This window comes from Sulfitobacter aestuariivivens (assembly GCF_014763045.1).
Classification (GTDB): Bacteria; Pseudomonadota; Alphaproteobacteria; order Rhodobacterales; family Rhodobacteraceae; genus Sulfitobacter; species Sulfitobacter aestuariivivens.
In genome coordinates, this window is the sequence record NZ_JACTAG010000002.1 from 787,540 (window position 1) to 900,638 (window position 113,099).

General features: G+C 59.5%; 113 protein-coding genes, 1 tRNA gene and 2 riboswitches (2 of these 116 only partly in view). Of the genes, 40 read left to right on the top strand and 74 right to left on the bottom strand.

The annotated features are described in order from the left end of the window. The 3 genes from H9Q16_RS13660 to H9Q16_RS13670 all read left to right on the top strand — a co-directional run. Positions 1-273 carry the 3' portion of an alpha/beta fold hydrolase gene (locus H9Q16_RS13660; protein WP_216859419.1) on the top strand. 1,437 nt of this gene lie to the left of the window's left edge, so only the last 273 of its 1,710 coding nucleotides appear in the window; the start codon falls outside the window, past its left edge; it ends in the stop codon at positions 271-273. 33 nt (positions 274-306) lie between these two features. After that, the gene (gene phaZ / locus H9Q16_RS13665) at positions 307-1,155 is read left to right on the top strand and encodes a poly(3-hydroxyalkanoate) depolymerase (RefSeq protein WP_191075982.1); all 849 of its coding nucleotides are present in this window, start codon (positions 307-309) and stop codon (positions 1,153-1,155) included. Between the two features lie 213 nt (positions 1,156-1,368). After that, positions 1,369-3,522, top strand: coding sequence for a polysaccharide biosynthesis tyrosine autokinase (locus tag H9Q16_RS13670; protein ID WP_191075983.1), 2,154 nt, complete (start codon positions 1,369-1,371; stop codon positions 3,520-3,522). 198 nt (positions 3,523-3,720) lie between these two features. Here H9Q16_RS13670 and H9Q16_RS13675 read toward each other — a convergent pair. Then, positions 3,721-3,796: transfer RNA gene (locus H9Q16_RS13675), tRNA-Lys, on the bottom strand. Between the two features lie 106 nt (positions 3,797-3,902). On the opposite strand from H9Q16_RS13675, the gene dapF reads away from it, so the two are divergent. Genes dapF through H9Q16_RS13690 form a run of 3 tightly spaced genes read left to right on the top strand, consistent with a single transcriptional unit; the run spans position 3,903 to position 6,722 of the window. Next, positions 3,903-4,736 (top strand): diaminopimelate epimerase, encoded by an 834-nt coding sequence (gene dapF / locus H9Q16_RS13680; RefSeq protein WP_246455745.1) that lies wholly within the window; start codon positions 3,903-3,905, stop codon positions 4,734-4,736. Beyond that, on the top strand, positions 4,733-5,995 hold the full coding sequence (gene mtaB, locus H9Q16_RS13685) for a tRNA (N(6)-L-threonylcarbamoyladenosine(37)-C(2))-methylthiotransferase MtaB (protein ID WP_191075984.1): 1,263 nt from the start codon (positions 4,733-4,735) through the stop codon (positions 5,993-5,995). Before dapF ends, mtaB begins: the two co-directional genes overlap by 4 nt. A 52-nt stretch (positions 5,996-6,047) precedes the next feature. After that, on the top strand, positions 6,048-6,722 hold the full coding sequence (locus H9Q16_RS13690; RefSeq protein WP_191076801.1) for a Crp/Fnr family transcriptional regulator: 675 nt from the start codon (positions 6,048-6,050) through the stop codon (positions 6,720-6,722). 377 nt (positions 6,723-7,099) lie between these two features. On the opposite strand, the gene H9Q16_RS13695 is transcribed toward H9Q16_RS13690, so the two are convergent. The 5 genes from H9Q16_RS13695 to H9Q16_RS13715 form a co-directional block, all read right to left on the bottom strand. Continuing rightward, positions 7,100-7,885, bottom strand: a complete 786-nt coding sequence (locus tag H9Q16_RS13695) for a cytochrome c1 (protein ID WP_191075985.1) — start codon at positions 7,883-7,885, stop codon at positions 7,100-7,102. Between the two features lie 14 nt (positions 7,886-7,899). After that, positions 7,900-9,243, bottom strand: coding sequence for a cytochrome b (gene petB, locus H9Q16_RS13700; RefSeq protein ID WP_191075986.1), 1,344 nt, complete (start codon positions 9,241-9,243; stop codon positions 7,900-7,902). Positions 9,244-9,255: 12 nt separating this feature from the next. Beyond that, positions 9,256-9,816: a ubiquinol-cytochrome c reductase iron-sulfur subunit gene (gene petA / locus H9Q16_RS13705; protein ID WP_191075987.1), complete on the bottom strand. Its 561-nt coding sequence runs from the start codon at positions 9,814-9,816 to the stop codon at positions 9,256-9,258. 182 nt (positions 9,817-9,998) lie between these two features. Next, positions 9,999-10,610: a glutathione S-transferase gene (locus tag H9Q16_RS13710; protein ID WP_191075988.1), complete on the bottom strand. Its 612-nt coding sequence runs from the start codon at positions 10,608-10,610 to the stop codon at positions 9,999-10,001. Between the two features lie 100 nt (positions 10,611-10,710). Beyond that, positions 10,711-11,337 carry an FMN-binding negative transcriptional regulator gene (locus H9Q16_RS13715; protein ID WP_191075989.1) on the bottom strand — a complete coding sequence of 209 codons (627 nt, stop codon included), beginning with the start codon at positions 11,335-11,337 and terminating at the stop codon, positions 10,711-10,713. A gap of 64 nt (positions 11,338-11,401) precedes the next feature. Beyond that, a riboswitch (FMN riboswitch) is annotated at positions 11,402-11,557 on the top strand. A 76-nt stretch (positions 11,558-11,633) separates the two neighbouring features. On the opposite strand from H9Q16_RS13715, the gene H9Q16_RS13720 reads away from it, so the two are divergent. Beyond that, entirely contained in the window at positions 11,634-12,074 is a 441-nt protein-coding gene (locus H9Q16_RS13720; protein ID WP_191075990.1) for a 6,7-dimethyl-8-ribityllumazine synthase, read from the top strand. A gap of 48 nt (positions 12,075-12,122) precedes the next feature. Here H9Q16_RS13720 and H9Q16_RS13725 read toward each other — a convergent pair whose 3' ends face one another. The 5 genes from H9Q16_RS13725 to H9Q16_RS13745 form a co-directional block, all read right to left on the bottom strand. Next, a complete protein-coding gene (locus H9Q16_RS13725; RefSeq protein WP_191075991.1) occupies positions 12,123-12,821 on the bottom strand; it encodes a thiamine ABC transporter ATP-binding protein in 699 nt (232 codons plus the stop codon). Next, the gene (locus tag H9Q16_RS13730; RefSeq protein WP_191075992.1) at positions 12,808-14,364 is read right to left on the bottom strand and encodes an ABC transporter permease family protein; all 1,557 of its coding nucleotides are present in this window, start codon (positions 14,362-14,364) and stop codon (positions 12,808-12,810) included. The genes H9Q16_RS13725 and H9Q16_RS13730 overlap by 14 nt, the downstream gene beginning before the upstream one ends. After that, positions 14,340-15,335 carry a thiamine ABC transporter substrate binding subunit gene (gene thiB, locus H9Q16_RS13735; protein WP_191075993.1) on the bottom strand — a complete coding sequence of 332 codons (996 nt, stop codon included), beginning with the start codon at positions 15,333-15,335 and terminating at the stop codon, positions 14,340-14,342. The genes H9Q16_RS13730 and thiB overlap by 25 nt, the downstream gene beginning before the upstream one ends. Before the next feature lie 35 nt (positions 15,336-15,370). Beyond that, a riboswitch (TPP riboswitch) is annotated at positions 15,371-15,471 on the bottom strand. A 402-nt stretch (positions 15,472-15,873) separates the two neighbouring features. Beyond that, positions 15,874-16,674: a glutathione S-transferase family protein gene (locus H9Q16_RS13740; protein WP_191075994.1), complete on the bottom strand. Its 801-nt coding sequence runs from the start codon at positions 16,672-16,674 to the stop codon at positions 15,874-15,876. A 4-nt stretch (positions 16,675-16,678) separates the two neighbouring features. Beyond that, positions 16,679-17,122, bottom strand: a complete 444-nt coding sequence (locus H9Q16_RS13745) for a cupin domain-containing protein (RefSeq protein WP_191075995.1) — start codon at positions 17,120-17,122, stop codon at positions 16,679-16,681. A 112-nt stretch (positions 17,123-17,234) separates the two neighbouring features. Between H9Q16_RS13745 and H9Q16_RS13750 the strand changes: the two genes are divergently transcribed. Both H9Q16_RS13750 and aroC read left to right on the top strand, forming a co-directional pair. Next, positions 17,235-18,161, top strand: coding sequence for a LysR substrate-binding domain-containing protein (locus tag H9Q16_RS13750; protein ID WP_191075996.1), 927 nt, complete (start codon positions 17,235-17,237; stop codon positions 18,159-18,161). A gap of 514 nt (positions 18,162-18,675) precedes the next feature. Further along, positions 18,676-19,785, top strand: a complete 1,110-nt coding sequence (gene aroC / locus H9Q16_RS13755) for a chorismate synthase (protein ID WP_191075997.1) — start codon at positions 18,676-18,678, stop codon at positions 19,783-19,785. Here aroC and H9Q16_RS13760 read toward each other — a convergent pair. Together H9Q16_RS13760 and H9Q16_RS13765 are read right to left on the bottom strand one after the other, a co-directional pair. Next, entirely contained in the window at positions 19,782-20,816 is a 1,035-nt protein-coding gene (locus H9Q16_RS13760) for a zinc-binding dehydrogenase (RefSeq protein WP_191075998.1), read from the bottom strand. The genes aroC and H9Q16_RS13760 overlap by 4 nt on opposite strands. 103 nt (positions 20,817-20,919) lie before the next feature. Further along, positions 20,920-21,504 carry a TetR/AcrR family transcriptional regulator gene (locus H9Q16_RS13765; RefSeq protein ID WP_191075999.1) on the bottom strand — a complete coding sequence of 195 codons (585 nt, stop codon included), beginning with the start codon at positions 21,502-21,504 and terminating at the stop codon, positions 20,920-20,922. A gap of 139 nt (positions 21,505-21,643) precedes the next feature. Here H9Q16_RS13765 and H9Q16_RS13770 point away from each other — a divergent pair, with 139 nt between their 5' ends. From H9Q16_RS13770 to cobO, 3 genes are read left to right on the top strand one after another with little or no spacing between them, the layout of a single operon-like run. Continuing rightward, entirely contained in the window at positions 21,644-22,024 is a 381-nt protein-coding gene (locus H9Q16_RS13770; protein WP_191076000.1) for a DM13 domain-containing protein, read from the top strand. A 44-nt stretch (positions 22,025-22,068) separates the two neighbouring features. Beyond that, entirely contained in the window at positions 22,069-23,037 is a 969-nt protein-coding gene (locus tag H9Q16_RS13775; protein WP_191076001.1) for a DMT family transporter, read from the top strand. 11 nt (positions 23,038-23,048) lie between these two features. Further along, positions 23,049-23,648 (top strand): cob(I)yrinic acid a,c-diamide adenosyltransferase, encoded by a 600-nt coding sequence (cobO, locus tag H9Q16_RS13780; RefSeq protein WP_191076002.1) that lies wholly within the window; start codon positions 23,049-23,051, stop codon positions 23,646-23,648. A 3-nt stretch (positions 23,649-23,651) separates the two neighbouring features. Here cobO and H9Q16_RS13785 read toward each other — a convergent pair whose 3' ends face one another. After that, positions 23,652-25,208 carry an adenylate/guanylate cyclase domain-containing protein gene (locus H9Q16_RS13785; RefSeq protein ID WP_191076003.1) on the bottom strand — a complete coding sequence of 519 codons (1,557 nt, stop codon included), beginning with the start codon at positions 25,206-25,208 and terminating at the stop codon, positions 23,652-23,654. A 155-nt stretch (positions 25,209-25,363) separates the two neighbouring features. On the opposite strand from H9Q16_RS13785, the gene H9Q16_RS13790 reads away from it, so the two are divergent. Further along, complete coding sequence (locus H9Q16_RS13790) at positions 25,364-26,122, top strand: SDR family NAD(P)-dependent oxidoreductase (protein ID WP_191076004.1); 759 nt, start codon at positions 25,364-25,366, stop codon at positions 26,120-26,122. Positions 26,123-26,124: 2 nt separating this feature from the next. On the opposite strand, the gene H9Q16_RS13795 is transcribed toward H9Q16_RS13790, so the two are convergent. Next, the gene (locus H9Q16_RS13795; protein ID WP_191076005.1) at positions 26,125-26,574 is read right to left on the bottom strand and encodes a hypothetical protein; all 450 of its coding nucleotides are present in this window, start codon (positions 26,572-26,574) and stop codon (positions 26,125-26,127) included. A gap of 86 nt (positions 26,575-26,660) precedes the next feature. Further along, entirely contained in the window at positions 26,661-27,530 is an 870-nt protein-coding gene (locus H9Q16_RS13800) for a branched-chain amino acid aminotransferase (protein ID WP_191076006.1), read from the bottom strand. A gap of 149 nt (positions 27,531-27,679) precedes the next feature. Here H9Q16_RS13800 and H9Q16_RS13805 point away from each other — a divergent pair, with 149 nt between their 5' ends. The 5 genes from H9Q16_RS13805 (at position 27,680) to dxs (H9Q16_RS13825) (ending at position 32,086) form a co-directional block, all read left to right on the top strand. Next, positions 27,680-28,192, top strand: a complete 513-nt coding sequence (locus tag H9Q16_RS13805; RefSeq protein ID WP_191076802.1) for a MarR family winged helix-turn-helix transcriptional regulator — start codon at positions 27,680-27,682, stop codon at positions 28,190-28,192. Then, positions 28,189-28,890, top strand: a complete 702-nt coding sequence (locus H9Q16_RS13810; RefSeq protein ID WP_191076007.1) for a response regulator — start codon at positions 28,189-28,191, stop codon at positions 28,888-28,890. Before H9Q16_RS13805 ends, H9Q16_RS13810 begins: the two co-directional genes overlap by 4 nt. A gap of 128 nt (positions 28,891-29,018) precedes the next feature. Beyond that, complete coding sequence (locus H9Q16_RS13815) at positions 29,019-29,261, top strand: exodeoxyribonuclease VII small subunit (protein ID WP_191076008.1); 243 nt, start codon at positions 29,019-29,021, stop codon at positions 29,259-29,261. Positions 29,262-29,269: 8 nt separating this feature from the next. Beyond that, complete coding sequence (locus tag H9Q16_RS13820) at positions 29,270-30,136, top strand: polyprenyl synthetase family protein (RefSeq protein WP_191076009.1); 867 nt, start codon at positions 29,270-29,272, stop codon at positions 30,134-30,136. A gap of 21 nt (positions 30,137-30,157) precedes the next feature. After that, complete coding sequence (gene dxs / locus H9Q16_RS13825) at positions 30,158-32,086, top strand: 1-deoxy-D-xylulose-5-phosphate synthase (protein ID WP_191076010.1); 1,929 nt, start codon at positions 30,158-30,160, stop codon at positions 32,084-32,086. 23 nt (positions 32,087-32,109) lie between these two features. Here dxs (H9Q16_RS13825) and H9Q16_RS13830 read toward each other — a convergent pair whose 3' ends face one another. The 9 genes from H9Q16_RS13830 to H9Q16_RS13870 all read right to left on the bottom strand — a co-directional run bounded on the left by H9Q16_RS13830 (position 32,110) and on the right by H9Q16_RS13870 (position 41,546). Continuing rightward, positions 32,110-32,838 carry an ion transporter gene (locus H9Q16_RS13830; protein WP_191076803.1) on the bottom strand — a complete coding sequence of 243 codons (729 nt, stop codon included), beginning with the start codon at positions 32,836-32,838 and terminating at the stop codon, positions 32,110-32,112. Between the two features lie 119 nt (positions 32,839-32,957). Next, positions 32,958-33,545: an exopolysaccharide biosynthesis protein gene (locus H9Q16_RS13835; RefSeq protein ID WP_191076011.1), complete on the bottom strand. Its 588-nt coding sequence runs from the start codon at positions 33,543-33,545 to the stop codon at positions 32,958-32,960. Between the two features lie 9 nt (positions 33,546-33,554). Beyond that, entirely contained in the window at positions 33,555-34,412 is an 858-nt protein-coding gene (locus tag H9Q16_RS13840) for an SDR family oxidoreductase (RefSeq protein WP_191076012.1), read from the bottom strand. A gap of 120 nt (positions 34,413-34,532) precedes the next feature. Continuing rightward, positions 34,533-34,763, bottom strand: coding sequence for a hypothetical protein (locus H9Q16_RS13845; RefSeq protein ID WP_191076013.1), 231 nt, complete (start codon positions 34,761-34,763; stop codon positions 34,533-34,535). 155 nt (positions 34,764-34,918) lie between these two features. Beyond that, positions 34,919-35,629, bottom strand: a complete 711-nt coding sequence (locus H9Q16_RS13850; RefSeq protein ID WP_191076014.1) for a YjbF family lipoprotein — start codon at positions 35,627-35,629, stop codon at positions 34,919-34,921. Then, entirely contained in the window at positions 35,626-37,764 is a 2,139-nt protein-coding gene (locus H9Q16_RS13855) for a YjbH domain-containing protein (protein ID WP_216859421.1), read from the bottom strand. Before H9Q16_RS13855 ends, H9Q16_RS13850 begins: the two co-directional genes overlap by 4 nt. Before the next feature lie 178 nt (positions 37,765-37,942). Next, positions 37,943-39,784 (bottom strand): polysaccharide biosynthesis protein, encoded by a 1,842-nt coding sequence (locus tag H9Q16_RS13860; protein ID WP_216859422.1) that lies wholly within the window; start codon positions 39,782-39,784, stop codon positions 37,943-37,945. A gap of 252 nt (positions 39,785-40,036) precedes the next feature. Beyond that, the gene (locus H9Q16_RS13865) at positions 40,037-40,666 is read right to left on the bottom strand and encodes a sugar transferase (protein ID WP_191076017.1); all 630 of its coding nucleotides are present in this window, start codon (positions 40,664-40,666) and stop codon (positions 40,037-40,039) included. Between the two features lies 1 nt (position 40,667). Then, complete coding sequence (locus tag H9Q16_RS13870; RefSeq protein WP_191076018.1) at positions 40,668-41,546, bottom strand: NAD-dependent epimerase/dehydratase family protein; 879 nt, start codon at positions 41,544-41,546, stop codon at positions 40,668-40,670. Between the two features lie 148 nt (positions 41,547-41,694). On the opposite strand from H9Q16_RS13870, the gene H9Q16_RS13875 reads away from it, so the two are divergent. Further along, positions 41,695-42,807, top strand: coding sequence for a polysaccharide biosynthesis/export family protein (locus tag H9Q16_RS13875; RefSeq protein WP_343067855.1), 1,113 nt, complete (start codon positions 41,695-41,697; stop codon positions 42,805-42,807). Between the two features lie 6 nt (positions 42,808-42,813). Here the strand turns inward: H9Q16_RS13875 and H9Q16_RS13880 are convergent, their stop codons facing one another. The 4 genes from H9Q16_RS13880 to H9Q16_RS13895 form a co-directional block, all read right to left on the bottom strand. Then, the gene (locus H9Q16_RS13880) at positions 42,814-44,067 is read right to left on the bottom strand and encodes a glycosyltransferase family 4 protein (protein WP_191076020.1); all 1,254 of its coding nucleotides are present in this window, start codon (positions 44,065-44,067) and stop codon (positions 42,814-42,816) included. Between the two features lie 151 nt (positions 44,068-44,218). Further along, positions 44,219-44,692, bottom strand: a complete 474-nt coding sequence (tspO, locus tag H9Q16_RS13885; RefSeq protein WP_191076021.1) for a tryptophan-rich sensory protein TspO — start codon at positions 44,690-44,692, stop codon at positions 44,219-44,221. A 9-nt stretch (positions 44,693-44,701) separates the two neighbouring features. Next, complete coding sequence (crtB, locus tag H9Q16_RS13890) at positions 44,702-45,730, bottom strand: 15-cis-phytoene synthase (RefSeq protein ID WP_191076022.1); 1,029 nt, start codon at positions 45,728-45,730, stop codon at positions 44,702-44,704. Then, the gene (locus H9Q16_RS13895) at positions 45,727-47,268 is read right to left on the bottom strand and encodes a phytoene desaturase (RefSeq protein WP_191076023.1); all 1,542 of its coding nucleotides are present in this window, start codon (positions 47,266-47,268) and stop codon (positions 45,727-45,729) included. Before H9Q16_RS13895 ends, crtB begins: the two co-directional genes overlap by 4 nt. 109 nt (positions 47,269-47,377) lie before the next feature. On the opposite strand from H9Q16_RS13895, the gene crtA reads away from it, so the two are divergent. From crtA to bchO, 4 genes are read left to right on the top strand one after another with little or no spacing between them, the layout of a single operon-like run. Then, complete coding sequence (gene crtA, locus H9Q16_RS13900) at positions 47,378-48,082, top strand: spheroidene monooxygenase (protein WP_191076024.1); 705 nt, start codon at positions 47,378-47,380, stop codon at positions 48,080-48,082. Beyond that, on the top strand, positions 48,079-49,086 hold the full coding sequence (gene bchI, locus H9Q16_RS13905) for a magnesium chelatase ATPase subunit I (RefSeq protein ID WP_191076025.1): 1,008 nt from the start codon (positions 48,079-48,081) through the stop codon (positions 49,084-49,086). The genes crtA and bchI overlap by 4 nt, the downstream gene beginning before the upstream one ends. Continuing rightward, the gene (locus H9Q16_RS13910; RefSeq protein ID WP_191076026.1) at positions 49,083-50,726 is read left to right on the top strand and encodes a magnesium chelatase subunit D; all 1,644 of its coding nucleotides are present in this window, start codon (positions 49,083-49,085) and stop codon (positions 50,724-50,726) included. The genes bchI and H9Q16_RS13910 overlap by 4 nt, the downstream gene beginning before the upstream one ends. A 35-nt stretch (positions 50,727-50,761) precedes the next feature. Further along, a complete protein-coding gene (gene bchO / locus H9Q16_RS13915; protein ID WP_246455751.1) occupies positions 50,762-51,586 on the top strand; it encodes an alpha/beta fold hydrolase BchO in 825 nt (274 codons plus the stop codon). Between the two features lie 5 nt (positions 51,587-51,591). Here bchO and hemA read toward each other — a convergent pair whose 3' ends face one another. The 14 genes from hemA to bchF form a co-directional block, all read right to left on the bottom strand. Further along, a complete protein-coding gene (gene hemA, locus H9Q16_RS13920) occupies positions 51,592-52,806 on the bottom strand; it encodes a 5-aminolevulinate synthase (RefSeq protein ID WP_191076028.1) in 1,215 nt (404 codons plus the stop codon). Beyond that, positions 52,796-53,602 carry a putative photosynthetic complex assembly protein PuhE gene (gene puhE / locus H9Q16_RS13925; protein ID WP_191076029.1) on the bottom strand — a complete coding sequence of 269 codons (807 nt, stop codon included), beginning with the start codon at positions 53,600-53,602 and terminating at the stop codon, positions 52,796-52,798. Before puhE ends, hemA begins: the two co-directional genes overlap by 11 nt. 4 nt (positions 53,603-53,606) lie before the next feature. After that, positions 53,607-54,740 (bottom strand): magnesium-protoporphyrin IX monomethyl ester (oxidative) cyclase, encoded by a 1,134-nt coding sequence (gene acsF, locus H9Q16_RS13930; RefSeq protein ID WP_191076030.1) that lies wholly within the window; start codon positions 54,738-54,740, stop codon positions 53,607-53,609. After that, entirely contained in the window at positions 54,737-55,033 is a 297-nt protein-coding gene (locus H9Q16_RS13935; RefSeq protein ID WP_191076031.1) for a hypothetical protein, read from the bottom strand. Before H9Q16_RS13935 ends, acsF begins: the two co-directional genes overlap by 4 nt. Positions 55,034-55,055: 22 nt before the next feature. Further along, positions 55,056-55,523, bottom strand: a complete 468-nt coding sequence (gene puhC, locus H9Q16_RS13940) for a photosynthetic complex assembly protein PuhC (protein WP_191076032.1) — start codon at positions 55,521-55,523, stop codon at positions 55,056-55,058. Positions 55,524-55,527: 4 nt separating this feature from the next. Continuing rightward, the gene (gene puhB, locus H9Q16_RS13945; RefSeq protein WP_191076033.1) at positions 55,528-56,172 is read right to left on the bottom strand and encodes a photosynthetic complex putative assembly protein PuhB; all 645 of its coding nucleotides are present in this window, start codon (positions 56,170-56,172) and stop codon (positions 55,528-55,530) included. A gap of 65 nt (positions 56,173-56,237) precedes the next feature. Further along, on the bottom strand, positions 56,238-57,011 hold the full coding sequence (gene puhA / locus H9Q16_RS13950; RefSeq protein ID WP_191076034.1) for a photosynthetic reaction center subunit H: 774 nt from the start codon (positions 57,009-57,011) through the stop codon (positions 56,238-56,240). A 30-nt stretch (positions 57,012-57,041) separates the two neighbouring features. Then, a complete protein-coding gene (locus H9Q16_RS13955; protein ID WP_191076035.1) occupies positions 57,042-58,469 on the bottom strand; it encodes a PucC family protein in 1,428 nt (475 codons plus the stop codon). Continuing rightward, entirely contained in the window at positions 58,466-59,134 is a 669-nt protein-coding gene (gene bchM, locus H9Q16_RS13960; protein WP_191076036.1) for a magnesium protoporphyrin IX methyltransferase, read from the bottom strand. The genes H9Q16_RS13955 and bchM overlap by 4 nt, the downstream gene beginning before the upstream one ends. After that, entirely contained in the window at positions 59,134-60,033 is a 900-nt protein-coding gene (gene bchL / locus H9Q16_RS13965; RefSeq protein ID WP_191076037.1) for a ferredoxin:protochlorophyllide reductase (ATP-dependent) iron-sulfur ATP-binding protein, read from the bottom strand. Before bchL ends, bchM begins: the two co-directional genes overlap by 1 nt. Before the next feature lie 115 nt (positions 60,034-60,148). Further along, positions 60,149-63,646 (bottom strand): cobaltochelatase subunit CobN, encoded by a 3,498-nt coding sequence (locus H9Q16_RS13970; RefSeq protein ID WP_191076038.1) that lies wholly within the window; start codon positions 63,644-63,646, stop codon positions 60,149-60,151. Between the two features lie 4 nt (positions 63,647-63,650). Next, positions 63,651-65,198 (bottom strand): ferredoxin:protochlorophyllide reductase (ATP-dependent) subunit B, encoded by a 1,548-nt coding sequence (bchB, locus tag H9Q16_RS13975; protein WP_191076804.1) that lies wholly within the window; start codon positions 65,196-65,198, stop codon positions 63,651-63,653. Between the two features lie 43 nt (positions 65,199-65,241). Further along, on the bottom strand, positions 65,242-66,525 hold the full coding sequence (locus H9Q16_RS13980) for a ferredoxin:protochlorophyllide reductase (ATP-dependent) subunit N (RefSeq protein WP_191076039.1): 1,284 nt from the start codon (positions 66,523-66,525) through the stop codon (positions 65,242-65,244). Further along, on the bottom strand, positions 66,522-67,001 hold the full coding sequence (bchF, locus tag H9Q16_RS13985; protein ID WP_191076040.1) for a 2-vinyl bacteriochlorophyllide hydratase: 480 nt from the start codon (positions 66,999-67,001) through the stop codon (positions 66,522-66,524). The genes H9Q16_RS13980 and bchF overlap by 4 nt, the downstream gene beginning before the upstream one ends. Positions 67,002-67,259: 258 nt before the next feature. On the opposite strand from bchF, the gene H9Q16_RS13990 reads away from it, so the two are divergent. The 7 genes from H9Q16_RS13990 to idi all read left to right on the top strand — a co-directional run bounded on the left by H9Q16_RS13990 (position 67,260) and on the right by idi (position 74,458). Next, positions 67,260-68,027: a cobalamin B12-binding domain-containing protein gene (locus H9Q16_RS13990; protein ID WP_191076041.1), complete on the top strand. Its 768-nt coding sequence runs from the start codon at positions 67,260-67,262 to the stop codon at positions 68,025-68,027. Continuing rightward, the gene (gene ppsR, locus H9Q16_RS13995) at positions 68,024-69,454 is read left to right on the top strand and encodes a transcriptional regulator PpsR (RefSeq protein WP_191076042.1); all 1,431 of its coding nucleotides are present in this window, start codon (positions 68,024-68,026) and stop codon (positions 69,452-69,454) included. Before H9Q16_RS13990 ends, ppsR begins: the two co-directional genes overlap by 4 nt. 170 nt (positions 69,455-69,624) lie before the next feature. Continuing rightward, on the top strand, positions 69,625-70,464 hold the full coding sequence (locus H9Q16_RS14000) for a cobalamin B12-binding domain-containing protein (RefSeq protein WP_191076043.1): 840 nt from the start codon (positions 69,625-69,627) through the stop codon (positions 70,462-70,464). A 61-nt stretch (positions 70,465-70,525) separates the two neighbouring features. Beyond that, positions 70,526-71,428, top strand: a complete 903-nt coding sequence (gene chlG, locus H9Q16_RS14005; protein ID WP_191076044.1) for a chlorophyll synthase ChlG — start codon at positions 70,526-70,528, stop codon at positions 71,426-71,428. Then, on the top strand, positions 71,425-72,711 hold the full coding sequence (locus tag H9Q16_RS14010; RefSeq protein ID WP_191076045.1) for an MFS transporter: 1,287 nt from the start codon (positions 71,425-71,427) through the stop codon (positions 72,709-72,711). The genes chlG and H9Q16_RS14010 overlap by 4 nt, the downstream gene beginning before the upstream one ends. A 2-nt stretch (positions 72,712-72,713) precedes the next feature. Then, complete coding sequence (locus H9Q16_RS14015; protein WP_425507701.1) at positions 72,714-73,892, top strand: geranylgeranyl diphosphate reductase; 1,179 nt, start codon at positions 72,714-72,716, stop codon at positions 73,890-73,892. Further along, positions 73,889-74,458 (top strand): isopentenyl-diphosphate delta-isomerase, encoded by a 570-nt coding sequence (idi, locus tag H9Q16_RS14020; protein ID WP_246455753.1) that lies wholly within the window; start codon positions 73,889-73,891, stop codon positions 74,456-74,458. Before H9Q16_RS14015 ends, idi begins: the two co-directional genes overlap by 4 nt. Positions 74,459-74,460: 2 nt before the next feature. Here the strand turns inward: idi and dxs (H9Q16_RS14025) are convergent, their stop codons facing one another. The 13 genes from dxs (H9Q16_RS14025) to H9Q16_RS14085 form a co-directional block, all read right to left on the bottom strand. Next, the gene (dxs, locus tag H9Q16_RS14025; RefSeq protein WP_191076047.1) at positions 74,461-76,389 is read right to left on the bottom strand and encodes a 1-deoxy-D-xylulose-5-phosphate synthase; all 1,929 of its coding nucleotides are present in this window, start codon (positions 76,387-76,389) and stop codon (positions 74,461-74,463) included. A 219-nt stretch (positions 76,390-76,608) separates the two neighbouring features. Beyond that, positions 76,609-76,848 carry an RC-LH1 core complex protein PufX gene (gene pufX, locus H9Q16_RS14030; RefSeq protein WP_191076048.1) on the bottom strand — a complete coding sequence of 80 codons (240 nt, stop codon included), beginning with the start codon at positions 76,846-76,848 and terminating at the stop codon, positions 76,609-76,611. Positions 76,849-76,859: 11 nt separating this feature from the next. Beyond that, positions 76,860-77,786, bottom strand: coding sequence for a photosynthetic reaction center subunit M (gene pufM / locus H9Q16_RS14035; RefSeq protein WP_191076806.1), 927 nt, complete (start codon positions 77,784-77,786; stop codon positions 76,860-76,862). A 16-nt stretch (positions 77,787-77,802) separates the two neighbouring features. Continuing rightward, positions 77,803-78,633, bottom strand: coding sequence for a photosynthetic reaction center subunit L (gene pufL / locus H9Q16_RS14040; protein WP_191076049.1), 831 nt, complete (start codon positions 78,631-78,633; stop codon positions 77,803-77,805). A 126-nt stretch (positions 78,634-78,759) separates the two neighbouring features. Next, a complete protein-coding gene (gene pufA, locus H9Q16_RS14045; protein WP_191076050.1) occupies positions 78,760-78,927 on the bottom strand; it encodes a light-harvesting antenna LH1, alpha subunit in 168 nt (55 codons plus the stop codon). A 14-nt stretch (positions 78,928-78,941) separates the two neighbouring features. Next, on the bottom strand, positions 78,942-79,100 hold the full coding sequence (gene pufB, locus H9Q16_RS14050; RefSeq protein WP_191076051.1) for a light-harvesting antenna LH1, beta subunit: 159 nt from the start codon (positions 79,098-79,100) through the stop codon (positions 78,942-78,944). 147 nt (positions 79,101-79,247) lie between these two features. Further along, on the bottom strand, positions 79,248-79,490 hold the full coding sequence (gene pufQ, locus H9Q16_RS14055) for a cytochrome PufQ (protein ID WP_191076052.1): 243 nt from the start codon (positions 79,488-79,490) through the stop codon (positions 79,248-79,250). Then, on the bottom strand, positions 79,487-80,950 hold the full coding sequence (bchZ, locus tag H9Q16_RS14060) for a chlorophyllide a reductase subunit Z (protein WP_191076053.1): 1,464 nt from the start codon (positions 80,948-80,950) through the stop codon (positions 79,487-79,489). Before bchZ ends, pufQ begins: the two co-directional genes overlap by 4 nt. Before the next feature lie 100 nt (positions 80,951-81,050). Next, a complete protein-coding gene (bchY, locus tag H9Q16_RS14065) occupies positions 81,051-82,634 on the bottom strand; it encodes a chlorophyllide a reductase subunit Y (protein ID WP_191076054.1) in 1,584 nt (527 codons plus the stop codon). After that, entirely contained in the window at positions 82,627-83,646 is a 1,020-nt protein-coding gene (locus H9Q16_RS14070; protein ID WP_191076055.1) for a chlorophyllide a reductase iron protein subunit X, read from the bottom strand. Before H9Q16_RS14070 ends, bchY begins: the two co-directional genes overlap by 8 nt. Next, the gene (gene bchC, locus H9Q16_RS14075) at positions 83,643-84,584 is read right to left on the bottom strand and encodes a chlorophyll synthesis pathway protein BchC (protein ID WP_191076056.1); all 942 of its coding nucleotides are present in this window, start codon (positions 84,582-84,584) and stop codon (positions 83,643-83,645) included. Before bchC ends, H9Q16_RS14070 begins: the two co-directional genes overlap by 4 nt. Positions 84,585-84,692: 108 nt before the next feature. After that, positions 84,693-85,802, bottom strand: a complete 1,110-nt coding sequence (locus H9Q16_RS14080) for a methyltransferase (protein WP_191076807.1) — start codon at positions 85,800-85,802, stop codon at positions 84,693-84,695. 27 nt (positions 85,803-85,829) lie between these two features. Continuing rightward, complete coding sequence (locus H9Q16_RS14085; protein ID WP_191076057.1) at positions 85,830-86,717, bottom strand: polyprenyl synthetase family protein; 888 nt, start codon at positions 86,715-86,717, stop codon at positions 85,830-85,832. A 155-nt stretch (positions 86,718-86,872) separates the two neighbouring features. Here H9Q16_RS14085 and crtD point away from each other — a divergent pair, with 155 nt between their 5' ends. Continuing rightward, positions 86,873-88,411: a 1-hydroxycarotenoid 3,4-desaturase CrtD gene (gene crtD, locus H9Q16_RS14090; RefSeq protein WP_343067886.1), complete on the top strand. Its 1,539-nt coding sequence runs from the start codon at positions 86,873-86,875 to the stop codon at positions 88,409-88,411. Continuing rightward, positions 88,408-89,244, top strand: a complete 837-nt coding sequence (gene crtC, locus H9Q16_RS14095) for a carotenoid 1,2-hydratase (protein ID WP_191076809.1) — start codon at positions 88,408-88,410, stop codon at positions 89,242-89,244. Before crtD ends, crtC begins: the two co-directional genes overlap by 4 nt. Before the next feature lie 17 nt (positions 89,245-89,261). On the opposite strand, the gene H9Q16_RS14100 is transcribed toward crtC, so the two are convergent. From H9Q16_RS14100 to H9Q16_RS14120, 5 genes are all read right to left on the bottom strand, one after another. Next, positions 89,262-89,474, bottom strand: coding sequence for a hypothetical protein (locus tag H9Q16_RS14100; protein ID WP_191076058.1), 213 nt, complete (start codon positions 89,472-89,474; stop codon positions 89,262-89,264). A 237-nt stretch (positions 89,475-89,711) separates the two neighbouring features. After that, positions 89,712-90,887 carry a dual-specificity RNA methyltransferase RlmN gene (gene rlmN, locus H9Q16_RS14105; protein ID WP_191076059.1) on the bottom strand — a complete coding sequence of 392 codons (1,176 nt, stop codon included), beginning with the start codon at positions 90,885-90,887 and terminating at the stop codon, positions 89,712-89,714. Positions 90,888-91,000: 113 nt separating this feature from the next. Further along, positions 91,001-91,978: a calcium-binding protein gene (locus H9Q16_RS14110; RefSeq protein WP_191076060.1), complete on the bottom strand. Its 978-nt coding sequence runs from the start codon at positions 91,976-91,978 to the stop codon at positions 91,001-91,003. A gap of 57 nt (positions 91,979-92,035) precedes the next feature. Continuing rightward, positions 92,036-92,440 (bottom strand): hypothetical protein, encoded by a 405-nt coding sequence (locus H9Q16_RS14115; protein WP_191076061.1) that lies wholly within the window; start codon positions 92,438-92,440, stop codon positions 92,036-92,038. Positions 92,441-92,595: 155 nt separating this feature from the next. Next, positions 92,596-93,111, bottom strand: a complete 516-nt coding sequence (locus tag H9Q16_RS14120; protein WP_386260508.1) for an invasion associated locus B family protein — start codon at positions 93,109-93,111, stop codon at positions 92,596-92,598. A gap of 206 nt (positions 93,112-93,317) precedes the next feature. On the opposite strand from H9Q16_RS14120, the gene H9Q16_RS14125 reads away from it, so the two are divergent. Next, entirely contained in the window at positions 93,318-94,301 is a 984-nt protein-coding gene (locus H9Q16_RS14125; protein ID WP_191076063.1) for an asparaginase, read from the top strand. 175 nt (positions 94,302-94,476) lie between these two features. Here H9Q16_RS14125 and H9Q16_RS14130 read toward each other — a convergent pair whose 3' ends face one another. The 4 genes from H9Q16_RS14130 to serB are packed head-to-tail and all read right to left on the bottom strand — an operon-like array spanning position 94,477 to position 96,487. After that, positions 94,477-94,791, bottom strand: coding sequence for a YciI family protein (locus H9Q16_RS14130; protein WP_191076064.1), 315 nt, complete (start codon positions 94,789-94,791; stop codon positions 94,477-94,479). 22 nt (positions 94,792-94,813) lie between these two features. Then, complete coding sequence (locus tag H9Q16_RS14135; protein WP_191076065.1) at positions 94,814-95,245, bottom strand: SRPBCC family protein; 432 nt, start codon at positions 95,243-95,245, stop codon at positions 94,814-94,816. Continuing rightward, positions 95,238-95,570 (bottom strand): ArsR/SmtB family transcription factor, encoded by a 333-nt coding sequence (locus tag H9Q16_RS14140; protein ID WP_191076066.1) that lies wholly within the window; start codon positions 95,568-95,570, stop codon positions 95,238-95,240. Before H9Q16_RS14140 ends, H9Q16_RS14135 begins: the two co-directional genes overlap by 8 nt. Positions 95,571-95,608: 38 nt before the next feature. After that, complete coding sequence (gene serB / locus H9Q16_RS14145; protein ID WP_191076067.1) at positions 95,609-96,487, bottom strand: phosphoserine phosphatase SerB; 879 nt, start codon at positions 96,485-96,487, stop codon at positions 95,609-95,611. A gap of 155 nt (positions 96,488-96,642) precedes the next feature. Between serB and H9Q16_RS14150 the strand changes: the two genes are divergently transcribed. From H9Q16_RS14150 to H9Q16_RS14160, 3 genes are all read left to right on the top strand, one after another. Continuing rightward, positions 96,643-97,809 carry a phosphoserine transaminase gene (locus H9Q16_RS14150; RefSeq protein WP_191076068.1) on the top strand — a complete coding sequence of 389 codons (1,167 nt, stop codon included), beginning with the start codon at positions 96,643-96,645 and terminating at the stop codon, positions 97,807-97,809. Between the two features lie 78 nt (positions 97,810-97,887). Then, positions 97,888-99,483 (top strand): phosphoglycerate dehydrogenase, encoded by a 1,596-nt coding sequence (gene serA, locus H9Q16_RS14155; RefSeq protein ID WP_191076069.1) that lies wholly within the window; start codon positions 97,888-97,890, stop codon positions 99,481-99,483. Between the two features lie 198 nt (positions 99,484-99,681). Further along, on the top strand, positions 99,682-100,410 hold the full coding sequence (locus tag H9Q16_RS14160; RefSeq protein ID WP_191076070.1) for a metallophosphoesterase family protein: 729 nt from the start codon (positions 99,682-99,684) through the stop codon (positions 100,408-100,410). Here the strand turns inward: H9Q16_RS14160 and H9Q16_RS14165 are convergent. The 5 genes from H9Q16_RS14165 to H9Q16_RS14185 all read right to left on the bottom strand — a co-directional run bounded on the left by H9Q16_RS14165 (position 100,376) and on the right by H9Q16_RS14185 (position 104,782). After that, positions 100,376-100,765 (bottom strand): hypothetical protein, encoded by a 390-nt coding sequence (locus H9Q16_RS14165; protein ID WP_216859424.1) that lies wholly within the window; start codon positions 100,763-100,765, stop codon positions 100,376-100,378. The genes H9Q16_RS14160 and H9Q16_RS14165 overlap by 35 nt on opposite strands. A 15-nt stretch (positions 100,766-100,780) precedes the next feature. Then, a complete protein-coding gene (locus tag H9Q16_RS14170) occupies positions 100,781-101,788 on the bottom strand; it encodes an App1 family protein phosphatidate phosphatase (RefSeq protein ID WP_191076072.1) in 1,008 nt (335 codons plus the stop codon). Positions 101,789-101,891: 103 nt separating this feature from the next. Continuing rightward, positions 101,892-102,923 (bottom strand): L-threonine 3-dehydrogenase, encoded by a 1,032-nt coding sequence (gene tdh / locus H9Q16_RS14175; RefSeq protein WP_191076810.1) that lies wholly within the window; start codon positions 102,921-102,923, stop codon positions 101,892-101,894. An 11-nt stretch (positions 102,924-102,934) separates the two neighbouring features. Beyond that, positions 102,935-104,122: a glycine C-acetyltransferase gene (locus H9Q16_RS14180; RefSeq protein WP_191076073.1), complete on the bottom strand. Its 1,188-nt coding sequence runs from the start codon at positions 104,120-104,122 to the stop codon at positions 102,935-102,937. Positions 104,123-104,215: 93 nt separating this feature from the next. After that, positions 104,216-104,782, bottom strand: a complete 567-nt coding sequence (locus tag H9Q16_RS14185; protein WP_191076074.1) for a helix-turn-helix domain-containing protein — start codon at positions 104,780-104,782, stop codon at positions 104,216-104,218. 119 nt (positions 104,783-104,901) lie between these two features. Here H9Q16_RS14185 and H9Q16_RS14190 point away from each other — a divergent pair, with 119 nt between their 5' ends. After that, positions 104,902-106,080, top strand: coding sequence for an acetyl-CoA C-acyltransferase family protein (locus H9Q16_RS14190; protein ID WP_191076075.1), 1,179 nt, complete (start codon positions 104,902-104,904; stop codon positions 106,078-106,080). A 107-nt stretch (positions 106,081-106,187) separates the two neighbouring features. On the opposite strand, the gene H9Q16_RS14195 is transcribed toward H9Q16_RS14190, so the two are convergent. From H9Q16_RS14195 to ubiE, 3 genes are all read right to left on the bottom strand, one after another. After that, a complete protein-coding gene (locus tag H9Q16_RS14195; RefSeq protein WP_191076076.1) occupies positions 106,188-107,177 on the bottom strand; it encodes a 4Fe-4S dicluster domain-containing protein in 990 nt (329 codons plus the stop codon). 44 nt (positions 107,178-107,221) lie between these two features. Next, the gene (gene ubiB, locus H9Q16_RS14200) at positions 107,222-108,754 is read right to left on the bottom strand and encodes a 2-polyprenylphenol 6-hydroxylase (RefSeq protein WP_191076077.1); all 1,533 of its coding nucleotides are present in this window, start codon (positions 108,752-108,754) and stop codon (positions 107,222-107,224) included. Between the two features lie 107 nt (positions 108,755-108,861). Further along, positions 108,862-109,608 (bottom strand): bifunctional demethylmenaquinone methyltransferase/2-methoxy-6-polyprenyl-1,4-benzoquinol methylase UbiE, encoded by a 747-nt coding sequence (ubiE, locus tag H9Q16_RS14205; protein WP_191076078.1) that lies wholly within the window; start codon positions 109,606-109,608, stop codon positions 108,862-108,864. 255 nt (positions 109,609-109,863) lie between these two features. On the opposite strand from ubiE, the gene mutM reads away from it, so the two are divergent. The 3 genes from mutM (at position 109,864) to H9Q16_RS14220 (ending at position 112,592) form a co-directional block, all read left to right on the top strand. After that, positions 109,864-110,715, top strand: coding sequence for a bifunctional DNA-formamidopyrimidine glycosylase/DNA-(apurinic or apyrimidinic site) lyase (mutM, locus tag H9Q16_RS14210; RefSeq protein WP_191076079.1), 852 nt, complete (start codon positions 109,864-109,866; stop codon positions 110,713-110,715). A gap of 64 nt (positions 110,716-110,779) precedes the next feature. After that, positions 110,780-111,556 (top strand): enoyl-CoA hydratase, encoded by a 777-nt coding sequence (locus tag H9Q16_RS14215; protein ID WP_191076080.1) that lies wholly within the window; start codon positions 110,780-110,782, stop codon positions 111,554-111,556. A gap of 409 nt (positions 111,557-111,965) precedes the next feature. Further along, positions 111,966-112,592, top strand: a complete 627-nt coding sequence (locus tag H9Q16_RS14220; protein ID WP_191076081.1) for an MSMEG_1061 family FMN-dependent PPOX-type flavoprotein — start codon at positions 111,966-111,968, stop codon at positions 112,590-112,592. A 110-nt stretch (positions 112,593-112,702) separates the two neighbouring features. Here H9Q16_RS14220 and H9Q16_RS14225 read toward each other — a convergent pair whose 3' ends face one another. Continuing rightward, a protein-coding gene (locus H9Q16_RS14225) for an acyl-CoA thioesterase (protein WP_343067887.1) crosses the window boundary here: on the bottom strand, positions 112,703-113,099 show its 3' portion. The gene runs 29 nt beyond the window's last position; the window shows 397 of its 426 coding nt (coding positions 30-426); its start codon lies beyond the right edge, outside the window; the stop codon is at positions 112,703-112,705.

Genomic DNA, 113,099 nt, shown 5'->3' on the forward strand with positions numbered 1-113,099 from the left:
ACGCAGTTTATCCTGTCCAACTCAGGTCACCTGCAAAGCTTGCTGAACCCGCCCGGCAACCCGAAGGCATGGTTTATGAAGGGCCCCGCCAAACAGGCCGACCCCGAAGAATGGGCCGAAAAAGCCGACAAACACGAAGGCAGCTGGTGGCTGGACTGGGGCGAAATGCTCAAGAAAAAGTCAGGCAAAGCCGTCGCGGCGCCCAAAAAGCCGGGCAGCAAGAAAAACCCGCCCCTGGGTCCGGCACCGGGTACCTATGTCTTTGAACCCTAAACCAATCAAGAAACAGAGCAGGAAACAGCAGGCATGAGCACGGATACAATGGACGACGACACCCTTCATTTGCCCAAGGGCGTCCGCGTTGAGACGCTTGACGTGCGCGGTCAGCGTCTGCGGGTCGCCATCAAGGACGGCGACACATCCAAACCGCCCTTGCTGATGTTCAACGGGATCGGTGCCAATCTGGAACTTGGGTTTCCATTTCTGACCGCGCTCAAAGGTCGTCGTGCGATCTTGTTCGATGTGCCCGGTGTCGGCGGCTCCCCGATGCCCGGTTTACCTTACCGTCCCTCCACGCTTGCGCGACTGTCCAAACACCTGCTTGAGATGCTTGAAATCGATCGGGTCGATGTCTCCGGCGTGTCGTGGGGTGGTGGGCTGGCCCAACAGTTCGCCAAGCAATATCCAAAGATTTGCCGCCGTCTGGTCCTTGTGTCCACTTCGTCTGGATGGACGATGGTACCCGGGAAGCCAAGCGTGCTGTCAAAAATGTCCAGCATCAAGCGCTACACCGATAAGGGTTATATGCGGTCGATTGCGGCCGAGATTTACGGCGGTGCATTCCGGCGCGACGACACCCTGATTAACGCTCACGCGGCTGGCATGCGCCCTTCGTCCAACGCGGGTTATATGCTGCAACTTCTGGCAATGACCGGATGGACAAGCGTTCCATGGCTTTGGTTGCTCAAACAGCCGACTCTTGTGGTATCCGGCACCGATGATCCGCTGATTCCGGTTGCCAATGCACGTCTCTTGGCACATCTCATTCCAAAAGCACGGCTTGAATTGATTGACGATGGGCATCTGTTTATCGTGACCGACCCAAGTGGCACCGCCAAACTGGTCGGCGATTTTCTGGATGATGATTCGGTCTGACAGACTCGGCAAATTTGACTTGAGCGCTACAGAAACGAAAATTCTTTATGCGAATGCCCGATTTTCGGGGCTTTCGCATTCGTATTAACAAACGGCAAATAATTTGGAATATTTCTTAAAGTTCCGTTAAGATTCGATCCAATTTGTCCATATTTTTCAAATCGCTGTTTCATCGTTTTTTTAGAAAAAGTGTCGTGGTAAGACCTTGCGATTATGGCGATTTCACAAAACCAGTCTCAATTGTCGTTTCGACATCCAGTTTCTCCACGCTATTCCGACGACGCGAGCGAAATACATTACGGTGCCGTTCTTCTGACGATTTGGCGCGGTAAATGGCTTATCGCCATTCTCTCTCTCCTATTTGCGGTGGCAGGTGGGTACTACGCAAATGTACTGGCGACACCGCTCTATCGCGCGACGGCTGTTGTCATTCTCCAAACCCAGCAAGACCAAATTGTTGATCTGCAAAGCGTCGCGGCGGGAATGACCGGAGACTCAACTGAAGTAAATTCAGAGTTGGAGGTACTGCGATCCAGGGGGCTGCTGGGTAAAGTTGTTGATCAGCTTGAGCTTGTCAAAGACCCGGAATTCAATGCATCCCTACGGCCGCCGCACCTTGGTGAGCAGGCAGTCGGATGGATCAAATCGGCGGTTGGTTTGCCTGTCGGGACTGACACCGTCGACGCGCCGCTCCCAAGCACTATCCAGCAACGTGCAGATGTTGTCTCATCAGTCCTTGAAAAGATGTCTGTCAGCAATGTCCGCAATAGTCTGGTGTTCAACATCAGCATCAGCACCCAATCGCCGTGGAAATCAGCCGAAATCGCAGACACGATTGCACAACTCTACATACGCGATCAAATCGACGTAAAATATGAGGCAACAGAACAGGCAACCCGCTGGCTGACCGGGCGGGTCGCTGAACTGCGGACGGCCTTGGAAGTTGCGGAAAGGAAAATATCTGACTTCAGCGCCGCAACGCAATTGATTTCCCCCGAGGGTCTTCAATCGCTCGAACGGCAGATCAAACATCTGCGTGACAGGATCAGGGCTTCTAAAAAAATTAACGCCGCGCTCATTGCACAACTGACCCTGGCAGAGCAGGCCCCAAGCAGGAGCGCCAAAGCGGCAGCACTGGATGACGGCCAACTTTCACAGTTGCTGTCCGGCCTAGAGAACGGCACGGCCAGTGCTGCGGCATTTGATGCGTGGGCCGACAGGATCGTCCGACAGATCCGCTTAGATATCGCCGAAAGCGACGCACAGTGGCAGGCGCTGACCGCTTCGGCGCAAACCCTCAATCAGCAGATCGCCCAACAGGGTGAGGATCTTATCTCGTTGCAGCAGCTTTCCCGTGAGGCTGAGGCAACCAGGTCGCTTTACGAGCACTTCCTCCTTCGGCTGAAGGAAACTTCTGTTCAGCAGGGTATTCAAAAGGCTGACGGACGCGTGCTCTCACATGCTGTTGTGCCTTTCAGTCCGTTTTTCCCTCGAAAAACCCATATCATGACGCTGGCTTTGATCCTCGGCGCGATCGTGGGCGCGGGCATAGTGCTGCTGCGCGAAATGCGCAATGACAGCCTGCGCACGGCAAGCGATCTTGAGGCTGAGACCGGCCATGTCGTTCTGGGCCAGATCCCTTTGTTGCCAGGCACCGCACGCAAGAATGTCCTGAACTACCTCTCTGATAAACCTGCCTCGGAAGCAGCCGAAGCGGTCCGCAATTTACGCACCTCTTTGATGCTGCCCCATGTCAGGACCCCACCTCAGGTCATCGTTTCGACATCTGCCTTGCCCGGCGAAGGCAAAACGACAACGGCGCTTGCGCTGGCGCATAATCTGCTTGGGCTGGGCAAGAAGGTTCTGTTGATAGATGGGGATATGCGTCGCAGTACGTTGCAACAGTCGTTTTCTGACTTGCCAGGTGGCGGTATCTTGTCCGTCCTCAGTGGCGCGCAAACGTTGCAACAAGCGGTGCATCGCAGCCCGGATTTCGGCGCCGATATTTTGGCGGGCGGAAATGACTGTCATTCAGCAGCGGATCATTTTGCCTCGGAACCCTTCGAAGATCTGATTGCGGAGGCAAGAGCCACCTACGATGCCGTCATCATCGACACGCCCCCCGTATTGGCCGTCCCCGACGCCCGGATCATCGCGGAGCAGTCAGATGCCATCATCTTTACTGTGCGTTGGGACAGCACCGGAAAACAACAGATCGAAGAGGCGATACGGCTCTTTCGCCATTCAAATCAGCGGATTACCGGAATGGTTTTGAACCAGATCAATCCCAAGGGCATGAAACGCTATGGGTACCGCGGCAAATTCGACGCCTATAGATCGTGCGGAACAGCCTACTACGCAAACTAGGATCCTTGCTCGTTACTGGCATGCTCCTTGGCCCGAAAGACGCATGGGAACTCAGCCTCCCAGGCAATCTGCCGACCCAGTCAGAATCGCGTGATGCCGAGAAGACTGCATTGGTGGACTGCAACAGCACCTGTTGGTCCAGAATTGCCATACAGGCCACCCAAGACTTGGCTAAGTCATTGATCAGGATGTATTCAGTGGTGAGCCGTGCAGGGTTCGAACCTGCGACCCACTGATTAAAAGTCAGTTGCTCTACCAACTGAGCTAACGGCCCACTAGACGCGGTTCTTAGAAACCTGCGCCGGGGGGGTCAAGCCCTTAAAGCGGATATTTCGAACCGCCTGCTGGATAAGTCGCATAAGCGGCGTTATATGCGCCGAATGAACGATCTGCGCGATACAGGTTTGCCCATCATGAAGATGCATGGGCTGGGCAACGATTTTGTCGTTGTCGACGCGCGTATGCACGATCGTAAGATCACGCCCGCGATGGCCAGGGGGATCGGGCATCGCCATTTCGGCGTCGGATTTGATCAGCTTGCCGTCATCACGAAGGGGGCAGGCGATGCGCATCTGACGTTTTACAACGCAGATGGGTCTCTATCGGCAGCATGCGGCAATGCAACGCGCTGTGTCGCGCGTTACCTTCTGGACGAGACGGGCAAGACATCGCTGCATCTGACCACGGCACGCGGCGATCTTGCCGCAGCAGAGGTCGGCAACGGCCTGACAGCCGTGAACATGGGCCAGCCACAGCTTGACTGGCGCGACATCCCGCTTGCCCGCGAGATGGACACGCTTGAACTGCCCATGGAGGGTGCGCCGACGGCGACGGGCATGGGCAACCCGCATTGCACCTTCTTCGTTGACGACGTTGACGTCGTGGATCTTGCCGCCTTTGGATCCCGGATGGAACATCATCCCCTGTATCCCGAACGCACGAACGTTCAGGTCGCTCAGATTGTAGGCCCCGACCATATCCGTATGCGGGTCTGGGAGCGCGGCGTGGGCATCACCTTGGCCTCAGGTTCGTCATCCTGCGCGACTGCTGTGGCAGCAGCACGGCGGGGGCTCACAGGGCATGACGTTAGCGTTGATCTGGACGGCGGCACACTGCAAGTCGCGTGGCGCAACGACGGTGTCTGGATGACCGGCCCGACGATGCACGTGATGGACGGCACGCTGACCGCGCAGTTTCTGGACAGTTTGACATGAACGCGCCGATCTTCTCCAACCACGGCTGCCGGCTGAACGCGTATGAGGTCGAGGCGATGAAGGATCTTGCCGGTCAGGCCGGGCTTCGGAACGCCGTGGTGGTCAACACCTGCGCAGTGACGGCAGAGGCTGTGCGCAAGGCACGGCAGGATATTCGCAAACTGCGTAAATCCCACCCTGATGCGCGGCTGGTCGTGACCGGCTGCGCAGCCCAAACCGAGCCGGACACCTTTGCCGCCATGGAAGAGGTCGACGCTGTCATTGGGAACACCGAAAAGATGCAGCCGGGCACATGGACCGAACTGGCGGCTGATTTCATCGGTGAAACTGAAATGGTTCAGGTGGATGACATCATGTCTGTCACCGAAACCGCCGGGCATCTGATCGATGGTTTTGGCACCCGGTCCCGGGCCTATGTGCAGGTCCAGAACGGATGCGATCACCGCTGCACATTCTGCATCATCCCGTACGGCCGGGGCAATTCGCGATCAGTACCCGCGGGCGTTGTGGTGGACCAGATCAAGCGGCTGGTCGACAAGGGTTTCAACGAGGTTGTGTTGACAGGCGTGGACCTCACCTCGTGGGGCGCTGACCTTCCGGCCACGCCCAAGCTTGGTGATCTGGTGATGCGCATCCTGCGGCTGGTGCCTGACCTGCCCCGACTGCGCATTTCCTCAATCGATTCGATTGAGGTGGACGAAAATCTGATGGCTGCCATCGCCACAGAGCCGCGCCTGATGCCCCATCTGCATCTAAGCCTGCAGCATGGCGATGACATGATCCTCAAGCGCATGAAACGGCGGCATCTGCGCGACGATGCCATTGCGTTCTGCACCCAGGCGCGGCGCCTGCGCCCTGATATGACGTTTGGCGCAGATATCATCGCCGGTTTCCCAACGGAAACCGATGGCATGTTCACCAACTCGCTGGCGCTGGTGACAGAGTGCGATCTTACCTGGCTGCATGTCTTTCCCTATTCTGCGAGGCCTGGAACGCCTGCCGCCCGCATGCCCGCCGTGGATGGCCGCGTGATCAAGGAACGCGCCGCACAGCTTAGGATGGCCGGTCAGGCGCAGGTCGCGACACACCTGAACGCTCAGATCGGGCGATCTCACCAAATACTCATGGAAAGCCCGACCATGGGGCGGACTTCACAATTTGCAGAAGTACATTTTGACATCCCTCAACCTGAAGGGCAGATTGTAACAGCGGTCATTTCCCGCGCGGACGAAAAAGCTCTTTACGCCTGCTCTATATAACCCATCCTATACCCTTGATTTGTTAAGTGTTTGCACGCAACACAGGATGGACATGATAGAGAACTTCCCCACCAACTCCGAAGCGTTTCAAGGAGCGTCTGACGCGCTGAAGGACATGATGGCGTCTTTGGCCGTTGAAACTCATCTTGAGAAGGGTGAGGTGCTGTTCGAGTACGGCGATATCGGAGATACCTTCTATGCAGTGCTGTCCGGCACATTGGAATTCAGCGTCATCGCCAGCGACGGGCGCAAACTGTCGCTCGATGTGATGCATGAAGGGGCGCTTTTCGGCGAAATTTCCCTGTTTGATCCCGGACCGCGGACGGCGACCGTCACGGCGCTGAAGCCGACGCGCATTCAGGGCATCAGAAACGCTGACTTCCTGCAGGCATTGGAACGCACTCCGGAACTTGCGATCGAAATGCTCCAGCTGGCAGGCAGGCGCATGCGCTGGATGAGTTATCAATTGACGGTGCAGGTTTTCCTGCCGCTTCCACCGCGGCTGGCGCGCAAATTGCTGCACCTTTGTGACCATCTGGACGACAGGCAGCCAGTGCTCAAACACTCACAGGCGGAACTTGCTGAGTTCATTGGCGCAAGCCGCGAGGCCGTGTCAAAAACCCTGTCCCAATGGAACAAGGACAAGATCGTTGCCTTGTCCCGGGGTGGGCTAAAATTGTTGGATAAAGACGCTTTGACCGAAATCTCGGAAATAACGAATATTTAATAGACACTTATCAAGTCTACTTCGAAAAAGTTAATGGCTATGTGATCCAGTTCACAGACCTGTCGCAAAACTCATGGCACAGTCGTGGTCATAGTAAACATGCTGCCTTGGTACTCAGGTTTCCTTATTTTTCGGATAACTTCTTGGCAGTTCTAGGAACCTCTCGGGGTTGGGTTGCAGGGACAGCAGCTAAGCTGCAGGTCACTGTCTAAGGTCCGGATTACCGGATAGCCCGCTCCGATATTACGTATCTCCCCTCGTTATGGGATGCTCCATTCATTCAGGAGACACCATAGCGAACAAAAAGACCCTCCCGGTTTCTTCCTGCCGGGAGGGTCATTTTTTTGTGCTGGCCGGGGACAGGCCGCTTTGGCGGATCAGTCTTTCGCTTTGTGCTTGATCGGTGCCCAAAGCCGTTTGTTTGTCAGATACAGCAACACCGACAACAGTGTCAGCAAAAGCACTCCGGCAAAGCCAGCCTGCTTGCGCGCGCCAAGCTTGGGTTCAGCCGTCCACATCAAAAAGGCCGAGACGTCCTCGGACAGGTGGTGCAGGTCATTCGCGTGGCCATCAGCATATTCCACCAGTTCATCGGAAAGTGGCGGTGCCATGGAAATCCAGCCGCCGGGCATGACGGTGTTTTCGTAAAGGATCGTGCCCGCCTCTTCTTTCTCTTCACCAGTATAGCCGGTCAGCAGCGCGGTGATGTACTCTGGCCCGCCCATGCCTTTGAGAAACTGGTTGATGCCCAAACCGTACGGGCCGTGAAAGCCCGCGCGCTTTTTGGCCATCAAAGACAGGTCCGGTGCATTCTCGAGGTTCGACTCGGGAAAATGATCTACGGGCGTTGCCGCGCGGAAATCATCCAACTCCGGGTCAAAAACCTCGTACTGCTCTGCATAGGCCCGCATCTGATCGTCTGGCAGCTGTGGGCCGCTGTCATCGGCCAGCGTGCGGAAGGCTACGTACTTCAGACCGTGACAGGCCGCACAGACTTCGGTGTAAACCTGCAGGCCGCGCTGCAACTGGTTCACGTCATAGGCACCGAACGGGCCATCAAACGAAAAGTCGACGTTTTCAACGTGGCCCTCTGAGGCACCGGCGGCATAAGCGCCCGTGCCCATGCCAAGTGCCAACGTCGCGGAAAGGATTGTTTTGATCATGATCTTCATATCCCTTACTCCGCCGGGTTCGCGATGGTTTTTGTACCACCGACATTTTCGGCATAGTGCGCCTCAAAGTCTTCTTCGATGGTCGCTGGTTGTGGCAGCGGTTTCTCGATCACGCCCAGAAGCGGCATGATGACGAGGAAGTAGGCAAACCAATAGGTCGTCGCGATCAGCGATAGGCTTGCATAGGGCTCTTCAGCAGGCATCGCTCCAAGCCACATCAGGGCAAAGAAATCGAACACCAGCAGCCAGAACCACCATTTGAACATCGGACGGTAACGGCCGGAACGCACGCTGGAGGTATCAAGCCATGGCACCAGCGCCATGACGACGATCGCCGCAAACATCGCCAGAACACCAAAGAATTTGGCGTCGATGATGCCCCCGGTGACGAAGGAGGCGATCTGCACCACCCAGACTTCAGAGGTGAACGCACGCAAGATCGCGTAGAACGGCAGGAAGTACCATTCGGGCACGATATGCGCAGGCGTCGCCAGCGCGTTTGCCTCGATATAGTTATCGGGGTGACCCAGATAGTTCGGCATAAATCCGACGACCGCAAAGAACACCGCGAGGATCACCGCGAGGGCAAATAGGTCTTTGATGACGAAATACGGCCAGAAGGGCAGCGTGTCTTTCTCTGCTTCTTCCTTGCTTCCCCGGCGCACTTCAACGCCTGTCGGGTTGTTGTTGCCTGTGGTGTGGAAGGCCCAGACGTGCACAATCACCAGTCCAGCAATCACGAAGGGCAGCAGGTAATGCAGGCTGAAGAAACGGTTCAGCGTGGCATTATCGACCGCAGGCCCGCCCAAAAGCAGTGTTTGCAGGCTTTCACCGATAAACGGAACCGCACCAAAGAGGCCCGTGATCACAGTCGCACCCCAGAAAGACATCTGCCCCCATGGCAGCACGTAGCCCATAAAGCCGGTGGCCATCATCAACAGATAGATCAGCATCCCGATGATCCACGTGATCTCACGCGGGGCTTTGTAGGAGCCGTAGTAGAGACCACGGAAAATGTGTGCGTAAACCGCCACAAAGAACAGCGAAGCGCCATTCATGTGAAGATACCGCAGCATATAGCCACCGTTCACGTTGCGCATGATGTGCTCAACAGACGCAAAGGCGTTGTCCACATGCGGCGTGTAATGCATCGCCAGCACAACGCCGGTCACGATCTGCAAAACAAGGCAGAAAACAAGAACAATGCCCCAGATCCACATCCAGTTCAGGTTCTTTGGCGTGGGGATCATCAGTGTGTCATAAAGCAGCCCGACGATCGGCAGGCGGCGGTTCAGCCACTTTTCACCGTCAGTCTTTGGCTCGTAATGGTCGTGCGGAATTCCACCCATGTGCTTGCTCCCTTAACCCAGTTGGATCGTGGACTCGTCCACGAATTCGGCGACAGGCACCGGCAGATTTGTGGGCGCGGGGCCCTTACGGATGCGGCCTGCGGTATCGTAGTGCGATCCGTGGCACGGGCAGAACCAGCCGTCAAAATCGCCTGCATCACCCAAAGGCACACAGCCCAGATGCGTGCACACGCCGATCATGACCAGCCATTCGCCTGCTTCATCCAATGTGCGGTTTTCGTCCGTCGCGGGGGATCCATTTGGCAGGTTACCGTTTTCCGACCCCGGATCAGGCAATTCGCTTAGCTCAACCGCGCGGGCCGCGTCGATCTCTTCCTGGGTACGACGGCGGATAAACACCGGTTTGCCAAGCCATTTTACGGTCAACTGTGTTCCCGGCTCTACACCTGAGACATCGACACGAATGGATGACAGGGCCAGCACGTCCGCTGAGGGGTTCATCTGGTTGACCAGCGGCCAGACGGCAGCACCAGTCGCCACGACACCCGCACCAGCGGTCGCGTAATAGAGGAAATCTCTCCGGTTTCCTGCGTGATCTTCGGCTTGGGACACGGGTTCACTCCACTTCTTGGCCGCGTATCGGGCCATCGGATATTTTCGCGGCGCGCACGCACGCCACTCTTGTTTCAGCGCTATCTAGCCCGATGCGCCCCGCCCGTCCAGATGTCAAAGACGCGCAGGGGGGCCACAAAGGGCCTCAATTCGTCGATGCCCGGTGTGAAATCAGGGATTGGTCAGACCTCCGGGGGCTTTGTGGCCTGCATGGAGGGGCGCGATTCGAATTTTCCGTGCCATTCTGCAAGAGCAGTGTTCCCGGTTTGCCATTGTCGCGCGCCATGCCGGAAATTGGCATAAGACAAGGCACAGGCGACAGAGATCTGCGCCATATCAAGCGGCCCGTGCAGATGGCTCATCCAGCGGCTGTTGATCACACCAATAGCCCGGCTGGCCTTTTCCCACTGCGCCTCGATCCACTTCGGCGATTGCTCGTTTTCCGGTCGAAGGCGCATCTCATAGGACATCGACACGGTGCTATCCATGATGCCATCGCCGGTCGCCTCCAACACCAGTGTTTCCCATTTGCGCCCGCCCTGAGGGTACAGACCGCCTTGATAGGTTTCATTCAGAAAGGTCGAAATCACCCGGCTGTCATAAAGGGTGATACCATCGTCACGCTGCAACGCGGGGATTTTGCCCAGCGGGTTGGTGGCAACCAGCGCGTCATCGGACTGAAACGCAGTGGTCTGCACCTCGTGCAGTTCAACCGCATCGGTCTTGCCAAGCTCATGCAGCATGACATGGATTTTGCGCACATACGGCGACATGGGCGAATGGATAAGTTTCATGCGACGGCGTCCTTTCAAGGTCCTTTGGACTATCGCGATCTGAAATGTCCGATGCAACCATAACCACGCAGTGCGCTCCGGCGCGATTGGTCACAGGTCGCTACTTGGCGCCACCGGCGCCCAGCATTTGGGCCGCAATCACATCAGTCTCACTGCCAAACCCATAGGCCGCCGCGTGTTGCGCCGCCCTCACGCGGACCTCGTCGGGCTTGTTCTGGCTCAGCTTCCAGGTCCCATCAACGCCGGTGATCCGCATCCGGTAGGGCACGATCATGCGCATCATCTTTTCCATGACATCCGGCGTCATCTTGGCTGTGGTCCAGGGGGATTTCGGCTCCAACCGGGTTTCATAAAAGGCAGACTGGCGGTCCAGCAGAGGGCGCAGGTCGTCCTGCGGCAGACGCTCCAGCAAACCATCAAGATGGACTGCGACGTAGTTCCACGTGGGCACCTGATCTGGCACCTCGTACCAATCGGGCGATACATACGTGTCCCCGCCAGAAACGGCGATCCTGGCAGGCAAAGGGTTACGACATGCCCGCGAAATCGGGTTCGACCGCACCAGATGCAACTCTGCCACGTCGCCTGCCGTATTCAGCAGAAACGGCACATGGCTCAGCATCGGCATCTGAGCCCCGTTCACGGCCAGCACACCAAAGCCACGCTCACGCGCGAAATCAAGGTTTCGGGTGGCTTGCGCGTCATGAAAGATGGGGTTGGGGTGCATCACGTTATCCTTTGCGGGGGCGCCATTTTGCTATTGCAGAAACTGCCGGGGATTGGCAACGTCAGATCATTCTCAGGGCGGGGCGAAATTCCCCACCGGCGGTAAGTGGGCCCAGTTCCACAAGCCCGCGAGCGGCCTCAGTGATCAGTCCAGTGAGGTGCCAGCAGATCCGGTGAAATACCGGAGCCGACGGTCATAGTCCGGATGAAAGAGAATGCAGGTAGCCTGCCCCTTATACGGGCAGGCAGACCTGTGATCGCCTTGGGTGGACATGTGTGACCTAAAGGAGATCAGAAATGACACACAAAGCTTCCGCCCGCTTCGCCTTTGTCAAAGCACAATGGCATGCGGATATCGTTGACCGCGCCCTTGAAGGGTTCGCCTCGGTCGTTCCGATAGATCAAATCGACGTCGTTGACGTGCCGGGCGCGTTCGAGATGCCCCTGATGGCGCAAAGACTTGCCCGGACAGGGCGCTATGATGCTGTGATCTGTGCTGCATTTGTGGTCGATGGCGGCATCTACCGACATGACTTTGTTGCCAGCGCTGTGGTCGACGGGCTGATGCGCGTAGGGCTGGACACCAACGTGCCTGTGCTGTCGGTCTCACTGACACCACATCACTATCAGGAAACAGACCACCACAACGCCATCTATCGCGCGCATTTCGTCACCAAGGGCGAAGAAGCGGCCAAGGCCGTGCTCGGGATTGCAACTACCAACGCAATGGCCGCCTGACAGGGAAAATTTCTTGCAAGAAATTTGCAAGACTTTTCAAAAGTCTTGTCACCCGGCGCCAAGGTATTCCCTTAACGCCGGCGGCGGGTTGTCCATCAGCGCCGCTGCCGGTTCGGGCGCATGGGCACGACCCTCCGCGACAAAAATCACCTGATCCGCGATCCGGCGCACATCTTCAGGTGCATGGGTAACCATGATCAGTCCAGCCCTAGTTTCGGCAACCAAATCCTGCACCAGATCAAGCATCTCTGCCCTGAGGGCCGGACCCAGCGCCGCAAAGGGTTCATCCAGCAGCACCCATTCACGTGCCTGTACGAGAACCCGCGCCAGGGCGGCACGGCTTTGCTGACCACCCGACAGGGCCCCAGGCCGTTTGTCCGCCTGATCCAGCAAACCCACCCGCTGCAAAGCGTCATTAACCTTGTCCAGATCGCGCTTACTGACTTTCAGGTCAGGGCGCAGGCCCAGCCCCACATTCTGCGCAACAGTCAGATGCGGGAAAAGATTGTTGTCCTGAAACAGCATCGTCATCGGCCGGGCACCGGGCGCCGCCTGCGTGATATCATCCTCGTTCCAGATCAGCCGACCGGTGGCCAAGGGCACAAACCCGCATAACGCATTCAACAGCGTCGACTTGCCCGCGCCTGAGGGGCCGATCACGGCGTACTTCTGACCCCGCTCTAGTGCGATGTCTGCAGACATCGCAAAACGACCTTGCTTCACCTGTGCGTTTTCAAGCCTCAGCATCTCCGCGCCCTCCTTTGTCGCACAACCAGAACACCCCCAATGCCAGAACCAACAGCAAAAGCGCGGCACCCGCTGCCGCGTCCATCTGGTAAGAGCCCATCAAGCGATACATCTGCAACGGCAATGTCACCCGCTCCTGATCTGCAAAAAGCGTGATGACCCCAAGATCGCCGATGCTCAGCGCCGCCGTCAGGCCGGTTGCGAACCCCAATTGGCCCCGCATGCGCGGCAGGATCACAATACGCCACAGCGGCCACCCGGTGACCCCCAATGTCTGCGCCAGCCGCCCGTAATCCTGCACCGTCTCGCGCAGTCGCGGCACGATAATCCGCAGACAGAACGGCAAGGCCATCATCGCATTGACCAGCGCGGTCACGGGCAAGGCCACATCGGCCGGATTGATCACCGGATTGACCAGGATGAACCAGCCTGTGCCGATCATGAGCGGTGAGGCAGACAATCCAAGAAGCCCAATTGCTTCTACCCCGCCTGCACGCCGGGTCGCGATCCAGCCCGCCATCGGCAGCGCCAACGCAAGAAGAACACCAACGCTGATCACGGCGACAAAAACCGACATGCCCGCGGCCTGCCAGACTGAGACCGGCAGCAGCGGCAAACCGTTCACCCCGCGCCAGACAACCGCAGCCAAGGGAAGCAACAGGAAAGCGGCGGCCAAGGCAATCACCCCCGCATCCATCGCCCTTTGCAAGCCGCGCCTTGCATCCCAACGCTGCACCGGGCGGTCCAAGCCGCCCCCGATGCTGACCTGCGGTATGATCCACAACGCCACCACCGCTGCACCGCCCGCCACTATCAGTTGGACTACCGACAAAAGCGCCGCGCGACTGAGATCGAAATCGAACCTGAACGCCTGATATATTGCCAGTTCAATCGTCGTCGCGCGCGGGCCACCCCCAAGGGTTAGAGCCACGGCAAAACTCGTCAGGCAAATGACAAAGATCAGTGCCGCGATCCCCGGCACCACCTGCCGCAACATCGGCCATTCCAGCGTGCGAAAGGTCGCGCGCGGCGTCAGGCGCAACTGGGCAGCCAGACGAAACCGCTCTGCCGGGATACTGTGCCAACCCTGCAGTATCAGCCGCGTGGCGAGAGGTAGATTGAAAAATACATGCGCCAGCACGACACCATGCAGCCCGTAAATGGAAAGCGTTGGCAAGCCCAGCGCGTCCAACCCCTGATTGACCCAGCCACCGCGACCAAAGACCGTCAACAGGCCCAGCACAGCCACAATGACCGGCAGAATGAACGGCGCCCCCAGCAGCGTCACCAGCAGCCCGCGCCCCGGAAACCGTCGCCGTGCAAGGGCACGCGCCACCGGGATCGCCAATACCGTAGATATCAGGGCCGACAGAAACGCCTGCCAGACCGTAAACCGGATCGCCGCCCAATCGGCGCGCCCCAGGCCGCTGCCCACTTCGGCACGCGACAGCACCGCGAGCAGCGCACCAAGGATCAGCACCACGACCAGAGCCGCGGCGCCGATCCCCGTTTTCGAACTTAGCGAGACAGCGCGGCCAGCCACTCTTCCAGCGCCTCGTCCCGGATGGCAGGCACCAACGCGCTGTCGACAAGCCGGGCCTTCTCTGGCTTGACCAGCGCCTCGAAACCTTCCGGCAAACCACCCGACGGCATCACCGCAGGATACATCCAGTTGGTTGTCGGCAGGATCGATTGCGCCGCATCGCTGACCATGAAGTTAAGGAAATCCGCTGCCAGCTCCGGTTGATCAGATCCGGCAAGACGCCCGGCGACCTCAATCTGCATGTAATGACCTTCGTCAAACACGGCGGCTGCCTTGCTGTCATCCTCTTCGGCAATGATGTGATAGGCCGGTGAGGTGGTATAGCTCAGCACCATGTCGGCCTCGCCCTCCAGAAACAGGCCATAGGCCTCGGACCAGCCTTTTGTCACTGTGACGATATTGTCCGCCAGGCCTGCCCAGATGCTCTCTGCCTCATCGCCATAGGCATCCTTGACCCACATCAGCAGCCCCAGGCCAGGGGTCGAGGATCGCGGGTCCTGAATGACGATCTTGAGGTCGCTCGCTGCCAGCGCCTTGAAGGTGGCCGGCGGGGTCAGATCGGTGTTGTGCACAAAGGCAAAGTACCCCCAGTCGTAGGGCGCAAAAGTGCTGTCCGTCCATTCGATGGGCAGTGCATAATCTGCACTGACCTGTGTTTCGGTGAAAAGCCCTGTGTCCTTGGCCGCCGCGATGAGGCTGGTATCCAGCCCCAAAACAACGTCAGCCTCAGATCGGGCGCCTTCCAGCTTGAGCCGTGCCAGCAGGGCCGCGCCATCGCCCATGCCGACAAACTTCAGATCACAGCCGCAGGTTTCCTCGAACGCCGCTTCGATCTGGGGTCCGGGGCCCCATTCAGCGACGAAGCTGTCGTAGGTATAGACCGTAAGTTCTGGTGTCTCAGCGTAGGCCGCTGACGGCGGGGCGGTTTGGGCAATCAAAAAAGTTGCCGCGCCAAGTGCAAGATACTTCATCGCATCCTCCTTTAGCGGCGAAAGGGAAAAAGGATGGATGGGTGTCCGACCTTCCCTCCGCCGGTGTTAACCGGTTCAGGTTCGACGGGTCAGCTTTCGCTATCTCAGCACAGGATGTGCCCCCCGAGGTGGGTATTGACCTAAGCGGTGGGCGGTGGATTGGCAAGGAGAAAGCGGGCGGGAAGGACGACATCCCTTAACGGCGCGGTCGGTGGTTTTCGGGATTGGTCTGCAACTCAGAGGTTAACGCCTGTGTGGCTGGGGTTTTTGGCATCGGTATAACGTCGGTATCACGTCGGTATTGCGTCGGTATTCAGGCGGTGAAGGTCGCGGTTAACAGGGCGTGCGGTGAGGAAGGTTAAGAAGCGTTAGGAACCGGCCATCTGCGCTGCTTGTCGGGTGATGTCTGGTGCGCCTGGGCTTGGGGTGGGCGGAGGTAATTTGGATCTGCTGCGGTGCGGAAGACGGCGGATTTGAGCCCAACTTGCCCAATGCTGCGCGGCGCATGAATGTCCGGTTCTGGTTTCTGGCGCGATGGTCAGGCGACGAGGCCTAGTTCCTTGTCGGTGGCTGTTCCCGCATATTTCTCCCTTGGGGGCATGGGTCTTGATTGCCATGGCGGCTCCAAGGCGAAGCTTGAAACGCTGCGCCCGTCTGGCAAAGCACCATTTCCTGCCCCTAGCGCATAGTCGTAGTAGAGTTTGACGATCTCTTCCTCGGTCACCTGCTTCGTTGCGGGATGTGCAATGCATGCGTCACGCCACGCACGAACGCGGTCATAGTCTTGGCCCTCAGGAAGTTTGAACCCTTCATAGTAGTCAAGAAACCAAAACCGCTTGAACATGGGGGTGAAGACAGCCTCCGCCAGACCGTAGTCCTCGAACAGGTAGGGACCAGCCGGGTTCTGATGACCAAGAAAATCATTGATGTCCCGATACAGCCCCAACATCTTGTCCAGATGCGCGTCCCGCTGCGCAGGGTCCTGGTTCATGACAAAGAGATAACCTGCCATAGTGAACGCGCCTTCGCGGGCAATCAGCATCGACTCAATGGCGTGTTCGACCGGATCGCGCCGACGCAACTGGCCCCCTGGTAACACCTCGTCGAGATAGCGCAGGATGACGAGGCTTTCCTTCAGAATACACCCGTCACTGGTTTCCAGCACCGGCAAGGCGGTGGTGCCTCTGGTCTTGGCCAGTAAATCCGGGTCGCGTGGCTTGGTGATGTCAACAACTCGAAATTCTACGGCATCCGTCAGGTCCCGCAGAGCCAGCAGGATTTCGAGGCGTTGTGAAAAAGGGCAAACGGGGATGTGATAAACGATGTGTTTTTGGCTCATGTGATCAGTCCAGCGGGGGGCCGGTGAAGGCCATGTTGTGCCGCGTGGCACTTTCCTCGATGGCTGGCATGTCCTCGGGGATCCGGAATTGACCGGCAGCCATGTCGGCAAAGAAGCTCTCGAACCCGCCGGGGGTCAGGATCAAGAGATGGCGGCAAGGACCGTCGTTGGTTACTTTGAAGGTATGTTCTTTGCCTCGCGGGATGAAGACACTTTCGCCGACGCCTGCGGTAAACTCCTCGCCTTCCAGCCAGAACTTGCAGGTCCCTGTTAGAATTACGAAAGTCTCGTCTTCATTCTGATGCACATGGCGCGGGGGGCCGCTACCTGCAGGCGACCAACTATCCACAATGGACATAGAGCCGCCTGTCTGTTCGGGGCTCAGGATGGTTTTATATTGGACACCGAGCCACTCGATGGCTCCGTCGATTTGGTCAAGGTCTTTCATCGTTTCTTTCCCGTGGTATTGGATTGAAACGAAAGCGCTTTCATTGACAGGTGACAATAACACGATCAACCTATCAGTCAAAACGTAAAGTCTGATATAAGGTATCGGCGAGGTGAATTTCGCTACACTCGATCTCAATCTGTTGCGCGTGCTTGACGCTCTCTTTCGCGAAGGCTCAACGGTAAAGGCGGCTGACCGAATGGCCATGTCCCAATCCGCTGTCTCCGGTGCACTATCGCGTCTGCGCCACGCCTTGAACGATCAACTTTTTGTTCGGCAGGGGAACCGGTTGGTCGCAACGGATTATGCAGCCGCAATTGAAATTGGTTTGCGCGAGGAACTCGAACGTCTAGAGGCCTTGCTAGCCCCGCGGGCTACCTTTGATCCGCAAACCGCCGAAGGCACTTTCCGAATTGCCGCCAGCGATTTTTTTGCGGAACTCCTGATGCCGCCTTTGGGTGATCTCCTGCAAAGGTCAGCGCCCAATATTCGCGCACAGCTCGTTGATTTGGTTCCGCACGATTATGTGGCTAGCCTTGAACATCGCAGCGCGGACATTGCGCTGATCCCCGACTTGGTACTGCCGGAATGGATCAATCGAGAACCGCTCTTCCATTCGCCATTCCACGTTATCGCACGCAAAGGCAATCCAGGCATCGAGGGGCTTAAGGATGGGGAGCAGATGCCAATGGATATTTTCTGTGCGCTTCACCACGTTCTGTTCTCTCCTGAAGGGAATCTCGCAGCGATGGGTGATGCTGCGCTGACACGCGTTGGCAAACGTCGACAAGTTGCGATGACTGTTCCTGTGTTCAGCGGCGTTTGCCGTGCGGTGAGTGAAAGCGAACTGATCGCGCTTGTGCCCGCGCAACTTGCGTCCAAAGTGGCTGATACATTCGGGATACGCGTGTTTGAGCCCCCGATGGAGATTGATCCGGCGTTGATTATTTGTATCTGGCACAAGCGCTCCGACAACTCCCCAATGGCGGCTTGGATGCGGAGCCAAATCTTTAATTTGATCAAGGCGTTGGATGTGTAAGATTAGCCAAATCTGTTCTGGAGGGTTGCCATCGGCCAGACCCGAATTGATGTTTCAACTATCAGGATGGAATTGGCCTCATCTGTCCATGCGGTTATTGGTGCAGGCGCAGCGAACGGCAGCAAAGTCCCGCATAGCGCAAATTTGGCCACGATCAGCAGTGTGCGTGATGAATGTAGACTACCGTATGGCGGCAGAGAGCCGTTGATTTGATCCACCCGCACGGAATCGAGGGCTTCAGCCCGCCGTGCAGCGCCAGACCTTCCACCGGTCTGGCGCTTTGGCCAATCCAAGCGCAACGCTGATGAGTTAGAGTGTGCTTGGCCACCATTAAGTGGCAGCGGGCAATGGCAGGATGCGCCAGCCCAAGGTCTGTCACTGCACGGCTTTTGGAGGGCACAGCTTCAACGGCAACTTTGTCCCGCACACCCGCCACTCCCCCTTGCCCGAAAACCTAAACCTTGAGCCGCCTCGCCACCCCAGCTATTGGTCTCCTTCAACAGGAGCTTAGCCTATGTCCATCAACACCTTCGGCCATCTCTTCCGCGTGACCACCTGGGGCGAAAGCCACGGGCCCGCCCTTGGGGCCACCGTCGACGGGTGCCCGCCCGGCGTGCCGATCACCGAAGACATGATCCAACACTGGATGGACAAGCGCAAACCGGGGCAGAACAAGTACACCACCCAGCGACGCGAGGCGGACGCGGTCAAGATCCTGTCCGGCACCTTCGAAGGGGTGACCACCGGCACGCCCGTCCAGCTGATGATCGAAAACACCGATCAGCGGTCAAAGGACTACGGTGACATCAAGGACAAGTTTCGCCCCGGCCACGCCGACATCACCTATTTCCAGAAATACGGCATCCGGGATTATCGCGGCGGCGGGCGATCCTCTGCGCGTGAAACAGCTGCGCGGGTGGCGGCAGGCGGTCTGGCCCGCGAGGCGATCAAAGCCATCGCGCCTGACGTCCGGATCACCGGCTATATGGTTCAGATGGGCCCGCACCGGATCGACCGGGATGCCTTTGACTGGGACCAGATCGAACAGAATCCTTTCTGGGTGCCGGATGCCAGGGCGGCAGACGACTGGGCCGGGTATCTCGACGGGTTGCGCAAATCCGGTTCCTCCGTGGGGGCCATCATCGAGGTGACCGCGCGTGGTGTGCCTGCCGGGCTTGGCGCGCCGGTCTATGGGAAGCTTGATACTGATCTGGCTGCCGCGATGATGTCGATCAACGCCGTCAAAGGTGTCGAGATCGGCGAAGGCATGTCTGTCGCCATGCTGACCGGAGAGCTCAATGCGGACGAGATCTTTATGGGCAATGACGGCCAGCCCAAATTCTCGTCCAACCATGCGGGCGGCATTCTGGGCGGCATCAGCACCGGACAGGACATTGTCGTGCGCTTTGCTGTCAAACCAACCTCAAGCATCCTGACAACGCGCAAGACCATCACCAAATCTGGCGAAGAGACAGAAATCATCACCAAGGGCCGCCACGACCCCTGCGTCGGTATCCGCGCCGTGCCCGTAGGCGAAGCGATGATGGCCTGTGTCATCCTCGACCACCTGCTGCTGCACCGCGGTCAGGTTGGTGAAAATCAGGGCGTGATCGGCCGACCCTAACGGTTGAAATCCGTGATGACCGCTGTGCCCGGAGGTGTCGGGCCATCCATCGCACGCAATTCTGCGCTGGCCCCTGACAGGGAAACTGTGCGGGCGACCATGGGCGCGATGTCGACCTGCCCGCGCTCGATCATGTCCAGCAACGTGGGATATTTCCATGACGGCATCCCGCGCGTCCCGTAAAACGCCAGTTGCTTGGTATAAATCGCCCGCATGTTGACCTGCATCATCCCGTCGCCTGATGGCATCCCGACATGCACATGGCGTCCCAAAGTGGCCAGACACTCGACCGACGCATTCGTGGTCGCCGCAATGCCAAGTGCTTCGATCGACACCTGCGCGCCACCGCCGGTGATGTCGCGAATGGCCGCAGCGGCATCAACCTCGGCCGCGTTCACCACGGCATCCGCACCATGGGCGGTGGCGTGGGTCAGCTTTTCGGCCACGATGTCCACCACGACGACCCGCGCGCCCAGCATCTTGGCCAGCAAGAGAACTGCCAACCCGATGCCCCCCGTTCCATGCACCGCAACCCATTCACCCGCCTGCACCGCAGCCCTGTCTGTCAGCGCATGCCACGCAGTTGTTACCCGGCATCCCAGACCCGCTGCCAAGGCAGGTGCGATCCCATCCGGCAGGGCAACAAGATTGTGATCAAACGGCACGCCCACATATTGCGCATAGGCCCCCGGCCAACCGAACCCCGGGACGATCTGATCCGCACAGGTGTTGGATACGCCGGTTCGGCACGCCGGGCATGTCCCGCATCCCAGAATGAACGGCGCGATCAGCCGGTCACCGACCTTGTGCGTGGCCTTCGGGCCCGCCTCCACCACTGTGCCACAATATTCATGCCCCAGGATCGAGCCGTTTTCGATCTTGGGATGTTTGCCGGTCCAGCCGTGGTGATCTGAGCGGCAGATGCCGCAGGCAGCGACCTCCAATACCACGCCGGTGTCCGGGCACGCCGGATCCTCGACCGTTTCAATGGCAAGATCCGCGTTGAAGTCCCGGACGACGGCTGCGCGCATTACTTTCTCCGATCTGGTGCACCGGATGGGCCCCTGCCCACCGATCATTCCGATCTATCCCGGCATAGACGCACTCTGTTGTAAAGGCTTCACTCCAGCGCCATCAGCGCGCGGCGCGGTCCAGAATATCGGCCACGCCCTCCACGCTCTGCTCCAGGATACCCATCGGCAAACGCGACCGTGCGAGCATGCGAAGACCGATGTATTGCGTCAGCAACGTGTTGGCGAGCCTCAGGCGGTCACCGGGCGCGATGCCCTCGATATCGGCAATCGCCGCCTCAATGCCCTGTTGCAGCTTGGCCAGTCCACCGTGCACAGCACTGGCGATTTCGACGTCATCCGCGGCTGCACTGCTTGCCGCCGTACACAAAAGACAGCCTCGATGATCGCCCGCAGCAACCGCCGCGACCAATCCGCCAAAAAGCGCAAGGACACGTGTGCGACCATCGCCATTCGCAGGATCTGTCAGCATCGCGACACCCGCATCGACCTGCGCGCTCTCGTAGCGGTCGAGCACCAACAAAAACAGCGACTTCTTGTCCTTGAACGCCTTATAGAGGCTGCCGCGCGTCAAACCCATACCATCCAGAAGATCAGGCAGCGATGCATCCTGATAGCCGTGCTGCCAGAACACCTGCATCGCGCGTTCAAGCGCTTCATCTGTATCAAACTCACGTGGGCGGGCCATGACGACTCCCTTACTGTGCTCTCTATATAGTTCGGAACCGATTGTTACACAACTCACGCAAGCGTGTTTTGCGCGGAGCGGATTTTTGGCCTAGCTTGATTGTAGACCAACAAGTTCCCAACCCAGCAAAGGCACCACCATGAAACATCTCTTCGCAGTTCTCCTCGGCATCGCCCTCGTCTTCAGCGGCGTCTCCCGCGCGCTGGCTGATACATCCGGCACCTTTGTCGGCGCCTCAAACCACATCACCACCGGTGAGGTGACCGTGACCAAAAATGCCGACGGTACGCATACCGTCACACTGGCCAGCAACTTTTCTCTTGATGGCGCGCCAGACCCCTGGGTTGGCTTCGGCAAGGACGGCGCCTTCGCCCCCGACACCAATCTGGGCAAACTCCAGTCTAACACCGGTGCGCAAAGCTATACCGTCCCCGCCGGGATTGATCCGGCCAACTTCAACGAAATCTACATCTTCTGCGTGAAATTCAACGTCCCCCTGGGCGTCGCCCAGATCAACTGACACGGTCTCTTGCACTTTCGATCTGGCGGGCGCATCACACCGTCATGCCAGATCGGATGACACAACACCGTCCCGGCCGCGCCATCGCTCTCAAGCTTGGCGCGGTTTTCCTTTTCATGGTGATGGCAGCCCTGATCAAGGCCGCCTCGGACGAGGTGCCAGCCGGTCAGGCCGTATTCTTCCGATCACTCTTTGCGATACCAATCATCATGGGCTGGCTCTGGCGCACGGGGCATCTGCACGACGGGCTGATCCCCAACAACCTGGCTGGACATGTCTGGCGCGGGCTGTTCGGAACGACGGCCATGGCCCTGACATTTGCCGGGCTCGCCCTGCTACCGCTGCCCGAGGTGACAGCCATCGGATATGCAACACCGATGTTTACCGTGATCCTGGCCGCGCTGCTGTTGGGTGAACGGGTTCGAATCTTTCGCCTGTCGGCGGTCGCGCTTGGCCTGATCGGGGTCATGATCGTGATCGCACCGCGCCTGTCCCCCGGGGCCGGGTATTCGGATGCCGCCACCATCGGCGCGCTGATGATTCTTGTTGCCGCACTGCTGCGCGCGCTGGTCCAGATCCACGTCCGCCGACTGGTGCAGACAGAAACCACCTCGGCCATCGTCTTTTACTTTTCCATGACGGCAACGGTCTTGTCGCTGATCACCCTGCCGCTGGGCCTGTTCATCCCGGTCCTTGCCTGGACCTATCCCGGCATGTCCGTGCTTTGGCTGGTGATCGCGGCGGGCCTGATCGGCGGCGTTGCGCAAATCATGGTCACCTCGTCCTACCGCTTCGGTTCTGCTTCCATGCTGGCGCCTTTTGATTATGCCTCAATGATCTTTGCCGCCGCCATCGGCTGGTTTGTGTTCAGCGAAGCCCCCACCCTCAACATGCTGGCCGGTGCCGCGCTGGTCATTGCAGGCGGCATCCTGATCATTTGGCGCGAGCGTCAATTGGGCTTGGATCGCAGCAAATCTAAAGGCAAAGTGCCCCCCGACGGCACCCCCGGCTAAAGGAGCCCCCCATGTCAGACGCAGCAGACCACAAACAAAAAATGCAGGAACGTCAGGCGAAACAGCGCGCGCGCGTGGCTGAATTGCAGGATCCTGAAAAAGGTCTGGTGCTGGTGCACACCGGCGCAGGCAAGGGCAAATCATCTTCCGCCTTTGGCGTGGTCGTGCGCGCGCTGGGATGGAAGCAAAAGGTCGGCGTTGTCCAGTTCATCAAGGGCAAATGGAAAACCGGTGAACGGCAGTTCTTTGACCGTCTGGGTGAGGTGACATGGCACACCATGGGCGAAGGCTTTACCTGGGATACACAAGACAAGGACCGCGATATCGCAGCCGCACAGGCCGCTTTTGGCAAGGCCCGCGAGATGATGGAAAGCGGCGACTACGATCTGATCGTGCTGGACGAGATCAACATCGCGATGCGCTATGAATACCTGTCAGTCGATGAGGTGATTACTGGTCTGGATGCCCGCGATTCCCGCACAGGCGTGATCCTGACCGGACGCGACGCCAAACCAGCCCTTTGCGAATACGCCGATCTGGTAACCGAAATGTCCGAGGTCAAGCACCCCTTCAAGGCCGGCATCAAAGCCCAGCGCGGCGTGGATTACTGACTTTCATTTTTGCGGCTGTGCTGCGGCCAGCGCGTCTCGGATCGCTTGCCTGACACGCGCGCGCGCAGCGGCATCTAGCCCGTCAAGGTTCAGGGTCAGCTTCTCGTTTTCTTCGGCCGCGATCACGGGGGATTCTTCGGACGCGGCATGGCTTGTCACGCTGTAGGGCACCACCTGACGCGCGATTCCCTTAAACCGGACCGGCTCCAGCGGCTCCGCTTCGACCATGTCGCGCACATGGGCATAGGTCTCGAAACTCAGTACGATACCGCCGGGTTCTGCGATGCTTTCCAATCGTGCGGCCAGGTTCGCCTCGGCGCCGATAATGGTGTAATCCATGCGCTCGTCCGACCCGAAGTTGCCGACGTTGCAGTACCCGGTGTTGATCCCCATGCGGGCCTGAAAGGGCCGCTCGATCCCGCGCTGTCGCCAGTGTTCTGCCAGATCACCAAGCCGTTTTTGCATGTCCAATGCCATAAGCACACAGGCGCGCGCGTCTTCGCGGGTGCCATTGGTGGTCGGATCACCGAAAAAAGCAACAATCGCATCGCCAATGAACTTGTCGATCGTCGCCCCATGGGTGGCCGCGATCCGCGCCATCTCTGTGAAGTATTCGTTCAGAAGCTCCGTCAGCTCTTCTGGCTGCATCCGTTCTGTCGTATCGGTGAAATCCTTGATGTCGGAAAAAAACACCGTCAGCTTTTTGCGCTCGGTCGAGATTGACCCATCCCGCTCGCCCGAAAAAATTGATTTGTATATCTGCGGCGATAGATACTTTGAAATCTTCAACGAAATGTCGGCCAGAAAGGCGTTGTTGGCAGCCAGTTCGTCATTCATCCGGCTAAAGCTCCCCGCAAGCCGGTATTGAACGGCAGCAAAGACCAGACCAAACCCACCCGCAGCCGCGATGTAGATCAACAGCCACTTGAACGACAGCAGGTTCAGCGTGACAGGTTGATGGACTTGCACAGCTTGAATGGCCCGTACATCACCGACCTTCCAATCCGTTCTGGCGCTTTTGGGGTGGCTGTTGTGGCAATCAACACATGTTCCTGACATGATAACCGGCGTCGCGAGGGTGATCTGGCGATCCCAGACACTGCCCTCCGACTGGATCAACTGCGTCGGGGCGCCTGGGCCGCTGCGGAAAATGCTTAACGCTTCGCTCTCGAAGGGGGTCATGTTGTGCGGCGGGCGATCCGTGAACGGATAATCCGACACGAAACGGTACCGAATATCACCCTCGGCATTGCCAATCTCAGCGCCCAATTCAAGTGACAGCGTCGCCGGGATGGGAATTGCGCCCGGTACATCCCGATAATTATGCAAGGCTTGAGTTTGCCCATTGGTGCTGATCACACGTCCGACGATATTGCTCGCGTAGTAAGACCGCACGTTGCTGATCACGCTGTTAAGGGTCGCGGCCTGCCGCCTCAGGTTTTCATCCGACAGATTCTTGAGATCGAACCATACGGCCGTCACCAATCCAACAATTGCCGCAAAAACTGCAATAATCAGCCAATAGGGCCGCTTGAGAAAAAAGTGTCCCAAACGGGACATGAGCCATACTCCAAATATCGAACAGGGCGGCGCGCGCACCTGTCCCGGACCACTCTAACCGCAAAAGCCCCTGCGACAATCCGCATTCTCGCGCTGGTGCTTGCGCGTTCTGTGTGTAGGCTGCCGAAGCAGAGGATCTGAGAGGTATTCCGGTCATGACACAAAAAGTTGCCCTCGTTACAGGCGCCGCGCGGGGCATCGGATTGGCCACTGCAAAGCTCTTTATCGAACACGGTTGGCTGGTGGCCGCGCTGGACCGCGACACCGACGCGCTGAAAGATGCCCTCGCGACCCTTGGCCAAAGCGCCAGCGGCTTTGACTATGATGTCTCAAATCCCAACGACGTGGAGCGCGCCCTTCCGGACGTACTTGCCCGCTTTGGGCGTATCGACGCGCTGGTGAACAATGCAGGGGTCGCCGATTTCGGCCCCATCGAAGAAACCGATTTCGCCCGCTGGCGGCGCGTGATGGAGACAAATCTCGATGGCGTCTTCCTGATGTCACAGGCCGCAACCGCCGCGCTGAAGGACACCAAGGGGGCGATCGTGAACATCGCCTCAATCTCTGGTCTGCGCGCCTCGACGCTGCGGGTGGCCTATGGCACCTCCAAGGCGGCTGTGATCCAGCTGACCAAACAACAGGCCGCCGAACTTGGCGAATTCCGCATCCGCGCCAACTGCGTCTGCCCCGGCCCCGTGCGCACCAAACTGGCAATGGCGGTGCACACCCAGGATATCATCGACGCCTACCATGATGCGATTCCGTTGAACCGATATGGGTCGGAACAGGAAATTGCCGAGGTGATCGTGTTCCTGTGCTCTGAAAAGGCAAGCTATGTGACAGGGCAGGTGATCGCCTCGGACGGTGGGTTTGAAAGTACGGGCGTCGGACTGCCGGCGTTGCGGCAGTCGTAAGATCAGTCGGCAGCCGATTTCCAATCGCCCTCGCGGTTCCACCAGCGGTGCGGGTTCTGACTGTCGTCCAGCCCCTTGCCAGCACTGCGCAGCACCTCCTGTACGGTTATCACGGGCTCGTAATATGCGTGTACCTCGTAGATCGCCTCTATCACTGCTGTCAAAAGCTGTGGATCACGCGGCAGAAAGAACCGCATCTCATCCACACCGGGCCGCTTTCGAACGCCTTCCTCTGCCCCGGTGGGCGTCCCCTCGCGCGGACGATAATATTCATGGCCCGAAGGCGCACGGTATCCGTTCTGGTCGGTTTTTCCGTGCTGCAGCGGGTCAAGCACGCGCACGGCATCGAATATCCTGTCGATGTCTTCGGCGGGGGCTTGAAAACTGACAAGCCAATGCGGCTCCATCACAATGGGCAGCGTGTCGAAAACGGTCTGGGTGATGTGGTTCATGGGGCGTCCTCTGATGTGTATAGGACGCCAGTATCAGATCTCTCCTGACACATGTGTGTCAGGAGAGATTGTATTTTCTTGGAATGTTAAGCCCGCACCAGCTTCTCATAGCTGTCAGAGATATCCCGCGTCAGCGCACCGACTTCAAAGTTAAAGTCCCCGATCTGGCCTACCGGTGTGACCTCAGCCGCCGTCCCGGTCAGCCAGCACTGCTCAAACCCCTCAAGCTCTTCTGGCATGATATGACGCTCGTGCACCTTGATCTGCTTTTCTTTGAGCATCCCGACAACGGTTTGCCGGGTGATGCCATTGAGAAAGCAATCAGGGTCGGGCGTATGCACTTCGCCGTCCTTGACGAAAAAAATGTTGGCACCTGTGGCCTCGGCCACATAGCCGCGATAATCGAACATCATGGCGTCTGAGCAACCTTTGGCCTCCGCCGCGTGCTTGGACATGGTGCAGATCATGTAAAGGCCCGCCGCCTTGGCATGACTTGGAATGGTCTCGGGGCTGGGGCGCTTCCACTTTGAGATATCCAGCTTGGCGCCTTTCATCTTGGCATCCCCGTAATAGGCGCCCCATTCCCAGGCGGCGATGGCCAGTCGCACCGGGTTCTTGGCAGACGCCACGCCCATGTCCTCACCCGCACCACGCCAGGCAATGGCACGCACATAGGCGTCCTGCAGACCAGAGGCTTGCAGCACCTCGATTTTTGCCGCCTCGATTTCATCCACGGTGTAGGGAATCGTAAAATCAATCATCTCGGCAGAGCGCTTGAGCCGCTCGGAATGTTCGCGGCTCTTGAAGATCTTGCCGTTGTACGCGCGCTCGCCTTCGAACACAGAGGACGCGTAATGCATCGCATGGGTCAGAATATGCACATTGGCGTCGCGCCAATCGATCATCTTGCCATCCATCCAGATGTGCCCGTCCCGGTCGCTGTATGATCCCGCCATGGTGTCTCTCCGCCATATTACCGAATGTTGCGCGTATTGGGTCCGATACGGACATATAGTTGCGCAAAGCTGGCGTTTCGCTATCCTTTCACTCTTGGAATGTCAACAACACTGACATACCTTCAATCCAACTAGGCATGAGGTACTCCATGGCAGACGGGCGCAGCCCCACACACGGCAGCGGCGAAAGCCTGCTTTTCCTGACGGATGAACAATTGCGGCAGGGAATCGAGGCGATGTTCTTTGCCTATCGTGGCTTCACGGCTGATCCGGACCGCATTCTGGCGGATATGGCCTATGGCCGTGCGCACCACCGCGCGATCCATTTCATCAACCGCGCCCCCGGCACGACGGTGAATAATCTGCTCAACATCCTGGGGGTCACAAAGCAATCGCTGAACCGTGTCTTGCGCACATTGATTTCCGATGGTCTTGTTCAAAGTCGGGTAGGACACAACGACAAACGCGAACGGCATCTGTTTCTGACCGACGCCGGGCGCGCGCTGGAAACGCAACTGTCCGACGCCCAGCGGGCGCGCATGCGCGCCGCCTACCGCGCGGCAGGACCAGACGCGGTGGCGGGGTTCCGCAGAGTTTTGGAGGCGATGATGGACCCGGAAATGCAAGCCAGTTACACCCGCCTCAAGGAGAGTGCTACATGAGCGAAATGGATGCCCATCTGCTGATCGTCGATGACGACGAACGCATCCGCACGCTTTTGCAGAAATTCCTGATGCGCAACGGGTTTCTGGTGACCGCTGCCCGCGACGCCGCCCACGCGCGGCGCATCCTGTCGGGTCTCGATTTCGATCTGATCGTGCTGGATGTGATGATGCCGGGGGAAGACGGGCTATCGCTGACAAGATCCCTGCGTGAAACAATGCAGACCCCGATCCTGCTGCTGACTGCCAAGGGCGAAACGTCGAACCGTATCGAAGGGCTTGAGGCGGGTGCGGATGACTATCTGCCCAAACCGTTTGAGCCCAAGGAATTGCTGCTGCGGATCAATGCGATCCTGCGGCGGGTGCCGGATACGTCGGCAGAAGATGCCGCGCCCAAGGTGTTGTCGCTGGGCCCCATCCGCTATGACATGGAGCGTGGCGAGATGTGGCAGGGGGATGCACTGGTTCGGCTAACCGCCACCGAAATCCAGTTGATGAAGATCTTCTCTGCCTGCCCGGGTGAGCCGTTGAGCCGCGCAAAGCTGGTTGAGGAATTGGGTCGGGACCGGGGGCAGGCGCAGGAACGCGCGGTTGATGTCCAGATCACCCGCCTGCGGCGCAAGATCGAGGATAATCCGAAACAGCCGCGCTATCTGCAAACGGTGCGCGGTGCGGGCTACATGCTGGCACCTGATTGAGCTGTTGATTGGGGGCCAGCCCCATAAACCCCCGGGATACTTTGGGCCAGAAGATTGGCAAGCCAGCGTCTGGCGGGTCTCTTTGTTCCCCGCTATTGTCCCGGAGAACGCGTTTGGAAAGTGCAAATATGACCGATACCCCCGTGAATGAGATGAGTTTCGAAGTAGCCATGGCCGAGCTTGAGCAGGTGTTGGGTCAATTGGAGCGGGGAGATGTGGCGCTGGACGAGAGCATCGCGCTTTATGAACGGGGTGCGGCGCTGAAGGCGCGGTGCGAGGCCAAGCTGAAAGAGGCCGAGGAAAAGGTTGCCGCCATCACTCTGGATGCTGACGGCAACCCGGTGGGGACAAAGCCTGTCGACGGGGTCTGAGCATCAAGATGTTCGACACGCAACTGGCGGCAGCCCAGCGCGATATCGCGGCGCATTTTGAAAAAGTCTTGTCCGGGCTGGATGATGTGCCCGTCACCCGCGCAATGGCACATGCCACAGATGGCGGCAAACGGTTGCGTGGGTTTCTGGTGCTGGAAAGCGCGCGGTTGCACGGGATCGGCAGCGCGCAGGCGATCTGGCCCGCCACGGCCATCGAAGCCCTGCACGCCTACAGCCTTGTGCACGATGATCTGCCCTGCATGGATGATGACGATCTGCGACGCGGCGCGCCCACGGTACACGTGAAGTGGGACGAGGCGACCGCCGTGCTGGCAGGCGATGCCCTGCAGTCGCTCGCGTTTGAATTGGCCGCTGACCCCCGCATTGGCGGTGCCGACGTGCGGGCAACGCTGGTAACGACACTGGCACAGGCCGCAGGGGCGCAGGGCATGGTCCTTGGTCAGGCTTTGGACATCGCGGCGGAGACAGCCGACGCCCCGCTTACCCTTGAGGAAATCACGACCCTGCAACAAGGCAAGACCGGCGCGCTGATTGCCTGGTCCGCGATGGCAGGGGCCCGCATGGCAGGGGCCGACGTGGCCCCTCTTGCGGCCTATGCCACTGCCATTGGCCTTGCCTTTCAAATCGCGGATGACATTCTGGATGTCGAGGGCGATGCCGCCACGGTGGGCAAAGCCACAGGCAAGGACATTGCAGCAGGCAAGGCCACCTTTGTTTCTATTCTGGGCCTTGATGGGGCCAAAAGTCGCGCCAAGGCGCTGGTGGAATCAGCCTGCGACGCCCTATCTATATATCAGGGCAAGGCGGATACCTTGCGAGAGACAGCCCGCTTCGTTATTGCCCGCAAGACCTGAAACTGCCGCCAGGAGGCAGAAATGACCCAAACGCCACCGACCCCCCTGCTGGATCAGGTAGACCGGCCCGCCGATCTGAAGCGTTTTACGGACGCACAATTGTCCGAGATCGCGCGCGAAGTCCGGGCCGAGACAATCTCGGCGGTCTCTGTCACCGGCGGCCATCTGGGCGCGGGTCTGGGTGTTGTTGAACTGACTGTCGCGTTGCATGCCGTTTTCGACACCCCGCGCGACAAGCTGATCTGGGATGTGGGCCATCAGTGCTACCCGCACAAGATCCTGACCGAACGCCGTGACCGCATTCGCACCTTGCGGATGAAAGACGGGTTGAGCGGGTTCACCAAGCGCAGCGAAAGCGCCTATGACCCCTTCGGGGCTGCGCATTCCTCTACCTCGATTTCGGCCGCTCTTGGCTTTGCCGTGGCGCGCGACCTTGGTGGCAACACGCCCGAGGGGCTGGGTGACGCCATCGCGGTGATTGGCGACGGATCAATGTCGGCCGGCATGGCGTATGAGGCGATGAACAACGCCGGTCACCTTGGCAAGCGCCTGATCGTGATCCTGAATGACAATGAAATGAGCATCGCGCCCCCGGTCGGCGCGATGTCTTCCTACCTCAGCCGCCTTTACGCCGAAGAGCCGTTCCAGGACCTCAAAGCCGCTGCCAAGGGTGCTGTCAGCCTGCTGCCTGAACCTTTCCGCGAAGGCGCCAAGCGTGCCAAGGACATGCTGAAAGGCATGGCCGTCGGTGGGACGCTTTTTGAACAGCTTGGCTTTTCCTACCTCGGCCCCATTGATGGCCATGACATGAACCAACTGCTGCCGGTCCTGCGCACCGTCAAGCAACGCGCAACTGGCCCGATCCTGATTCACGTGCTGACAAAAAAGGGCAAGGGGTACGGACCTGCAGAGAATGCCCGCGACAAGGGGCACGGGGTGTCCAAGTTCGACGTCGTGACGGGCGAGCAGAAAAAGACACCCTCGAACGCGCCCAGCTACACCAAAGTATTTGCTGAAAGCCTGCTGCAGGAAGCTGCACAAGACGACAAGATCTGCGCCGTCACCGCCGCGATGCCCGATGGCACCGGTCTGAACCTTTTTGCCGAACGCTATCCGTCGCGGTGTTTTGATGTTGGCATTGCCGAGCAACACGGCGTGACCTTCTCTGCGGCCCTGGCCGCGGGTGGTATGAGGCCGTTCTGCGCGATTTATTCGACCTTCCTGCAGCGCGGCTATGACCAAGTGGTGCATGATGTGGCCCTGCAACGGCTGCCTGTGCGCTTTGCCATCGACCGCGCCGGTCTGGTGGGTGCAGATGGCGCGACACACGCAGGTGCCTTCGATGTCGGATATCTTGCCAACCTGCCGGGATTTGTCGTGATGGCCGCCGCCGATGAGGCAGAGTTGCGGCACATGGTGGCGACCGCCGCGGCCCATGATGACGGGCCCATCGCATTCCGCTTTCCACGCGGCGAAGGCACTGGCGTAGACATGCCTGAACGGGGCGAACCCATTGAGATCGGCAAGGGTCGGATCATCCGCAAGGGTGCACGGGTTGCCCTGCTTTCTTTTGGCACGCGCCTGTCAGAAGTGGAAAAAGCCGCCGAGGCGCTTGCCGCAAAAGGGATCACGCCGACGATAGCCGATGCCCGCTTTGCCAAGCCGCTTGACCGGGACATGATCCTGTCATTGGCCGCTGATCACGAAGCACTGATCACCATTGAAGAAGGCGCTGTGGGCGGCTTTGGCTCGCATGTCGCACAATTGCTGGCCGATGAAGGCGTCTTTGACGACGGGCTCAAATTCCGCTCCATGGTCCTGCCAGACACCTTCATTGATCAGGCCAGCCCAGCAGACATGTACGCGGTGGCAGGCATGAACGCCGAGCATATCGAGGCCAAGGTCCTGGACGTTCTCGGCGTGGCAAGCATCGGCGCACAACGGGCGTAGGGTGGGCAACCTGCCCGCCTGACTTACCTCTTCTGCGCCGCCAAAAGTTTCTCCAACTGCTTTTCAATCACTGCCAATCGGTCTTTTACATCATCCCGGTACGCCCCCGTTTCGGCATCCGCCTCTTCGTGATGCGCGTCTTGCATTGAGTTCACGATCAGACCGACAAGCAGGTTCACCACCGCAAAGGTCGTGACCATGATAAAGGGCACAAAGAACATCCACGCCAGCGGATACACTTCCATCACGGGCCGCACGATCCCCATCGACCAGCTTTCCAGCGTCATGATCTGAAAAAGCGAGTAGGCACTCAGCGGAAGAGATCCGAACCAGTCGGGAAAATCAGCTCCAAACAGTTTGGTCGCAATCACCGCCCCGATGTAGAAAATCAACGACATCAGCAGAAACACCGATCCCATACCGGGCAAAGCGGTGATCAGACCCTCGACCACCCGGCGCAGACTGGGGGCACCGCTGATCAAACGCAGTACGCGCAAGACACGCAACGCCCGCAGGGCGCTGAACCCTTCGGCAGCTGGTGCCAGCGAGATGGCCACGATGACAAAATCGAAGATATTCCAGCCGTTTCGAAAAAACCGAAACCGGTAGGCGATTAACTTGGCCACCAGCTCAACAACAAAAATAGCCAGACATACCGTATCCAGAAACAGGATCAGGTCGCCGGCACGCGCCATGATTGGCTGGGACGTTTCCATGCCCAACAAAATGGCATTGAAAATAATGACCCCCATGATGGCGCGGGTCACATTCGGGTTTTCAAGAAACGCCTGAAGTCGTTGTTGCACGTTGCGGCCCTTTGCAGCTGAAGTTGCGCCTTATATGGCGGGGCGCCTGTCGGCCCACAAGATCCCTATCCCCAAACGGATGCGCCGATCAGGATCAGGAAACAAATCATCATATAGCCGACCAGCACATAAAGGCCGTCTCGGGTAAAAAGCCCGAATGCGAATAGTCCGACAATCGACGCGCCAAATGTAGTTACCAATGGCACCAATTCCAGCAGAGGCCAGCCCAATGGAATAAGCGCGCACATCAAAAGCGTGAGATATCGTCCCGGCCCCTTTACCAAGATCTGGAGCCGTTTGTGAGCGTGCCGGTCAAAAAACGTGGACGGGCGGCGCAGCCAGGAAACCGCCCACCGCAATCGACGTGCCGACATAGACCGTTGCAGCAGAACTTGCGGCAACCAAACCCGCCGACGCCCCAATAGCGCCTGCGCGCTTAGCAAGACGATGATCGCCGCCGAAATGGTGGGCATGCCGGGAATGCCGGAAAGCGGTGTGATCATCAGCACCGACACCAGCAGGATGAATGGCGTGATCGACCTGTCGCCAAATTCTTCAACCACATCCTCAACCGAGACAACATCGCCGTCGGCAGCTGCGTCCATCCCGTCAAGCAGATGGTTCAGCGTTTGCGCACTGTTATCCTGCGGCATCGGTCGTGTTCACGCTTCTTCAAGGGCCAGCAAAGCCGCCAAGCCGCTGCGATAATCCGGATAGGCCGGTCGCCACCCCAGTGCCTCCTTGGCATGCGCGTTGCTGACCTTCTTGCTTTCGGCATAAAAACTCCGCGCCATCGGTGACATGTCTGCGTCCTCAAAGGCAATCGCGGGCGGCAGTGGCAATCCAAGCAGCTCCGCTGCATGTCCGATAACGTCTTGCGGGGGCGCAGGGTCATCGTCACATAGATTATAGACCGCACCGGGATCAGGCTGATCTAAAGACAGGACCAGAGCCTGAGCAATATCCTCTACGTGGATGCGACTGAACACCTGCCCTTCTTTGATAATGCGGCGTGCCGTACCTTTGCGGACCTTCGCAAACGGCCCCCGGCCCGGGCCGTATATCCCGGCGAGCCGAAAGATATGCAAAGGCAGATCAGGGATCGCTTGCCATCCCGCTTCGGCCTTCACACGCGCCTGGCCACGCTTTGTGGCCGGTGTCAGCGCGGTCCGCTCATCCACCCATTCCCCGGCATGATCGCCGTAAACGCCTGTGGTTGAAAGATATCCGACCCATCGCATCCCTGCGGCGGCCGCTGCAAAATCGTCGCGCAATGCTGCAAGAACCGGATCACCCTCGGGCCCCGGGCCCGCCGAAATCAGGATATTTGAAAACTTGGGTAAAAGCGCAGAAACGTCCGAACCCGGCCAGATCAGCGGCTCAACGCCTGTGCGGGCAATGGCCTCTGCCTTGTCAGGACTGCGCGTGGTGCCGACGATCCGCCATCCTTGGGGGATCAGGACCTTGGCCAGCGCCTGCGCGCTAAAACCATGGCCGAAGGATAGCAGTGTCTTTTCCATGGCCCTGATCTATGCCGCAAATCCGGCGAAGCAATGCATATCGGGAAACCACCGCACAAAAAGAAACGGGCCACCCCTATAGGGTGGCCCGCTTGTCACGCCAAAAGGCAGTGACGAAATTTAGTCTTCTTCACCAGTTGTGGTGACAACATCGTCGTCATCGTCGTTCGCGATCAGCGCGAGGCCAACAACGGCTGCACCGATTGCCAGCGGAACGCCCAGACCAGCGGAGGAAGGTGCAACGGGCAGGATTTCGATTGTGTCGTCCGCAGGGGGAGGAACAGGTGTGCCAGCGATAGAAGCTGTTGCCATGCCTGCAACCAGAGCTGCGATGGAGATGATCTTTGTCATAGTAGTCGTCCTTTAGATTGAAGGCTGCGCATTAGCCGAATGTCTTCCCGTTCTTAATATGCGCTGTCGATTGTAATATCAACTCGAGTTTTTAAGGAAAGTTTCGTCCCAGCGCCAATCCGCCCGCAAAAGTGGCATAATTGTCGATATGGAAACTAGTTCTTGAGCAAAATTAGCTCAAAGTGTCCTGAGAACGGTCCCGCCCACTGTTTTGATCGCCGCACAAGGCCGCTACCGGGCTGCACCCAGTACTCGTTGGTGATTCGAACTTTGTCCCCCGCACCCCCGATGCAGGATTCACGCAGGTACGTGGTGTTAAACGACAAATTTGCGATCTGCGTGTCTTGACGGCCCATATTTTCGACGTTGCACCGCAGAACAAGCTCGGTCTGTTCATAGGTACCGGGGCTCAGGAAATAGCGCCGCTCGCCACCACCGGCGCGCGCGCCGCTAACAGCCAATACTGTTGGCGTTGCATCGGACGAAACAATATCGCCACCAATACCGCGCGTGCCAACCAGCACGCCATTGCGCAAAAAGACCTGCGCCTTGTCAGAGGCCAGCCAAACAACGACCTCACCAGGCGTATTGTCATTACGCACAGCCCGGCGTCTCAGGAAATCAGTGCCGCCGCGCTCCAACAGGTTTACCTGCATGACGGGAATGTTGGTCTTGGCAAGCTGCGCAGGTGTAACGGTGATGAACTCTGGTTGCCCGCCGCTGGCCCGCCGCGCCTTGATCGTAGTCAAAAGCTGCGATGTGGCAGCGCCAAGAATGTTGCCACCTTCGGGCATATTCCCGCTGCAACCGCTCAGAGCCACCACTACCCCCAGGGCCAGCGCCGCCAACTTCGTCTTGATGATCATTGCCAGACCCCCGACCAGTTGTCCTCAAGCGCATTCAGATGACCACCGCGCACTTGCTCATACAGCCGCCCCGGCACGCTTAGTCGTGCACCACCATCCCGCTGGATCGGGCGAATGGTTGTCGACACGCTGCGCTTGCTGGGCGTACCCAGGAACCAGCTGACCGGGATGGTCACGTTGATCCCCTTGTCAAAGGAACCTTCACCAAATTCCTCGGCGGACACATCCGTCAGGGTAAAGAACCCGCCGACCTTCCAGCCATTTGCGAATTCACGGCTTAACGTCAGCGTGGCACCAACATCGCCTGCCAAATAGCGGCCTACATCCAGCTGACCATGATAGCCGTTGCCGAATTCATAATAGGCGGAGGCATGGCCCGTCGCGATGCTGTAGTCCTGAAAACCAAGGCCCGAGAAATCGCGCTGCTTGACGTAGTTCGCCTCGACACCCAGTGCCAGGCGGCTGGCGACCGGCTTCCAAAGCACTTCGCCGGAAACCCCGCCAAACATGCGCTCAAGATAGCCCGCCGTGACACGGGCATAAACGTCATTGCCCGGCTTCCACTGCTTCGCGACGTAAAGATTGGCCAGCACCGTATCGCTGCCACGCGAATACAGAACCGAATCCGTCCTAACCCGAGGCAGAACAGAATTGCTCAACCGGTCAGAGTCGCTGATGTTACCGAAAAGCCGGTGCCGGACTGTGCCGCCGATTTCCCAACCGGGGCCGGGCTTGAATGTCGCGGTCGCCTTGACGCCCGCGTCAACGCGTAATGGCTCGTCAGGGTCAAAATAGCTTTGGCTGACGTAGGGGCCGATGGACCAGGCAAAATCAGGATAGAGATCGTCGTTGCGCACCGCACCCGGCAAATCGGGTGATGCCGCGGTGATCCCGCTGACTGCCAGCAGGGCGTCGGACGCCTGTGGATCAAACTCAAGCGCTTCCAGATCGGACCGCCGCATGGTCACTGTCGATTGTGGCAGGTTGTTTTCCACAATAACGATCCGGAACGTTTCAACCGATGCCGGCAGCGACCGCGCCATTACGCGCGCCGCGCGACCAATGGCAAGCGTCGTTGTTGCGTATCGGTGATTGCGCAAGCGCAACTCGGCGCGGGCCGCTGTGACCTGCAGCGCCTCAAGCTCAAGCCCCTCGGCCTCAAGACGCGGCTTCATCGCCTCCGCCAGACCCGCAGGCGCGCCGGGTTCCGTTATCCAGTCCGTCCCCCAGGCTGCAGGGTTTGACGCACGACTGGGCCGCAACTGGAGCGGCCGCGCAGGTGTGGCCCGAACCGGGGTCGGAGGACGGATCGGGCTGGCCTGGAATTGGAAGTTTACCCCGAATTCCGACCCATACATGTAATAGGCACCGATCCGGATACGGTCGGTATATTGATACTCTGCCCCGAAGTTAAACCGAGACTTGCGGGTAAAGACGTTGCCGATCTGGGTTTCCTGCTCGTAGGCATCGGAACTGTACTCGGCCTTCACGCCCCATTTTTCGTTGATCTGCCACTCGATCCCGGCAAAGGGCGCTGCAGGGCCGCGGAACCACTGGTCCACCGACGGCTCGCCGCCTGTGCTGCCTTCCTCAAACGGGGGTCGCGGGCCGCCAAACGGGGAACCGATCGCGCCGGAGCTTCCCAGCCGTCCCCAACCCAGACCACCGGTGACCTTGATCTTGCCGGGCAGACGGCCGCCAGAAAAGTTCTTGGTCGCGACGATGTATTCGCCGGAATAGATGCCTGTTCCCGCGAAATCCTGCAAACCCACGCTGACCGCAGGCCAGATCCGGCTTTCCTTGTTGATCAGATACCGCAGATCAAAGCTGCGGTCGCGAAAATCCTCGAACCCGCGCAGGTTCAAATCCTTGATGGTCGTATATCGAAAACTGGCTGAAAGGCGCGGCGTGGCCTGAAACGACAGGGTGGTACGTGTGTTGCCGCCAAAGCTCGAGACACCAATGGCGATCTGACCATCCGGCATCACCTCTGCCGACGGCATGTCCATCAGCCCGGGCGTGCCATAAAAGTTCAGTGAAGGCCGATCAGGAACGTTAAAGACGTCCTCGATGCTGGCAGGGGTCGCACGGGTGACGCCAGCGGCGGTGACAAGGCCCGCTATCGCGAGGATCACAAAACGGTTTTTTCTCGTTGGGTGTGTCTGCTGCACGATACTGCCCTTCGCATGCGACATCTTTGATACGCTTCTGCACGTGCAGGCCTGACAAATCAACTCTCGCGGCACGCGAACCGCCGCAAAAGAGCTGCGATAGCGGCAATAGTGCGACAGAAAGCGTTGTAATGAAGCTTATTTAGGAGGTTTTCCGCGCAGTGTCGCTGGATTTCTCAAAGCCCTCGACCCAGTTTTCCACCACGTCGCGCGCCATCTCTTCATTGCTTGCGACAAAGGCTTCACGCAGACGCCGCAACGCCGATGCGATCTCGATCTCCGAAAGACCGTCCTCTCTGGTCGAGAAAATCTTGGAATGTTTCGTGACCAAAAGCTCTCCTGACAGTGTCAGTTCTTCGGTCATCTTTTCACCCGGACGCAATCCGGTGATTGCGATCTCAATGTCACCTTCGGGGTTCTCTTCATCGCGCACGGTGTACCCCGCACTCTCGATAACCTGTCGCGCCAATTGCATGATTGGCACGGGCTTGCCCATATCGAGGACAAATACCTCGCCCCCATGCGCCATGGCGCCCGCCTGCAAGACCAGCTTGACCGCTTCTTGTACGGTCATGAAATAGCGCGCCACACCTCGGTCCGTTACCGTCAATGGGCCGCCCCGGCTCAGCTGATCCTGAAACAGCGGGACAACAGAGCCCGACGACCCCAGCACGTTGCCAAAGCGCACCATCGAAAAGATCGTGCCCTCATTGCCTGCCTTGCGCGCCATGTCCTGAACGACCAATTCCGCCAACCGCTTGGACGCCCCCATGATGTTTGCCGGGCGCACCGCCTTGTCGGATGAGATCAGCATGAACCGCTCAACATTGGCCTTTGCCGCCTGTTCGGCCAGCGCTTGGGTCCCAAAGACGTTATTCACCAACCCCGCAAGCGGGTTCGCCTCGACCAGCGGCACGTGCTTGTAGGCGGCAGCGTGCAGGATGATTTGCACCTGATGCTCATCAAGCACCTTGCGCACCTGGCGCGTGTCCGTGATGGACCCCAGGATTGGCACGATACGAATGGCGGTGCCTTCGACCAGCTGTCGCAATTCCATATCCGCGTTGTAAAGCGCCAGTTCGCTCAGCTCGTACAGGACGATCTTGGTGGGCCGGCATTCCAGCACCTGACGGCACAATTCAGACCCGATCGAACCGCCCGCACCGGAAACCATCACCACCTTGTCAGCATAACATTCTGCGGCATCGCTAAAGGGCTGGCTGACCTCATCGCGGTTCAAAAAGCCATTGGCCGATATGGGCTTAAGCTTGTCGACCAGCGCTTCTTCTCCGATCAGCTGGGCAAACGACGGCAGGGTCTGAACCTCAAGTCCCATCCGCTCAAGCCGACGGGCGATCTGGGCCTGTTTTGGTGGCGACAAAGACGGCACCGCCAGCAAAACCCGATTGATGTTCAGCTCACGGGCAACATCCGAGATGTGCAGCGGCGTATAGACCGGCAAGTGCGCCACGGTGAGGCCCTGAATAGCGGTGTTATCGTCAACGAAGGCAACCGGCTCAATGCTCTCATGGCTGCGCAACGCAGACACCAGCTGTGATCCGGTCGTACCGGCCCCATAGATCAGCACCCGGCACTGCGGCTCTGCCCGGCGATAAAGCGCAAGCACAAGCTGCAGCAACACCGCGCGACTGATCACCACAAGTGAAAAGAATGCAGCCCCAAAAACAATATGCATGCCCAAGGGCAGACCCAGGCCCGCCACGTTGGAACCGATCACCGACAAGCACACCAGAAACAGCGCGAATATGGCCGTCACGCCAATTGCCGCTGTCTCATAAGCCTTCAGTCTGATTGAACAGACCCCCAGCCACATCGACAATCCGATGCCAGCCAGCAGCATATAGGGCAGCACGGGCAAATAGTTCCAAACACTTTGATAAAAGTCGCCAGAGATGTTTTGCGCAGACGCTGACAGGGCGAAAAGCACCGCGACCAGAAGCAGTATCGAATCCAGGGCGATCATGGTCCATCGTTTCTGACGATTGGTCAGGGACTTGATGATGTTCAGCACGTCAGAAGTGTTCCTTGGTAACCAGCGCCATTAAACGTCACATTTCTATCGAATTGCAATTGAGATCCCAAAACGCAGCGTTTCTCATTGGTCTCAATCCACTGACACAGACTTTCCGGGTTTTACAGCCAAGCGCAAAGGGCTTGCGGGAAATTCCGCACGCAGTGTGCTCAAAAGACACTCATTCGGGGCCGTTTTCCTAATTTATGAGCGATTTCCCGCCTTCGAGCGGCGGAACAGGTTCCCGATGGTCTGAAACACAAGCTCGAAATCATAGCAGGTGCTTTGATGACGCTGGTAAATCAAATCCAGTCGCGCCTTGCGCGGTACGCAGATACGACAATAGATGTCATCTGTTTCTTCCGGGGTTTCGCACCTAGACAGCAAGCGATCTTCGTGTTTGTGAAACCGAATGGTGGCAAGGCCAGTGACCCCGGGGCGAGATTCGAGCACTTTGGCGTACAGATCAGGAAACCGCTCGACGTATTCGCGCAACGGCGGGCGGGGACCGACAAAGCTCAGGTCGCCCTTCAGGATATTCCAAAGCTGCGGAAATTCGTCCAGCCGCTTGCGACGCAGCCATGCACCCGTTTCGGTCACACGGCTGGCCTTATGCGCGCCGCTGACACCTGAATCTTCATCCACCACCGTCATGGTGCGCAGCTTCCACAGGTTAAAGGGCGTCTTGGGGCCCTTCATGCGCTCGGCCACATAAAACAGTGGCCGCCCTTCTTTGATCAGCAGATAACAAATCAGCCAGATCAGGATGGGCCCAAGGATAATGACCAGCAAACTGGCAAAGAAGAGGTCGAAAATGCGTTTGCGCCAGGTCATGTCAGGGCCTCTGCAACAGCGCCTGATAGGCGCGCCAGTCCGCCACCATCCCGGCAGGCGTGCTGTCTTCTGGCGCAAAAGCCGCATGGCGTTCAAGTCGCTTTGTGCAAAGAGCAACTTCTTCGATCACCCCAGGCCCCGGCGTTCGGTGCGCCCAGGGCAGATCGGCAGCGTCCAGCAGTGCCCCCATTTCCACCACGCCCGGTGCGGCGATGTTCAGGATCTCAGGCAAAGCTGTCTTCTGCGTCAGGGTGTGAATCGTTCGGGCAAGCGTGCAGGGTCCGATATAGCTCCGCCGGGGTGTGCGGCCGTCAGCAAGGACGTCAAGCGCCATCTGATCATGCCATCCGCCAAGGACCGCATCCGCGCCCGCGACATTTCCGATCCGCAGCGCCGTGACTTGCTGGCCCAGGGCGCGGGCCTCCGCCAGCCCGGCCTCCTCCATGTTCAGCTTGGCACGACCATAGTCAGAAACCGGGGTGCAAGGGCTCTCTTCGTCCTGAATATCTGCCCCCCGGCCATAAACGGCGGCGCTTGAGGCCAGAAAAACCCGTTCCACACTGGCGGCATGCGCGGCCCGGATCGCTGCAAGCGCAAGATCGGTGTTGCGCGAATACACGTTTTCGGTACGGTCCGCCGTCGCGCCCGTCACCCCAGACAGGCATATCACAGCCCGTGCATGCCGCATGGCCGCGACGGACTTTTCAGGCTCAAGTATCAGATCAAAAGAGACAAATCCCGTTTGCGGCCGCCTGCTGTGCGCCTGCAATGTGCTTTGGTCGGGCCAGCAAAGCCGCAGCATTTGTCCCAGCCGCCCCGAGGCTCCAAGCACAAGGATTGGCCTATTTTGCGTATCACTGTCTGAAATCGTTGACGCCATGCCCCCAGCAAGTATCTTGCACGGCAACAAATTCCAACGGGGGTCTGGAATTGTCGCTACCTGATTTTTCAATCATGGTCGTGCCAGGGCCACACGCACACCTCGAATGGAAACAGAGCAGCACAAGATCGGTCAGGCACCTATGGGCATGAAAATGAAACGCGTTTTATGGGTCTTTCTGGCGCTATCGCTGGCAGCCTGTTCCAATCTTCCGCGCGGCGCAGCAGTCGAAAAAGAGATCATAGAAAGCGCCGATGCACCGGTCCCCGAAATTGCGGTCTACCCGGTCACGCGTGCCTTTCTGCCCAGCATTAAGGAATGGCCGCACACAGGCGAACGCCGCTTTAGCTGGATCGGCCACAGCCACGGCACCACCGCCCAGATCATTCGCGGCGGGGACATGCTCAAGCTGGTTGTCTGGGACAGCGGCGAAAACTCGCTTCTGACCGGCACCGAACAGCGGGTCGCTGACCTGCCCGCCATGCGCGTGTCAGAAGCCGGCACCATCTTTGTGCCCTACGTCGGAAAGGTCCGCGTTGCAGGTCGCACGCCGGACGGTGCCCGCCAGATTATCCAGCGCCAGCTTGAGGCGATTGTGCCCTCTGCACAGCTGCAACTTGCCATGGCCGAAGGGCGCCAGAATTCCATCGATCTGGTCGGCGGGGTGAATGCACCGGGAAATATCCTGATGCCCGACAACAACTTCTCGGTCTTGGCGGCGATCTCTGCCGGGGGCGGCGTCGCAGCGACGCTGGAAAACCCGCAGGTCAAACTTGTCCGCGGCCACAAGATCTATGCCACCTCAATCGACCGGCTTTATGAAAATCCAACGCTGGATACGCGGCTGCTGGGCGGTGACAAAGTCATCGTTGAAGAAGACAGGCGCTATTTCCTGTCGCTTGGCGCGGCAGGCCGCGAGGCGCAACATGCCTTCAACCGCGATGACGTGTCGGCCCTGGATGCGCTGGCGATCATCGGCGGTGTGCAGGAATCGCGCGGTAATCCGCAAGGCATTCTGATCCTGCGCGAATACCCGCCCGGTGCGGTCAGCTCCGGTACGCGCGGCCCGCGCAACACCCGCGTGGTGTTCACCTTGGATCTGACCACCTCTGACGGTCTGTTCTCAGCGCGCAACTTCCATATTCATTCTGGTGATCTGGTGCTTGCCACTGAAAGCCCCCTTACCAATACCCGTACCATTCTTGGTCTTGTCGGATCTGTCTTTGGTCTGGTGAGTGCGGCAAACAACGTCTCCAACTGATCCCGGTCAACCCGGGATGTCGATGTGTTTATCTGCGGGCAGCAGCGCGTTGATCTGACGCAGGTGTTCCGGCAGGCATTTGGTCAGAAAGTCATAGGTTTCAATCACATGCGCCCGGGCCGCTGTACCCAGATGCCCGTATGCATCGGGCCTGGCCAGCACGTCGATCACCTGTGAGGCCAGCGCGTCAGGATCAAAGAAGTCGACCAGCAGCCCGGTTTCCCCATGGGTGATCGCCTCGCGCACCGGGGCCACATCGGATGCCACTACTGTGGCCCCCATCGACATCGATTCCAGCAAGGACCACGAAAGGACAAACGGCATTGTCAGATAGATGTGACACCGGCTGACCTGAACCAGTTTCTGGTACTCAGAATAAGGCACCTGCCCCAGAAAATGCACCCGGTCCCAATCGACCTTGTCGTGCACCTCGGCCTCCATCTCGGCGCGCAGACCGCCGGGCGTCGCACTTTTGCCGCCGTAAGACACGTCCATCCCACCAACGATCAACACGCGCGCCTTGGGGCGTTCCTTCAGGATCCGCGGCAATGCGCGCATCAGAATATGAAACCCGCGCGTGCGCTCAAGATTGCGCGCCAGATAGGTGAACACTTCGTCATCACGCGTCACCGGACGGCCCAACCGCCCAAGACCCAGCGACACCTTCGGGTTGGGCTTCAGCTTATCGGTGCGAATGCCGTCATGACAGACATACACACGTTCATGAAAACTCTTAGGAAAACGATCGCGCTGCCAGTAGGTCGGGCAATGGCCCTGATCGACGGTTTCAATATTCGCCAGGGGCACCGCATTGCGCGATTGCATCAGGTAGGGCGCGTGCTCTGATATCGGTTCTTCGGGGTCAAAACCGACAGAGCCGCCTGTAATGTTGTAGTAGTATTCAAAGAACCCGATGATCGGCACATCGGCCCAAAGCTGCTTGAAAAACGTCAGCTCGCCCCAACCCACATGCCCCACGATGATATCAGGTTTGAAACCTTCCTTTTCCTCGATCTCACGCGCGGCCATCACGGCACCAAACCCTGCGCCGGTTGCTTCTTCCCAAACCTTGGAAAGCCCGTAACTGCGCTTCGTTGCAACACGGTGCGGCTGATATTTGCGCGTTTGGATCCCGGGAAGGTCTGGTGCGTTCTTGCGCTGGGTCAGAAAATAGATCGTATGACCGCCCTGTGCGGCCAACCATTGAACCAATTCGCGATACTGCCCGGGCATGTTCTGATGCACGAAGAGGATATTCATTTGCCTGTTTTCCCGGTCATTGCCCGTTTTCGTCACCATATGGCCGGGCCTGAGATCTGCAAACCCTTTTGGGGTCACCAACGTTAAGCACGGTGCAGTGTTCTGGCGTCGGGATTGAGTTTATTGGAAAGATGAAGGGAGGCTGGCGCGCTTAGGCCTCGTTGATCTTGAGCGGTTCGACGTGCGGGTTAAGCCGCCACATCTGAAAGTTCAGAGCAGCCGCAACACTGACCCAGATCAGATAGGGCACAAAGGCCAGCCCCGCCCAGAAATCCAGCTGCAAATGGGTCCAGGTGGCCCCGAGAACTGCAAGCCACAAAAAGGCGATCACGGCCAGCGCGGCCTTGAAGCGGCGCAGACCAAAAAACACCGGCGTCCACAGGGTGGAAAACGCCGCCTGCATCGCCCAGAATGCCATGGCGTAGCCGCTGCCTTGCAGGCCCGCCACGCGGGCGCCTGCGAATGAGATCAACAGGTAGATGCTGGTCCAGGCCACCGGAAACACCCAGTCGGGTGGGGTCCAGTCGGGCTTGTCCAATGTCTTGTACCAAGGCCCCGGCGGAAAGGCCGCACCGGTGGCACCGGCGGCGGCACAGGTGGCGAGAAAAATCAAAAACAGGGTCATAAGCGGCTCCTACTCAGCAGCAATGCCACGCTTAGCCGCGGACTCGCGCGCCTTCAACTCTGCCAGAACGTCGAACAGCGCATCCATCCGGCGCGGTGCGTCTGTGTCGGGACGATGCGCCGCCGCATCGACAAGGAACGCCACTTCATTGAGCGGCGCGGCAAAAAGTACCGGCGACTGTGGCAGCACGATGGTCCCTGCCGCGCGAACACCTGCCTTGCCAATCAACGCGATTTTCTGCGCCTTGGTGGTGCGGGCGCGCCGCGTGATGCTGTCGTGCTGGTGGCGGCGCACGGACTTCCCGATCGCGGCATAGATATAACGCGCGGCAAAGATCCCGGCGCGCGCCTGCACCGGCAGTTTGCCGATCCCGGCCTCAGACCGGATGTAGAGCCGATGTGCCTCAGCCAGCAGCCGTGCCACCATGCGGCGCACCTGTGGGGTCGCCTGCGGGTCATTCAGAAAGTCCGCGGGCGTCAGCTCCGCACCACGCAACCAGTCCAGGGGCAGATAGATACGTCCGGCGCGGGCGTCTTCGCCCACGTCACGCGCGATATTCGTCAGTTGCATCGCGACACCCAGATCACAGGCCCGCGCCAGCGCATCTGCATCCCGCACACGCATCAGGACGCACATCATCGCCCCCACGGCAGAGGCCACGCGGGCCGAATAGGCGCGCACGTCGGACAGGCTATCATAGCGCCGCTCAACCGCATCCCACGCCAAACCTTCAAGCAAGGCCTCAGGCAAGGCGCGCGGCATATCAAATGCATCGACGATTGCCGCAAACGCGCGGTCCTCCGGTGCGTTCCGAGGGCGGCCCGCATAGGCCAGATCAAGCCTTTCCTGCAGTTGCAGGACCGCCTGACCCTTTGCGATGCCTTCATCGACCTCGTCATCTGCCAGTCGGCAAAAGGCGTAAAGCGCAAGCGCCGGGTCGCGCACCTGTGAGGGCAGCAATTTGGATGCGGCGTGAAAGGAAAGGGACCCGGTGCGGATCACTCCACGGCAGTATTCCAAGTCTGCTGGTGCAATCATTCCGCCGCCATCCCCATTTCACGCTCAGCCAACGGCATGTCCGGCACCAGCTTTGCCAACACCTCGGCGCTGGAAACCACACCGGGCAACCCTGCGCCCGGATGCGTGCCTGCGCCAACCAGATAGAGCCCACTGGCCTCTTCGCTGACATTGTGCGGCCGAAACCAGGCGCTTTGCAAAATCCGCGGCTCCAGCGAGAAACCCGCGCCATGCGGGCTGAGATACCGATCCCGGAAGGTTTCTGGTGTAAAGGTCAGCTCAGTCGAGATGTGAGACTGAAACCCCGGAATCACCCCTTCCAGAACCTTTGCGACTTTCTTGCGATAGCGCGACTCTTCGACTTTCCAATCCACCGGATCGTCCCAGCCCAGATGCGGCACAGGCGACAGAACATAAAAGGTATCATCGCCCTTTGGCGCGACACCGTCATCCGTCAAAGACGGGCGATGGATATAAAGGCTCATGTCGTCGGCAAGTTTGCCGCGCAGAAAAATGTCATCCAGCAGCCCTTTGAAGCGCGGGCCATTAACGATGGTGTGGTGCCCCACATCGGCCCATTTGCCACGCGTGCCCCGGGTGCCGAAATACCAGACATAAAGTCCCATCGACCACCGCTTGCGCCTGAGCTTGGGTGCCGTCCACCGTCGCCGAGGATGATTGCGCATCAGATGGGAATAGGTGTGTCCGGCATCGGCGTTGCTGACAACCAACGGTGCCTGAAGCTCTTCGCCCGATGTCAGCCGGACGCCAGAGGCCGCGCGATCCCGCAACAGGATCTCGTCGACTTGCGTATCGTGACGGATCAAGCCCCCCTGATCGAGAACGACCCGCGCCATGGCATCGGCAATCGCCTGCACGCCACCAATCGCATAGTGAACGCCAAATTCCTTTTCCAGATGCGCCACCAGCGCATACATCGATGTCACGCGCATGGGGTCACCGCCGATGAAAAGCGGATGGAACGACAGCGCCATGCGCAGCCGTTCATCTTTGACCCGCGCGGCGGCATGTCCATAAATCGACCTGTCCGCCCGCAACCGCGCAAACGTGGGCAAGACCTTGATGGTCTCCCACAGCCGATGCATCGGTTTTGCAACCATGCCTTCGAACCCGACAACATAGCGCTTTTGACTGTCACGCAGAAACCGCTTGTACCCCTTCAGATCGCGCGGGTTCAGCCGCGACACCTCGGCAAACATCGCTGCATCGTCGGAACTGGCTTTGAAGTTGGATCCGTCAGGCCAGCGAATTTCATAGAACGGGTCGAGGGGCCGCAAATCGACGTCTGTGCGAAAGTCGCGGCCACAATCCGACCAGAGCGTCTCAAATACTTGCGGCACAGTAACAATTGTGGGGCCCAGATCGAACCGATGCCCATCCTGCGAAATCGATGATCCACGTCCACCAGCACGATCCAGTCGATCCAGCACTGTGACAGCATAGCCTTTCGCGCCCAACCGCATGGCGGCGGCCAATCCACCAAGGCCTGCACCAATTACAATCGCCCGATTGTCTGGCATATGAGAGGAATCTGTCATGTTATCCTCAGGGTATATCTGTCTAGTTTGATTTACAATCTATCCGTGGCACCTTTCCAACTTTCCCATCTTGTGTAAACTTGTCCTGACAGTATCGGGATTCTCGTTCATGCCTCAGGTCGTCAGCCTCAGCTTCTTTCGCTTTGACACACCTGCCGCTCGCCTATGGGCGTTTGCGATGATGGGTTTGGCGCGGCGCGGCATGTCCCGTGTCCCGGGCATTGGCTTTTGGAAGCTGTGCGGGTCAGGCACGGGCGAAGGGTTCACGCCCAAGCCCAACCTAAGTGTCTACGCCATTCTGGCCACATGGCCCGATCTGGAAACAGCAAAATCCACGATCGCAGAAGCGACCGTTTTCGAAAAATATCGCCGCAGGTCGGGCGAAAACTGGACTATCTACATGAACACCGCATCCGTGCGGGGCGCATGGTCCGGTCAGGCCCCATTTGAGGTCGGGACGACCCGGAAAGAAGGCCCCGTCGCTGCCCTGACCCGTGCCACAATCCGTCCCGGCATTCTTGGGCGGTTCTGGGGCCGCGTGCCTGACATATCGGCCATGATCGGCAAGGACCCCAATGTCATCTTCAAGGCGGGCATCGGCGAAGTCCCCTGGCTGCATCAGGTTACCTTTTCGATCTGGCCGGATACTCAGACAATGAACGGGTTTGCCCGTACAGGCCCGCATGCCGAAGCGATCAGCGCTGTCCGCAGCGAAGGTTGGTTTCGCGAAGAACTCTATGCCCGCTTTTCGCTGTTGTCTGAAGAAGGCAGCTGGGGCGGCACCTCACCTCTTGCCCGACTGGACGCGTCATGAAACAGCCCTTTCCCTTCTCCGCCATCGTCGGCCAGACCGACATGAAACGCGCGATGATCCTGACGGCCATTGATCCCTCCATCGGCGGCGTTCTGGTCTTTGGCGACCGTGGCACGGGCAAATCTACTGCGGTGCGCGCTCTTGCGTCCCTGTTGCCCCCAATCAAGGCCGTCAAAGGCTGCCCGGTGAACAGCGCCAAACCCGCAGATTGCCCGGATTGGGCCGGCGTGAAAGCGCGCCGGACACATGAAATCCCCACGCCGGTCGTCGACCTGCCGCTTGGTGTTTCCGAGGATCGCGTCACAGGCGCACTGGACATTGAAAAGGCTCTGACAAAGGGCGAAAAGGCGTTTCAGCCCGGATTACTTGCACGCGCGAACCGCGGATACCTCTATATTGATGAGGTCAATCTGCTGGAAGATCACATCGTTGATCTTTTGCTGGACGTAGCACAGTCAGGCGAAAACGTGGTGGAACGCGAGGGCCTTTCCATTCGTCATGCCGCGCGCTTTGTGCTGGTGGGCTCCGGCAACCCAGAAGAGGGCGAGTTGCGCCCGCAACTGCTGGACCGGTTTGGCCTGTCGGTCGATGTGGCCTCGCCCACAGACATTGACGAACGCATCGAGGTGATCAAGCGCCGCGATGCCTATGACAATGATCACGCGGCCTTCATGCTGCGCTGGCAGGCAGAAGATGCGGCGCTGCGGGATCGGATCACGTCTGCCCGAAAGGCGCTTACCAAGCTGAAAACCCCTGACCAGACCCTGCGCGACGTTGCAACCTTGTGTGTCGAATTGGGCGCAGATGGCTTGCGTGGGGAGCTGACGCTGCTCAAGGCCGCCCGGGCTTATGCCGCCTACCGCGATGACACGGCCCTGACACGCGGCCACGTGCGGGATGTGGCAGCCCTTGCCCTGCGCCACCGTCTGCGCCGTGACCCGCTGGATGACGCCGGTTCAGGGACGCGCGTCACACGGATCTTGCAGGAAGTGCTGGGCGCATGACCGACGCCTGGGATCGGGCGATGACGGCGCTGGCGCTGCTGGCGATTGACCCGATGCTGGGCGGCATCCACCTGCGCGCGCGGGCCGGTCCGGCACGGCAAGCCTTTGTCGACGCCGCAGCGTCCCTTCCGCACCCTGCGCTGCGCCTGCACCCCGCGATGAGCCCCGAACAGATCGATGGCGGGGTTGATCTGACGGCAACCCTTCAACATGGCGCGCTGACCCAAACACGCGGTTTGCTTGATCGCGCGCCAAGTATTCTGACGCTCGCAATGGCCGAACGCGTGGAGCCTTACCTTGCAGCGCGCCTTGGTGCGTCACTGGACGCACAAGACGGGCACATTCTGATCGCGATGGATGAAGGGCTGGAGGATGAAACGGTACCCGAAAGTCTGTCAGACCGGCTGGCATTCCAGTTGCATTTGGACGGGCTGGCGATGGGCGACATCGGGAAGATCCTTCTTGCACCGAAACAGTCTCTGACAAAGAGGATATCTGCTCCTGACGACAGCATCGAACTCTTGGTTGATGTCGCGGTAAGGCTCGGTATTCGTAGCTTGCGTGCCGTTGGATTTGCCCTGCGCGCCGCCAAAGCGCACGCCGCATTGAATGATCGCAACGCGGTGACCGAAGAGGACATTCATACAGCGATTGCCCTTGTCCTTGCCCCCCGCGCCACACAGTTGCCGACAGAGGACACACAAGACACGCCGCCGCCAGATATCCCGGAGGACCAAGCGTCCCAAACCCCGGAATCCTTGCCGGATATGCCCGACGAGATGCTGCTGGACGCCGTCCAGGCCGTCTTGCCGACAGACATGTTGGACAAGCTGCAGACAGGGCAAAATATTCGCACAGGATCGGGCGCTGGTGCTGGTGCACGCAAGATCGGCAACCGACGTGGCAGGCCCCTGCCCGCGCGCAACACCCGGACAACGCGGTCAGACGCGCGGGTCGATCTGATGGCCACACTGCGTGCAGCTCTGCCCTGGCAGACCATCCGCAAGCAGGCTCGCCCTGACCACAAGGGCGCGCATATCCGGCCCTCTGATCTGCGCCATAAGCGGTATCAGAACCTTTCGGATCGGCTGTTGATTTTCACGGTCGACGCGTCCGGCTCTGCCGCCATCGCGCGATTGGGTGAGGCAAAGGGCGCTGTTGAACTGCTATTGGGGCAGGCCTATGCCCGCCGTGATCATGTGGCGCTGGTGGCGTTCAGAGGCACCGAGGCAGAGCTTTTGCTCCCGCCGACCCGCTCGCTGGTGCAGACAAAGCGGCGTCTGGCCTCGCTGCCCGGCGGTGGGGCGACCCCCCTGGCCGCCGGTCTTGAAGCCGCACAGGAACTGGCGGATGTCTGCGCGCGCAAGGGCCTGACGCCAGTGGTCGTTTTGCTGACAGATGGCCGCGCGAATATTGCGCGCGACGGGACAGCAGACCGCGCGCAGGCTGCGTCAGATGCGCAAGCCGTGGCGCGCGCGCTGCGGGGTAGTGGCACGCAATCCATCGTGATCGACACCGGCAACAGACCAACCTCAGGCCTGCGGGATCTGGCGGATGCGCTGGGCGGCAGCTATCTGGCTCTGCCCCGCGCGGACGCACAGCAACTCAGCCGTGCGGTTGATGCACAGCTGGCCAGCTGACGATGGACTGGAAGCGCCATGCGGACACATGGCCCATGGCCGACCTCTCCCGCTTTGTGCTGTGCAAACCCCACCGTTGGCATGTGCAAGAGGCAGGCAAGGGCAAAACCCTGATCCTGCTGCATGGGGCGGGGGGCGCCACCCAAAGCTGGCGGCATTTGTTTCCGCTGCTGTCCAAATCCTTTCACGTGGTCGCCATCGACCTTCCCGGCCAAGGGTTTACCCAGCTTGGGGCCCGGCAACGGTGCGGGCTGGAGGCGATGGCGGAAGACATCGCAAAACTCGTCACCGCCGAAGGGTGGCGACCCAAGGCGCTGGTTGGCCACTCTGCAGGGGCTGCAATTGCCCTGCGGATGGCAGAGCAAATGAAACCCGCACCCGTGGTCATTGGTATCAACGCCGCCCTCGCCCCGTTTGAAGGGGTATCCGGCGTGCTTTTTCCGATTCTAGCCAAGGCACTTTCCGTGATGCCGATGGTGGCCGATCTTTTTGCCGCGACAAACGCCAATCCCAATGCGGTAAAACGTTTGATCGACAGCACCGGCTCCCGATTGCCGCGGGAAGAACTGGTCTTCTATCAGGCGCTGGTCAGTGACAGGACACACGTGGATGCAACGCTCCAGATGATGGCGCAATGGGATCTTGATCCGCTGTTGGAACGCCTGCCCCAACACCCCTCCGATTGCCTGCTGATTGCGGGCGAAAATGACAAGACGGTGCGCCCGGCGACAAGTCAGCGCGCAGCGTCGCAGATGCCCCATGCGCGGGTGATAAACCTGCCCGACCTTGGCCATTTGGCACATGAAGAAAATGCCCCGCTTGTGGCAGGGCATATCAAGGCATTTCTAGACCCTAACTAGCGAAATCAGGCCACCGCATGGCTGACCGCGCACTGCTTCCACAGGTGCGTCAGCGCGTTCAGAAGATGTGCGATATCTTCATCACTGTGCAGCGGCGACGGGGTAAAGCGCAGGCGCTCTGTTCCCTTTGGGACGGTGGGATAGTTGATGGGTTGCACGTAGATGCCCCATTCGTCCATCAGATAATCCGCCAGCATCCGTGTCTTGACCGGGTCCTTGATCATCACCGGCACGATATGACTTTCGTTCATCATGTGCGGAATGCCTGCCCGGTCCAATCCATCGCGCAACTTCTTGACCTGCGCGCGTTGGCGAATTCGCTCGTCCCGGCTGGTCTTGAGATGCATGATCGACGCCCGCGCAGCAGCAGCAACTGCAGGCGGCAGGGCCGTAGTGAAGATGAAGCCGGAGGCGAAACTGCGGATAAAATCGCACAGTGCCGCAGACCCCGTGATATATCCCCCCACCACACCGTATGCCTTGCCCAGCGTGCCCTCGATCAGGGTGATCCGATCTGCAAGGCCCTCGCGTTCGCTCACACCTCCGCCACGCGGGCCGTAAAGGCCAACGGCGTGAACCTCGTCAAGATAGGTCATGGCGCCATACTTTTCGGCCACCTCGACAATCTCGCGCATGGGGCAGATGTCGCCATCCATGGAATAGACACTTTCAAATGCGACGATCTTGGGCACGTTGGCAGGCAGCGCCTGCAGCTTGGCCTCCAGATCAGCCACGTCGTTGTGCTTCCAGATCACCTTTTTAGCCTTGGAATGCCGGATGCCCTCAATCATCGACGCATGGTTGCCTGCGTCGCTCAGGATCACGCAGTTTTCCAGCCGGCTGCCCAGACAGGATAGAGCGGCCCAGTTGGACACGTAACCAGAGGTGAACAAAAGCGCCGCTTCCTTACCATGCAGATCGGCCAATTCTGCCTCCAGCAATAGATGGTCATGGTTGGTGCCGGAAATGTTGCGCGTGCCGCCCGCGCCCGTGCCAGTGCGTTGAACCGCTTCGCACATCGCCGCGATGGTCAGCGGGTTCTGCCCCATGCCCAGGTAATCGTTGGAACACCACACAGTTACATCCCGCTTTTCGCCATCGACGTGATTGGCAGCCTTGGGAAACTTCCCGCATTTGCGCTCAAGTTCGGCAAAATAGCGGTAGTTGCCTTCCTCTTTCAGCGCATCGATTTGGGTTTGGAATAATGCGTCAAAGTTCATCGGGAATATCCTGTCTTGTCGTGGGCGGGCTGGGCAGCATCCAGCGCCAGAGTTTTGCATCAGGCAGGGGCACTACCATCAGCCAATGCTCAATAGCCGCGAGCGTGGCCATTGCTGTGAGGAGGGCGAAACCGGCTGTCGCCGCCGGATCGGTTGCTGAAATCCACCGCTCTGCAAAGCAGACGGCAGTGATGCTCAGAAACGTCACGCCGATAGGAAAGGCCGCTGTGATCGGCCCTTGCCGGAAATAGGATTTGAGGTGCTGCAAAGGCTGCGGCACGAATTCGGTATTGATGCGCGGCACACCGAAAAAGAGGTTCAGCTTTGCCGAAATGCGCGCCACGAAAAGGATGACGTAGGTCCAGAACCCAATGGTATTCTCTGCCCCTGCCGTTGCCAGCGTGATCAACGCCAGGGCGGCCAGCAGCAAAAGCTCGTGATGCGATATCGTGCGCCATGCGCGCTCAAACCGCGCGGCACCGGTCAGCCCGTCAGGGCAGGCGCGACGCTCTGACCCGGTGATGACACCGCTGAGGAAGGCCAGTTCAATCCAGCCCCAGATCAGCAAGACACTGAAGAACGCGACATAGGCGTTGGTCACGGTCAACGCACTTGCTGACACCACAACGCCTGCCGCCCCCAGCGCCAGCAAAGGCACGCTTAGAAAAACATTGCGTCCATGCGCCACCGCATCGCCCCCATCCGCGCGCCGCACCACCAAAAGGATCGCCCCGGTGAAGAACCACCAGGCGAAAACGGCAATGCCAGCTGCGATGAAGGGCGAAGCGAAGGTCATCGGGTCAATACGCCGGTTGCAGGCGCGGGTTTTCGGGCACCGCGTTGTGAATGGCAGGGATGGTCAGAACCGAAACGAACGCCGTCGCCGCCTTGGCCATGCCAACGACACGGCTGATCATGCCGCCCACGCCACCGCGTTTCTTGGCCGCCGCGATCTGGCGGCTGGCGGCTTCCATCCGGTCCAGGTTCTTGCGCCAGCGCCGATGCTCAATGTCCAGGGTGAAGGGAAAGACCTGCTTGGAGATCTCCGACGTCTTGCGGAATACCTCCTGTCCATACCAGGTCACGTCGACCCCAAGCGCCTCGTGAAACAATGGCCGCTGATGATCGCGGACCCACATGGTGGAATACACCGCCGTCAGGAAAAACTTGATCCACAGCTTGTTGGTAAAGCTTTCCGTCAGTTTAGGGTCTGTTTTCATCAGCAGGGCAAACGCCTCGCCGTGGGAAAACTCATCATTGCACCACTCGCGGAACCATTTGAATATCGGGTGGAACCGATGTTCCGGATGGGCCTCCAGATGGCGGAAGATGGTGATGTAACGGGCATACCCGATCTTCTCGGACAGATAGGTCGCATAGTAGATGAACTTGGGGCGGAAGTAGGTGTACTTCTTTTGCTGGGTGAGAAACCCGAGGTTCACGCGAATACCAGCCTCGCGCAGGGCATCGTTGATGAACCCCGCATGGCGGGCCTCGTCGCGGGCCATCAGCTGAAACAGCGTTGTGATATCCGCGTTCGACCCGCGTCGCTTCATTTCCTTGTAAAGCACACAGCCAGAGAATTCTGCCGTGCAGGATGAGATCAGGAAGTCGATGAACTCTGCCTTAAGCGCAGGCTCCATCCCATCCCAGTCAACGGTATCCCAGTCCTCGTTTTTCTTGAAATGGCCTTTATTAGGGTCTGATTTCATCTGATTGATCAGCTTGTCCCAGTCCGCGCGTACGGGCGAGACATCAATCGCGTCCATTTCGTCAAAATCCGTTGTGTAGAATCGTGGCGTCAGCAGCGTGTTCTGCATCGCCACTTCGGTTGCCTTCTCGGATGTCATCGGCGTATCGAGCGCGTCTTGCGCCGCGATGGCCTCTTCTGCGGTGGCCGCGTCTGCCGAATGCAAGGGTGACTGCGCGTTCATGACAGTACCTCCTCTGAAAAGGAGAACTCGCAAAGCTCCATGAACTCAAAGTCACCGGTCGCGCGGGTCCAGAGCTGTTCGAGCTTGGACGCACGAGTGATGGTGGCAGTGCGATCTTCCTCGACCACTTCGCCATAGGGGGCCATGATCTCAGCGCCGTGCACCAGCACCGAATCGCCCGGGTTCACGACGGCCCCGTTGTTGAATTTCACGTGTGCCGACAGTTCCTCGAAACGATGGCTGATCGTCACAGTGCACGGCGCGGTTTCCTTACTTCGTGTCAAAAATCCCATGTTTAGTCCCTTTCAGTTTGGTTCAGTCGATCAGCCTGGCGAAAGCTGCGACATTGTCCTGGCCGTATCCGATCAGTTCGATGGACCAGTTGGTGGTATCGTCAATAATGGCGGTATGCCCGTTGGCGCGGCGCACCAGCCGCACGGGCGCATCCAGCGGTGCGCCCTGTATTTTGCGTTCTCGCATCACACCGACCCAGATCACGTCAATGAACCCGGCCTTGTCGGCGGTGGAATGCGCAATTTGCGTGCCCGCCGCGTTCAGAACGGCCACGCCGTCGCTGCGCGTGCCAGCCAGCGTGATGCTGCGCTCTGCCACGATGTCACTGTGCACGGGGACCCCGCGTTGGGGCTGATCCGTCAGTTGCGCATAGGCAACCAGCGCCAGCGAGGCGATCATCAGACCGAACATGGCCTGCACCAGAAAGCGCGGCACCATCTCGCGGTCGCGGTGCTTCATCTGGTTGGCAAGAGAAGATGTCTGGGCCATGATCCTACTCCGCCGCGATGGCGCCATGGGCGCCTTGTTCTGCATCAAGCCGGGTCACTTTCGGCTCTGACAAACGGGTTTCGGCCGCTTCGGCAAAGAGCGCGGCCACCCGCGCTGCATCCGGTATTGACCGGAACGCAGGTTGCGTGCGGGCCATGTACCACGGGCGCACATGCGGCCATGTCATCAAATAGCTTAACCGCGTGTCGCCAATCAGCTCAAACGCGATGATACCCGACCCGTTGCGCCGTGCGCCCACCTGCGCGGTGCCGATGCACACATAGGGCAGATTCAGCGTCATGGTCAGTGCCGCACCAATGCGCATGCAGGCGCGCTTGTTGGTCAGCGTGTAAACCGTGGACCGCGCCTGCACATAGGACATCCCGATCAACAACAATGCGGCAACCAGACCGCCAAGCAACAGCGGCACCCCGTGGCCCATGGCTTCTGTCAGGGGAACGGTGGTCGAGGACACCCCGACGCGCCAGACCGCCAACAACACAAAGTACCCGATCACCCAATTGAGCGCCCAGGCATCCTTGGCCAGCTGTAACGGGCGCGGCGCGCCCTGCCAGATGATGTGTTCATCTGCCGGCAAGGCCTCTGGCAGGCCGCGAACCGGTTCGAATTTGAAATCGTCGTGATGCATCTTTTGTCCCTCGTGGCAGCGCGGTTGTGTCGGGCAGGTGGCTGGCCTGCCCGGCTTTCGTGGTTTTAGATACAAGGCTCTGATCGGGCAGGATCGGCATAAAGCGTGCCGCCACCGTAGTAGGCCATGATCTTTTCTTCTTCGAGCAGCGTGACCTCATCGGTCCCCTTGATGGTGGGGATCCCCTCGGCCTGTTCGGCATAGATCGACCGCACGGTCACCCGGTCACTTTGCACGCGGGCAAAGTTGATAGGGATGAGGCGCGTCTTGCCAGAGCCTTCGGGGTTCAGGTCCATGGTAAGGAACCGCACCAGCTGCTCTGGCACATCCACCCACATATCGGTCACACGGCCGATCACCTCGCCGTCACCTGTCACCACCACCTTGCCGCGCGGGTCACGCCCGGCGGAAACTGCAAAGTCAGGCAGGGATGACATCGGCTTGATCTTGGCATGCCCATGCGCATCCAGTTCCGGCACATCCCGCCGGGGTGCCCATGCGGCAGGGCCGATACCGTCGACCATCGGATCACCAGTTGGCACAAAGGGCGATCCTGCCGCTTTCGACGTCTGCTCCATCGCCAGATCGCTGCGATCGCCGCGCTGGCCCGATGGCACTGTCAGCTCCCCCCGGTCATGCGGCAGGATAAACGTCTTGTCCTTGGGCACAGGGAACGGGCCCTGGTTCGGGGCGGTTTGCCCATCGTCTGTCTCAAGCGGATAACCCTCGCGCATGTTCTCTGTCTGCAGGTAGAAAATCAGCAGCGCGAAAAAGATCCAGAACAGCCAGATCGCGGCGCTTGCCAGATCGAAGTTTCCGAAAAATTCAGTGCCAACCATGTTGGTGTCCTCCGTTCGGTGTCATCTTGGTCATGTTGGGAAATCCGCCAGCGCCATCGGGCGCGTCGATGCGGTGCCCATCGCGCGGGCCTTGACCAAAGGCCCCAGTGCAACAAGCGTGATGAAAAGAAGCGCGATCTCGATGTGGTAAACCACCGAGTATCCCGTGGCATTGGACTGCAGCGCATCGCCAAGCGACCCGTTGGTCGCCGCCATGTTAATGACATCGCGCAGCGCGCCGCCCATGAAAATCGACACACCCGCCGCTGTGGCCTGGGCCGCCCCCCAGGCACCCAGCGCCAGGCCCTTGCCCGCAACGCCCGTGGTGTCCAGCGTCATCGCCGCCGTTAGCGTCGCGACAGCAAAAAGCCCGCCACCAAGGCCGATACCAAAGGCACCCGCAAAGAACAGTGCGCCGCTGACCATGGGGGCGGCAAAGATCACCGCACAGAAACCGACCAGCCCGACCAAAATGCCCCGCGCCGCCATACGGTAGGGAATGATCCCTTTCTTGAGCCACCGCGCCGCAAACCCAAAGCCCAGCAAAGCGCCCGCAGCCCACATCGCGGTCAGCAGCGTGGTCGCCGAAACCGACAGCCCCAGTACTTCGCCGCCATAAGGCTCAAGCAGCACGTCCTGCATGTTGAAGGCAAGCGTGCCAATGAACACCACAACCAGCAGTCGGGCCGCACTGCTATCGCGTGTCAGATCCGCCCAGGCATCCCGGAACTGAGGCCGGGGCGCTGCACGCTCAGCCTTGGTCATCGGGTTGACCCGCTCCTGCTTCCACAGCGCGATGACATTCAGCGCGATGGTCACCACCGCCGCCCCCTGCACCACCTGCACCAGCCGTAGCGCACTGAAGTCGCGTAACAACGTCCCGATCAGCACCGCAGATACCCCCACGCCAATCAGGAACATCACATACAGCAGTGCGACAACCCGTGGCCTCGTTTCCTCGGTCGCCCGGTCGGCAGCCAGCGCCAGACCAGCGGTCTGGGTCATGTGCATGCCAAGGCCCGTCAACAGAAACGCCAGTGCCGCACCCACTTCACCGGCCCATTCAGGGCCCGCAACCTGATCGCCCGACAACACCAAGAGCCCCATCGGCATGATCGCAAGACCACCAAACTGCCAAAGGGAGCCGAACCACAGATACGGGATACGCTTCCATCCAATCGCGGAGCGGTAGGTGTCAGACCGGAATCCCAGCAGCGCCCGGAAAGGGGCCACCAGCACCGGGATCGCAATCATGATCGCCACGATCCAGGCCATCACGCTTAGCTCTACAATCATCACCCGGTTGAGCGTGCCGAGCAGCAGCACCGACGCCATCCCGACACTGATCTGGAACAATGACAAGCGCAGCAACTGCCCAACCGGCAACTCCCCGCTCGCCGCATCCGCAAACGGCAGCATCCTGAGCGTCATGCCCTTGATGACCTTGCGCCCGATCATGGGCGATACTCCAGCGCGTTGGAAATGTAGAAGCCCGACGTCACGCGATCAATGTCGCGCAACCGCCCCCGGCCCAGCGCCGCGGCCAGCCGCATCGGCGAGTGCGGCACCATGGTTGGCGAGCGGTCAGATTTCGGAAACAGCTTGCCCAGTCGCCACATCGCCATCAGCAAGCGCGTGCGCGGCGCCACGGTAAACACCATCTGTCCGCGCAATCGCGGCGCGATCCCCTCAAGGATCGCAGCGATGTCTTGTTCGCTATAATAGATGAGACTGTCCATGGCGACGACATGGTCAAACGCACCGTGCCGCTTATCCAGCATGTCACCCGCCTGAAACGTCAGCGATCCGCGCACTCGATCCGGCGTGCGCCGCTTGGCGATGTCGATCAGCTGGGGTGAGATATCAACCCCTACGACATCCGCACCGCGCGCCGCCAGCTCAAACGCCAGCGCACCCGTACCACAGCCCGCGTCCAGCACCCGCACCCCGCGCAGATCAGCGGGCAGCTGATCAAGGATCAAGGCCCGCATCTGGTCCCGCCCCGCCCGCACGGTCGCGCGAATGCCCGATACGGGTGCATCCGACGTCAGACGCTCCCAAGTCCGGGTCGCGGTGCGGTCGAAATAGGTCTCGACCCGCTGGCGTGTGGCCTCATAGGTCATCAGTCAAATCCCAAAAGCTCAAAGATCTCCCGATCAGGCAGCGGCGCGGGCGCCAGCGGCTCTGTCCCGTTCCACAGCGTCTCGGCCAGCCGGATGTATTCCTTTTGCACAGCCGCGATGTCGTCATCCATGTCCATCTCAAACAGCGTCTTCTTCTTGAGACGTGAGCGGCGGATGGCATCCAGATCAGGCATATGCGCAATCCGGTTGAAGCCCACCGTCTTGCAATAGCGATCCACTTCGTCGGTGTCCTTGGACCGGTTTGCGACACACCCCGCCAGCCGCACCTTGTAGTTGACCGATTTGGCCTGCACGGCGGCGATGATCCGGTTCATCGCATAGATGCTGTCAAAGTCATTGGCCGTGACAATCAACGCCCGGTCAGCATGCTGCAAAGGGGCCGCAAAACCACCGCAGACGACGTCACCCAGGACATCAAAGATCACCACATCGGTGTCATCCAGCAGATGGTGCTGCTTTAGTAATTTGACGGTCTGCCCGACGACATACCCGCCGCACCCTGTGCCCGCAGGCGGCCCACCGGCCTCCACACATTTCACACCGTTGAACCCTTCGAACACGAAATCCTCGGCGCGCAATTCCTCCGCATGAAAATCGACTTCCTTGAGGATATCGATCACCGTGGGCACCAGCGTCCCGGTCAGGGTAAACGTGCTGTCGTGCTTGGGGTCACAGCCAATCTGCAGCACGCGCTTTCCCAGCTTGGAAAATGCCGCCGACAGGTTCGACGACGTCGTCGATTTCCCAATGCCGCCCTTGCCGTACACTGAGAAAACCTTGGCCCCCTCAATCTTCATCGAGGTATCCTGATGCACCTGCACCGAACCCTCTCCGTCCTGACCCCGCAACTGCGGAACCCCTTTGTCTAGCGGCGCCATGGCACAGTCCCTTCCCTATCGCGTCTCGCGATAATCATCTTCTGGCTAAAATTATCCCGGGGAGCCCGAGGGGCTGGCCCCTCGGTCTTACAGCAGCAAACTGAACACGTTCCCCTCATTCTGCCGCAATCCCTTCAAGTCTGTCTTCAATGGCATCCGCCGCATTCTGCAGGGCAGCCAGCGTATCATCATCCGGCGTCCAGTACTGACGATCCGAAGCTTCAAGCAGCCGGTTGGCCATGCGCATGGATGCCTGCGGATTGAGATCCGAAAGCCGCTTGCGCATCGCATCATCCAGCACAAATGTTTCCGACAGGCGCTGGTAGACCCAAGCGTCCACCTTGCCCGTCGTGGCAGACCAGCCAACCGTGTTGGTGATATGCGCCTCGATCATGCGCACACCTTCATGACCATGCTGCAACAAAGGCTCAAAGAACTTCGGGTTCAGGCTGCGGCTGCGTGTCTCCAGCGCCACCTGATCGGTCAGCGTCCGCACCCGGGTCCCGCCACGGGTCTGATCCCCGATGTAGATCGGCGTATCCGCACCGCCCTTGGCCCGCTTCACCGCCGACGCGATACCGCCAAGCGTGTCGAAATAGTGATCGACGGTCGTGACGCCCAGCTCAATCGATTCAAGGTTCTGATAAGCCAGATCGACCTCACGCAGGGTCGCCTCCAAAAGTCCGGTCTGCTGCCTTGCCTCACCATCCAGCCCATATGCGAAACTCTTGCGGGCCTGATATGCATCCGCCAGATCGTTCTCATCCTCAAATGCAGAACTGTCGACCAGCTGATTGACATTCGACCCATAGGCCCCTTCCGCGTTGGAAAAGACCCGCAAGGCAGCGGTCTCGATATCCACGCCTTCCGCCTCCATGAAAGCCAGCGCATGGGCGCGAATGGGGTTGAGCGCCGCCGGTTCCTCAGCCATCGCGCATTGCAGGGCCGCATCCGCCAGCAGCTTCATCTGCAAAGGCAGCAGGTCACGGAAAATGCCCGAAAGGGTCATCACAACATCGACCCGCGCGCGCCCCAGCACATCCAGCGGGACCAGATCCGCCCCGCAAAGGCGGCCATGGTTGTCAAAGCGGGGCGTCGCCCCCATCAGTGACAACGCCTGCGCAATCGGCCCGCCATTGGATTTAATGTTGTCGGACCCCCAAAGCACCAAAGCCACAGTGCGCGGCACGGCGGCATGGGTCCGCAACAATTCCTCGGCCTGCCGTGCACCTGACAGCATGGCTTCTGCCGTGGGCATGCGGAACGGATCAAAGGCATGAATATTGCGACCCGTGGGCAGGATTTCCGGCGCACGGATCACATCGCCACCGGGAACCGGTGCAATGTATTGACCGTTCATCGCCCGCATCAGGGCCGGCAATTCACTGTCCGTGCTGAGATGCGCACGTGCCTTTGCGCGATCCTCATCCGTCTCCAACGCCATTTGGTCCAGCAACGTATCCAGCTTGTCCCCACAACTGGGTTTGCCCACGATGTGCAGCCCATCGGGGATCAGGGCATTTTCGGTCTCCAAAAGCTTCAGCCAAAGGGTTTCGGGGTCCCGACCATCCAGATCAACCGCATCGGCCTGTGCTGCAATCAACTCTGCCAGGCCCGTCTGGTCATCATCCGCGTCAAGACTGCGCCACCGGGTCAGGCTTTCCTTCAGGTCCGCCAGCCCGCGATAAAGCCCCGCATTCTGCAAAGGCGGTGTCAGATGCGTGACCGTCACGGCATTGGCACGGCGCTTGGCCAGCGTCGCCTCGGACGGGTTGTTGGCCGCATAAAGATAGACGTTGGGCATATTGCCCATCAGCCGGTCAGGCCAATCCGCGCCCCCCAATCCGTTCTGCTTGCCCGGCATGAATTCCAGCGCGCCATGCATGCCGAAATGCAGCACCACATCGGCCCGCAAATCGTGCTTGAGGTATTGATAAAACGCGCTGAAGGCATGCGTCGGGGCAAATCCACGCTCAAAGAGCAGACGCATCGGGTCGCCCTCATAGCCGAAGGTGGGCTGTACACCGACAAACACATTGCCGAACTGCGCGCCCAGAACGAAAACCTCACGCCCGTTGGATTGCACCTTGCCCGGCGCAGGGCCCCATGTGGCTTCGATCTCATCCAGCCAGGGGGTACTGGCGACGATCTGGTCCGCACTCACGCGCGCGGCGACATTGGCATCCTGACCGTAGTTTTGCGCGTTGCCGCCCAGCACCGCTTCGCGCAGTGCCTCAACCGATGCGGGCGGGCACAGGTCGTACCCCTCTCCCGCCATCTGGTGCAACGTGTTGAACAGACTTTCAAAGACCGACAGATACGCCGCAGTCCCTACCGCCCCGGCATTGGGCGGAAACCCAAAGAGCACGATTGCAGCCGTTTTTTTTGCGTTATCCAAGCGCCGCAGCCGGGCCAGCCGTGCGGTCTTGTCCACCAGCGCATCGATGCGCTCGCAGCACGGCGCCATGGCGCGGATGTCGTTGGTGGACTGCGGATCGTGGCGCCCCGCAAAAACCGTCGGGTTGGTCGCCCCGTCAAGTTCGGGCAGGGCGATCAGCATCGTGGTTTCAATCGGGCTCAGCCCCTGATGCCCGGCATCCCACTGCTCGATAGTCTGAAATTCCAGCGGCTGTGCCGAGATATAGGGCACATCCAGCCCCTGCAGCATATCAATCGCCGCTTCGTTGTCATTATACGCAGGGCCTCCGACAAGGCTGAACCCTGTCAAAGAAACCAGCGCATCGATCTGGCCCGCGTGATAGGCCTCAACCGCAGGCCGCGCGTCCAGACCGCCTGCAAAGGCTGGAATAACACGCATGCCCCTGGCCTCGAACGTGCGAATTACATGGTCGTAATGTGCGGTGTCAGACGCAAGAATATAGCTGCGCAGCATCAACAGGCCGATCACCGGACCATCGCCTTTTACAGGCAATTCAGCCGGATCAGTTGTGATCCTGTGGCCAGGCAAATCGGGATGATACAGACCACAATCGGGGTACTCGACCGGCAATGCGGCGTCACTTCCCTGCCACATCGGATTGCGGGCATAGCGGGAGATCAAAAACCGGATCAGGTTCTCAATATTGTCGTCCGATCCGCCCAACCAATATTGCATGGTCAAGAACCAGGCGCGCAGATCCTGCGCCTTGCCGGGGATCAACCCCAGGATCTTGGGCAGGCGACGCAGCATCTTCATCTGCCCCGCACCAGAAGTACCGCCCTTCTTTGCCGGTTTCAGTTTCTTGAGCAGCGCCATCACACCGGTTGCGGGCTTTGCCATGTCCAGATCGCCCATGCGGGTGAGCCGGACAATCGCCTCATCGGCAATGATGCCAACCATCGCGTCGCATCCATCCCGGCGCGCTTCAAGATCAGGCAGGATGGCCTTGATGTGGTCCTCCAGAAAAATGACCGAACTCACGACGATGTCCGCCGTGGCAATATCCGCCTTGGCCGCGGCAAGCGCGTCCGCATCTTTGCCCCACTCTGCAGCGGCATGAATTTTCAACGCCAGACCCGGATACGCGAGCGCCAGCTTTGGACCCACGCGCGCAGCAGGCCCCGCCGCATGGCGATCCAACGTCACAAGAACGACGTTGTAGGGGGTATGCATCACTTCATCGCGCAAAATGGGCCTTCGCTTCGTAAAGTGTGTCGAGGCTGATCTCGTTCAGCCCCCTTTCTGCGGCAAAACTCTCGGTATTCCGCCGCGCCTTGCCGCGCACAAAAAACGGGATCTTCTTCAACTCACGCTCAGCGGTATCAAGCCAGATAACCTCGCCCGGATTCTTTTGCAGGCCGGAAATATCCCGGGGGGTCTGGGGGGCTGGCCCCCCATCCACGCTCGCCGCAGGCGCATGACCGCCATGATGGCTTGGCCCGGCGGCATCGTTGAATTCGAAATCCTCGCGGAACATGTGCAACAGATGCTCTTCCAGCCCCATAACCAGCGGATGCACCCAGGTATCGAAAAGCACATTGGCCCCTTCGAACCCCATCTGCGGGGAATAGCGCGCGGGGAAATCCTGCACATGCACAGGCGCAGAAATCACCGCGCAGGGGATGCCCAGACGCTTGCCGATATGACGCTCCATCTGGGTGCCCAAAATCATTTCGGGCTGAAGCGCCTCAATGACCTTCTCGACTTCAAGGTAATCATCCGTGATCAAAGCCTCGACGCCAAATTCTTTGGCCAGCGCGCGGACAGGTCGGGCAAATTCACGGTTGTAGCAGCCGATGCCCGCAACCTCGAAACCCATCTCATCGCGTGCCACGCGCGCAGCCGCCTGCACGTGCGTACCGTCCCCGAAGATAAAGACGCGCTTACCCGTCAGGTAGGTGCTGTCAACAGACGCCGCCCACCAGCGCTGACGCGCACGGGTATCGTCCAGCGGCGCATCCGACCCGGAAAGCGCGCGCACTTCCGCGATAAAGTCCTTTGTCGCGCCAGACCCGATGGGGATGGTTTTCGTATAGGGCTGATCGAACGTGCGTTCGCAATAGCGCGCGGCCTGTTCGCCGGTTTCGGGATAAAGCAGCACGTTGAAATGGGCCTGCGCCATGCGGCCAATGTCAGATGGGGTGGCACCCATGGGGGCGACCACGTTCACCTCGATGCCCAGCTCGAACAACAGGTTGGTGATCTCTGCCACGTCGTCGCGGTGGCGAAAGCCCAGCGCGGTCGGGCCGATGATGTTGCACGACACGCGCGCGGTCTTTGCCATGGGCGCGGCCAGATGCCGGACGATCTGGAAAAACGTCTCGTCAGCGCCAAAGTTTTCCTTGCGCTGGTAGCTGGGCAATTCCAGCGGAATAACGGGAACGGGCAGGCCCATCGTTTCGGCCAGCCCGCCGGGATCATCCTGGATAAGCTCGGCCGTGCAGGACGCGCCAACGATGATGGCCTCCGGCTTGAACCGGTCATAGGCATCCTGACAGGCCTGCTTGAAAAGCCCTGCCGTGTCGCTGCCCAGGTCGCGTGCCTGAAATGTGGTGTACGTCACAGGCGGGCGGTGATCGCGCCGTTCGATCATGGTGAACAGCAGGTCGGCATAGGTGTCGCCCTGAGGCGCGTGCAGGACGTAATGCAGGCCCTTCATGCCCGTGGCCACGCGCATGGCGCCAACATGTGGGGGGCCTTCGTATGTCCAGACCGTCAGCTTCATGAAGCCACCGTCGGGATTTGCATATTTTTGGAACATTGAAGGGTCATGCGGCGGCAATCCCCAATTTCGTCTTGCGGCGCAGCGGGCGCGCAAAGAGGGCTGCCAGATCGCCGGCCTGTTCGTAAAAGTGCACCGGGGTGAACACCAATTCGATGGCCCATTTGGTGCTGAGACCTTCCGCCTCGAGCGGGTTAGCAAGCCCGAGACCACACACCGTGAGATCGGGCTGGGCCGCGCGGCATCGGTCCAGTTGCAGGTCCACGTCCTGGCCCTCGGAAATCTGCGGCCCGGCGGGCAACAGATCCAGATCGGGGCCGTGCAAGGCATCGTGAATATAGGGGGAGCCCACCTCGAGCGCGGTCATCCCGCATTCACGGGTCAGGAACCGGGCCAACGGGATCTCCAACTGGCTGTCCGGAAAGAAAAATATGGTTTTGTCGTGCAGAACATCGGCGGCTTGCGAGACCGCCTGTTGCGCGCGGCGGCGGGGTGCGTCGGTGACATGGGCAAATGTTTCCGCATCCACCCCAAACTCAGCAGCGACCGCGGCAAGCCAGGCCGTTGTGCCCTCTTCGCCCAGCGGAAAGGGCGCCGGGATATGGCGCGCACCGCGGCGGGTAAGGGCGGCATGCGTGTCACTCAGGAAGGGCTGGGTCAGTGCATAGACCGTGTTGGCCCCAACACCCATTTCCGCGTCGATATTGCGCGCAGGCAAGACACGGACAGGCCCGATGCCCAGATCATCCAACAGGCTAAGCATCTGGTCTTCGACCACGTCGGGCAACGCACCGACAACCAACAGTTCCCGCGCATCGGTTTCGGGCAGCACAGGAACCATGGAGGCAAGACAGGCATCTTCGCCTTGGGTAAACGTCGTCTCGATCCCGGATCCTGAATATTCCAGCACCCGCACCTTGGGCGCGAATTGCTGGGTCAGACGTTCAGCCGCGCGGCTGAGATCCAGCTTGATCACTTCGGACGGGCAGGAGCCGACAAGAAACAGCTGCCGGATATCGGGACGACGCGCAAGCAGGCGCTCAACCTCGCGGTCAAGTTCTGCGTGGGCGTCGTTCAATCCGGCGAGGTCCGATTCTTCGAGAATCGCCGTCCCGAATCGTGGCTCCGCAAAGATCATCACCCCCGCAGCGCTTTGTAGCAGGTGCGCGCAGGTGCGGCTGCCGACCACCAGAAAGAAGGCGTCCTGAATTTTCCGGTGCAGCCAGATGATCCCCGTCAGCCCGCAAAAAACTTCGCGCTGGCCGCGCTGTTTGAGCACCGGCTGATCGCGGCAACCCAGCGATGGCGGAGGTGGGGATTGATCATTCATGACACCACCTGCCCGCCGAGCCGCGCCGCACGCAGTTTCAGCAGAAATTGCACCGCGTTGATCACGTAGGCCCCATAGGCCAGGAGTGCCGTGATCATCAGGGCCTGCGGCGTCATCGCGCCCGAGAAAAGTCCAACCAAATAAAGGGTATGCAGGGCGATTACGCCAAAACTGAACACGTCTTCCCAAAAGAACGCGGGGGCGAAAAGATACTGCCCGAAGACCACCTTTTCCCAGATCGCACCGGTGATCATGATCAGGTACAGAATTGCGGTTTTCAACACCACGGAGGCAGTTGCAATGGCATAGCCATCCCCGGTCAGGAGATAGCGCAGGACGAGCACCAGAGAGACCGCAAAGACAAGAAATTGGAGCGGGGCCAGAACACCCTGAACCACGGTCCATATCGTCGCGTCGCGGCGCGCACGCTGCTGCGGAGTATAAAGCGCTGACGATGTCGTGACGTGGTGTTCCATCCGGCCTCCCCCCTGCCAATCGTTCCTTTGAAATTGGCAGGGTCGACCCGATGTGTCAACTTTGATTTACACATGAATTCGCCACAGAGATGCAAAGAAATCTCGCGTTATCCATTGTGATTAAACAATCTTCTGGCGAGAAACATCAATATGTCAGCGTGAATTGACAATATATCGCTGAAAGTGGACGATGTTCGGGGGAATTGCTTAAATCGAACCCGACAACCGACGGACCAGCACGACGACTGGGAGCAATGAATGCAGCGAAACGCGGAGAAGACCGCCACTTTGCCTGCGCGAGGCGTTGATCGTTTTGCGCTCAAAGCATTGTCGATGGTCAGCGGCGGGGGTCGTGTCACGACCCGGCCAGCGGCCAATACGCCGCGCCCATTGTTTGCTGAACAATTATGCCGCTCCGTAACCAGCGCTGACCCTGCGGATGTGGACGAAGTTCTTGCGGTCATGCGCAAGGCCGGGGTCAGGGATACTGAAATATCCGACCATTACATTCCTGCCGTCGCGCGCCAGCTTGGCGCCGACTGGTGCGACGACATTCTGGACTTCACCCGCGTGTCCATTGGATCCGCGCGACTGCAGGGTTTGCTGCGGCGGCTCGATCCCATGTGGTGCACCCCGCATGAAACCGTCCCGACATTGGGTACCGCGCTGGTTGTCGTGCCGCACGGTGCGCAGCACATGCTTGGTGCGACGATCTTTGCCGGCCAACTGCGCCGGGGTGGCGCGAACACTGTGCTCGAACTCGATACTACCGCTTCCCAACTCGCGGCTTGCCTGGAAAAACTGCGGCCCGACGCACTGATGATTTCAGCTTCGCCAAGCGAAAGCCTTGAAACCCTCCAAGAACTGGTCCAAGTCGCACGGGAGACCACAGCTGAGATGCCGATCGCGCTCGGAGGCAGTGTTCTGGACCATCAAGAGGACATATGTGAGATGATTGGCGCAGACCACGCGATGCGCGACTGGACACAGGCGCTGACGCTTTGTCGACCGCGGGCTGCGCAATGAGGCTTGAGACGGAAAGCGCCTGGGTCAGCGGACTTGTTCCAAAGATCGCGCCTGACACGGTCACCGACATTATCGCACGCGTTTCTGACATGGCCCTGATCCTGTCCCGAACCGGGCAGATCGTTGGCATCATGGCCAGCCCCGGATTTCGCCCCAAGTCCAAGCTCAAGCAGTTCGAGGGCGCGCAAATCCGCGACACACTGACGGTTGAAAGTATCCCGAAGTTCGATCAGCGGCTCGAGCAGCATTTGCAGGATCCTTCCTCGGCACTCACGGTCGAGCTGAACCATTCCGCAACCGCAGCCCACCCCGAATTCCCGGTGCGCTACAGCATCCATGATCTCGGGCACGATGGCTCCATTCTGCTTCTTGGCCGGGATCTGCGACCCATTGCAGAAATGCAGCAGCAACTGGTGGCCGCCCAGATCACGCTGGAAAAAGACTATGAGACCCAGCGCGATCACGACACGCGGTTCCGCGCGCTCATGTCCTCCATCGAAGAGGCGATCGTTTTTGTGTCGCAGACCGATGGCACGATCCACGAATATAATGCCGCGGCAAAGTCCCTGCTGGACAAGGCCGGCCCCGATCTTTCAGGCACCACGCTTGAACGCCACTTTCGCACCCACCACACCGGGGAGCTGCTGGAGAGGCTGGCAGAGGCGGCGGGCGACAAGGCCGATCCGACCGTCGAGGCGCAAAGCAAGACCGGCGGGCGCGCCTATCTGATCCGACCTTTCGTATTCCGCTCTGGCGGAGAGCAGGTGATGATGTGCCGGATCCTGCCCGCGACCGGAAGCGAAGCGCAGGCTGAAACGCTCGGCGGTCATCTGGCCAGCCTTTATGATCACGGGCTGGACGGCATTGTCTTTGTCCGCAGCGATGGGCGCATCCTAAGCGCCAATGACGCCTTTCAGAATATGACCGATGTCAGCGATCGCAGCAGCCTGCAAGGCCGGTCTCTTTCGGAATTCTTCAGCCGCGGGAGCGTTGATCTGAATGTCATTCTGGAAAACGCAGCCCGCGCCGGCGCGATGCGCATCTATGCCACCCGTATCAGCACAGAATTCGGCGCAGAACGCCCGGTCGAAGTGTCGACCTGTCGGGTGCGCGCGGGCAAAGACGCCGTCTTTGCATTGGTCATCCGGGATGTCAGCCGTACCGAAACCGTGCGCGCCACTGCGCAGGGTGGCGACGATGTGAACAACCAGTCTGTCATCGATCTGATCGGCAGTCAGTCATTGCGCGAAATCGTGGCCCAGACGACGGATGTGGTTGAAAAGCTTTGCATCGAAACGGCGGTCGAGCTGACGTCCAACAACCGGGTCGCTGCTTCTGAAATGCTCGGCCTGTCGCGGCAGTCACTCTACGTAAAGTTGCGCAAGTATGACCTGCTTAAATCTGGCGGTACTGACACCACAGACTAGCCGATCGCCAAAGCGCCTATTTGTCTGCCGTTTCGCGGACACACCATCTAAGCGCCCGCAGAAAATAGGCAGTATACTGCAACTCTGCCGTGAACCTGTTGCGCGAATCGTCTGCTCAGGTATTCTTGACCCTGACGGGCAGCCCTAGCCAAGCTGCGCTAGGGGGACACATGACAGACTCAAGCGACGACTCATTGTCGTTCAGTGACGACGTCTACAACCAGACGTTTGCCAAGGTCACATCTCTGCGCAACATCCTGCCGAAAAATTCGGTTGAAATGCTGGCGCGCGAGGTGATCCTGCGCCTGCAAAAACAATCATTGGCCCGGCAGCACGACCTTGAATCCCCCTCTCCGGAAAAGATTGCCCTGCTCAGCCGTGCCCTGATGTCGCGCGACGCACAGGCCGGTATTGATTTCGTGCATCAGATCCGGGCCGATGGGGCAACAGCCGAAACCGTTTACCTTGTCTATCTTCAGTCTGCCGCACTGCAACTGGGTACATGGTGGGAACAAGACCGCATATCCTTTGTCGATGTCACCATCGGCACCGGGCACATTTACGCCATCATGCGGGGGCTGCGTCCCCTGTTTGTCAGTCGTGATGCGCCGTCCGCCCGCAAGACGGCCCTATTTGCCTGCGTCCCGGGTGAGGATCATCATCTCGGGATCAGCATGGCGGCTGATCTTTTCCGAAATTCAGGGTGGGACATCGACCTGAAGACGGATTTGGATCATGACGCCCTTGTGGATCACGCGCACCAGACCCGCGCCGCGGTCGTCGGGGTGTCTGCGGCGAGCGATCGTGCGCTGCCTCATCTCGCAAAGCTGGTCGTGGCCCTGAATATAAACCAGCCGGAATCAGCGATTGTGGTCAGCGGCAACATCTGCGCGGTCGCTGGGAAAGCCATTGATCTGATGGATGTCGATGGTCAGGCACATGACTTCAGGTCGGCACAGGAGATCATCGAATCCCTTTGGCAAAACCGCCAGATTTCGACCCTCCGCTAAGGCGACTGTCAATATAACATTACACTTGATGAATGGCTAACTGTAAGGCTAGACTTACAGTATGTCTGCAACCGCCACCCTGCCCGTCCGCCGATTGCCGGAGCCCGCTGCCATGCTGCGGCTGATCAAGCCGATCACATGGTTTCCACCGATGTGGGCTTACCTGTGCGGCGTGGTCTCTTCGGGGGTTTCGCCCTCCGGGCAATGGCTCATGGTCGTGCTGGGTCTGTTGCTCGCAGGTCCCATCGTCTGCGGCATGAGCCAGGCCGCCAATGACTGGTGCGACCGCCACGTGGATGCAATCAATGAACCCGACCGCCCGATCCCGTCCGGGCGCATTCCGGGCCGCTGGGGCCTGTGGATAGCGCTGGCGATGTCGGTGCTGTCAGTGCTCGTCGGCTATCAACTTGGTCCATGGGGCTTTGGCGCGACCATCCTTGGTGTCGCGGCAGCCTGGGCCTATTCGGCAGAACCCGTTCGGCTCAAACGATCCGGCTGGTGGGGCCCGGGCCTTGTGGGTCTGTGCTACGAAGGGTTGCCGTGGTTCACAGGTGCCGCCGTTCTTGCTGCGGGATCGCCTGCGTGGCCTGTGGTGCTGATCGCCGCGCTCTATGCCATCGGCGCACATGGCATCATGACGCTGAATGATTTCAAGGCGCTTGAAGGTGACCGCGCAACAGGCGTGAACTCCCTTCCCGTGACTTTGGGGCCAGATCGCGCCGCACGTGTCGCTTGCGCCATCATGACCGCACCGCAGATGATTGTCATTGCCCTGCTCTTCAGCTGGGGCAAGCCACTGCACGGTGCGGCCATTGCCGCATTGTTGCTAGCGCAGTTCGCCGCGATGCGCGTTCTGCTGCGCGACCCCAAAGGCCGCGCACCCTGGTACAACGGCACGGGTGTCACGCTTTATGTCGCGGGCATGATGATCGCCGCCTTCGCGTTGCGGGGGTTGGGCACGTGACCCTCAGCTGGACACAGATCGCCCGGCTTGGACTGGTGCAGATGGCCTTGGGGGCCATTGTAGTGCTGACCACCTCGACCCTGAACCGCCTGATGGTGGTGGAATTTGCTCTCCCCGCGATCCTGCCCGGCGCACTGGTGGGTTTGCACTATGGTATTCAGCTGTCCCGCCCCCGCTGGGGCTTTACGTCCGACACGGGCGGTAACCGTACCCGGTGGATCATCGGCGGGATGATGATCCTGGCCGTTGGCGGCTTTGGCGCTGCGCTGGGTGTGACACTTTTTGCGCAAAGCTATGTTCTGGCCCTGTCCCTCTCGGTTTTGGCCTATGCCCTTATCGGTATCGGTGTTGGCGCATCCGGCACGTCCCTCCTGGCCCTGCTGGCCACGGCCACCGCACCGGAACGTCGCGCGGCGGCGGCCACCATCACCTGGCTGATGATGATCTTTGGCATCGCGATGACCGCCGGGCTTGCAGGCAGCTTTCTTGACCCCTATTCACCCGCGCGCCTGCTCAGTGTCGTTGCTGTTGTCGTCACACTTGCCACCATGATGACCGTGCTCGCCGTTGGCCGAATTGAACGCCGCGTGACCGCTGCCCGCCCCGAGACACCGACACCCTTCCTTGAGGGACTGCGCGAGATCTGGGCCGAACCCAAGGCCCGCAACTTTACCCTCTTCGTGTTTCTGTCGATGAACGCGTACTTCATGCAGGAACTGATACTTGAGCCCTACGCGGGTCTGGTCTTTGCCTTTACGCCCGGCCAGTCCACATCGCTGAGCGGTGCGCAAAATGGTGGCGTCTTTCTGGGCATGCTGACGGTCGGCATCGCCGCAACCGGGTTCAAATGGGGGGCGCTACGCAGCTGGGTCATCGCGGGATGTCTTGGTTCGGCCGGCGGGCTCGCGTTGATCGCCTGGGCCGGAATTGCGGCAACGCCTCTGCCGCTGACACCGCTCGTCGTGGTCCTCGGATTTTTCAACGGCATGTTTGCTGTCGCCGCCATCGGATCAATGATGGCGCTTGCCAGCCAGGGGCGCGGCCAACGTGAAGGCACGCGCATGGGCCTTTGGGGTGCGGCACAAGCCATCGCCGCAGGCTTTGGCGGGCTCATGGGTGCCGCCGCCGTGGATATCATGCGCAGCCAGATGGCGGACGGCGCGGCCTTTGCCACCGTCTTTACCGCCGAAGCCCTCATTTTTGTCGCCGCCGCCGTGATGGCCGCACGGATCATAGAAGACACAAGAGCGCCCAATATGGGTGCCCTGGTACCGGGAGAATGACCATGTTCGATGTTGTCGTGATTGGCGGTGGGCCATCTGGTGCCACTGCTGCCGAAGATCTGGCCCGTTCTGGTCAAAAGGTTGCGCTGCTGGACCGCGAGGGCAGGATCAAACCCTGCGGCGGGGCGGTCCCGCCTCGCCTGATACAGGATTTTGCCATTCCCGACAGCCAGATTGTCGCGCGCATCAATACCGCGCGCATGATTTCCCCTACCCAGCGGCAAGTCGATATCCCGATCGAGAACGGCTATGTCGGCATGGTGGACCGCGAACACTTTGACGCCTTTCTGCGTGACCGCGCAGAGGCCGCCGGGGCCACCAGGTACACGGGCACCTTCCTGCGGATCGAGCGGGATGAGGAATGCACGCGCGTTCTTTACCGCGAAAAGGCCACGGGCGAGACACAGATCCTGCAAACGCGGCTGATCATCGGCGCAGACGGCGCGCGGTCCTCTGTTGCAAAGGCCGAAGTACCGGGGGGTGACAAGATCCCCTATGTGATCGCCTACCACGAAATCATCGAAGCGCCCGAAGCGACAGCGCAATACGACCCTCTGCGCTGCGACGTCATCTATGACGGCAAGATCTCACCCGACTTTTATGGCTGGGTCTTTCCCCATGGCAAATCCGCCAGTGTTGGGATGGGCACCGGGATCGACGGCGTGGACCTTAAGAAGGCCACCGCAGAGCTGCGCGTCGCCTCTGGTCTTGAGCATTGCCGCACCATCCGCCGCGAGGGGGCGCCCATTCCGCTCAGACCAATGGACCGGTGGGACAATGGCCGCGACGTGGTGTTAGCGGGCGATGCTGCCGGCGTTGTGGCACCATCGTCGGGCGAAGGGATTTACTATGCGGTGGTCGGTGGCCGTGTCGCGGCGACTGCTGCTGCTGCCTGTCTGGCGACCGGGCGGGTGCGCGATTTGGGTCTGGCCCGCAAGCTTTTCATGCGCGAACACAAGCAGGTCTTCCGCGTGCTGGGGGCGATGCAAAACGCCTACTATCGCAGCGACGAAAGACGCGAACGCTTTGTCTCGCTGTGCCATGACATCGACGTCCAGCGACTGACCTTCGAGGCCTATATGAACAAGAGACTCGTCAAGGCCCGCCCGCTGGCGCACCTCAAGATCGGGATCAAGAACTTGGCTCACCTGACGCGACTGGTGTCCGAGACGCGGGTATGAACGAACACGTACGCCACGACCTTGTCGATGCAGATGTGGCCGGGATCATGATCCCGACATGGATCGACGGCGCGCTACAGCCCTATGACAAGCTCAGCGCCCACCGCGAAGGATTGCGGCACAAGGCGGTGTCGGTCTTTGTCGTGGCAGGCGACGCGGTGCTGCTGCAACAGCGCGCTGCGCATAAATATCATACGCCCGGCCTTTGGGCGAATGCCTGCTGCACCCATCCTGAATGGGCCGAAGACTCCGAAACCTGCGCCGTGCGCCGCTTGCAGCAGGAACTGGGGATCACCGGCCTTGCCCCGCAGCATCGCGGCCAGGTCGAATACCGCGCCGATGTCGGCGGCGGGCTGATCGAACATGAAGTGGTCGAAGTCTTCGTTGCCGATGCACCTGCAACCCTGTCGGTCACGCCGAACCCGGACGAGGCGATGGCGATCCGCTGGCTGCAGGCCGACCAGCTCGAGCATGAAATCGCGCAACACCCCGACCGTTTCACGCCCTGGCTGCGTATCTATCTGGCCGAACACCACGCCATGATCTTTGGGGATAAGGTCGCCTAGGGTCAGGCCCCGAGGGCACCAAGCACCATTTCCGCATCAGCGCCCGCCGCCTGCAACGCCGTCGCCGCGATATCCGTCGCCGTCAGCCCCGCATCTGCATACATCGCATCCGGTGCGGCCTGATCAATGAACCGGTCCGGCAGCGTCATCGTGCGGATCGCGAGCTTGCCATCCAGCAAGCCATCCTGCGCCAGCGTGTGCAAGACCATCGCGCCAAATCCACCGCGCGCGCCCTGCTCGACCGTGATCAGCGCCCGGTGGTTCCGGGCCAGTCTGGTCAGAAGAGCGTGGTCCAGAGGCTTGGCAAAGCGCGCATCGGCCAGGGTGACGGACAATCCCGCTGCCTCGATCTTCGCGGCCGCTTTCCTGCATTCACCCAGATGCGCACCAAACGACAGCAGCGCCACATCCGATCCTTCGGACAGAACCCGGCCCTTGCCGATCTCCAAAACCTCGCCCGTTTCAGGCATCGGCACGCCTTCGCCCTCGCCGCGGGGATAACGGAATGCGATCGGCCCAAGGTCATGCGCCGCAGCAGTTGCCACCATATGCACCAGTTCTGCCTCGTCGCCCGCAGCCATCACGGTCATGTTCGGCAAGGCCGACAGATAGCCCACATCAAAAGCACCCGCATGGGTCGCACCATCGGCACCGACCAAGCCGGCCCGGTCAATCGCAAAGCGCACCGGCAGGTTCTGCAAGGCCACGTCATGCACGATCTGGTCATAGCCCCGTTGCAGAAAGGTCGAATAGATCGCGCAGAACGGTTTGAGGCCGGATGCCGCCATCCCGGCCGCAAACGTCACCCCGTGCTGTTCGGCAATTCCCACATCGAACATGCGCGCCGGGTGCGCCCGGGCAAAAATATCCATCCCGGTGCCCGACGGCATCGCTGCGGTGACGCCCACGATACGCGGGTCATTCGCTGCCAGATCGCTTAACGCCTGACCAAAGACTTTGGTGTAAGATGGCGCATTCGGTCGCTTCTTGGCCTGGGCACCACTGGCGGGATCAAACTTGCCAACGCCATGATACTTGTCTGCGGATTGCTCAGCCGGGGCATAGCCTTTGCCCTTCACGGTGCAGCAGTGGATCAAAACCGGCCCGGTCGCGCGGGCCCTCGCCGCACGCAGAACGCCCAGCAGCTGATCCATGTCGTGACCGTTGATCGGCCCGATATACTGAAACCCCAGTTCCTCAAACAACGTACCCTTTGCGCCCACAGCCCCGGTCACCATTTGTCGCGCGCGGCGCGCATGGTCGCGCAGCGGGCCGGGCAACGCGGCCTCAAACCCCTCGGCGGCCTGCTGCAGGTTCCCCAGCGGTGAGGCATAGAGCCCCGATAGGTATTTCGACATCGCACCCACCGGCGGGGCGATGCTCATCTCGTTATCGTTAAGGATGACAAACATCCGCCGCCCTTCGGCGCCGGCATTGTTCAGTGCTTCGTAGGCCATCCCGGCACTGATTGATCCATCCCCGATCACGGCAATGGCGTCACCTGTGGGTTGGCCCATGTCCCGGCCTATAGTGAACCCCAGCGCGGCAGAAATGGACGTCGAACTATGCGCCGCACCAAACGGGTCGTATTGGCTTTCGCTGCGCTTGGTAAAACCAGAAAGCCCGCCTTCCTGCCGTAGCGTCGCCATGCGGTCGCGGCGCCCCGTCAGAACCTTGTGCGGATAGCACTGATGTCCCACATCCCAGATCAGCTTGTCGCGCGGCGTGTCGAATACCGCATGCAGCGCCACGGTCAGCTCGACCACACCCAGCGATGATCCCAGGTGCCCACCTGTGGTTGCAACGCTTTCGATGACCTCGTTGCGCAACTCAGCCGCGACATCGCCAAGCGCGCTGTCAGACAGACCGCGCAGATCAGCGGGCGAAGCGATCCGATCCAGATGAGGCGTCAGTTTCGCGGCACGGTCCATGGCAATGATCCTTTCGGCTTGCCTTCAGATTGCGCTGAAAGCGTGGCCTGTTGGCCCGGGATAGGGGACGGAGAGCTGATGATCTCCGTCCCCGTGTCTCCCGTAGCCAACAGGAGGTGCCAGAGGCGGTGTGACCCCGGGCGCATCCGACACCCCCAAGGGACAGGGAGGGCCGGATCAGGTGGGCAGACCCGCCGCGCGGACGGATCTGCCGGTGTCTCAGAGTAGTTGCGTGCCTGTCTCGGCAGGGATCACATACGAGAACGGCGTGGGGTCTTCAGTGTCCCGCGATTCCTCTGGCAACAGCAGTCCGATGGCATAGAGCGCCCAGATGCAGAACCAGAGGGCCAGACAAAAGACCGCAGCATAGGCCGCCCCTTTCAGCATCAGCATTGTAATATCCGCCGACAGCCGGAACTTGGGGTCGCCTGTGCGCAGATAGTCGTTGTTGTCAGTCATCTTTCATCCCCTCAATCAAGCGGCGCATAGCCGTGTTCCTGTGCCCAGACGAACCAGTTATCCACGACCGTGCCGGTCAGCAGGATACCGATGCCGCCGGTCAGCGTGGTCAGCACCGCAAACCACCAGGCCCAGCGGTGAATGCCTTCCATCGTGGCGTTGAACCCCATGGTCCAGCGCCAGAACAGGGCCGCACGTTCAGACGCGGTACCCCGGTCAACGATCTGTTCAATCTCACGCTCGCCGCCATAGCGGCTGACCGCCAGAATGGTCGCGCCATGCATCGCAAAAAGCAGGGCAGAGCCATAAAGAAACGCAATCGAAAGGGCGTGGAACGGATTGTAGAACAGATTGCCATAGGTCAGCGAAAAGAGGTTCGTCCAATCCAGATGCGGGAAGATCCCGTATGGCACCGCCTCTGCCCAAGACCCCATCAGGATCGGGCGGAACAGCCCCAGTACCAGAAACAGCCAGATCGCAGAGGCAAAAGCCCAGCTCACGTGTTTACCCATGCCCAGTTCTTCGGCCCGCAGGTAGGTACGGATCCACCAGCTGATGACACTGACCAACAAGAAGAAACTGGCGATGATCCACCATCCTCCCTCGTTGAGCGGCGCAAAGCCGAGGCCGTATTCCTCGCTCGGCGGCTCTAGCGCCAGCCAGAAAAGATCGCGCATGAACAGGGCCGGGGAATAATCCACCTGCGCCCAAAAGCTCATGCCGACAATAAAGAACCAGATGAACCCGGTCGCCAGCGACACGACACCAAAGGTGCCCAGGTAAATCGGCCCCAGCTGCGCGTTGCCGAATATGCCCGCAAGGCTGCTGAACCCGGCTTTCTTTGTGCGTTCGCGATCCAGAGTACCGGTCGGATCCATACCCATCTCGGGCGGACCCTGCACCTGAACCTGTGTGAAGATATTCTGATATTCAACCATCATTGCTCATCCCCTCCTACAGGTCCGCCCACCAGGGCAATTCAAGCCACCAATCCCACCATGCAGACCAGGCATCGAACCAGATCGTACCGGAAATGATGATGCAAACCGCACTCCAGAATACGGCGTTCAGTGCAAGCAGCAGACCAAGGCGGTGAATGCCCAATGGCCCAATCGAATAGCCGATCAGATCACGGAAATAGGTGTCTTCGTGATCCGGCGTGGCAATCGTCTTGCCCTTGCCGGGGTTGACCGCCGACAGCACCAGTGACCCGTGCAGCGCAAGCGCCAGACAGGTGGTGAAAAAGAAGGTGATCGCCACCATATGCGCCGGGTTGTAATGGAAGTTGCCGTAGGCGTATCCCACGTTGTTCACCCAATCGAGGTGGCTGAATATGCCATACGGGAACCCATGGCCCCAGGCACCCAGCAGAACAGGGCGAATAATCACCAGCGTGACATAGGCCAGAATGGCAAAACCAAAGGCGAAGGGCACATGATACCCGATGCCAAGTTTTCGACAAATCTCGACCTCGCGCATCATCCAGCTGACAAAGGCCAGCGTGGCGCAAAACGTAATGATCTGCCAAAGGCCACCTTCGGCCAGCGGCGCGATCCCAAGGCCCACTTCAAGCGACGGTGGATCGATGGAAATCAGCCAGGGGTTCCAGGTGTCCCCCAGGGCTGCGCCATAAAAAATAAGTATCGTGCCGAGGGCGGCAAAGAAGAATGTCGTGACCCCGAAGAAGCCGACATAGAAAGGCCCCACCCAAAAGTCGAACAGATCACCGCCAACCAACGTCCCGCCACGAACCCGGTACTTTCTTTCGAAGCTGAGCATCGCCATCTTCTGTCTCCTCTCGCGCGCGGGTGCTGTCACCCCGACGCGTTCATGCGTGTCTTGTCTTTGTTTGCCGCGGGCGGCAGAGCACTCCCCCGCCCGCAGCTGTGTTTGCGTTAGCTAGCCGAGCAACTAGTCCGCCGCAGCTTCGGTGCCGAAGGCGCGGTTGAACCAGTTGGTTTCCGGATTGCTCAGCAGGACGAGGTGAATCATCGCAGCCAGCAAAAAGAGGAAAACACCCTGCGCCACGAATACGCGGCGGGGGTCAAAGACCAGCCAGATCTTGTAGAACTGTGCCATCTAAGTCTCCTCTCCTAACCCCAGGCGAACCAGGGCAGCTTGAAATACGTCAGAATATGCGCAACGACCGCCACGATCGTGAAGATCGTGAAGCCGCTCATATAGACCGAGTGCAATTCCTGCGCCTGCTCGTCTGTCAGACCTGTGAAAGACAGGTCGTCTTTGTCAGCCATGGTTTTTCTCCTGAAAAACATCTGATACGCCGCGCCTACCCGGCGGCCGGGTTACGACAGGGGCTCATCCCCTGCCCTAATCCACCATTCCGGGGGAACGGCGAACCTCGTGACCGACCCTGATGTGCAGGGCCGGAAATCCTTGCGTCAGGCAGTAAAGATCATCGGTGTGATGATCCCGGCCTGGCTCCATGCCGATTTGATCGGGCCCTTCTTGGGCAGACGCATCTGGCGCGCGGCCTTCAGGCCCCATGTCAGAAACGCCATCGGCAGGGTCGCGATAAAGATCACGGCGAAATAGACGATGTATTCGCGGCGATGGGCATCCTGCCGACGCCTGGCGCGCGGCGTGTCCATCTCCATGTCGATCTGATGACTGATATCTGTCATTGGCTTCCTCCCGAAGCTGATTGAAGAGCATTCACCGTTTCCAGCACGACCCGCTCGGCCCCTTGATCAAGCGCGCGCTTTTCAGCGGCATCTCGCAGGGTCTTGGCGGCGGAAATACGGGTAAGAATGGGGTGCGTCGCGACGATTTCATCGAGACGCTTTTGCGCATCCGCGTCCCATGGGAAATCCCTGCGCAGCGGTGTCGGCGTCGCGGGCGTGGCGTCCATTTCAGATCCAAGGGGCAGAATGTGAAAGAGCGCATCAAAAAGAGCATTGCACACTTCCTGCACCAGATAGGTGGCACCGGCGTACCCCATGAAGGGCGTGCCCGTGGCGCGCCGGATGGCGGCACCTGGGAAACTTGCGGGGATAAAGGCCGGCGCCGGGCCAAAGCCCGCCTTCATCTCGGCCAAATACATCTTTTCGTTGATCGACCCCATGACGATCAGGGGGCGCTTTTCATGCAACATCGCGCGCACCGCATCATTGTCAGTCTTCTTGCCTGCGGTTCGCGCCACGGCAAAGGCGCACGGCAGCCCCAGATCATTCTCAAGGAAATTCCGCACGCCCCGCGCGTAGGTCTCATTGGCCACAATCGCAAAGCTGGCGGTGGCAAAGAAATCCTGCGTCACGGACCGCCAAAGATCCCAGACAGGTTTGATGGTCGAATGTTTCTCACGCTCGATGAACGGTTCTGGATCCAGCTCCAGCATCTCCCCCAGCATCCGCAGGAACTTGGTCGTACTTTCGATCCCCACAGGCGCCTGTAGATAGGGCTTGCCCAAAACTTCACAAAGTCCGCGACCAAACTCGCGATACATGCAGACATTCACATCCGCATTCACCAGCCCGCGCATCTCGGCCACATGCGCACCCAGCGGCATCACCATGTTGACCTCGGCCCCGATCCCCTCGACCAGCCTGCGTATCTCAGCCAGATCCGATGGCATGTTGAACGTGCCATACATCGGCCCAAGGATATTGACCCGCGGCCGGGCCCCCTCCTCGCGCTTGGCTTCCTTGGGCATCCGCCCCTTGGTCATGCCAAATTCGGTGAACAGCCACGTCATCGCGCGGTCGGCCGCTTCCCACTGATCCTCATCAATCGTGCGCGGCAGAAACCGCTGAATATTGGTGCCCATGGGCGTGACGCCGCCACCGATCATCTCCGCGATCGACCCGGTGACAACCACGGCAGGGAGGGCCGGATCAAGCGTGCCCCAAGCGCGTTTCATCGCGCCCTCGGTGCCATCGCGCCCCAGTTCTTCCTCGCCCAATCCGGTTACCACAATCGGCAACTCATGCGGTGGCAGGGCGTCGGTATAGTGCAGAACAGAGGTCACCGGCAGGTTCTCGCACCCCACCGGCCCGTCAATCACACACTGCAATCCCTTGATGGCACAAAAGGCATAAACAGCCCCCCAGTACCCACCGGCGCGGTCATGGTCCTGGATCAACATCCCGGTCCTCCCCGCACTTTCAATGTTCCAAAAATATGCACGTGCACCGCCTGCATAAAAACGCAGCCTCGGGACGAAGCGATATGGAATACCGAACCGATCATATCATCTCAGCCGCTTTGGCGGCCTTGGCGGCGCGCTCCAGCTTCTTCTGGTTCAACGCGCGAAACTGCGGTTGCAGGTTCGGCTCGCCTTCCCAAACCCCGGCGGTATCGGCATGCCCCACCCCTTCAAAGAAGGTGCGCATGTGATCCATCCGGTCCTTGTTGCCCATCGCGGCGTTCACCACCTGCGCCAGAGAACCGGCCCCAGCCACACCCATCAGCGGGCGCGCAGAAATAAGGTTGGTAAAATAAAGCGACGGAATGCCCAGTTCCTTGCCCTTTTGCACTACAGGTGTGGTGCCAATGGCCAAATCAGGTTTGATCGCCTCCATCGCCGCCAGATCATCCTCCAGCGACGCCCGGTACTTGACCGTCACACCCTTGTCGGCCAGCCATGCCGCATCCGCTGCAGACCACGGTGTCTTGGGACAGGCGGTGCCGACATAGGGCACATCCGCGCCGCTTTCGATCAGCAACCGCGCAACCAGCAACTCGCTGCCTTCATAGCCCGACAGCGTGATCGTGCCGTTGATCGGTGCCGCCCCCAGCGCCCCCTTGATGGCAGGCAGAAACGCGTTTTGCGCCTCCGCAATCTTCTCTGGCGCGATATTGAACACATCGCCAATTCCGGCCAGCCATGCAGCCGTTCCATCATGCCCAACAGGCGCAGAGCCGACAACTGGCCGTCCCGCAGTCTCGAACTCGCGGACTGATGCGGTGTAAAACGGATGGATCGCCGCCACTGCCCCACAATCCAACGCGGCATAAAGCTCCCGCCATTCGCGACACGGCACCACAGGGCCCGCGGCCAGTCCCAGCGGCGCCAGCATCTGACCAATCATCATCGGATCCGCCGGAAACATCTCGCCCAACATGCTTACCGTCGGGCGATCCGACGTACCGCTCGCGGGCATGGCCACTGGCCCCGCCTCGATCTCTTCGCGCGCGTATTTCAGCATCGCACCCGCCAGAACATCCTTGGCCTCGGCATGGGTCGGGATCCCAAAGCCGGGCACATCAATGCCCACAATCCGCACGCCGTTGATCTCATCCGGCAGCAGCCGCAGCGGCACGCCGGATGCCGTGGGCACACACAGATTGGTCACGACAACGGCGTCATAGCGCTCTGGATCCGCCAGATCATGCACCGCCTCGCGGATGTCTTCGAACAGCTTTCCCGTTACCAATGACTCAGAGTTAAACGGCACATAGCCGACCGACCGACGCGCGCCGTAGAAATGCGACACAAACGTCAGCCCATATACACAACAGGCCGAACCCGACAGCACCGTCGCCGTCCGCTTCATCCGCAACCCGACGCGCAAAGACCCGAACGCAGGGCACATCGACTGCGGCTTGTCATGCGGCCCCTGCGGATAATCCTTGGCGTACTGATCCAGAATGTCCGATTTGCCCGCCGCCCGCGCGGCCTCCGCCATCGTGGACGCTGAACTGCACGCGCCCTCGGGCGCGACCTGCCCGGTGGTATCGGCCACAAGCATGTCGGGCGCAGACGCTTCAGTGATCTCCACCTGATCCGCCGCGTCATAGCGCACGTGATATCCCTGGCGATCAGACATCGTCGTAGATCACCTCAAGGCTGACTTTCGGCTTTGCGTTCTTGCCGCGCATATCCATGTCGGTGGCGGGTTCCAGAACCACATTACCGCCCGTTTCAGACGCATCGAAAAGACCAAGCAACCCGTCCTGATCAAGTGGCGTGGGCCGCACAGGCGGCGCACCGGCCACTTCCATGCCGAGATCTGCAAAAAGCTGACCCCACTGGGATTCCATTGTCCCGACAATCTGGTAGTTGGCGGATTTCTTGCGCAGGTCATCGTCCTGCGGGATGGCGGCAAGTACTGGAATATCGACTTCCTTGGCAAAGGCCGCAGCCTCGCCCGAACCGTCATCCTTGTTGATAACCAGCCCGGCCACGCCAACATTGCCGCCCAGCTTGCGGAAATACTCCACCGCCGAACAGACGTTGTTGGCCACATAAAGCGACTGAAGATCGTTCGAGGCGACCAGAATCACCTTCTGCGCCATGTCCCGCGCAATGGGCAGGCCAAAGCCGCCACAAACCACATCGCCGAGGAAATCAAGCAGCACATAGTCAAAGTCCCAGTCATGGAACCCCAGCTTCTCCAGCAGCTCAAACCCGTGAATGATCCCGCGCCCGCCACAGCCGCGTCCAACCTCCGGCCCGCCAAGCTCCATCGCAAAGACGCCGCCACGCTTGAAACAGACATCGCCAATGGCAACCTCTTCTCCGGCCAGCTTCTTCTTGGTCGACGTCTCGATGATCGTCGGGCAGGCCTTGCCGCCAAAGAGCAGCGACGTGGTGTCGGACTTGGGGTCGCACCCGATCAGCAGAACGCGCTTGCCCTGCTCGGCCATCATGTGGCTGAGGTTGGCCAGCGTGAACGACTTGCCAATGCCGCCTTTGCCGTAGATCGCAATGATCTGTGTCTTGCTGGTGGGCTCTTCGGCGACAATATCGGCGAAATCCTCGTTGGCTTCGTCGCGCAGGCGCTGATCAAAATCCTCGATCGTTCCGCCGTCCTTCAGGTTGGGGATATCAAGTGTCATGCGTGACCTTTCCAGTCGAGAATCATTTTCAGACAGCCCGCATCAGTAAAGGCCGTCTCGTAGGCGCCGGGCGCGTCAGCGGCATCGGCGGTATGTGTGATCAGTCCGGACAGCGACAGCGCGCCGCTTTCGACAAGGCTGCGGGTGGCGTGCAAATCATCGCGCGTCCATTCAGCAGCAACGCGGAAACGCGCCTCTTTCATAAAGGCGGGTGGGAAGGCAAAGCTGATGGGCGCGGCGTAAAAACCGGCCAGAACGATCTCGCCACCCTTGACCAGACGACCGATCAGATCGCCCAGAACCTCAGTGCTGCCAGAAGCGTCATAGATCGACCCATAGTCGCGGCGCGGGTCCTCATCGGGATGCACCACGTCGTACCCCTTTGCACCTGAGCGGCGCGCAGGGTCAATATCCCAGACAGTGGGCGCAGGTGCCCCAGCGGCAATGGTCAACCGCGCCAGCAGACGACCCAGAACCCCATGGCCCACGATCAGGTCCGGCACAGCCTTTCCCGGTCCGGCAATGGCGTGCCGTGCGGTGGCTGCAAGGGCCAGCAACGCACCCTCTGCCTTCAATCCAGGATCAATTCGGGTGACGCGATCTGCATCTGTCACCAAAAGTTTTGAAGCTGCGCCGAAAAGGCCAAAAGCCCCCTCGTAACAATTCGCCCCCGGTACAAACACGCGTTCACCGGGCTTGTATCCGGTGGCAGGGGCGGCCTCGACCACCTCGCCCACGGCCTCATAGCCGGGGACCAGCGGATACCCCATGCCGGGGAAGGGCGGCATCTCACCTGACCAGAAAAGCTTTTCGGTGCCCGTCGAGACACCGGAATGGGACACGCGCACAACCAGATCACCAGCCGACGGCGCCTTCATTTCAAGCGAATCGAGAACCAGTATCCGAGGTCCTTTGAGTATGACCGCTGTTGTGTGCAAACGTCCCTCCCCTTGGGTCGCAGGGCCATGCTGCAGTGCGACAGACTCAGGCACTGCCAGCAAACCCTATGTGTAAGGTAGAACTGACATCAAAATGTGTCAACTAACTTAGACAGTTGGTTTTTGCGCGACCAGACATCGGGTCACGTAGACCCGCCTTGGTTTTGGTGTCTGGGTCACATTGAAACCGGCAGCTGAGACCAGATCGGATATTTCTTCGATCGATCTTGCCCGGCCTGTCCGCATCGCCAGCGTATAGAGGGCGAAATAGACATCCCCCGCCCGTTCGGGGCGCGCGCCGCCCGTCATCGGCTCGGAAATCAGCAGCATCCCGCCGGGCGGCAGGGCAGCGAAACAGGTTGCCAACAAATCTGCCACGGTGTCATCCGCATGGTCATAAAGCACCCGCACCAGTGAAATCGCATCGGCCCCTTTGGGCAGCGCGCCGTCACGGAATGACCCAGATACGACCTGCGCGCGCTCTGACAAACCCAGCTGCGCGAATCGCGCGTGTGCCGCGTCAGCGACCTGTGGAAGGTCAAAGAGAGTAAGCTCAACACCGGGATATGCCTTGCCGACACTCCCCGCAAAAACACCCGTCCCTCCGCCAACATCCATCAGATGCCGCGCGCCGGATAGGTTCACACTGTCAAGTGTGTCCTCTGCCACCAAAACCTGGCTTTCTGCCATCAGATCGGAGTAGGTCTGCGCCACCTCCGGGGCCATGTCGCCGCCGAAAACATAGGGCCAGAACCCGGCAAGCTCTGTCTCGACGTCGCCGCGAAAGAAGGCCACCGGATCGGCCAGATCGCGGTAAAAAACATCGTGGTGCCGGATCATCTGCGCCAATCCGGGCACACCGACAAGCGCCGCGCCGCGCGTGGTCAGCGCAAAGGCACCGCCGCGCCTGATCTTGAGCAATCCAAGGGACACACCCGCACGCAGCAAGATCACCATCCGATCCTCCGGCACGTCGGACACCCGCGCCAGCGCCGCAGCGCTCTGAGCGCCCTGCATCAGTTTTTCGGGGATCTCCAGTTGCACCAGCGCCATCAACACCTGCGAATGGCAAAACCCCGCAAGCAGATCAAACAGCGCCTCGCCTTCACGCCGCACCAACCCACGCGTCAGCGGAAATCGCGCTGCCCAGCGCTGGAATCCACGGGATGCGACAAGTCTGGCGGGCCAGCCCGCAACGCGGCGGCGTCGTTTGGGCATGGCGATGGGGCCAGCCGCGTCCGCCATTTATTCGCCGGGTATGCGCGAGGCCTGTGCCGCACGCCATTTCAGCGGCGTCAGCGCTTCGGCCTGTGCGTTGACCATCTTGGCCAGATGCGCCTCGCCGGGGCACTTGGGGATCGACGAAATCGCTCCGCTCAGAATGTCGCGCATTCGCGCGATCGCCCCGTCGATGCCAAATTCAGTCACCGCATTGGGCCGACCATGCAGATCATCCTGCCCGACGGGCTTGCCAAGCGTCTCTTCATCATAAAGCGCATCGCGCAAATCATCAGCCACCTGAAACGCCTCGCCGATGCGCGCGCCCAGTTCCTCCCAAGGCTCCGCGTCCTGACCGGCGGCCAGCGCCCCCATCTGCGTGGCGGCCATGAACAACGCCCCGGTCTTGGCCGCGTGATAAGCAGACAGATCTACCTCGTCTTCGCTTTCCCACCCCTGCCCGGCACAGATACCATTTGGCATGCCGGTGCGGTTGGACAGCACACGGATCAACTGCAGCGCACGCGCCGCATCATCGCCCGCAGCACGGGCCAGCACATCAAAGGCCATGATGATCAGGCTGTCGCCCACCAGCACCGCCAGGGGTTCGCCAAAGGCACGATGCACCGACGGTTTGCCCCGCCGCACATCTGCATCATCGAAGGCCGGCAGATCATCATGCACAAGTGATGCGCAATGTATCAGCTCCAGCGCCGCCGCAGCCGCATCTGCCAGCGCAGGCCGGTCATCGCCACAGGCAGCGGCAACACTCATCAGAATGGTCGGCCTGATCCGCGCGCCACCTGGCGTCACGGCATAATGCAACGCTGAAGCAAGCTTGCCCGGACTTGGCGGATGTTGCCCCTGCCGGATGGCCTGCGTAATCGCATTATCTATCCGCTCAGCAAACTGCATGTCCGGTCCCCCGTGGCAAAGGTGCCTGGTGCGGATGTACTTTAACAACGACACCAAATGTGTAAACTAGACTGGACACATCTGCTGTACTTGTCAACGCCACCTCACGGAAGGAACCTGCCATACCCCCTGCTCAGCCCAGCCATATCGCGATCATCGGCGCGGGAATCGGCGGCCTTGCTGCGGCGCTACGGCTGGCCAGCGCGGGGCTGCAGGTCTCGGTGTTCGACAGCCACACAGCGCCGGGTGGCAAGATGCGCACAGTCCCGTCTGCGGCAGGTCCGGTTGACGCCGGTCCTACTGTCCTGACCCTCAAGCCAGTGTTCGACGCGCTCTTCGCGGACGCGGGCGCGCGGCTCGAAGACCATGTGACACTGGAAACCGAGCCCCTGCTTGCGCGGCATTTCTGGCCAGACGGCACCACCCTGGATCTTTTCTCTGACATCCAAGCCTCGGTCGACACGGTATCCCGCACCTTTGGCACCACCGCCGCGGCCGAATTCCGTGCCTTCACGGCGCGGGCCAACCGCCTGTTCGACGCCTTCGAAGGGCCAATGATGCAGGCCGCGACACCATCGCTCGGCGCGCTGACCCGCCATACGCTCAGGAACCCTGCGCTGATCCCGCAGATGGCCCCCCATCAAACGCTGTCCAGAATGCTGGCCCGCCGCTTCAGCGATCCCAGGCTGGCACAGCTTTTTGCCCGCTATGCCACCTATGTCGGCGGTACCCCGGAGCAATCACCCGCGATCCTTTCGCTGATCTGGGCGGCAGAGCAACGCGGCGTCTGGCATGTCAAAGGCGGCATGCACAGATTGGCGGTCGCAATTGCAGATCTGGCCCAAGCGAACGGCGCATCCTTTCACTTTGACGCGCATGTGACGCGAATCGAAATGCAGGACCAGCAACCGGTAGCCATACACACCAACGGCGATAGACACCCCGTCGATATGGTGCTCTTTAATGGGGACCCGCGCGCCCTGACCCAAGGCGCGCTTGGCGATGGCATCACCACAGCGGTTTCCGGACAGGCCACCGAACCGCGCAGCCTGTCCGCGCAGGTCCATGCCTTTGCCGCCACCGTGGACGATACGGTGCCCCTTGCCGCGCACAACGTCTTTTTCGCGGCTGACCCGGCGCGGGAATACCACCCGCTGCACAAGGGCAAGGCGCAATCCGATCCGACGCTCTATATCTGCGCGCAGGACCGCTTTGGCGGGCGCAAGCCCGTTGGACAAGAACGGTTTGAAATCATCATGAATGCGGCCCCTGTGGGGTCAGGTGCAGCACCCGACGATAACGAGGTCACCAAATGTCAGACACTGATCTTCAACCGCCTGCGGCAGTTCGGGCTGCATTTCACCCCAACACCGGGGCCAGAAACGCTGACCGGGCCGGCTGCGTTCCATCAGATGTTCCCCCATTCGGCCGGGTCGCTTTACGGGCGTTCCCCCAGGGGGATGATGGCAGCCTTTCACCGGCCAACGGCACGAACGGCGATCAAGGGCCTCTACCTTGTGGGAGGGGGAGCGCACCCGGGGGCGGGAGTGCCGATGGCAACCCTCTCCGCCGCGCACGCGGCAGACGCGATTCTGAACGACCTTTCTTTGACCTCGACGTCCCGCCCGGCGGATACGCATGGTGGTATGTCGATGGGGTCAGCGACGATGGCACGCGCGCCGTTTCGGTCATAGGGTTTATCGGGTCTGTCTTTTCACCATGGTACCACTGGTCAGGTCGTGGCGACCCGGCCAACAACTGCTGCATCAACGTCGCAACCTATGGCCCGGGCGGGCGGTTCACGATGACGGATCGGGGCCGCACTGCCCTGCGCCGCGAATCTGACAGCCTGACGGTGGGCCCCAGCCAAATGCGCTGGATGGGAGACGCGCTTGAGATCGACATTGATGAAGTGTCATCGCCGCCGCTGATCAGCCGGGTGCGCGGGCGCATCACCTTGCGTCCGTCAGCGGTGACAAATGTAGAATTGCCTCTGACCCCCGATGGCGCCCATGTCTGGCGGCCCTTCGCACCGACCTCGCGCATCAATGTGGCACTGCAGGCGCCGGGTTGGCAGTTTGACGGGCACGGCTACTTTGACGCCAACTTTGGCACCCGCCCGCTTGAGCATGATTTTAGTTATTGGACATGGGGGCGGTATCCGACCGCTTCGGGATCCACCTGCTTCTATGACGCAGACCGCAGGGATGGCACGTCATTGGAAGCCGCCATAGGATTCGATCGCGATGGAAAGGCACAGGTGGTGCCGGCCCCGCCTCGCACCAAATTCCGCCGTTCAAACTGGGCCCTGAGGCGCGAAACCCGCGCTGATCACGGCGTTACACCCCGCCAGATCAAACCCATGCTGGACGCGCCGTTCTACAACCGCGCGATCGTCGAAACACAAATCGACGGAGAAATCGTACAGGGCGTACACGAAGCCCTTGACCTAAAGCGCTACGCCTCACCCTTGCTCAAACCAATGCTGGCTGTGCGCGTCCCACGACGCGCGCGCTGGCAATTCTGAGGGTCTGCAGGAAAAGCTTAGGCAGTTGCTTCGTTTGGCAACATGCCGATTTCCACATGGTGGGGCAACGTCTCGACGATCTGACCTTCGTCAGTATCCTTGATGGCATAGCCATAGCCCGCCAATCGGTGCTTCCATTCACGCGCGGAAAGCGCAACGTCACGCTCGCGGATGACAAGTTCCAGCACCTGAGCGGTGATAAAGGGGTCGTTGTTAAACATGACAGACATATTCTGTCTCCTGATATGATGGTTACAGGAAACAACGTGGTGTGGGATGGTGGCAGCAATTCTGCGCGATTGCGGCACGCGCGGGGTCATTTAATGTTCCATTAACCAAATCGGCTTTACCCAATTTTTACATTTGCCAATAAATATCAATAGGTTAACTGATAATCAGCCAGGTCCCAAGGCTCCAATTGCGCTGCAAAGTTGCCTTGTTTACCCCAGTCAGAGGTCACTTGGCCCTCAAAGACCCGCCTCGGCCTCGATCTGTTTGCGCGACTTCCGGGCGCGCTCCGTCGCGGATTTCAATTGCCCGCAAGCGGCCATGATATCCTCGCCGCGCGGCGTCCGAATGGGCGAGGCATAGCCAGCCTTGTAGATAATGTCTGCAAACTTGCGGATCCGGTTGTTCGAGGACCGCTTGTAAGGCGCGCCGGGCCATTCGTTAAAGGGGATCAGGTTGATCTTCGCCGGGATGCCCTCGATCAGCTTGATCAACCGGTGCGCATCCTCGTCTGTATCGTTCACGCCATCCAGCATCACATATTCAAACGTGATCCGCTCAGAATTGCGCCCCCGCGGGTAGGCACGCAACGCCTCAAGCAGCGTGTCGATGTTCCAGCGCTTGTTGATCGGCACCAGCGTGTTGCGCACCGCGTCCGTGGTGGCGTGAAAGCTGACGGCCAACTGGCAGCCGATCTCATTCGCCGTGCGCTCAATCTCAGGCACCACACCCGAGGTCGACAGCGTGATCCGACGACGGGACAATTGAATGCCCTCTTCATCCATCGCGATCTTCATCGCGTCACGTACGTTTTCAAAGTTATAAAGCGGCTCGCCCATGCCCATCAGTACGATGTTGCTCAACAGCCGCGTCTCATCTTTGGGCGCACCGGGCACCGGCCATTCATCCAGATCGTCGCGCGCCATCATCACCTGACCGATGATCTCTCCGGCGGTCAGGTTCCGCACCAGCTTTTGCGTGCCCGTATGGCAGAATGAACAGGTCAGCGTACACCCGACCTGGCTCGAGATACACAAGGTCCCGCGCCCCTCTTCAGGGATATAGACAACCTCGACCTCATGCCCGCCCGCAATGCGCACCAGCCACTTGCGGGTGCCATCCGTGCTGACCTGCTTGGACACGACTTCGGGTGTTTCAATGACAAACCGCTCTGCCAGTTCAGCACGATAGACTTTGCTAAGGTTCGTCATCACGTCGAAATCGCGGACACCCCACTGGTAAATCCACTGCCAGATCTGTCCAACGCGCATCTTCGCCTGCTTTTCGGGCGTGCCTGCATCAATCAGCGCGATGCGCATGGCGTCGCGGGTCAACCCGACAAGGTTCACCGGCCCCTCCGGCAACTTGCGCGGAATGGTATGAACGTCTTGGGTGATCGGCGCAGTGGCGGTCATGGGGGCGACTCGTTCGATGAAGGTGCGCCTGCTATATAGGGTTCCGCCGCATTTGCAAAAGGGGCACTGCTATCGCAATGCCCCCTTGCTGAACTCAAAACACCCTATCAACCTCAGAAGATGAAGTCGGAATTGTCCAGATCACTCTGATTTACATTGAGCAGTGTAATCGAATTACCCCCGCCCGTGCTGATGACAAGATTGGCACCCGATTGCGAAACATGGTTGCTCAGCAGATCGAACAGATTGGTGATCGCACTGACATCGCTCAAATCAATCTTCTCGAACACGTTTGTTGCAGCAAAATCGGTGATCGTGTCGTTGCCATGCCCATCCTGAAAGACAAAAACATCCGCGTTGAAGTTGCCAAGCAACAGATCGTCATCCTGACCGCCATCAATCGTGTCAAACCCCGCCCCCCCATACATGGTGTCAGAGCCCGTGCCGCCAAACAGCAGGTCATCCCCGGTTTCGCCAAAAAACCGGTCGTTGCCATCCTCTCCATAAAGGGTGTCATTGCCAAAGCCGCCGAACAACCCGTCCGTCCCGGTGCCACCCCAGCCAATATCATCATCGTTGCCGCCAAAAAGCCGGTCCAGGCCCTGACCGCCATAAAGCGTGTCGAACCCATCCCCCCCATAGACATTGTCGGACTGGTTGCCGCCATTCAGCACATCATCTCCGGCCTCACCGTCGATGAAGTCAAAACCGGCCTCACCAAGAATGGTGTCGTTGCCGTCCCCGCCAAAGGATCCATCGACATTGAAGCCAAGGCTGGTCCCGGCGTACATCAGATCATTGCCTGTCCCGCCATAAAGCCTGTCCGCAGGGCCGCCACCGGCAATCAACGTATCGTTGCCGGCATCGCCATAAAGCGCGTCAAATCCATCCGCACCGACCAGCCGGTCATTGCCATCACCACCGCGCAGCAGATCGGCCTGATTACCGCCGTTCAATACATCGTTGCCCGCACCGCCTTCCAGCGTGTCAAAGCCATTGCCGCCCAGCACGCTGTCATTGCCATCACCGGCAAAGAACAGATCGTCGCCCCCGGCCAACGAAATGAAATCATCACCAATCAGGTTCAGCAAAAACCCATCAGAAGACGTGAACGTCGACGGAAAATCATCGACCTGATTGGTGCCCGCTTAGGTCCAGTCCTGCTGGGTAAAGAGGTCCTCCAACGCCTCAGGCACAATGCCATCATTGTCCTGGTCGATCGCAGTCAGCAGCTCAGCGACGCTGATCGCGAAGTCAAAGGATATCAACTGTTCGCTGGCGACGGCACTTCCGCCAGCGTAGAAATCAATGCTGCTGATCATGCCGACAGGCCGCACTTCACCAGATGTATCCACGGAAAAACCGGACCCAACCAGCTGGACCGTCACCAGCGCTCCGTCAACGAAGCCCTGGAATGTAATCGCTGTCGCGGTAAACGATGTAGTTTCCAGATTATCATCGGTTGTCGCGAAATCGATCAACCCTACGGCACTTTGAAAACTTCCTGTCCCGGCATATCCAACACGGGGTCCCCACACGGCTTCAATAGGCATACGTCAAATCCTCGTTACTGAAATCATTTCTGTTCAGCCAGTATGCGGGATTCTCAAAATGTATCAACTCACTTGAAATCGAGGGGACGTGGACGCTGAACACCAAGAAAGATCGGCTGATGCAGCCGACCTTGAAATCTGTCTATAAAATGGTGCTAACCGCCGCAGCGCTTGGCCGCGTCTTCTATTGCCGCCGTAAACCCAAGAAGGCTGAAGGTATCCTTGGTGTTCGTGCCCCGGCCAGACCGCCCGCTCAGCACCGCATTGGCCCCGCGCTTCATCGCCGTGATGATCTTGGCATCGTCTTCGGTTGTCGCGGGCCATGCCCACTCCCCTTCAGTGAACAGCTCAAAGGTATTGCCCGAGATATCGAGGTTCACGGTGGACCCTGACGCAAAAGGATAGCCGCCGGTAAAGGCCACCTGCCCCTTGGCCCCGGCAGAGGGCCGATAGAACACCATCAGCAAGGTCTGGCCCCGGTTCACGGCCACAACGCGGCCATCGCGCTGATTGACCGTCTCCTTGGGCGTCGACACGCCCCAGCATTCGGTTGGGTTGTCTTCGACAAAGACGGACCAGTCGGTCTTGGCCGCGACGCGGTTGGTGCTTTGCTCTTGGGCGACAGCGCCCGTGGCCACCAGCGCACCCATCGCACCGACACACCCGATCATTTTCAAAAATTGCATCTGTCCAGCCTCCAGCTGTCCTTTACCTCAACTTGTCGTCCAGACCTTGTTGGCGGCTGATTTTTCTGCCGCTCTCGTGCAAGGCTCTGTCATCTTCGCGACAACAAGCATAATAACGCCAATCATGCGACAGACGAAAGCCTGATTGGCAGGTTCTTGCCCATATATTTGCGCCTTAGAGGGATGAATTAATGACCAAAGCTGCCCCCTTCGCCGAAATCTGGCGCGGTCCCTTCCTTGAAAGCGTGCATTCAGGCCACGCGGTGATCTGCGATGAGACCGGCCAGATCGTCGAGGCCTGGGGTGATCCGGACCTCGTGATCCTGCCCCGTTCCTCCTCAAAAATGATCCAGGCCCTGCCCCTGGTCACCTCTGGCGCGGCAGACAAGGCCGGGCTCGGGACGGAACATCTGGCGCTGGCCTGCGCGTCGCACAACGGCGCTGCAATTCACACTGACCGCGTCGGCGCCTGGCTGGATACCCTGGATCTGGCAGAAGACGCATTTCGGTGCGGCCCGCAATGGCCGGATGATGACGCCGCCCGCCACGGCCTGATCCGCGCGCATGCAGCACCTTGCCAAATCCACAACAACTGCTCTGGCAAGCACTCCGGCTTTCTGACCCTCGCCAAACACCTGGGCGCTGGCCCGGAATACATTGACCCGGCCCACCCCGTACAACAGGCCTGCCTCTCTGCGTTTGAAGAGGCCACCCAGGAAACCTCGCCCGGCTACGGCATCGATGGCTGCTCAGCGCCCAACTTCGCCAGCACATTGCACGGCATGGCGCGCGCGATGGCCCATTTCGCAGCCGCCCCCGAAGGATCCCCCCAAACACGCCTGCACCAGGCCATGCGCCTGCACCCGGAACTCGTCGCCGGAGAAGGCCGCGCCTGTACCGAGCTGATGCGCGCCACAAATGGCACAGTCGCGCTGAAAACAGGCGCGGAAGGATTCTACATCGCCATCCTGCCGGAACAAAAGCTGGGGATTGCGCTCAAAGCCGCCTGCGGCACCACCCGTGCTGCTGAATGCGCAATCGCGGCCCTGCTGGTCAGATTAGGCGCGCTTGACGCTCAACACCCCGCCACGCTCAACCGTATGAATGCCCCCATCCTGAACCGCCGCGACGTGGTGACCGGGATCCTGAAGCCCGCGCAGACCCTGCTCCAGTGACGCAGCCCGCGTGGTCGGGCGATGCCGGCCCCCTGATATTCACCCTTTCGAAAATACCTGAATCCAACCGCCCCACCACAAGACCCGGCCAGCGTTAGCTCACAAAAATGGGGGAGGCGCAGCCTCCCCCACGTCGCCGTGCGACAGCACGGCGAAACACCTCGCAAACGCAGACTTACATTTCGACTATCGGCGCCACTTCCGCGGTTCCACTGCCATCCGCCACCATCGGGCAGGCCGCCGCCATCTTGCACGCGGCCTCAATGTCGTCCGCCTTCACGATGGTGAACCCTGACAACGGGTTGGATCCACCATTATCTTCGACACTGTCGGCGCTGACGGTCTTGGACATGCCAACCGGATTGCCGGGATGCACAACCGCCGCGCCCAGATCCTTGTACCAGGCCTCCCACGCGGCCATGACCCGTGCGCCTTCTTCAGGCGTGTCGGGCATCTTGCCCCCGTGATATGCAAACATGAACTCTGGCATCGTCATCTCCTCTTCTAGAATTTCAGGCTCCAAGCAACCGCTCAAGACGCCCCAATGGTCCGCCCCAGCCTCTTTCGTGCTGTGCGGCAATATCGTCTGACGGCAATTCGCGGTGATTTATCACCAGCTTCGATCCTGTCGCCATCTCCTGAACGGTAAAGGTAACATGGCTCTCGGCACCTCGATTGTCGTCCGGATCATGCCAGCCCCAGGTAAAACCAATCGTCTCGATCGGCTCGACCTTGGTGACCTGTCCGCTCAGCTTGTAGAGATTGCCTTCGTCACTCAGCATCGCCGCGTGCCACGGACCTTCTCGCGTGAAATCAAGCTGTTCATCGCGCATGGTCCACCCGTCATGACCCCACCATTCCAGCAAACCGGCATTTGAACTGATCACCTCAAAAAGCCGCGCCGGACTCACTCCGAATTCCCTTTCAAGCCGGATGTCACTCATCGCCAACCTCATCATCAGCAGCCAGAATCGCATCCAGCCGATCGAGTCCCGCCGCCCAAAAGGAATGGTGCGAGATCGTCCAGTCTGAAATGGCTTTCATCGCCTCGGGCGCGACCTTGTAAAACCGCTTGGTCCCCTCGGCGCGCTGCGTTACAACGCCCGCTTCACGTAAAACCTTGAGGTGGCGCGACACCGCAGGTCCCGTCATGCCCGCATGGGCAACCAGATCGCCTGCGGGCAGTTCCCCACGCTGCATCAGCTCTTCGACAACACTCAGACGCGTTGGATCTGAAAGGGCGGCAAAAGTACGGACCATGTGATTCATGGTCCAATAATTAACACCATCGTTAATTAAGTAAAGCGTTAAATATTGATGAAGTCGCTTTGGGCGTATCCCTGCACATATAGCAGTGCCGTCAGATCACCGAAATTGATCCGCACATCACACTCGGCCGCGACGACCGGCTTGGCATGCAGCGCCACGCCAAGCCCCGCGCGATGCAACATCCCCAGATCATTCGCCCCGTCCCCAACCGCAATGACATCACCTTCCGAAATGCCGAGCGCAGCTGTGATATCGGCAAGGGCATCCACCTTGGCCTGCTTCCCCAGAATGGGCATGCCGACCGCCCCGGTCAGAACATCGTCTTCAACCAGCAGCGTATTGGCGCGATGGGTGTCAAACCCGAGGGTTTCTGCCACATGGCCTGTAAACGCGGTGAACCCGCCCGAAACCAATGCCGCATATCCGCCGTGTGCCTTCATCGTCCCGACCAATGCCTTGCCACCGGGCATCAGGGTGATCCGCTCCGCGATCACCTGATCAATGACCGAGACATCCAATCCCGCCAGCAATCCGACCCGCTCGCGCAAGGCCCCGTCGAAATCAAGCTCACCGTTCATGGCCCGCGCCGTGATTTCCCGGACCCGCGCGCCGACACCGGCCATATCGGCCAATTCGTCAATGCATTCCTGCTGGATCATCGTGCTGTCCATATCGGCCAGCAGCATCTTCTTCCTGCGCCCTTCCGACGGCACGACCACCAGATCCACCTGCATCGATTGGCAGCTGTCCCAGACCGCCCAGCGGTTGTCCGGCATGTCGATCACATCGAATTCAACCGCTTCTCCGGGTGCCAGCCATCGTGCTGCACTCCCCCCCCAGGCAGAACGCAGGCTTTCCACCAGGGAATGTTCCAACGCAGGACCTTTGGCTGCGGCAATCAGGACGGCGGTGAACATCGGGCAGGCTCCGGAAAAAAGACGATGTCGCAAATAGTTTTCAAAGCGGCGCTATAGAGGCGTTTTTCCACTTGCACCACCCCGCGACTGCGCATAACCCGGCACGTGGGACACCCTTCCCCAACGAAGGGCGCATATCTGGAAGGATAGCATCAATGGCTATACAACAACCGGCCTCGCGGCCGGACACGCAACCTGTCGCTGTTCCGGCGAACCCGCGTTTTTCATCCGGCCCCTGTGCCAAACCCCCCACATTCGATCTGGCAAACCTCGCCTCCGCGCCCCTGGGCCGCAGCCACCGTGCTGCTGAGGGCAAGGCAAAGCTGAAAGCCGCCATCGAACGCACCCGCGACATCATTGGTGTGCCGGCGGACTACAGGATCGGCATCGTGCCTGCGTCTGATACCGGCGCCTTTGAAATGGCAATGTGGAACCTTTTGGGCGAACGCCCCGCCGAAATGGTCGCGTGGGAAAGCTTTGGCGCGGGCTGGGTCACGGACGTGGTCAAACAGCTCAAGATCGACGCTGCGACCCACACCGCCGACTACGGCGAGATCGTGGATATGGGAGCACTCAACTACGACAACGACGTCTGCTTTACGTGGAACGGCACGACCTCCGGCGTGCGCGTGACCTCGGGCGATGTGATCCCGGCAGACCGCGCAGGGCTGACGCTCTGCGACGCAACCTCCGCTGCCTTCGCGATGGACCTGCCCTGGGACAAACTCGATGTGACAACATTCAGCTGGCAAAAAGTGCTGGGTGGCGAAGCAGCCCATGGCATGCTGATCCTCAGCCCCCGCGCTGTGGCACGGCTGGAAAGCTATACCCCCGCATGGCCGCTGCCCAAAATCTTCCGCCTGACCAAAGGGGGCAAGCTGATCGACGGCATCTTCGAAGGGGCGACGATCAACACCCCCTCCATGCTTTGTGTCGAAGACTACCTCAACGCTCTCGACTGGGCGGAAAGCGTGGGCGGCCTCAAGGGTCTCATTGCGCGGGCCGACGCCAACGCGCAGGCCATCGCAGATTTCGTGGCCGCCCATGACTGGATCGACCACCTTGCGATAGACCCGGCGACCCGGTCGAACACCTCCGTGTGCCTCAAGTTCACCGACGACCGCATCGCCGACGGCGCGGCTTTCGCCAAAGCCATCGCAAAGCGGTTGGCAGACGAAAACGTCGCCCTCGACATCGGCGCCTACCGCGACGCCCCTCCGGGTCTGCGCATCTGGTGCGGCGGCACGGTCGAAACCTCGGACATCAAAGCGATGTTGCCATGGCTTGAATACGCTTTCGAGACAGAGATCGCCGCGGGCTGAAGCCCGCCCTACGCCCGTCAAAAATTCCGTAGGCCGGGCTTCAGCCCGGCACCCCCAATCGATCAAAGGACCACACTCATGGCCCCCAAAGTACTCATCTCCGACAAGCTTTCCCCCGCCGCCGTCCAGATCTTCAAGGACCGCGGCATCGACGTTGATTTCCAGCCAGACGTTGGCAAAGACAAGGAAAAACTGGCCGAAATCATCGGCAATTACGACGGCCTCGCCATCCGCTCTGCGACCAAAGTTACCGAGAAAATCCTGCGCAACGCCGACAACCTCAAGGTCATCGGCCGCGCCGGCATCGGCACCGACAATATCGACAAGGATGCCGCCTCCAAGAAGGGGGTGATCGTCATGAACACCCCCTTCGGGAACATGATCACCACCGCCGAACACGCCATCGCAATGATGTTTGCTGTGGCCCGCCAGATCCCGGAGGCCAGCGCCTCAACCCACGACGGCAAATGGGAAAAATCCAAGTTCATGGGGGTCGAACTGACCGGAAAGACCCTTGGCGTGATCGGTGCCGGAAACATCGGCGGCATCGTCTGCGACCGCGCCCGCGCGCTCAGGATGAAAGTGCTGGCCTATGACCCCTTTTTGGGTGATGAAAAGGCTGAAAAGATGGGCGTTGAAAAGGTCGAGCTCGACGATCTGCTGAGCCGCGCCGACTTCATCACGCTGCACGTGCCTTTCACCGAACAAACTGCCAATATCCTGAGCCGCGAAAACCTCGAAAAGACAAAGAAAGGTGTGCGTATCATCAATTGCGCCCGTGGCGGTCTGGTGGACGAAGAGGCACTGGCCGAGATGCTGAAATCCGGCCATGTGGCAGGTGCCGCCTTCGACGTTTTCAAGACCGAACCTGCCACAGATAACCCCTTGTTCCACCTGCCGAATGTCGTCGTCACGCCGCACCTTGGTGCAGCTACCACCGAGGCCCAGGAAAACGTCGCCCTGCAGGTGGCTGAGCAGATGTCAGACTACTTGCTGACCGGCGCCGTCTCCAATGCGCTCAACATGCCCTCAGTCACCGCAGAAGAGGCCAAGGTGATGGGACCATGGCTCAAGCTCTCCCAGCATCTGGGCAGCTTCATCGGCCAGCTCACAGACGAGCCAATCAAGGCCATCAACATCCTCTACGACGGCTCTGTCGCCGAGATGAATCTTGACGCCCTGAATTGCGGCGTGGTCGCGGGCATCATGAAACGCGCCAACCCTGATGTGAACATGGTCTCCGCCCCTGTGGTCGCCCGCGAAAAGGGCATCCAGATCAGCACCACCAACCAAGACAAGTCCGGCGTCTTTGATGGCTACATAAAGGTCACGGTCGTGACTGAGAAACGCGAACGATCCATCGCAGGCACCGTGTTCTCGGACGGCAAGCCGCGCTTCATCCAGATCAAAGGCATCAACATCGACGCCGAAGTGGGCGCCCATATGCTCTACACCACAAACGAAGACGTCCCCGGCATCATCGGTACACTGGGTCAGACCATGGGCGAAAACGGCGTAAACATCGCCAACTTCACCCTGGGCCGCGCTGCGGTAAAGGGCGAGGCGATCGCCCTCCTCTATGTCGACGAACAAGTGCCGGCTCCAATCATCGACAAACTGTGCGAAACGGGGCTGTTTACTCAGGTTAAACCCCTGCAATTCGACGTCGCCTGACGTTCTGAAAAACTAGGGCGCGCGGTCCCTGAACCGCGCGCCAGCCAATAGTCACGCACACCTTGTGAATCTTCTGGCCAAAAATATCCATTTCCCGCAGCCAGCACCCCAACGCACCGTCCGATTGCACTGCTGCGCCCTTTACCCCCAGCATCTTTTGCGCCAGACCTGCCGCCAACACCGCACCGGAGACGCGCCATGCCCGCCCCCCTCTACGCCATCGGCGACATACATGGTCAACTGGCTGAACTTGAACGTGTTCTCGCGCTGATCGAAGCAGACGGCGGGCCAGACGCAAAGATTGTTTTTCTTGGCGACTACACGGATCGAGGCCCGAACAGCAGGGAAGTGCTGGATCTGCTCATCAGCGCCCGCGACCAAGGTCGGAACTGGCATTTCATCAAAGGCAACCATGACCGCATGTTTGAATGGTTCATGCACCCGTACCCCAAACATGAGGCCTACCTTCCGATTGAACTGGGCTGGCTGCACCCGCGCCTTGGTGGCGATACAACGCTGGCGTCCTATGGTCTCAACTTCACGGACAAGGACCGTATGCTCAATGTCCATGCCGACGCATTGGCAAAGGTGCCCCAAAGCCATCTGGAGTTCCTAAGTTCACTTGCCCTGACGTTTGAAACCAAAGATTTGTTTTTCACGCATGCCGGTATCCGGCCCGGCGTGCCCCTTGCCGATCAGGACGAAGAAGACCTGCTATGGATCCGACAGGCGTTTCACGAGGACACGCGTCAACACCCCAAATTGATCGTGCACGGGCACACGCCGACCGAAGCGGCCACGCATTACGGCAACCGTATCAATCTTGATACCGGCGCAGGATACGGGAAGCCACTGACCGGGGCGGTTTTCGAGGGGCGCACATGCTGGCTGCTTACACCATCGGGCCGCGTCGCCCTGACCCCCTGACCGCCAGTGCCACAAGTGTCCAGAACAGAAGACCCTGACCCAGGGCGGACAAACTGTCGACAATGCCGAACGTGGCATGGCCAACGATGTCTTTGACTGGCGGCCAACTGATAACCCACTGACGGGGCAGGTCGTCAAAAAGCAGATGGTAGTATCCGTAGTAGATTTGCGGAGACAGCCACACAAACAGACAATATCCCACACATGCGACGACCAGACGTATCGGCAAGGCGCGGGTCCGCGTCAGCAATTGAGCAGACGACAACACGCCTGCTGCCAAAAGCGCAGAGAGGGCCAACAGCCCCGCCTGCCCGATTGGACTAAGCGTGAAAAAGGAATCCCCGGCAAACACCACCGGCGCAGAGTGCCGCTATTCGGCGGCCTGCGAAAGTTCTTCTTGCCGCAATTGGTGTGCAAACCCCTCGAAGTTGGGTCCGTGCAACAACGTCACGCCTGCGGCCTCGATTGCTTGCATGGCCTGCAGGCTTTTCGCGTCCGGCCCGGGCCCGGGTTCGCGCAGAACGACGGCCCGGATACGGCCGGGATGCCGTTCGATCGCATCGCGATAGACAAAGGCGTCATGCTGGCCGGTGTCCCCGACAAGCACATAGGTCAGATCGGGATTTGCCGCCAAAATCGCGTCAATGCTGCCGCCTTTGTGGTCTCCGTGGGTACCGGTGATGAATTGTGTATCGCTGATACCCAGATCGCGCAGGAATTTCGGGCCCTTGACCAGCTTTGCCCGGTCAAAGATGCGCTCGAGAAAATGGTGCAGGTTCCAGGGCGATGAACTGACATAGTAGACCGGATTCTGCCCATCCTGAGACATCTCGTTCATGAAGGTGACAGCATCGGGGAATATCTGCCGAGTCGTGGCGTTGCCTGTCATCGATGTCCATAGGTTGCGGACAAGCGAATAGGCCCCTGTCTCAAGCATGGTATCATCGATGTCGGAAATGACTGCATATTCCGCGTCAGGGGATGCGATGAGCACGGGACATAGCGTTTTGCCCTCGCGTCCAACGATGGCGACCTCGATATCGACCCACCCCTGGGCGGTCGACCGGTCGAGCAGCAATGTGAAATACCCCTCCTCATCGGAAACAGCCGATACGCTCTCGGCAGACACTTCGACGCCCGCAACCTCATCCGTCAGGAAAAGCGAGAACATTTGCCGAAAGTTGATCCAGGCCGATTGGGTTGGCAATGGCTTGTTGCGTCGCAATGCAGCCAGCACGCGCCCGCGCACCACCAGATTGTCAGGCGTCGCATAGCCGATGTAGGGTTCTATAATGCGACGTGGGTCTCGCTGCCCGCGGACTGAATCGACAATCGTCTCTGCCCGCAGGGCCACACCGTGAATAAAGTTTTTGATCATGAAAGATCAACGCCGGAAACGACCACTTGGTTCACCCTTCAAATCACCCTTTTTGAAATACCTCGGGGGAATCGACCCGCAGGGTCGGTGGGGGCAGGCCCCCTCAGCCGGTCCAATCCAGCACAACCTTGCCAGATTGCCCGGATTTCATCGCTGCAAATCCCGCTTCAAAATCCGCTGCATCAAAACGGTGGGTAATAATTTTGGACACATCCAAACCATTTTCCAGCATCGCGATCATCTTGTACCAGGTCTCAAAGATCTCGCGGCCGTAAACGCCCTTGATTGTGATTGCCTTGAACACGATGCGGCTCCAGTCCACGGGGCTCTTGCCGGGCGGGATCCCCAGCATGGCAATGCGTCCTCCCATGGTCATCGCCTCGACCATCCCATCCAATGCTTGCTGGTTTCCCGACATCTCAAGGCCTACGTCAAAGCCCTGGGTCATCTTCAACCGCGGGATAACGTCTTGGAGGCTGTCTTCAGTCACATTCACCGCAACCACGCCGGGTACGACGTCGCGCGCAAGCGACAGCCTGTCAGAATTGATGTCCGTGATCACCACGTGGCGCGCACCCACGTGGCGCGCAACCGCCGCTGCCATGATCCCGATGGGACCGGCTCCGGTGACAAGGACGTCTTCGCCAACCAGGTCAAAGCTCAGCGCGGTATGCACCGCGTTGCCCAAAGGGTCGAGAATGGCGCCGATATCATCACTTATCTCGTCCGGCAGGGGGACCACATTGAAGGCCGGCAACCTGAGATACTGGGCAAAGGCCCCCTGTTCGTTCACGCCGATGCCCCGTGTCGCAGGATCAAGATGGAACTTGCCGGCGCGGCTTTGGCGGGACGCCTTGCCAATCAGGTGCCCCTCGCCCGAACAGCGCTGCCCAATCTCAAGCCCGCTCACGTTGCGGCCCAGCTCGACAATCTCGCCCGCAAACTCATGCCCCGTGATCAGCGGCACAGGCACTGTGGCAGAGGCCCAGTCGTCCCAGTTCCAGATGTGAATATCGGTGCCGCAAATCCCGGTCTTGTTGATCCTGATCAGCACATCGTCCGGACCGATTTCGGGGACCGGTGCTTCGATCATCCATAGTCCTTCACCCGGCGCGCTTTTACATAGTGCCTTCATCTGGTTTGTGGTCATCCCAAAACCCCGCAAGCCCTACCAGCGACGTCAAAGGCCTCCAGCGCACGGTCAAGTTCGGCCCGGTTCAGCGCGGCGTTCATCTGTGTCCTGATCCGCGCCTGATTCCGTGGCACCACAGGAAAGAAAAAACCACTGACATAAACACCTTCGTCGAATAATCGCGCGGACATCTCCTGCGCCAGCTTCGCCTCACCCAGCATGACAGGGACAATGGGATGTTCGCCGGGCAGAAGATCAAATCCCAGTCGCGTCAGCCCTGAACGCCAGTAGGCCGTGTTTTCAAACAGACGCGTTCGCAATCCATCGCCGGCTTCAACCAGTTCAAGGGCCTTGATACCTGCCATGACGATGGACGGCGGCAAAGAGTTTGAAAACAGATAGGGCCGCGCACGTTGCCGCAACAGATCGATGACCGGCTGTGGTCCAGCGATATAGCCTCCAATCGCGCCACCCAACGCCTTGCCCAACGTGCCCGTCAGGATGTCCACATCGACACCAAAATGCGCCGGGGTCCCGGCACCCTTCTGGCCCATAAAGCCTGTCGCATGGCAATCATCGACCATCACAAGCGCATCGTACTTGCTTGCCAGCGCCGAAATCTCTGGCAACTTCGCGAGATAACCATCCATCGAGAAAACGCCGTCGGTCGCTATCATGATAAACCGCGCACCTTCCTCCCGGGCCAGCTTTAGCTGTCCTTCCAGATCGATCATGTCAGAGTTTGCGTAGCGATAGCGCTTGGCCTTGCACAAGCGGATGCCATCGATGATGGACGCGTGGTTCAGCGCGTCAGAAACGATTGCGTCCTGTGGTCCGAATAAAGGTTCGAACAAACCCCCATTGGCATCGAAACAGGCGGCAAACAGAATGGCATCATCCTTGCCCAGAAAGCGCGCCAGTTTGTGCTCAAGTTCACGATGAATATCCTGTGTGCCGCAAATGAACCGGACAGAGGCCATGCCGAACCCTTTGGGATCCATCGCCGACTTTGCTGCCGCGATCAGATCGGGATGATTGGCCAAACCCAAATAGTTATTGGCGCAAAGGTTGATGACATCCCGGTCACCAACGGTGATCTCACCGCCCTGCGGCGACGTGATAAGCCGCTCGCGTTTCAACATCCCTTCCGCATCAATCTGGCTCAGTGTTTCGGTGACGTGATCAAGGTAGGCTTGCGACATGAGAATCTCCTTGGATCAAATTTCTATCATACTGGACGGAATTCCGGAATAGTAGATTTCCAGTATTACGGAATAATTCCATCAAAGGTGTCGTCAGGCGTCCTGAACAACCAGAAAAGCGCGCACAGGCCCGCTGACCGATGCGATCCGGTGGGGCACATCTGCGGCATAACGGGCCGTGTCTCCTGACCCTAGACGCTCCACCATATCCCCGCTGGACACCTCGACAGTCCCCTCTATCACGGTCAAATGTTCACGCGCGCCGCGCGCGTGCGGTTGACTGTCCAGTTCACCGCCTGCGTTGATATCCAGCTCATAAACCTCGTGCCGACCCGCTTCCTCAGGAGGGGACAGGATGCGGATGCGACACCCCATCCCGAGGTTGTTGATCGTCGGCACATCAGCCGCCCGCAGGATTTCGATCTGCCCACCGGTGTCCCCCTGATCAAGCAACCCCGCAAAGTCCACCTGCAAGGCACGTGTCAAATTCCACAACGTCGCAATTGTCGGAGAAGACTCGCCGCGCTCGATCTGGCTCACCATCGACCGTGAAACCCCGGACAGCTTCGATACAGCCTCAAGGCTGAGACCAAGGTCTAGCCGCGCGGCCTTTAGCCGTGCAGGGAGTTCCGTCAAAATAGCGTTGGCATTATCCGTCATCCCGGATATCTGCCATGCCTCTCGCGCAACATCAAGGCGGCGGGCATGACGGAACGTTCCACAAGACAACCTTGGCCTTCCCCAGCATAGTCTGCCCAACGTTTGAACAGGAGCCTTCAATGTCAGAAGAAATCGTGATCCTCAGCGGCGCGCGCACCGCCATCGGGACGTTTGGCGGCAGCCTTGCAGCAACACCACCAACAACACTAGGCACCACCGTGGCCAGCGCCGCAATGGCGCGCGCTGGCGTGACGCCTGACCGGATTGGCCATGTGCATTTTGGCCATGTCATCAATACCGAACCACGCGACATGTATCTGTCTCGCATTGCCGCGCGCGATGCAGGCGTCCCCGACGAAGTGCCTGCTATGAACGTGAACCGGCTCTGTGGATCCGGTGTGCAGGCCGTCATTTCAGCCGCCCAGAGCCTGATGCTGGGAGATGCGGATTTTGCCCTCGCAGGCGGCGCCGAGAACATGTCCCGCTCGCCCTATATCATGCCAGCGGCGCGGTTTGGCCAGAAAATGGGCGATATCAAAAGCCTCGATATGATGCTGGGTGCGCTCAACTGCCCGTTCGGCACAGGTCACATGGGCGTAACTGCGGAAAATGTCGCAGCGGAGCATGATATCTCCAGGCAGGCACAGGATGATTTCTCGCTCGAGAGTCAGCACCGTGCAGCCAAGGCAATCAATGCCGGATACTTCAAGGATCAGATCGCACCTGTCGACGTGAAGGTCAGGCGCGATACGGTTCGTTTCGAGGTCGATGAGCATCCCAAGGCCACCAGCATCGAGGCGCTTTCGGGCCTGCGCGCGGTGTTCCAGAAAGACGGCAGCGTCACGGCAGGCAATGCCAGCGGCATAAATGACGGCGCTGCAGCCCTGGTGCTCGCCACCGCCTCTGCGGCAGAGGCTGCTGGCCTCAGTCCCCGCGCCCGGATATTGGGCTATGCCCACGCCGGCGTCCGGCCAGAGGTAATGGGTATCGGTCCAGTGCCGGCCGTGGAAAAACTGCTTGCACGCACGGGCCTCAAGGTCAGTGATTTTGACGTTATCGAAAGCAACGAAGCCTTCGCTTCCCAGGCGCTTGCTGTGAACAAGGCCCTCGGCCTCGACCCGGCCATTGTAAATCCAAATGGCGGCGCGATAGCACTTGGTCACCCTGTCGGCGCGACAGGTGCGATCATCACTGTCAAAGCGCTTTACGAACTGGATCGCATCGCAGGCAAACGCGCGCTTATCACGATGTGTATCGGCGGCGGTCAGGGCATTGCACTGGCCATCGAACGCCTCTGACCCTTTCACCCTTTGTCAAAATACCTCGGGAGTGTGAGGGCAGCGCCCTCACCCGCCACCCCCCGGGGTGGCGGCCCCCTGGCGCGGGCGAAGACCGCGCAAAACCTCTATTCTTCGGCCAACCGCTCTGCCCGCTTTTCCAGCTTATCGGCCAGACGGGGCCCTACGCCCGGGCGTGACCAAGGGCAAACCGCGATGCAAATCGCACACCCCTGATGCTGATTGAAAAACGGCAGGCACTTGTCGAAATCCACATACCATTTCTCCTCCCCCCGGACCATTTTCTTGGTCTGAAACAGCGCTTCAGGTGGGCAGGCATCTTCGCAAATCCGGCAATTGGCACAAAAATCGTCAATGCCATGCGATCGCGGTGGTGTCGGTGCAAACGGGGCATCCGTCAGAACCGCTGACAACCGAAAAGACGCGCCCATTTCGCGGTTGATGATAGAACCGTGTTTGCCCAGTTCGCCAAAACCACAGGCGATGGCAGGTGGGATCATCGTGATGGCAGACACCATCGGCCCCGTAACAGGTTTGGCATCCCAGCCCTTCCGGCGCAGCCAGCTCGCGACTTCCACCGAACATGCAGCGGCACGGTAATACTGCTGCATGACCTCGGCCCCGGCTTCGGGGTCGGGCGCCGTCGCTATGGTATCATAATCATGCTGTACACCGACTATTATGACACGCGATTGCGTCACTTCCTCGCGGTGCTGATAGACCCATTCGGGCTGCATTTGCGCAACACCAATCTGTTCGCAAAGCCCCTCCGTCACAAACTCTTCAAGCTGAGCCGTCCACGCCGCGGGGCTGTGAACCGCCGGGGTTTCAGCAATCTCCGGCAAAACACGTTGCGAGATTTCCTGCCGTTTTGCCCGCAGTTCGGCGAAAACAGGCAGGCCGGGATCGACGGTATAGAACCATTCCTGCATCGAACCATGGGCGATGTCGGCCGGGTCCGGTGCCCAGTAGACCATGCGCGGACGGCTGAAACATTTTTCGCCCAAACCATTGATTTCATTTCCGCTTGTATCAGGCCGCAGGGCCATCTGCGCTGGGTCGGGGACAAAGGGGCGGTAGGGATTGTCGCGAGGCATGGCCCACCATAGCGGGGTTTGGTCACGGCACAAAGCCCTGAGCGTCAGCCCAGCGCCTGAACACCGATCACAATCGCAGCACCAAGCGCCCCGCCGGTCACGCCAGACAGAAGCATCCAGCGCTTGAACGGCCGGCGCTCTTCCGGCACGGCATTCCCCTGCCGCAGCAGGGCATTCTCCACCAGGGCGGGCAACCTGGGGCCAAAGCGGGACAGGACCATGGCGGTGCTGGCAAGATCAGATATCACCGCCCGCGGTCCGATGGACTTGCTGATGTAGGCCGTCACAATCGGGCTGGCAACTTCCCAGATGTTGATATGTGGGTTCAGAGATCGGGCCACCCCTTCCACCACAACCATGGTGCGCTGCAGCAAGATAAGCTCTGTCCGGGTTTCCATGCCAAAGCGTTCGGTGACTTCAAACAGATAAGTCAGCAACCGCGCCATGGAGATGCGGGTGGCATCCATGCCAAAGATCGGCTCTCCGACGGCCCTCAGGGCGCGGGCAAACTCGTCGACGTCCTTGTCGGCAGGCACATATCCGGCCTCGAAATGTACCTTTGCCACACGATTGTAATCCCGCCGGATGAACCCATAGAGGATCTCGGCATAGACCCTGCGGGTGTACTCATCAATGTGTCCCATGATGCCAAAGTCATAGGCAATGATATCGCCGTTCGGTGCGACCTTCAGGTTGCCCTGATGCATGTCTGCGTGAAAGTATCCATCGCGCAGCGCGTGATTGAGAAAAAGTTGCAAGACCCTGTTTGACAGCTCAACCCGGTCATGTCCGGCAGCATCAATTGCCGCGTTGTTCCCCATTGGCGCCCCGTCAGCCCACCCCAACGTCATCACCCGGCGGGCCGACAGGTTCCATTTGATCTGGGGCAGTTGAAAGCCTTCATCTTTCTTGGTGTTGGCCGCAAATTCGGAAGCCGCAGCACTTTCCAGTCTCAGATCCAGCTCTCCGCGAACCACACCATCGAAATGTTCGATGACTTCGGTGGGGCGCAGCCGGCGTGAGCCGGGTGAGAAAACCTCGACCATGCGGGCGGCGAGGTAGAAGGCGTCGATGTCCTTGCGAAAGGCTTTTTCGATGCGCGGGCGCAGCACTTTGACTGCAACATCTTCGCCCGTTTCCGCCATCGTCGCCCGATGCACCTGTGCAATGGAGGCGGCGGCCACCGGTGCGCTGAAGCTTGAGAAGATTTCTTCGACGGGTTGGGCCAGTTCTCTGGCAACTTCTGCCTTGGCTTCTTCGACGGAAAAGGGCGGTAACTTATCTTGGAGTACGCGCAGCTGAATGGCCAGTTCATCCCCGACCACATCCGGTCTGGTAGAAAGAATTTGTCCAAATTTTATGTAGGCCGGGCCCAGCGCCGTCAGCGCGCGGGTTGCGGGCGGCATTGCGGGATCGCCACGATAGCCAAGCCATTTGAAAGGCAGGCCCAGCGCGCGGGCGACAAAGCGCAGAGCCGGCCCTGCCTCGAAGGCATCCAATACGATGTTCATCGCACCTGCGCGTTCCAGCGTCGCACCGGTGCGGATCAGCCGCCAGATGTTGTGCGGGCCACGCATGGGCGATTATCCTTTCAATTCGGATTGCATACGCAATCCGACCGGATAGGGGCGCTGCCCCCAAACCCTCGGGATATTTTTGGCCAAAAGATGTACGGCGGCCTTCATCACAATTTCCATCCCGAATGCAGCGCGGCGATGCCCATGGTCAGGTTGCGGTACTTCGCGTTTTCGAAACCGGCTGTTTTGACCATGCCCAGAAATGTTTCCTGATCGGGAAAGTTACGGATAGATTCGATCAGGTACTGGTAGCTGTCACGGTCGTTTGCGATGATCTGACCCATGCGGGGGATCACGTTGAAACTGTAGAGATCGTAGGCCTTTTGCATCATCGGATTTGGTAGCTGGCTGAATTCCAGCACCATAAGCCGCCCACCGGGGCGCGATACGCGGTACGCCTCGTTCAGCGCTTCCTGAGGGCGGGTCACGTTCCGGATGCCAAAGCTGATGGTGTAGACATCGAAAGTGTTATTCTCGAACGGCAGCGCCATGGCGTCGCCAACGATCCAGTCGAGGCTGTCCGCCAGTTGCGCTGCTTCGGCGCGCTTGCGGCCTTCGACCAGCATGCCTTCGGTCAGGTCCAGGACTGTGGCGTGGCCGTGGCCTGCGCGTTTGAGAAATTTGAAGGAGACATCGCCGGTACCCCCGGCCACATCCAGGAGTTTTTGGCCCGGGCGAGGTGCCAGCCAGTCCATCATCGCTTCTTTCCAGATGCGGTGAATGCCGACGCTCATCACATCGTTCATGATGTCATATTTGTTGGCCACGTCAGAGAAGAGGTTGCGGACCATCCCGGCCTTTTCGTCTTCTGGCACGGTCTTTGCGCCAAAATGGGTATTCTTCTGAGTAGCCATGTCACCTTACCACCAAACACTGGTCAATCTGGGGTTATACGCCTGAAGGACAAGTGACAAATCCTCATTATGCCGCAGGGGTACAAACAATGAGGACGTCGCGAGCACTATTGTTGCCGTCGGTATAGCCAAAGGAAAGCATCACGACCCTCAACTTGTCGGCGGAGAACCAGCCGCATTGCAGAAAAGCCTTGTTGGCATGCCCGCCTTCCCTACATTCGACACTGAATTGAGCAACAGGGACAAAGGCGCGTCATGCCGGAACTGCCAGAGGTGGAAACCGTACGCCGGGGGCTTGTGCCCGTGATGGAGGGTGCGACGATAGCGCGGGCGGACGTGAACCGGCCTGACTTGCGGTGGCCGTTTCCGGCGCGCATGGCCGAAAGACTGAGCGGACAACGTGTTGTCCAGCTGCGGCGGCGATCCAAGTACATATTGGCTGACCTTGCATCTGGGGAATCGCTGCTGATTCACCTGGGGATGTCGGGGCGGATGCTGATTTCCGGTGATCCGCTTGGACAGTTTGTACATGATCACCCTGCGCCTGAGAAACATGATCATGTGGTGTTCCATATGGGCAACGGGGCACGCATTACCTTCAACGATCCGAGGCGCTTTGGCGCGATGGACCTGATTGAAACTGCGTCGGCACCTGCGCACAAACTGCTGGCGGTTCTGGGGCCCGAACCGCTGGGCAACGGGTTTCATGAGGCCCATCTGATTGCCGCCCTCAAAGGGCGCAATACGCCGATCAAATCTGCGTTGCTGGATCAGCGCATCGTGGCCGGTTTGGGAAATATCTATGTCTGCGAGGCGCTTTACCGCGCGCGCATCCATCCAGCGCGCAAGGCTGGCCGGATCTCGACGGAACGGGTCGCAGCGCTTGTGCCAATCATCCGGGCGGTGCTGGATGAGGCGATCGACGCAGGGGGTTCCTCGCTGCGGGATTTCAGGCAGGCAGACGGCGAACTGGGTTACTTTCAACATCGCTTTGATGTGTATGGCCGCGAAGGTGCGCCATGCCGAACACCGGGCTGTGACAGCGTCATCCGGCGGATTGTGCAATCTGGACGGTCTTCATTCTATTGTCCGACATGTCAAAGATAACTTGAAACACACAGCGCGCGTGGTATGCAGATTGGTCTGAGCGCAACCAACGGGAGACCCGTGCATGGCTTACGAGACGATCATTCTGGATGTGGACAGCCACGTCGCCCTGATCACCCTGAACCGGCCGGATGCGCTCAACGCGCTCAATGACCAGTTGATGAGCGAACTGGCCGATTGCCTGAAAGGCTGCCAAGAGAACGAAAAAGTGCGGTGCATCGTGATCACCGGCTCTGAAAAGGCATTCGCCGCCGGGGCCGACATTGCCATGATGCGCGACAAGACCTTTGTCGAAGCCTTCTCGGGCGATTTGTTCACGCCTGAGACAGATCAGTTCATGCGCATCCGCAAGCCCATCATTGCTGCTGTTTCCGGCTATGCGCTGGGCGGTGGCTGCGAACTGGCGATGATGTGCGATTTTATTATCGCGACAGAGACGGCCAAGTTTGGTCAGCCAGAGATTAATCTTGGGGTGGTCGCCGGTATTGGTGGAACGCAGCGCCTGACGCGCCTTGTGGGTAAGTCCAAAGCGATGGACATGAACCTGACAGGTCGTTTCATGGACGCCCAGGAGGCAGAGCGGTCAGGTCTGGTCAGCCGCATTGTCCCCGTCAAAAAGCTGATGGAAGAGGCGCAGGGCGCGGCGCAAAAGATTGCAGAAAAATCGATGATTTCGGTCATGGTTGTGAAAGAAGCGGTCAATCGCGCATACGAGGTTCCGCTGCGGGAAGGCCTGCTGTTCGAACGCCGGGTTTTCCATTCGCTCTTTGCCACCGAAGATCAGAAAGAAGGCATGACCGCCTTCCTCGAAAAGCGCGAAGCCCAATTCCGCGACAAGTAGAGCCCGGCCACCGGCGAGTGACGCACGACGGCTGTGCGGGACAAAGTTGCCGTTGAAGCTGTGCCCTCTAATAGCCGTGCAGTGACAGACCTTGGGCTGGCGCATCCTGCCATTGCCCGCTGCCACTTAATGGTGGCCAAGCACAATCTAACCCATCAGCGTTGCCCTTGGATTGGCCAAAGCGCCAGACCGGGGAAAGGTCTGTCGCTGCACGGCGGGCTGAAGCCCTTGATTCCGTGCAGGGGGATCAAATCAAGGGCTCTCTGCCGCCATACGGTAATCTACATTCATCACGCACGCTGCTGATCGTGGCCAAATTTGCGCTATGCGGACGAAGCTGACATTCAACATTACGTATTGTAGGTTGCTCTAAACACAGGGGCACCGCGACGGGTTATGGAGGGATAGAGTGAAATTTGAAGAAGAAATTCACGACCTGGGTCGCTTGCGGGAACTTCTACCCTTCAGTGAATCTGCTCCAGCCGCTCTGAAAGTCTCGGATCGTCTGAATGAAATTGGGCGAAGGTTTATCGGCCTCTCACCGTTTATTATCATAGCCACAAAGGACAAGAATGGGCTCATGGATGTCACGCCGAAAGGCGACCCCGCTGGTTTCGTCAAAGTGCTTGATAACAAGACACTCGCAATACCTGAACGCCTCGGAAACAATCGCGTTGACGGCTTCTGCAACATTCTAACTGACCCAAACGTCGCGCTGATTTTCATTGTTCCCGACCACAACTTTACTCTGCGTATCGCAGGCAAAGGACGGATCGTACGTGACGGAGCACTCTGTTCAAAGATGGCTGTGAATGGAAAAGAGCCAGAGCTTGCGCTTGTCGTCGATATTGAAGAAGCGTTCATGCATTGCTCAAAATCCCTAATCCGCTCAGGGATATGGCGCGGCGAAACCTGGCCTGAACGTGGAACAGCGCCCCGGCTTGCCGACTGGCAGGTCACAGTCGTAGACGATGGCCGAACCGTTGACGAAGTTTTTGCCAAGCAGGACCATGACGAAAAAACCCGGATGTATTGAGACCGGATAAGCTGGTAGGTTTGGGCTCATTCCGGCCATCCGACGCTTTCGATCAGGTTTGCAGGCAACTAAGATGCCCAAAAAGGCGGCTCAGCGGACGAAGCAGCAGTTCACGCTTCTTGTTCCGACCATTGTGCGGCTGTTTCGCGAACATCATCGGGGATTTCCGCCGCTCTCCGCGTCTCAAGGCTCAACAGCACGCACTTAAAGACAGTCTCGAAAGCGACGGTGCCGCCTGCTGACCTGATCAGCCGATGTCGGAACGTCATGGATTTAGAGCCAATCTCCATGACAGAGGTCTCCAACCTAATCGCATCGCCTGCAGACAGTTCAGCACGAAAGTCGCTCTGAGCATTTACGACTGCAAAAGAAAGTCGTCGACCGTCTCGCATATCATTTGCAGTCAGTCCCATTTCTGACTGGATTGCAAAAACACCATCGGAACATGCTGCAAAGTACCGGGACACGTTCATATGGCCGAGGAAATCACAATCAGACGGATCAACC

Excerpts from the sequence above, each read along its gene's own strand:
- phaZ (WP_191075982.1), top strand. The coding sequence starts at position 307 with ATGAGCACGGATACAATGGACGACGACACCCTTCATTTGCCCAAGGGC.
- H9Q16_RS13670 (WP_191075983.1), top strand. The coding sequence starts at position 1,369 with ATGGCGATTTCACAAAACCAGTCTCAATTGTCGTTTCGACATCCAGTT.
- dapF (WP_246455745.1), top strand. The coding sequence starts at position 3,903 with ATGAACGATCTGCGCGATACAGGTTTGCCCATCATGAAGATGCATGGG.
- mtaB (WP_191075984.1), top strand. The coding sequence starts at position 4,733 with ATGAACGCGCCGATCTTCTCCAACCACGGCTGCCGGCTGAACGCGTAT.
- H9Q16_RS13690 (WP_191076801.1), top strand. The coding sequence starts at position 6,048 with ATGATAGAGAACTTCCCCACCAACTCCGAAGCGTTTCAAGGAGCGTCT.
- H9Q16_RS13695 (WP_191075985.1), bottom strand. The coding sequence starts at position 7,885 with ATGATCAAAACAATCCTTTCCGCGACGTTGGCACTTGGCATGGGCACG.
- petB (WP_191075986.1), bottom strand. The coding sequence starts at position 9,243 with ATGGGTGGAATTCCGCACGACCATTACGAGCCAAAGACTGACGGTGAA.
- H9Q16_RS13710 (WP_191075988.1), bottom strand. The coding sequence starts at position 10,610 with ATGAAACTTATCCATTCGCCCATGTCGCCGTATGTGCGCAAAATCCAT.
- H9Q16_RS13715 (WP_191075989.1), bottom strand. The coding sequence starts at position 11,337 with ATGCACCCCAACCCCATCTTTCATGACGCGCAAGCCACCCGAAACCTT.
- H9Q16_RS13720 (WP_191075990.1), top strand. The coding sequence starts at position 11,634 with ATGACACACAAAGCTTCCGCCCGCTTCGCCTTTGTCAAAGCACAATGG.
- H9Q16_RS13725 (WP_191075991.1), bottom strand. The coding sequence starts at position 12,821 with ATGCTGAGGCTTGAAAACGCACAGGTGAAGCAAGGTCGTTTTGCGATG.
- thiB (WP_191075993.1), bottom strand. The coding sequence starts at position 15,335 with ATGAAGTATCTTGCACTTGGCGCGGCAACTTTTTTGATTGCCCAAACC.
- H9Q16_RS13740 (WP_191075994.1), bottom strand. The coding sequence starts at position 16,674 with ATGAGCCAAAAACACATCGTTTATCACATCCCCGTTTGCCCTTTTTCA.
- H9Q16_RS13745 (WP_191075995.1), bottom strand. The coding sequence starts at position 17,122 with ATGAAAGACCTTGACCAAATCGACGGAGCCATCGAGTGGCTCGGTGTC.
- aroC (WP_191075997.1), top strand. The coding sequence starts at position 18,676 with ATGTCCATCAACACCTTCGGCCATCTCTTCCGCGTGACCACCTGGGGC.
- H9Q16_RS13760 (WP_191075998.1), bottom strand. The coding sequence starts at position 20,816 with ATGCGCGCAGCCGTCGTCCGGGACTTCAACGCGGATCTTGCCATTGAA.
- H9Q16_RS13765 (WP_191075999.1), bottom strand. The coding sequence starts at position 21,504 with ATGGCCCGCCCACGTGAGTTTGATACAGATGAAGCGCTTGAACGCGCG.
- H9Q16_RS13770 (WP_191076000.1), top strand. The coding sequence starts at position 21,644 with ATGAAACATCTCTTCGCAGTTCTCCTCGGCATCGCCCTCGTCTTCAGC.
- H9Q16_RS13775 (WP_191076001.1), top strand. The coding sequence starts at position 22,069 with ATGCCAGATCGGATGACACAACACCGTCCCGGCCGCGCCATCGCTCTC.
- cobO (WP_191076002.1), top strand. The coding sequence starts at position 23,049 with ATGTCAGACGCAGCAGACCACAAACAAAAAATGCAGGAACGTCAGGCG.
- H9Q16_RS13785 (WP_191076003.1), bottom strand. The coding sequence starts at position 25,208 with ATGTCCCGTTTGGGACACTTTTTTCTCAAGCGGCCCTATTGGCTGATT.
- H9Q16_RS13790 (WP_191076004.1), top strand. The coding sequence starts at position 25,364 with ATGACACAAAAAGTTGCCCTCGTTACAGGCGCCGCGCGGGGCATCGGA.
- H9Q16_RS13795 (WP_191076005.1), bottom strand. The coding sequence starts at position 26,574 with ATGAACCACATCACCCAGACCGTTTTCGACACGCTGCCCATTGTGATG.
- H9Q16_RS13800 (WP_191076006.1), bottom strand. The coding sequence starts at position 27,530 with ATGGCGGGATCATACAGCGACCGGGACGGGCACATCTGGATGGATGGC.
- H9Q16_RS13805 (WP_191076802.1), top strand. The coding sequence starts at position 27,680 with ATGGCAGACGGGCGCAGCCCCACACACGGCAGCGGCGAAAGCCTGCTT.
- H9Q16_RS13810 (WP_191076007.1), top strand. The coding sequence starts at position 28,189 with ATGAGCGAAATGGATGCCCATCTGCTGATCGTCGATGACGACGAACGC.
- H9Q16_RS13815 (WP_191076008.1), top strand. The coding sequence starts at position 29,019 with ATGACCGATACCCCCGTGAATGAGATGAGTTTCGAAGTAGCCATGGCC.
- H9Q16_RS13820 (WP_191076009.1), top strand. The coding sequence starts at position 29,270 with ATGTTCGACACGCAACTGGCGGCAGCCCAGCGCGATATCGCGGCGCAT.
- dxs (WP_191076010.1), top strand. The coding sequence starts at position 30,158 with ATGACCCAAACGCCACCGACCCCCCTGCTGGATCAGGTAGACCGGCCC.
- H9Q16_RS13830 (WP_191076803.1), bottom strand. The coding sequence starts at position 32,838 with ATGGGGGTCATTATTTTCAATGCCATTTTGTTGGGCATGGAAACGTCC.
- H9Q16_RS13835 (WP_191076011.1), bottom strand. The coding sequence starts at position 33,545 with ATGCCGCAGGATAACAGTGCGCAAACGCTGAACCATCTGCTTGACGGG.
- H9Q16_RS13840 (WP_191076012.1), bottom strand. The coding sequence starts at position 34,412 with ATGGAAAAGACACTGCTATCCTTCGGCCATGGTTTTAGCGCGCAGGCG.
- H9Q16_RS13845 (WP_191076013.1), bottom strand. The coding sequence starts at position 34,763 with ATGACAAAGATCATCTCCATCGCAGCTCTGGTTGCAGGCATGGCAACA.
- H9Q16_RS13850 (WP_191076014.1), bottom strand. The coding sequence starts at position 35,629 with ATGATCATCAAGACGAAGTTGGCGGCGCTGGCCCTGGGGGTAGTGGTG.
- H9Q16_RS13860 (WP_216859422.1), bottom strand. The coding sequence starts at position 39,784 with ATGATCGCCCTGGATTCGATACTGCTTCTGGTCGCGGTGCTTTTCGCC.
- H9Q16_RS13865 (WP_191076017.1), bottom strand. The coding sequence starts at position 40,666 with ATGACCTGGCGCAAACGCATTTTCGACCTCTTCTTTGCCAGTTTGCTG.
- H9Q16_RS13870 (WP_191076018.1), bottom strand. The coding sequence starts at position 41,546 with ATGGCGTCAACGATTTCAGACAGTGATACGCAAAATAGGCCAATCCTT.
- H9Q16_RS13875 (WP_343067855.1), top strand. The coding sequence starts at position 41,695 with ATGAAAATGAAACGCGTTTTATGGGTCTTTCTGGCGCTATCGCTGGCA.
- H9Q16_RS13880 (WP_191076020.1), bottom strand. The coding sequence starts at position 44,067 with ATGAATATCCTCTTCGTGCATCAGAACATGCCCGGGCAGTATCGCGAA.
- tspO (WP_191076021.1), bottom strand. The coding sequence starts at position 44,692 with ATGACCCTGTTTTTGATTTTTCTCGCCACCTGTGCCGCCGCCGGTGCC.
- crtB (WP_191076022.1), bottom strand. The coding sequence starts at position 45,730 with ATGATTGCACCAGCAGACTTGGAATACTGCCGTGGAGTGATCCGCACC.
- H9Q16_RS13895 (WP_191076023.1), bottom strand. The coding sequence starts at position 47,268 with ATGACAGATTCCTCTCATATGCCAGACAATCGGGCGATTGTAATTGGT.
- crtA (WP_191076024.1), top strand. The coding sequence starts at position 47,378 with ATGCCTCAGGTCGTCAGCCTCAGCTTCTTTCGCTTTGACACACCTGCC.
- bchI (WP_191076025.1), top strand. The coding sequence starts at position 48,079 with ATGAAACAGCCCTTTCCCTTCTCCGCCATCGTCGGCCAGACCGACATG.
- H9Q16_RS13910 (WP_191076026.1), top strand. The coding sequence starts at position 49,083 with ATGACCGACGCCTGGGATCGGGCGATGACGGCGCTGGCGCTGCTGGCG.
- bchO (WP_246455751.1), top strand. The coding sequence starts at position 50,762 with ATGGCCGACCTCTCCCGCTTTGTGCTGTGCAAACCCCACCGTTGGCAT.
- hemA (WP_191076028.1), bottom strand. The coding sequence starts at position 52,806 with ATGAACTTTGACGCATTATTCCAAACCCAAATCGATGCGCTGAAAGAG.
- puhE (WP_191076029.1), bottom strand. The coding sequence starts at position 53,602 with ATGACCTTCGCTTCGCCCTTCATCGCAGCTGGCATTGCCGTTTTCGCC.
- acsF (WP_191076030.1), bottom strand. The coding sequence starts at position 54,740 with ATGAACGCGCAGTCACCCTTGCATTCGGCAGACGCGGCCACCGCAGAA.
- H9Q16_RS13935 (WP_191076031.1), bottom strand. The coding sequence starts at position 55,033 with ATGGGATTTTTGACACGAAGTAAGGAAACCGCGCCGTGCACTGTGACG.
- puhC (WP_191076032.1), bottom strand. The coding sequence starts at position 55,523 with ATGGCCCAGACATCTTCTCTTGCCAACCAGATGAAGCACCGCGACCGC.
- puhB (WP_191076033.1), bottom strand. The coding sequence starts at position 56,172 with ATGCATCACGACGATTTCAAATTCGAACCGGTTCGCGGCCTGCCAGAG.
- puhA (WP_191076034.1), bottom strand. The coding sequence starts at position 57,011 with ATGGTTGGCACTGAATTTTTCGGAAACTTCGATCTGGCAAGCGCCGCG.
- H9Q16_RS13955 (WP_191076035.1), bottom strand. The coding sequence starts at position 58,469 with ATGATCGGGCGCAAGGTCATCAAGGGCATGACGCTCAGGATGCTGCCG.
- bchM (WP_191076036.1), bottom strand. The coding sequence starts at position 59,134 with ATGACCTATGAGGCCACACGCCAGCGGGTCGAGACCTATTTCGACCGC.
- bchL (WP_191076037.1), bottom strand. The coding sequence starts at position 60,033 with ATGGCGCCGCTAGACAAAGGGGTTCCGCAGTTGCGGGGTCAGGACGGA.
- H9Q16_RS13970 (WP_191076038.1), bottom strand. The coding sequence starts at position 63,646 with ATGCATACCCCCTACAACGTCGTTCTTGTGACGTTGGATCGCCATGCG.
- bchB (WP_191076804.1), bottom strand. The coding sequence starts at position 65,198 with ATGAAGCTGACGGTCTGGACATACGAAGGCCCCCCACATGTTGGCGCC.
- H9Q16_RS13980 (WP_191076039.1), bottom strand. The coding sequence starts at position 66,525 with ATGAATGATCAATCCCCACCTCCGCCATCGCTGGGTTGCCGCGATCAG.
- bchF (WP_191076040.1), bottom strand. The coding sequence starts at position 67,001 with ATGGAACACCACGTCACGACATCGTCAGCGCTTTATACTCCGCAGCAG.
- H9Q16_RS13990 (WP_191076041.1), top strand. The coding sequence starts at position 67,260 with ATGCAGCGAAACGCGGAGAAGACCGCCACTTTGCCTGCGCGAGGCGTT.
- ppsR (WP_191076042.1), top strand. The coding sequence starts at position 68,024 with ATGAGGCTTGAGACGGAAAGCGCCTGGGTCAGCGGACTTGTTCCAAAG.
- H9Q16_RS14000 (WP_191076043.1), top strand. The coding sequence starts at position 69,625 with ATGACAGACTCAAGCGACGACTCATTGTCGTTCAGTGACGACGTCTAC.
- chlG (WP_191076044.1), top strand. The coding sequence starts at position 70,526 with ATGTCTGCAACCGCCACCCTGCCCGTCCGCCGATTGCCGGAGCCCGCT.
- H9Q16_RS14015 (WP_425507701.1), top strand. The coding sequence starts at position 72,714 with ATGTTCGATGTTGTCGTGATTGGCGGTGGGCCATCTGGTGCCACTGCT.
- idi (WP_246455753.1), top strand. The coding sequence starts at position 73,889 with ATGAACGAACACGTACGCCACGACCTTGTCGATGCAGATGTGGCCGGG.
- dxs (WP_191076047.1), bottom strand. The coding sequence starts at position 76,389 with ATGGACCGTGCCGCGAAACTGACGCCTCATCTGGATCGGATCGCTTCG.
- pufX (WP_191076048.1), bottom strand. The coding sequence starts at position 76,848 with ATGACTGACAACAACGACTATCTGCGCACAGGCGACCCCAAGTTCCGG.
- pufM (WP_191076806.1), bottom strand. The coding sequence starts at position 77,786 with ATGGTTGAATATCAGAATATCTTCACACAGGTTCAGGTGCAGGGTCCG.
- pufL (WP_191076049.1), bottom strand. The coding sequence starts at position 78,633 with ATGGCGATGCTCAGCTTCGAAAGAAAGTACCGGGTTCGTGGCGGGACG.
- pufA (WP_191076050.1), bottom strand. The coding sequence starts at position 78,927 with ATGGCACAGTTCTACAAGATCTGGCTGGTCTTTGACCCCCGCCGCGTA.
- pufB (WP_191076051.1), bottom strand. The coding sequence starts at position 79,100 with ATGGCTGACAAAGACGACCTGTCTTTCACAGGTCTGACAGACGAGCAG.
- pufQ (WP_191076052.1), bottom strand. The coding sequence starts at position 79,490 with ATGACAGATATCAGTCATCAGATCGACATGGAGATGGACACGCCGCGC.
- bchZ (WP_191076053.1), bottom strand. The coding sequence starts at position 80,950 with ATGTTGATCCAGGACCATGACCGCGCCGGTGGGTACTGGGGGGCTGTT.
- bchY (WP_191076054.1), bottom strand. The coding sequence starts at position 82,634 with ATGTCTGATCGCCAGGGATATCACGTGCGCTATGACGCGGCGGATCAG.
- H9Q16_RS14070 (WP_191076055.1), bottom strand. The coding sequence starts at position 83,646 with ATGACACTTGATATCCCCAACCTGAAGGACGGCGGAACGATCGAGGAT.
- H9Q16_RS14080 (WP_191076807.1), bottom strand. The coding sequence starts at position 85,802 with ATGCCCAAACGACGCCGCCGCGTTGCGGGCTGGCCCGCCAGACTTGTC.
- H9Q16_RS14085 (WP_191076057.1), bottom strand. The coding sequence starts at position 86,717 with ATGCAGTTTGCTGAGCGGATAGATAATGCGATTACGCAGGCCATCCGG.
- H9Q16_RS14100 (WP_191076058.1), bottom strand. The coding sequence starts at position 89,474 with ATGTCTGTCATGTTTAACAACGACCCCTTTATCACCGCTCAGGTGCTG.
- rlmN (WP_191076059.1), bottom strand. The coding sequence starts at position 90,887 with ATGACCGCCACTGCGCCGATCACCCAAGACGTTCATACCATTCCGCGC.
- H9Q16_RS14115 (WP_191076061.1), bottom strand. The coding sequence starts at position 92,440 with ATGCCTATTGAAGCCGTGTGGGGACCCCGTGTTGGATATGCCGGGACA.
- H9Q16_RS14120 (WP_386260508.1), bottom strand. The coding sequence starts at position 93,111 with ATGATCGGGTGTGTCGGTGCGATGGGTGCGCTGGTGGCCACGGGCGCT.
- H9Q16_RS14125 (WP_191076063.1), top strand. The coding sequence starts at position 93,318 with ATGACCAAAGCTGCCCCCTTCGCCGAAATCTGGCGCGGTCCCTTCCTT.
- H9Q16_RS14130 (WP_191076064.1), bottom strand. The coding sequence starts at position 94,791 with ATGCCAGAGTTCATGTTTGCATATCACGGGGGCAAGATGCCCGACACG.
- H9Q16_RS14135 (WP_191076065.1), bottom strand. The coding sequence starts at position 95,245 with ATGAGTGACATCCGGCTTGAAAGGGAATTCGGAGTGAGTCCGGCGCGG.
- H9Q16_RS14140 (WP_191076066.1), bottom strand. The coding sequence starts at position 95,570 with ATGAATCACATGGTCCGTACTTTTGCCGCCCTTTCAGATCCAACGCGT.
- serB (WP_191076067.1), bottom strand. The coding sequence starts at position 96,487 with ATGTTCACCGCCGTCCTGATTGCCGCAGCCAAAGGTCCTGCGTTGGAA.
- H9Q16_RS14150 (WP_191076068.1), top strand. The coding sequence starts at position 96,643 with ATGGCTATACAACAACCGGCCTCGCGGCCGGACACGCAACCTGTCGCT.
- serA (WP_191076069.1), top strand. The coding sequence starts at position 97,888 with ATGGCCCCCAAAGTACTCATCTCCGACAAGCTTTCCCCCGCCGCCGTC.
- H9Q16_RS14160 (WP_191076070.1), top strand. The coding sequence starts at position 99,682 with ATGCCCGCCCCCCTCTACGCCATCGGCGACATACATGGTCAACTGGCT.
- H9Q16_RS14170 (WP_191076072.1), bottom strand. The coding sequence starts at position 101,788 with ATGATCAAAAACTTTATTCACGGTGTGGCCCTGCGGGCAGAGACGATT.
- tdh (WP_191076810.1), bottom strand. The coding sequence starts at position 102,923 with ATGAAGGCACTATGTAAAAGCGCGCCGGGTGAAGGACTATGGATGATC.
- H9Q16_RS14180 (WP_191076073.1), bottom strand. The coding sequence starts at position 104,122 with ATGTCGCAAGCCTACCTTGATCACGTCACCGAAACACTGAGCCAGATT.
- H9Q16_RS14185 (WP_191076074.1), bottom strand. The coding sequence starts at position 104,782 with ATGACGGATAATGCCAACGCTATTTTGACGGAACTCCCTGCACGGCTA.
- H9Q16_RS14190 (WP_191076075.1), top strand. The coding sequence starts at position 104,902 with ATGTCAGAAGAAATCGTGATCCTCAGCGGCGCGCGCACCGCCATCGGG.
- H9Q16_RS14195 (WP_191076076.1), bottom strand. The coding sequence starts at position 107,177 with ATGCCTCGCGACAATCCCTACCGCCCCTTTGTCCCCGACCCAGCGCAG.
- ubiB (WP_191076077.1), bottom strand. The coding sequence starts at position 108,754 with ATGCGTGGCCCGCACAACATCTGGCGGCTGATCCGCACCGGTGCGACG.
- ubiE (WP_191076078.1), bottom strand. The coding sequence starts at position 109,608 with ATGGCTACTCAGAAGAATACCCATTTTGGCGCAAAGACCGTGCCAGAA.
- mutM (WP_191076079.1), top strand. The coding sequence starts at position 109,864 with ATGCCGGAACTGCCAGAGGTGGAAACCGTACGCCGGGGGCTTGTGCCC.
- H9Q16_RS14215 (WP_191076080.1), top strand. The coding sequence starts at position 110,780 with ATGGCTTACGAGACGATCATTCTGGATGTGGACAGCCACGTCGCCCTG.